This window comes from Jeotgalicoccus nanhaiensis (assembly GCF_015235105.1).
GTDB lineage: Bacteria > Bacillota > Bacilli > Staphylococcales > Salinicoccaceae > Jeotgalicoccus > Jeotgalicoccus nanhaiensis.
In genome coordinates this window covers 115,343-230,685 of the sequence record NZ_JADGLW010000003.1, presented here as the reverse complement: position 1 = coordinate 230,685, position 115,343 = coordinate 115,343, and the positions used below count along the sequence as shown (strand labels likewise).

The 115,343-nt window shown below is 40.7% G+C and carries 108 protein-coding genes, 3 tRNA genes and 3 riboswitches (2 of these 114 running past the window's edge); of the genes, 51 read left to right on the top strand and 60 right to left on the bottom strand.

All coding sequences use genetic code 11. From position 1 onward, the window contains the following. From glnA to IR135_RS05675, 3 genes are all read right to left on the bottom strand, one after another. On the bottom strand, window positions 1-78 hold the 5' end (the start) of the coding sequence (glnA, locus tag IR135_RS05685; protein WP_135097510.1) for a type I glutamate--ammonia ligase. The gene continues 1,257 nt to the left of window position 1, outside the view; the window shows 78 of its 1,335 coding nt (coding positions 1-78); it begins with the start codon at window positions 76-78; its stop codon lies off the left edge, out of view. A 72-nt stretch (window positions 79-150) separates the two neighbouring features. Further along, entirely contained in the window at window positions 151-888 is a 738-nt protein-coding gene (locus tag IR135_RS05680; protein WP_135097508.1) for a tryptophan-rich sensory protein, read from the bottom strand. Window positions 889-945: 57 nt separating this feature from the next. After that, window positions 946-1,362, bottom strand: coding sequence for a pyridoxamine 5'-phosphate oxidase family protein (locus IR135_RS05675; RefSeq protein ID WP_135097506.1), 417 nt, complete (start codon window positions 1,360-1,362; stop codon window positions 946-948). A gap of 136 nt (window positions 1,363-1,498) precedes the next feature. Between IR135_RS05675 and IR135_RS05670 the strand changes: the two genes are divergently transcribed. From IR135_RS05670 to IR135_RS05655, 4 genes are all read left to right on the top strand, one after another. Next, window positions 1,499-1,762: a 4a-hydroxytetrahydrobiopterin dehydratase gene (locus IR135_RS05670; RefSeq protein ID WP_228063436.1), complete on the top strand. Its 264-nt coding sequence runs from the start codon at window positions 1,499-1,501 to the stop codon at window positions 1,760-1,762. Window positions 1,763-1,827: 65 nt separating this feature from the next. After that, window positions 1,828-2,235, top strand: a complete 408-nt coding sequence (locus IR135_RS05665; protein ID WP_135097502.1) for a hypothetical protein — start codon at window positions 1,828-1,830, stop codon at window positions 2,233-2,235. A gap of 19 nt (window positions 2,236-2,254) precedes the next feature. Next, window positions 2,255-3,748 carry a pyruvate kinase gene (locus tag IR135_RS05660; RefSeq protein ID WP_135097500.1) on the top strand — a complete coding sequence of 498 codons (1,494 nt, stop codon included), beginning with the start codon at window positions 2,255-2,257 and terminating at the stop codon, window positions 3,746-3,748. 81 nt (window positions 3,749-3,829) lie between these two features. After that, window positions 3,830-4,216 carry a GtrA family protein gene (locus tag IR135_RS05655; RefSeq protein WP_135097498.1) on the top strand — a complete coding sequence of 129 codons (387 nt, stop codon included), beginning with the start codon at window positions 3,830-3,832 and terminating at the stop codon, window positions 4,214-4,216. A gap of 136 nt (window positions 4,217-4,352) precedes the next feature. Here IR135_RS05655 and IR135_RS05650 read toward each other — a convergent pair whose 3' ends face one another. After that, entirely contained in the window at window positions 4,353-4,601 is a 249-nt protein-coding gene (locus IR135_RS05650) for a hypothetical protein (RefSeq protein WP_135097496.1), read from the bottom strand. Window positions 4,602-4,755: 154 nt separating this feature from the next. On the opposite strand from IR135_RS05650, the gene gltS reads away from it, so the two are divergent. Further along, on the top strand, window positions 4,756-5,958 hold the full coding sequence (gene gltS, locus IR135_RS05645; protein ID WP_135097494.1) for a sodium/glutamate symporter: 1,203 nt from the start codon (window positions 4,756-4,758) through the stop codon (window positions 5,956-5,958). Window positions 5,959-5,998: 40 nt separating this feature from the next. Here gltS and ggt read toward each other — a convergent pair whose 3' ends face one another. Then, the gene (ggt, locus tag IR135_RS05640) at window positions 5,999-7,759 is read right to left on the bottom strand and encodes a gamma-glutamyltransferase (protein WP_135097492.1); all 1,761 of its coding nucleotides are present in this window, start codon (window positions 7,757-7,759) and stop codon (window positions 5,999-6,001) included. A 196-nt stretch (window positions 7,760-7,955) separates the two neighbouring features. Between ggt and IR135_RS05635 the strand changes: the two genes are divergently transcribed. From IR135_RS05635 to IR135_RS05620, 4 genes are all read left to right on the top strand, one after another. Continuing rightward, window positions 7,956-8,366 carry a 6-pyruvoyl trahydropterin synthase family protein gene (locus tag IR135_RS05635; protein ID WP_135097490.1) on the top strand — a complete coding sequence of 137 codons (411 nt, stop codon included), beginning with the start codon at window positions 7,956-7,958 and terminating at the stop codon, window positions 8,364-8,366. Window positions 8,367-8,424: 58 nt separating this feature from the next. After that, window positions 8,425-8,516: riboswitch (TPP riboswitch) on the top strand. A gap of 60 nt (window positions 8,517-8,576) precedes the next feature. After that, the gene (locus IR135_RS05630; RefSeq protein WP_135097489.1) at window positions 8,577-9,158 is read left to right on the top strand and encodes an ECF transporter S component; all 582 of its coding nucleotides are present in this window, start codon (window positions 8,577-8,579) and stop codon (window positions 9,156-9,158) included. 1 nt (window position 9,159) lies between these two features. Continuing rightward, the gene (locus tag IR135_RS05625; protein WP_135097486.1) at window positions 9,160-10,566 is read left to right on the top strand and encodes an ABC transporter ATP-binding protein; all 1,407 of its coding nucleotides are present in this window, start codon (window positions 9,160-9,162) and stop codon (window positions 10,564-10,566) included. Then, window positions 10,541-11,350, top strand: a complete 810-nt coding sequence (locus tag IR135_RS05620) for an energy-coupling factor transporter transmembrane component T family protein (protein ID WP_228063435.1) — start codon at window positions 10,541-10,543, stop codon at window positions 11,348-11,350. Before IR135_RS05625 ends, IR135_RS05620 begins: the two co-directional genes overlap by 26 nt. Before the next feature lie 43 nt (window positions 11,351-11,393). Here the strand turns inward: IR135_RS05620 and IR135_RS05615 are convergent, their stop codons facing one another. Next, entirely contained in the window at window positions 11,394-12,242 is an 849-nt protein-coding gene (locus tag IR135_RS05615; RefSeq protein WP_135097484.1) for an SDR family oxidoreductase, read from the bottom strand. Between the two features lie 141 nt (window positions 12,243-12,383). On the opposite strand from IR135_RS05615, the gene IR135_RS05610 reads away from it, so the two are divergent. Both IR135_RS05610 and isaB read left to right on the top strand, forming a co-directional pair. After that, window positions 12,384-13,463: an aldo/keto reductase gene (locus IR135_RS05610; RefSeq protein WP_135097481.1), complete on the top strand. Its 1,080-nt coding sequence runs from the start codon at window positions 12,384-12,386 to the stop codon at window positions 13,461-13,463. 200 nt (window positions 13,464-13,663) lie between these two features. Then, window positions 13,664-14,227, top strand: a complete 564-nt coding sequence (isaB, locus tag IR135_RS05605; RefSeq protein ID WP_135097479.1) for an immunodominant staphylococcal antigen IsaB family protein — start codon at window positions 13,664-13,666, stop codon at window positions 14,225-14,227. Between the two features lie 36 nt (window positions 14,228-14,263). Here isaB and IR135_RS05600 read toward each other — a convergent pair whose 3' ends face one another. The 4 genes from IR135_RS05600 to IR135_RS05585 form a co-directional block, all read right to left on the bottom strand. Next, window positions 14,264-15,151 carry a DMT family transporter gene (locus IR135_RS05600; RefSeq protein WP_135097477.1) on the bottom strand — a complete coding sequence of 296 codons (888 nt, stop codon included), beginning with the start codon at window positions 15,149-15,151 and terminating at the stop codon, window positions 14,264-14,266. An 83-nt stretch (window positions 15,152-15,234) separates the two neighbouring features. Then, window positions 15,235-15,930 (bottom strand): AraC family transcriptional regulator, encoded by a 696-nt coding sequence (locus tag IR135_RS05595; protein ID WP_135097475.1) that lies wholly within the window; start codon window positions 15,928-15,930, stop codon window positions 15,235-15,237. 162 nt (window positions 15,931-16,092) lie between these two features. Next, entirely contained in the window at window positions 16,093-16,845 is a 753-nt protein-coding gene (locus IR135_RS05590; protein WP_135097473.1) for an SDR family NAD(P)-dependent oxidoreductase, read from the bottom strand. A gap of 29 nt (window positions 16,846-16,874) precedes the next feature. Then, window positions 16,875-17,609, bottom strand: coding sequence for a glucose 1-dehydrogenase (locus IR135_RS05585; protein ID WP_135097471.1), 735 nt, complete (start codon window positions 17,607-17,609; stop codon window positions 16,875-16,877). A 116-nt stretch (window positions 17,610-17,725) separates the two neighbouring features. Between IR135_RS05585 and IR135_RS05580 the strand changes: the two genes are divergently transcribed. Both IR135_RS05580 and IR135_RS05575 read left to right on the top strand, forming a co-directional pair. Further along, window positions 17,726-18,358 carry a TetR/AcrR family transcriptional regulator gene (locus IR135_RS05580; protein ID WP_167753371.1) on the top strand — a complete coding sequence of 211 codons (633 nt, stop codon included), beginning with the start codon at window positions 17,726-17,728 and terminating at the stop codon, window positions 18,356-18,358. 54 nt (window positions 18,359-18,412) lie between these two features. Then, window positions 18,413-18,889, top strand: a complete 477-nt coding sequence (locus IR135_RS05575) for a glutathione peroxidase (RefSeq protein WP_135097467.1) — start codon at window positions 18,413-18,415, stop codon at window positions 18,887-18,889. Between the two features lie 48 nt (window positions 18,890-18,937). Here the strand turns inward: IR135_RS05575 and IR135_RS05570 are convergent, their stop codons facing one another. Next, complete coding sequence (locus IR135_RS05570) at window positions 18,938-22,174, bottom strand: efflux RND transporter permease subunit (protein WP_135097465.1); 3,237 nt, start codon at window positions 22,172-22,174, stop codon at window positions 18,938-18,940. Between the two features lie 144 nt (window positions 22,175-22,318). Here IR135_RS05570 and IR135_RS05565 point away from each other — a divergent pair, with 144 nt between their 5' ends. Beyond that, entirely contained in the window at window positions 22,319-22,900 is a 582-nt protein-coding gene (locus tag IR135_RS05565; protein WP_135097463.1) for a TetR/AcrR family transcriptional regulator, read from the top strand. A 36-nt stretch (window positions 22,901-22,936) separates the two neighbouring features. On the opposite strand, the gene IR135_RS05560 is transcribed toward IR135_RS05565, so the two are convergent. The 6 genes from IR135_RS05560 to IR135_RS05535 all read right to left on the bottom strand — a co-directional run bounded on the left by IR135_RS05560 (window position 22,937) and on the right by IR135_RS05535 (window position 28,715). Further along, window positions 22,937-23,437 (bottom strand): dihydrofolate reductase, encoded by a 501-nt coding sequence (locus tag IR135_RS05560; protein ID WP_135097461.1) that lies wholly within the window; start codon window positions 23,435-23,437, stop codon window positions 22,937-22,939. Between the two features lie 132 nt (window positions 23,438-23,569). Next, window positions 23,570-24,226 (bottom strand): ABC transporter ATP-binding protein, encoded by a 657-nt coding sequence (locus tag IR135_RS05555; RefSeq protein ID WP_135097459.1) that lies wholly within the window; start codon window positions 24,224-24,226, stop codon window positions 23,570-23,572. Next, window positions 24,213-25,337 carry an ABC transporter permease gene (locus IR135_RS05550; protein ID WP_135097457.1) on the bottom strand — a complete coding sequence of 375 codons (1,125 nt, stop codon included), beginning with the start codon at window positions 25,335-25,337 and terminating at the stop codon, window positions 24,213-24,215. Before IR135_RS05550 ends, IR135_RS05555 begins: the two co-directional genes overlap by 14 nt. Continuing rightward, entirely contained in the window at window positions 25,334-26,554 is a 1,221-nt protein-coding gene (locus tag IR135_RS05545) for an ABC transporter permease (protein WP_135097456.1), read from the bottom strand. Before IR135_RS05545 ends, IR135_RS05550 begins: the two co-directional genes overlap by 4 nt. 23 nt (window positions 26,555-26,577) lie before the next feature. Next, window positions 26,578-28,122, bottom strand: coding sequence for a DUF6583 family protein (locus tag IR135_RS05540; RefSeq protein WP_135097454.1), 1,545 nt, complete (start codon window positions 28,120-28,122; stop codon window positions 26,578-26,580). A 203-nt stretch (window positions 28,123-28,325) separates the two neighbouring features. Further along, window positions 28,326-28,715, bottom strand: a complete 390-nt coding sequence (locus tag IR135_RS05535; RefSeq protein ID WP_135097452.1) for a hypothetical protein — start codon at window positions 28,713-28,715, stop codon at window positions 28,326-28,328. A gap of 382 nt (window positions 28,716-29,097) precedes the next feature. Between IR135_RS05535 and IR135_RS05530 the strand changes: the two genes are divergently transcribed. Together IR135_RS05530 and IR135_RS05525 are read left to right on the top strand one after the other, a co-directional pair. After that, window positions 29,098-31,365, top strand: a complete 2,268-nt coding sequence (locus IR135_RS05530) for an ATP-binding cassette domain-containing protein (protein WP_135097450.1) — start codon at window positions 29,098-29,100, stop codon at window positions 31,363-31,365. A gap of 88 nt (window positions 31,366-31,453) precedes the next feature. Beyond that, window positions 31,454-32,578 (top strand): NADH-dependent flavin oxidoreductase, encoded by a 1,125-nt coding sequence (locus IR135_RS05525; protein WP_135097448.1) that lies wholly within the window; start codon window positions 31,454-31,456, stop codon window positions 32,576-32,578. 147 nt (window positions 32,579-32,725) lie between these two features. Here IR135_RS05525 and IR135_RS11740 read toward each other — a convergent pair whose 3' ends face one another. Beyond that, the gene (locus IR135_RS11740) at window positions 32,726-34,348 is read right to left on the bottom strand and encodes a MutS-related protein (protein ID WP_167753370.1); all 1,623 of its coding nucleotides are present in this window, start codon (window positions 34,346-34,348) and stop codon (window positions 32,726-32,728) included. Window positions 34,349-34,546: 198 nt separating this feature from the next. Here IR135_RS11740 and IR135_RS05515 point away from each other — a divergent pair, with 198 nt between their 5' ends. From IR135_RS05515 to IR135_RS05495, 5 genes are all read left to right on the top strand, one after another. Then, entirely contained in the window at window positions 34,547-35,281 is a 735-nt protein-coding gene (locus IR135_RS05515) for a DUF554 domain-containing protein (protein ID WP_135097443.1), read from the top strand. Window positions 35,282-35,300: 19 nt separating this feature from the next. Further along, window positions 35,301-35,768, top strand: coding sequence for an NUDIX hydrolase (locus tag IR135_RS05510; RefSeq protein ID WP_135097441.1), 468 nt, complete (start codon window positions 35,301-35,303; stop codon window positions 35,766-35,768). 209 nt (window positions 35,769-35,977) lie between these two features. After that, window positions 35,978-36,076, top strand: a riboswitch (SAM riboswitch). Between the two features lie 161 nt (window positions 36,077-36,237). Further along, complete coding sequence (locus IR135_RS05505; protein WP_135097439.1) at window positions 36,238-37,266, top strand: methionine ABC transporter ATP-binding protein; 1,029 nt, start codon at window positions 36,238-36,240, stop codon at window positions 37,264-37,266. Continuing rightward, window positions 37,256-37,906, top strand: a complete 651-nt coding sequence (locus IR135_RS05500) for a methionine ABC transporter permease (RefSeq protein ID WP_135097437.1) — start codon at window positions 37,256-37,258, stop codon at window positions 37,904-37,906. The genes IR135_RS05505 and IR135_RS05500 overlap by 11 nt, the downstream gene beginning before the upstream one ends. Window positions 37,907-37,925: 19 nt before the next feature. Continuing rightward, window positions 37,926-38,744, top strand: a complete 819-nt coding sequence (locus IR135_RS05495) for a MetQ/NlpA family ABC transporter substrate-binding protein (protein ID WP_135097435.1) — start codon at window positions 37,926-37,928, stop codon at window positions 38,742-38,744. A gap of 34 nt (window positions 38,745-38,778) precedes the next feature. Here the strand turns inward: IR135_RS05495 and IR135_RS05490 are convergent, their stop codons facing one another. Then, entirely contained in the window at window positions 38,779-39,069 is a 291-nt protein-coding gene (locus IR135_RS05490) for a hypothetical protein (protein WP_135097433.1), read from the bottom strand. Window positions 39,070-39,217: 148 nt separating this feature from the next. On the opposite strand from IR135_RS05490, the gene IR135_RS05485 reads away from it, so the two are divergent. Beyond that, window positions 39,218-40,351, top strand: coding sequence for a trans-sulfuration enzyme family protein (locus tag IR135_RS05485; RefSeq protein ID WP_135097431.1), 1,134 nt, complete (start codon window positions 39,218-39,220; stop codon window positions 40,349-40,351). A 74-nt stretch (window positions 40,352-40,425) separates the two neighbouring features. Then, window positions 40,426-41,610: an NAD(P)/FAD-dependent oxidoreductase gene (locus IR135_RS05480; RefSeq protein WP_135097429.1), complete on the top strand. Its 1,185-nt coding sequence runs from the start codon at window positions 40,426-40,428 to the stop codon at window positions 41,608-41,610. A gap of 46 nt (window positions 41,611-41,656) precedes the next feature. Here the strand turns inward: IR135_RS05480 and IR135_RS05475 are convergent, their stop codons facing one another. The 3 genes from IR135_RS05475 to IR135_RS05465 all read right to left on the bottom strand — a co-directional run bounded on the left by IR135_RS05475 (window position 41,657) and on the right by IR135_RS05465 (window position 45,518). Then, window positions 41,657-43,324 carry an ABC transporter substrate-binding protein gene (locus IR135_RS05475; protein WP_135097427.1) on the bottom strand — a complete coding sequence of 556 codons (1,668 nt, stop codon included), beginning with the start codon at window positions 43,322-43,324 and terminating at the stop codon, window positions 41,657-41,659. Window positions 43,325-43,580: 256 nt separating this feature from the next. Next, entirely contained in the window at window positions 43,581-45,062 is a 1,482-nt protein-coding gene (gene mqo, locus IR135_RS05470) for a malate dehydrogenase (quinone) (protein ID WP_135097425.1), read from the bottom strand. Between the two features lie 33 nt (window positions 45,063-45,095). After that, on the bottom strand, window positions 45,096-45,518 hold the full coding sequence (locus IR135_RS05465; RefSeq protein ID WP_135097423.1) for a universal stress protein: 423 nt from the start codon (window positions 45,516-45,518) through the stop codon (window positions 45,096-45,098). Between the two features lie 288 nt (window positions 45,519-45,806). On the opposite strand from IR135_RS05465, the gene IR135_RS05460 reads away from it, so the two are divergent. Both IR135_RS05460 and IR135_RS05455 read left to right on the top strand, forming a co-directional pair. Next, window positions 45,807-46,265: a carbohydrate ABC transporter permease gene (locus tag IR135_RS05460; protein ID WP_135097422.1), complete on the top strand. Its 459-nt coding sequence runs from the start codon at window positions 45,807-45,809 to the stop codon at window positions 46,263-46,265. A 21-nt stretch (window positions 46,266-46,286) separates the two neighbouring features. Then, window positions 46,287-47,393 (top strand): ABC transporter ATP-binding protein, encoded by a 1,107-nt coding sequence (locus tag IR135_RS05455; RefSeq protein WP_135097420.1) that lies wholly within the window; start codon window positions 46,287-46,289, stop codon window positions 47,391-47,393. Window positions 47,394-47,433: 40 nt separating this feature from the next. Here the strand turns inward: IR135_RS05455 and IR135_RS05450 are convergent, their stop codons facing one another. Together IR135_RS05450 and IR135_RS05445 are read right to left on the bottom strand one after the other, a co-directional pair. Beyond that, window positions 47,434-47,856 (bottom strand): universal stress protein, encoded by a 423-nt coding sequence (locus tag IR135_RS05450; protein ID WP_115885053.1) that lies wholly within the window; start codon window positions 47,854-47,856, stop codon window positions 47,434-47,436. 121 nt (window positions 47,857-47,977) lie between these two features. Next, window positions 47,978-48,568: a TetR/AcrR family transcriptional regulator gene (locus tag IR135_RS05445; RefSeq protein WP_135097418.1), complete on the bottom strand. Its 591-nt coding sequence runs from the start codon at window positions 48,566-48,568 to the stop codon at window positions 47,978-47,980. Window positions 48,569-48,712: 144 nt separating this feature from the next. Between IR135_RS05445 and IR135_RS05440 the strand changes: the two genes are divergently transcribed. From IR135_RS05440 to IR135_RS05380, 13 genes are all read left to right on the top strand, one after another. Further along, complete coding sequence (locus IR135_RS05440) at window positions 48,713-50,365, top strand: YhgE/Pip domain-containing protein (RefSeq protein WP_135097416.1); 1,653 nt, start codon at window positions 48,713-48,715, stop codon at window positions 50,363-50,365. 61 nt (window positions 50,366-50,426) lie between these two features. Further along, window positions 50,427-50,741 carry a hypothetical protein gene (locus IR135_RS05435; RefSeq protein WP_135097414.1) on the top strand — a complete coding sequence of 105 codons (315 nt, stop codon included), beginning with the start codon at window positions 50,427-50,429 and terminating at the stop codon, window positions 50,739-50,741. A 155-nt stretch (window positions 50,742-50,896) separates the two neighbouring features. Next, the gene (locus IR135_RS05430) at window positions 50,897-52,510 is read left to right on the top strand and encodes a BCCT family transporter (RefSeq protein ID WP_135097412.1); all 1,614 of its coding nucleotides are present in this window, start codon (window positions 50,897-50,899) and stop codon (window positions 52,508-52,510) included. A gap of 136 nt (window positions 52,511-52,646) precedes the next feature. Further along, window positions 52,647-54,263, top strand: coding sequence for a LytS/YhcK type 5TM receptor domain-containing protein (locus IR135_RS05425; protein WP_135097410.1), 1,617 nt, complete (start codon window positions 52,647-52,649; stop codon window positions 54,261-54,263). A 25-nt stretch (window positions 54,264-54,288) separates the two neighbouring features. Further along, the gene (locus IR135_RS05420) at window positions 54,289-55,008 is read left to right on the top strand and encodes a LytR/AlgR family response regulator transcription factor (RefSeq protein ID WP_135097408.1); all 720 of its coding nucleotides are present in this window, start codon (window positions 54,289-54,291) and stop codon (window positions 55,006-55,008) included. A gap of 131 nt (window positions 55,009-55,139) precedes the next feature. Continuing rightward, complete coding sequence (locus IR135_RS05415; protein WP_135097406.1) at window positions 55,140-56,606, top strand: carbon starvation protein A; 1,467 nt, start codon at window positions 55,140-55,142, stop codon at window positions 56,604-56,606. Window positions 56,607-56,724: 118 nt separating this feature from the next. Further along, window positions 56,725-57,549 (top strand): hypothetical protein, encoded by an 825-nt coding sequence (locus IR135_RS05410; protein ID WP_135097404.1) that lies wholly within the window; start codon window positions 56,725-56,727, stop codon window positions 57,547-57,549. Between the two features lie 305 nt (window positions 57,550-57,854). Next, complete coding sequence (locus tag IR135_RS05405; RefSeq protein ID WP_135097402.1) at window positions 57,855-58,571, top strand: hypothetical protein; 717 nt, start codon at window positions 57,855-57,857, stop codon at window positions 58,569-58,571. A gap of 259 nt (window positions 58,572-58,830) precedes the next feature. Beyond that, the gene (locus tag IR135_RS05400) at window positions 58,831-59,787 is read left to right on the top strand and encodes an NAD(P)-dependent oxidoreductase (protein ID WP_135097400.1); all 957 of its coding nucleotides are present in this window, start codon (window positions 58,831-58,833) and stop codon (window positions 59,785-59,787) included. 49 nt (window positions 59,788-59,836) lie between these two features. Beyond that, window positions 59,837-59,942, top strand: a riboswitch (SAM riboswitch). 70 nt (window positions 59,943-60,012) lie between these two features. Continuing rightward, window positions 60,013-60,189 (top strand): hypothetical protein, encoded by a 177-nt coding sequence (locus tag IR135_RS05395; RefSeq protein WP_167753369.1) that lies wholly within the window; start codon window positions 60,013-60,015, stop codon window positions 60,187-60,189. Window positions 60,190-60,418: 229 nt separating this feature from the next. After that, the gene (locus IR135_RS05390; RefSeq protein WP_135097398.1) at window positions 60,419-60,910 is read left to right on the top strand and encodes a hypothetical protein; all 492 of its coding nucleotides are present in this window, start codon (window positions 60,419-60,421) and stop codon (window positions 60,908-60,910) included. Between the two features lie 126 nt (window positions 60,911-61,036). Continuing rightward, entirely contained in the window at window positions 61,037-61,420 is a 384-nt protein-coding gene (locus IR135_RS05385) for an RrF2 family transcriptional regulator (RefSeq protein ID WP_135097396.1), read from the top strand. Between the two features lie 84 nt (window positions 61,421-61,504). Then, window positions 61,505-62,398: an NAD(P)/FAD-dependent oxidoreductase gene (locus IR135_RS05380; RefSeq protein WP_135097394.1), complete on the top strand. Its 894-nt coding sequence runs from the start codon at window positions 61,505-61,507 to the stop codon at window positions 62,396-62,398. Window positions 62,399-62,448: 50 nt separating this feature from the next. On the opposite strand, the gene IR135_RS05375 is transcribed toward IR135_RS05380, so the two are convergent. Continuing rightward, window positions 62,449-63,096, bottom strand: a complete 648-nt coding sequence (locus IR135_RS05375; RefSeq protein WP_135097392.1) for an HD domain-containing protein — start codon at window positions 63,094-63,096, stop codon at window positions 62,449-62,451. A gap of 135 nt (window positions 63,097-63,231) precedes the next feature. Between IR135_RS05375 and IR135_RS05370 the strand changes: the two genes are divergently transcribed. Beyond that, window positions 63,232-63,315: transfer RNA gene (locus IR135_RS05370), tRNA-Leu, on the top strand. Between the two features lie 55 nt (window positions 63,316-63,370). On the opposite strand, the gene IR135_RS05365 is transcribed toward IR135_RS05370, so the two are convergent. The 7 genes from IR135_RS05365 to IR135_RS05335 form a co-directional block, all read right to left on the bottom strand. Continuing rightward, window positions 63,371-64,000, bottom strand: coding sequence for a helix-turn-helix domain-containing protein (locus IR135_RS05365; protein ID WP_135097390.1), 630 nt, complete (start codon window positions 63,998-64,000; stop codon window positions 63,371-63,373). An 80-nt stretch (window positions 64,001-64,080) separates the two neighbouring features. Further along, a complete protein-coding gene (locus tag IR135_RS05360; protein WP_135097388.1) occupies window positions 64,081-65,256 on the bottom strand; it encodes an FtsW/RodA/SpoVE family cell cycle protein in 1,176 nt (391 codons plus the stop codon). 189 nt (window positions 65,257-65,445) lie between these two features. Further along, window positions 65,446-66,393 carry a metal ABC transporter solute-binding protein, Zn/Mn family gene (locus IR135_RS05355; RefSeq protein WP_135097386.1) on the bottom strand — a complete coding sequence of 316 codons (948 nt, stop codon included), beginning with the start codon at window positions 66,391-66,393 and terminating at the stop codon, window positions 65,446-65,448. 35 nt (window positions 66,394-66,428) lie between these two features. Beyond that, complete coding sequence (locus IR135_RS05350) at window positions 66,429-67,274, bottom strand: metal ABC transporter permease (RefSeq protein WP_135097384.1); 846 nt, start codon at window positions 67,272-67,274, stop codon at window positions 66,429-66,431. Further along, window positions 67,271-68,017, bottom strand: a complete 747-nt coding sequence (locus IR135_RS05345; RefSeq protein WP_135097382.1) for a metal ABC transporter ATP-binding protein — start codon at window positions 68,015-68,017, stop codon at window positions 67,271-67,273. Before IR135_RS05345 ends, IR135_RS05350 begins: the two co-directional genes overlap by 4 nt. Window positions 68,018-68,606: 589 nt before the next feature. Beyond that, a complete protein-coding gene (locus tag IR135_RS05340) occupies window positions 68,607-70,016 on the bottom strand; it encodes a sodium/glutamate symporter (RefSeq protein WP_135097380.1) in 1,410 nt (469 codons plus the stop codon). A 146-nt stretch (window positions 70,017-70,162) separates the two neighbouring features. Continuing rightward, the gene (locus tag IR135_RS05335) at window positions 70,163-70,723 is read right to left on the bottom strand and encodes a TetR/AcrR family transcriptional regulator (RefSeq protein ID WP_135097378.1); all 561 of its coding nucleotides are present in this window, start codon (window positions 70,721-70,723) and stop codon (window positions 70,163-70,165) included. Window positions 70,724-70,860: 137 nt separating this feature from the next. Between IR135_RS05335 and IR135_RS05330 the strand changes: the two genes are divergently transcribed. The 3 genes from IR135_RS05330 to IR135_RS05320 all read left to right on the top strand — a co-directional run bounded on the left by IR135_RS05330 (window position 70,861) and on the right by IR135_RS05320 (window position 72,473). Then, window positions 70,861-71,619, top strand: coding sequence for an SDR family oxidoreductase (locus IR135_RS05330; RefSeq protein WP_135097376.1), 759 nt, complete (start codon window positions 70,861-70,863; stop codon window positions 71,617-71,619). Window positions 71,620-71,774: 155 nt separating this feature from the next. Then, window positions 71,775-72,122: a c-type cytochrome gene (locus IR135_RS05325; RefSeq protein ID WP_135097374.1), complete on the top strand. Its 348-nt coding sequence runs from the start codon at window positions 71,775-71,777 to the stop codon at window positions 72,120-72,122. Window positions 72,123-72,287: 165 nt separating this feature from the next. Beyond that, entirely contained in the window at window positions 72,288-72,473 is a 186-nt protein-coding gene (locus IR135_RS05320; RefSeq protein ID WP_135097372.1) for a hypothetical protein, read from the top strand. A 45-nt stretch (window positions 72,474-72,518) separates the two neighbouring features. Here the strand turns inward: IR135_RS05320 and IR135_RS05315 are convergent, their stop codons facing one another. Further along, a complete protein-coding gene (locus IR135_RS05315; protein ID WP_135097370.1) occupies window positions 72,519-73,520 on the bottom strand; it encodes an LLM class flavin-dependent oxidoreductase in 1,002 nt (333 codons plus the stop codon). Between the two features lie 151 nt (window positions 73,521-73,671). Then, complete coding sequence (locus tag IR135_RS05310; RefSeq protein ID WP_135097368.1) at window positions 73,672-73,953, bottom strand: hypothetical protein; 282 nt, start codon at window positions 73,951-73,953, stop codon at window positions 73,672-73,674. 351 nt (window positions 73,954-74,304) lie between these two features. Between IR135_RS05310 and IR135_RS05305 the strand changes: the two genes are divergently transcribed. The 3 genes from IR135_RS05305 to IR135_RS05295 all read left to right on the top strand — a co-directional run bounded on the left by IR135_RS05305 (window position 74,305) and on the right by IR135_RS05295 (window position 80,107). Further along, window positions 74,305-75,876, top strand: a complete 1,572-nt coding sequence (locus IR135_RS05305; RefSeq protein ID WP_135097366.1) for a glycosyltransferase — start codon at window positions 74,305-74,307, stop codon at window positions 75,874-75,876. 22 nt (window positions 75,877-75,898) lie between these two features. Next, on the top strand, window positions 75,899-78,025 hold the full coding sequence (locus IR135_RS05300; protein ID WP_167753368.1) for a bifunctional glycosyltransferase/CDP-glycerol:glycerophosphate glycerophosphotransferase: 2,127 nt from the start codon (window positions 75,899-75,901) through the stop codon (window positions 78,023-78,025). A gap of 276 nt (window positions 78,026-78,301) precedes the next feature. Beyond that, window positions 78,302-80,107 (top strand): M3 family oligoendopeptidase, encoded by a 1,806-nt coding sequence (locus IR135_RS05295; protein WP_135097362.1) that lies wholly within the window; start codon window positions 78,302-78,304, stop codon window positions 80,105-80,107. Between the two features lie 342 nt (window positions 80,108-80,449). Here the strand turns inward: IR135_RS05295 and IR135_RS05290 are convergent. After that, a protein-coding gene (locus tag IR135_RS05290; protein WP_135097360.1) for an IS3 family transposase occupies window positions 80,450-81,594 on the bottom strand; the annotation gives its coding sequence in 2 pieces (ribosomal slippage) (window positions 80,450-81,348 and window positions 81,348-81,594; 1,146 coding nt in all). Window positions 81,595-82,433: 839 nt separating this feature from the next. Here IR135_RS05290 and IR135_RS05285 point away from each other — a divergent pair. After that, a complete protein-coding gene (locus tag IR135_RS05285) occupies window positions 82,434-83,576 on the top strand; it encodes a cation:proton antiporter (protein ID WP_198687200.1) in 1,143 nt (380 codons plus the stop codon). A gap of 139 nt (window positions 83,577-83,715) precedes the next feature. Here the strand turns inward: IR135_RS05285 and rlmH are convergent, their stop codons facing one another. The 19 genes from rlmH to hutP form a co-directional block, all read right to left on the bottom strand. Beyond that, a complete protein-coding gene (gene rlmH, locus IR135_RS05280) occupies window positions 83,716-84,195 on the bottom strand; it encodes a 23S rRNA (pseudouridine(1915)-N(3))-methyltransferase RlmH (RefSeq protein WP_135097358.1) in 480 nt (159 codons plus the stop codon). Window positions 84,196-84,509: 314 nt separating this feature from the next. Beyond that, entirely contained in the window at window positions 84,510-85,298 is a 789-nt protein-coding gene (locus tag IR135_RS05275) for an MBL fold metallo-hydrolase (protein WP_135097356.1), read from the bottom strand. A 5-nt stretch (window positions 85,299-85,303) separates the two neighbouring features. After that, window positions 85,304-86,041 carry a two-component system regulatory protein YycI gene (gene yycI / locus IR135_RS05270; RefSeq protein WP_135097354.1) on the bottom strand — a complete coding sequence of 246 codons (738 nt, stop codon included), beginning with the start codon at window positions 86,039-86,041 and terminating at the stop codon, window positions 85,304-85,306. Next, complete coding sequence (locus IR135_RS05265) at window positions 86,041-87,357, bottom strand: YycH family regulatory protein (RefSeq protein WP_135097352.1); 1,317 nt, start codon at window positions 87,355-87,357, stop codon at window positions 86,041-86,043. Before IR135_RS05265 ends, yycI begins: the two co-directional genes overlap by 1 nt. Further along, the gene (gene walK, locus IR135_RS05260; protein WP_135097350.1) at window positions 87,350-89,200 is read right to left on the bottom strand and encodes a cell wall metabolism sensor histidine kinase WalK; all 1,851 of its coding nucleotides are present in this window, start codon (window positions 89,198-89,200) and stop codon (window positions 87,350-87,352) included. The genes IR135_RS05265 and walK overlap by 8 nt, the downstream gene beginning before the upstream one ends. After that, a complete protein-coding gene (gene yycF, locus IR135_RS05255; RefSeq protein ID WP_115885549.1) occupies window positions 89,201-89,902 on the bottom strand; it encodes a response regulator YycF in 702 nt (233 codons plus the stop codon). It lies immediately after the preceding gene. A gap of 118 nt (window positions 89,903-90,020) precedes the next feature. Further along, a tRNA-Asp gene (locus IR135_RS05250) sits at window positions 90,021-90,093 on the bottom strand. A gap of 33 nt (window positions 90,094-90,126) precedes the next feature. Beyond that, window positions 90,127-90,198 (bottom strand) — tRNA-Glu (locus tag IR135_RS05245). A 269-nt stretch (window positions 90,199-90,467) separates the two neighbouring features. Continuing rightward, the gene (locus IR135_RS05240) at window positions 90,468-91,760 is read right to left on the bottom strand and encodes an adenylosuccinate synthase (RefSeq protein ID WP_135097348.1); all 1,293 of its coding nucleotides are present in this window, start codon (window positions 91,758-91,760) and stop codon (window positions 90,468-90,470) included. A 117-nt stretch (window positions 91,761-91,877) separates the two neighbouring features. After that, window positions 91,878-93,266 carry a replicative DNA helicase gene (gene dnaB, locus IR135_RS05235; protein WP_115885551.1) on the bottom strand — a complete coding sequence of 463 codons (1,389 nt, stop codon included), beginning with the start codon at window positions 93,264-93,266 and terminating at the stop codon, window positions 91,878-91,880. A 24-nt stretch (window positions 93,267-93,290) separates the two neighbouring features. Next, window positions 93,291-93,737 (bottom strand): 50S ribosomal protein L9, encoded by a 447-nt coding sequence (rplI, locus tag IR135_RS05230; RefSeq protein ID WP_115885552.1) that lies wholly within the window; start codon window positions 93,735-93,737, stop codon window positions 93,291-93,293. Further along, window positions 93,734-95,710 (bottom strand): DHH family phosphoesterase, encoded by a 1,977-nt coding sequence (locus IR135_RS05225; protein WP_135097346.1) that lies wholly within the window; start codon window positions 95,708-95,710, stop codon window positions 93,734-93,736. The genes rplI and IR135_RS05225 overlap by 4 nt, the downstream gene beginning before the upstream one ends. 2 nt (window positions 95,711-95,712) lie before the next feature. Next, on the bottom strand, window positions 95,713-96,633 hold the full coding sequence (locus IR135_RS05220) for a DUF2232 domain-containing protein (protein WP_135097344.1): 921 nt from the start codon (window positions 96,631-96,633) through the stop codon (window positions 95,713-95,715). A gap of 75 nt (window positions 96,634-96,708) precedes the next feature. Beyond that, window positions 96,709-97,986, bottom strand: a complete 1,278-nt coding sequence (serS, locus tag IR135_RS05215) for a serine--tRNA ligase (RefSeq protein WP_135097342.1) — start codon at window positions 97,984-97,986, stop codon at window positions 96,709-96,711. 302 nt (window positions 97,987-98,288) lie between these two features. Then, window positions 98,289-99,521: an imidazolonepropionase gene (hutI, locus tag IR135_RS05210; protein WP_135097340.1), complete on the bottom strand. Its 1,233-nt coding sequence runs from the start codon at window positions 99,519-99,521 to the stop codon at window positions 98,289-98,291. Next, complete coding sequence (gene hutU / locus IR135_RS05205; RefSeq protein ID WP_135097338.1) at window positions 99,521-101,179, bottom strand: urocanate hydratase; 1,659 nt, start codon at window positions 101,177-101,179, stop codon at window positions 99,521-99,523. The genes hutI and hutU overlap by 1 nt, the downstream gene beginning before the upstream one ends. 12 nt (window positions 101,180-101,191) lie before the next feature. Further along, on the bottom strand, window positions 101,192-102,508 hold the full coding sequence (locus IR135_RS05200) for a YjiH family protein (RefSeq protein ID WP_135097336.1): 1,317 nt from the start codon (window positions 102,506-102,508) through the stop codon (window positions 101,192-101,194). A 94-nt stretch (window positions 102,509-102,602) separates the two neighbouring features. Then, window positions 102,603-104,093, bottom strand: coding sequence for a histidine ammonia-lyase (gene hutH, locus IR135_RS05195; RefSeq protein ID WP_135097334.1), 1,491 nt, complete (start codon window positions 104,091-104,093; stop codon window positions 102,603-102,605). A gap of 95 nt (window positions 104,094-104,188) precedes the next feature. Further along, window positions 104,189-104,632 carry a hut operon transcriptional regulator HutP gene (hutP, locus tag IR135_RS05190; RefSeq protein WP_228063433.1) on the bottom strand — a complete coding sequence of 148 codons (444 nt, stop codon included), beginning with the start codon at window positions 104,630-104,632 and terminating at the stop codon, window positions 104,189-104,191. A 166-nt stretch (window positions 104,633-104,798) separates the two neighbouring features. Between hutP and IR135_RS05185 the strand changes: the two genes are divergently transcribed. Both IR135_RS05185 and IR135_RS05180 read left to right on the top strand, forming a co-directional pair. Further along, entirely contained in the window at window positions 104,799-105,266 is a 468-nt protein-coding gene (locus tag IR135_RS05185) for a DUF2975 domain-containing protein (protein WP_167753366.1), read from the top strand. Further along, window positions 105,263-105,469, top strand: coding sequence for a helix-turn-helix domain-containing protein (locus IR135_RS05180; protein ID WP_115885561.1), 207 nt, complete (start codon window positions 105,263-105,265; stop codon window positions 105,467-105,469). The genes IR135_RS05185 and IR135_RS05180 overlap by 4 nt, the downstream gene beginning before the upstream one ends. 89 nt (window positions 105,470-105,558) lie before the next feature. On the opposite strand, the gene gyrA is transcribed toward IR135_RS05180, so the two are convergent. From gyrA to dnaA, 6 genes are all read right to left on the bottom strand, one after another. Continuing rightward, window positions 105,559-108,126: a DNA gyrase subunit A gene (gene gyrA / locus IR135_RS05175; protein ID WP_135097330.1), complete on the bottom strand. Its 2,568-nt coding sequence runs from the start codon at window positions 108,124-108,126 to the stop codon at window positions 105,559-105,561. Window positions 108,127-108,143: 17 nt separating this feature from the next. After that, entirely contained in the window at window positions 108,144-110,063 is a 1,920-nt protein-coding gene (gene gyrB, locus IR135_RS05170) for a DNA topoisomerase (ATP-hydrolyzing) subunit B (RefSeq protein ID WP_135097328.1), read from the bottom strand. 14 nt (window positions 110,064-110,077) lie between these two features. Next, window positions 110,078-111,181: a DNA replication/repair protein RecF gene (gene recF / locus IR135_RS05165; RefSeq protein ID WP_135097326.1), complete on the bottom strand. Its 1,104-nt coding sequence runs from the start codon at window positions 111,179-111,181 to the stop codon at window positions 110,078-110,080. Then, a complete protein-coding gene (locus tag IR135_RS05160) occupies window positions 111,178-111,396 on the bottom strand; it encodes an RNA-binding S4 domain-containing protein (protein ID WP_115885565.1) in 219 nt (72 codons plus the stop codon). The genes recF and IR135_RS05160 overlap by 4 nt, the downstream gene beginning before the upstream one ends. A 190-nt stretch (window positions 111,397-111,586) precedes the next feature. Beyond that, window positions 111,587-112,720, bottom strand: coding sequence for a DNA polymerase III subunit beta (dnaN, locus tag IR135_RS05155; RefSeq protein WP_135097324.1), 1,134 nt, complete (start codon window positions 112,718-112,720; stop codon window positions 111,587-111,589). A 169-nt stretch (window positions 112,721-112,889) separates the two neighbouring features. Next, window positions 112,890-114,230 (bottom strand): chromosomal replication initiator protein DnaA, encoded by a 1,341-nt coding sequence (gene dnaA / locus IR135_RS05150; protein ID WP_135097322.1) that lies wholly within the window; start codon window positions 114,228-114,230, stop codon window positions 112,890-112,892. 436 nt (window positions 114,231-114,666) lie between these two features. Here dnaA and rpmH point away from each other — a divergent pair, with 436 nt between their 5' ends. The 3 genes from rpmH to jag form a co-directional block, all read left to right on the top strand. After that, window positions 114,667-114,804, top strand: coding sequence for a 50S ribosomal protein L34 (rpmH, locus tag IR135_RS05145; RefSeq protein ID WP_026859410.1), 138 nt, complete (start codon window positions 114,667-114,669; stop codon window positions 114,802-114,804). Between the two features lie 115 nt (window positions 114,805-114,919). Further along, window positions 114,920-115,255, top strand: coding sequence for a ribonuclease P protein component (rnpA, locus tag IR135_RS05140; RefSeq protein ID WP_167753384.1), 336 nt, complete (start codon window positions 114,920-114,922; stop codon window positions 115,253-115,255). Window positions 115,256-115,270: 15 nt separating this feature from the next. Beyond that, a protein-coding gene (gene jag, locus IR135_RS05135; protein WP_135097318.1) for an RNA-binding cell elongation regulator Jag/EloR crosses the window boundary here: on the top strand, window positions 115,271-115,343 show its 5' portion. It continues 770 nt past the right edge of the window; only the first 73 of its 843 coding nucleotides appear in the window; the start codon lies at window positions 115,271-115,273; its stop codon lies off the right edge, out of view.

The window sequence follows — 115,343 nt, the reverse complement described above, 5'->3', positions numbered from 1 at the left end:
AGTAAACTGAAGTTTTACATAACCAATATTTTCTTGTTCTGCAATCTTTAAAATATCTTCCTTAGATATTTTACTCATTAAAATGACCACTCCTAAATATATTTAACACATAAATCTTCTCTTCTTTTATAAACCCGATTAACTGTATCTTTAAACCCTCTCCTTAATTTTAATTTTCATCACCATAACAACAATGGAAGAAACTGCGAGTACGATGCTTACAATCAGCAACGTAATATTTAAACTTGTATATTCACTGTCATTCTCCGTATAGATAGCAAATAAGGGCCAGATAATGACAAGGGGATATAACCAGTCTTTAAAATACAACGCTATTATGACACCGATAGCTCCGGCTGCTGCCAGCATAATAATTGTCCATGTTAATTCATCCAAGCCGATTAGAGAATCTATATTATTATCATTCGTTAATTGAAAAACATTAACGATAGATGCAACTGTCACCCAGGCAAAATAAATAGAATAAGGTAAACGGTCAAACCAATTATAATGCCCTCCAGTGATTAGAATGTGCATAATAAATAAGGTGATCAGCAATGAAAAAATTACAATTACTGAAGCGAGTATCATTTGCTGAGTAAACACTAAAATCCAGGCACTGTTGAGTAAAAAGTTAACAATTGGCCAGTATTTTAATTTGTATGCTGGAGAATCTTCCCATGTTTTCTGAAAGAACTGCTTAATTATCCAAATAAATACCAAAGCATATATCAAACCCCATATAGAAAAAGCAAATCCTGCCGGCTGAATAATAGGCTGATTATTATCTGCAACACTTCCAACGTTTGTTCCTATAAAGTAGTTCATCACTATCATTACTAAAAAAGCAGCCAGATAACCCGCTGCCCATTTTTTCTGAGTGTTCATCAAATCCCCTTCCTGTTATCAGTCATAATAAAAGCGAGGGTTTTCCCTCGCTTTTCCTTATAGTTTGACTTCAACGGGTTCCTCGTCGTCATTCATAATTTTTATTTCTTTCGGTGTAATTTTCAGCACTTTCAAATGCGGATTTTCTTTAGAGTCAAAGAAACTCTGGTCCTGCTTTTCCCACAGCCAGTCGATTGTTTTCTGGTCATTGATTCTTTCAACTTCGCCGCTGATTTCTACGAAAGCATGGTTTTTAGTATCATTAAATCCCAGCAGCACATGAGCCTGCGGGTTCTCTCCGAGTTCATCGTATTTAGGAGACTGGTCATTGGTTTTGGCATACAGCGTTAATCCGTCATTATAAAACCACATATACCGTGCATTAGGCACATTGTCTTTTGCTGTGGATAAAACACCTATTTTCGACTCGTTTAATATCTCTTCGATACGTTCAATAGCTTTAGATTGTTCCACAATATCACCTGTCCCTTATAATTGTTTTATTTTATATAAGTACCACATTCTTACTATCTTCAATCATCTGCATGATTTCTTTTATTCATAAAGGGTATAAATTACTGTATATAAAATGAGCAGGAGGTAATTAATAATGGATGTTAAAGCAGAAGCAGAAAAACTGGATGGCTGGGAATTAAAAGACGAGAAACTGATTAAGAAGTTTAAATTCGAACGTTTTTTAGACGGCATTGAATTTGTAAATATGCTTGCACAGCATGCTGAAAAAGAGCAGCATCATCCCGGTATCAGAATTAATTACACAACCGTTACGGTAGTCTGGACAACTTTCTCAACGCATGAGCTGAAAGAACGGGATATCGAAGGTGCTAAAGCCACTGACAAAATTTACGGTTAAATTAACGGGCTGCTCGGTTTGTAAAAAAACCGGCAGCCCCGTTTATAAACTTAAGGAATGAATATATGAAATATTTGCGTTCAGGAATAATTGCCGGGGGGATTACCGGTATGTTTCTTCTTATTGTCTGTGCGATTGTGGAATACCTGACCCCTCTGGAACTTATGTCACTGCTTCTGAATGTTGACTTTTTAACTGAAAGAGATCTGCATATCAGTATAGAAATCGCACTGCATCTCGCGGTGTCCATTGCGATTGCTGTTTTACTTAAATTTATATTTAATAAATTTCCGAGAGTTTACATAGCTGCTTTGATTTTCAGCTGGGTCGTCACAAGTATGCTGTTTTATCTGCTCGAATATTTAAGTGTTATAACTATCGTGCTGCACGGCTTCACGGGTTTTATCGTCTGGACGTATATTCATCTGGTGTATTTCATCCTGATGTTTATACTTCATAAAAAAGGTATTTAAGACTATAGAGGTGGTCGTTATGAATAAAGAAGCATTGCCGTTATTAGAAGATATAAAACAGATACGCAGACAGGTTGCAAAAGACGGTGAACACATACTGGAATCCTGGCAGGGAGGAGAAGTACGGGAAGAATATATCCAAAGTTTGAGAAATCTCGCTTACTATATGGCTTTTCGCCGTTACGACCGTCGCGAACTGCAAAATTCATTAATCCCATGGGGAGTATCATCCCTCGGCCGTCTGGAACCAAACGTTGCCGGCAACCTCGATGCTGTTATTAAAACTCTCGGATATATTACCGGTGATATTCAACAGGATACTGAATACTTTAAATATCCGGCTTCGGAAGATCGAAACAGTCCGCTTGCGAACAATACAAATATGCTGCTCGGCGAGAGTAAAGAGCACCGATACACGCAAATTATGGTAACGATGCCGCCTGAAGCAGCAAAAGATTATAAACTGGTTAAATCCCTGATTGAGTCGGGGATGAATTCTGCACGGATTAATTGTGCACATGATGATGAGGATACCTGGAAACAGATGATTGAAAATATAAGAACAGCAGCTGATGAGACCGGAGACTCATGCAGAATATTAATGGACATAAGCGGTCCGAAAGTCCGAATCAAGACTCTTTTGACTTCCAAAAGAAACCCAAAACTGAAAACTGGAGAATACTTTCTTCTCTCTAATCAGGAAGCAATGATACTGCCTTCCAAAGTGAATATAGCGGTTAATACTTCGGTTCCCGAGGTGTTGAAAAATGTAGATATTGATCAGCTGATTAAAATTGATGATGGGCAGGTAGAAGCAATAGTAACAGAAGTTCAGGATGATGGTTTAATCTGCCGAGTCACTAAAACATCTAAAGCAAAAGGCGTCAGAATTAAAACAGAAAAAGGCATTAACTTTCCGGACCTTGATATCAATTTAAATGTACTGACAGAGAAAGATATGAACGATCTCGATTTTGCAGCGGAACACGCAGATATTCTCGCTTTTTCTTTTATCAAAAGTGCAGATGATATGAGATATATTGAAGATACTCTAAGAGAAAAATTGACGGCCGGTAAACAGCAAATGCCGGTTATCGCCAAAATAGAAACGACTGAGGCTATCGGGGAGATACCGAATATTATTGCTGCAGCTGCCGCAGTCAGACCTTTTGGAATCATGGTAGCGCGGGGAGATCTGGCAGTAGAAATCGGTTATGAACGGCTCAGTGAGATACAAGAAGAGCTGCTTTGGATTTGTGAAGCTGCTCATGTGCCGGTAATCTGGGCTACTCAGGTGCTGGAATCATTGATTAAAACCGGAATTCCGACACGTTCCGAAATATCAGATGTCGTTGCAGGATCCCGTGCTGAATGTATTATGCTGAATAAAGGCGACTATATTGTTGATGGTGTGAAAACTGTGGATGATATTTTAAGTAAGAGCGAAGGACATAATTATAAGAAAACTGCGATGCTGAGAGCATTGAATATCTCTAAATCAATGTTTGAATAGACAGTATGCGTCTTCCGAACGGGGAGACGCATTTTTTGTGATATAATGCAACGTAAAATGCCAGTAGAAAGTTGAATTTATATGAGCAAGTTTAAAGAATTTATTAAATACTGCATGATTGCAGCAGTCGGCGGTATCATTGATTTACTGTTGTTTATCATGCTGCACACTTATACCGGTATTCATATTCAAATCGTGAATCTGGTTAGCATGTTTACCGGTGTCACAACAAATTTCATATTGAATTATCATTTTAACTTTAAGGCGCACAGCAAATTTTTCAGACGCTACTTTTCATTTCTAACTATTGGTACAGCAGGGTTTTTAGTCGTTTCCATTGCTGTTTTCATTTTCGTTCAACAGCTTGGATGGAACGCCATTATTGTTAAAATAAGTGCGACAATGTTTGCGACCGTGATTCAGTACTTACTAAATCGATATATATCATTCCGCATGTACAGAGCTTAGTCAGTGACAAGAGCGCCATAACCCTTGACAGGACAGATTTGTACCGCATATCGATATTTTGTAACGTTCATTACATAATACGTTATAACGATATAATGAAAAACAATCACAGCCTTAAGACTGTGATTGTTTTTCATTATTTTTCTGACGCTTTATCCCTTAACTCGTAATAATAAAGTACGCTAGTCATCGCGCCTTCATCGACCATGTTTGCATCACGCAATTCATCCGGTTTTCCAAGATTAATAATGTAATCATCGTCCGTCCATTTATTAACTGCATTTTCCAGCTGTCCTAAAATCATCTGTCTGTTCTGTGACTTCGTTGCATACAGTACCCCCGCTGCCAGCCCCGCTCCAATAAGGAGTTTCGTCCGTTTGCGCATACAATATCACCCCTTTCAATATAGTTTTCAAGAACATCTAATAATTAAACATAATTAAATTTCTTTAAATATGTAAAAGTTATCATTGGTTATTTCTGGGTTTTAGATTAGAATGGATTTTCTGATGTATTTTTTAAATGATGGAGGATGGGATATGGAATTAAATTTAGTAACATCATTATTTTTAGCAGTGATGGTTTACCTCATCGGTGCTTACTTAGTTAAAAAAATATACTTTTTAGATAGATACTCTATACCGGCACCTGTTGTTGGCGGTTTGCTTTTCGCAGTGTTTACATTAATAATGCACACTTCTGACTTAGTGACGATAACTATAGATACGTCCTTACAGTCTTTATTTATGATTATATTTTTTACCACAGTCGGATTGGGTGCCAGTTTTAAGTTAATTAAACTTGGCGGTAAATTACTTATTATCTATTTACTTGCAGCAAGTTTTTTATCAGTCTTGCAAAATACTTTAGGAGTCTCTCTTGCTAGTCTGCTTGGAATCGATCCTCTGCTCGGACTTATGGCTTCGTCTCCTGCTATGATTGGCGGACACGGCGGTGCTGCAGCATTCGGTGAAACAATCGATGGATTAGGAGTGCAGGGAGCCACTACTGTCGGCATTGCTGCAGCGACTCTCGGACTTATTGCCGGCGGAGTTTTCGGCGGACCGGTTGCACGTTATATGATTAATAGACATAATCTCAAGAGCAATGAACCTGCTTTTGATGCCGGCGAATATGAAGTTCAGGACGTTAAAAAGGAAAGCAAACTGACTATCGACCAGTTCTTTATTTATTTGGCAATCATTACATTCACAATGGCGCTCGGCACATACATTGGCGGTATCTTCTCGGATTTATCCGGAGTAATTCTTCCCGACTATGTCGGTGCAATGTTCGTTGCAATTGTTGTCAGAACATTATTAGACGCTTCACAAGACAAGGTGCCGTTTGATTTTGATACAACTGTAAATGATAAAATCGGTGCAGTTTCTTTAGGCTTATTCCTGTCATTTGCACTGATGAGCATCAAACTTTGGGAGCTCGCAGACTTAGCACTGCCGATTCTGCTGATTGTTTCCGTGCACGTTATCGTCATTATTCTGTATACGATGTTTGTTGTTTACAGACTGCTTGGCAAGAATTATGACGCTGTAGTAATGATTAACGGTTTAATCGGCAGCGGCTTGGGGGCAACGCCTACAGCTATGGCTAATATGGATGCAATCACATCTAAATTTGGCGACTCTAAAACTGCTTACCTGATTGTACCGATTGTCGGGGCATTCTTAATAGATATTATTAATATTCCCGTTATAGTGTTCTTTATAAACCTTTTCAATTAAATAAAATAGAGCAGCCGGTTTCGGCTGCTCTATTTTATTTTTACTGCTGGGATTGCAGGCCGTAGGCGGCACCGTTTCTATTTTTATCAGTAGCCCCTGTAAATTCTCCCGTCACAGGATCAATCTGGATACTGCTGACATTTCCTATGGCTTCGGATTCATCTTCAAAATTATGTCCCATTTCATTAAGCTGGCTAATAACTTCTTCAGGAATACCTTCTTCAAATCTGTAAGATTCCAAGTCATTAGTAAAGATTCTTGGTTCTGTTACTGCTGAATGCACATCGAGCTCGTACTCATAAGCATTGATAATTGTCTGCAGAACTGATGTAATAATGGTCTGCCCGCCCGGCGAACCTGCAGTCATTACCGGTTTGCCATTATCAAATACAATAGTCGGTGTCATACTGCTGAGCGGACGCTTATTCGGCTGTACTTCATTTGCTCCGCCTGGTTCAGCATCAAAATCTGTCAGTTCGTTGTTCAGCATGAATCCATATTCAGGCACCATAATACCAGAACCGAATACCTGCTCAATCGTCGTAGTGTATGAAACGACATTGCCGTATTTATCCGCTACTGAAAAATGGGTCGTCTGTCCATCAACTTTATCGTTCGGCTGTGCAACATTATTCACTTCATCTGTCCCTGTCTGATACTCCCACGGATCTCCCGCTTCCGGCTCTTCATTCACACTGTCCATGCTGATTAGTGTGCTTCTCTCTGCAATATAATCAGGATGGAGGAGCCCTTCTGCAGGCACGTGCACAAATTCCGGATCTCCTGCATATTCAGCACGGTCGGCATATGCCAGATGCATTGCTTCTGCCATTAAATGATATTTCTCCGGCGAGTTTATATCATACTGGGATAAATCAAAACCATCGAGCATTCCAAGCATTTGAAGCATGAATATGCCGCCTGAGCTTGGCGGAGGCATGGTAGCAATATCATAGCCGTTAAACTCTCCCCAAATCGGTTCATCTAATGTAATTTCATAATTCGATAAATCTTCTGGTGTCATTGAGCCGCCGAATTCCTGAACTGCGTCAGCAGCCGCTTTTGAAATTTCACTGTTATAAAAGTAATCGATGCCATTATCTTTAATAAGGTTTAAAGTTTTCGCCAAATCTTCCTGAACGAGTACATCGCCTTCTGCTAAGGGTTCAGCATCGTTAAAAAATACTTCAGCTGCTGCTGTAGCCTGTAATTTTTCGGCGTTATCAGAAATTTGTGCAGACAGGAAGTCATCTATCATAAAACCTTCCTCGGCAATTGAAATTGCTGGAGCAATCAAAGCCGACATATCAACTGTTCCCCAAGTTTCGTGGGCTGCCTCCAAGCCCCTCAATGTTCCCGGAACTCCTACTGACTTACCGCTTCTGACACGTTCTTCAAATGGTAATGCTTCCCCGTCTTCATCGAGGAACATTTCCGTATCTGCACCTGCAGGCGCACGTTCCCTGCTGTTTATCACAGATGTTTCTCCTGTTTCTCCATCATATACCATCATAAAACCTCCGCCGCCAATACCCGACATCATGGGCTCTGCAACGGTCAATACATATTGCATAGCAATAGCTGCGTCCATGGCGTTACCGCCGTTGGCAAGGATATCATAACCCGTTTCAGAAGCAAGCGGGTGCGCCGATACAACCATCCCTTCATCAGCTGCTGCTACATCATTATCTTCACTGTAGTCCGGATCAAAAGCTTCGGCAGATACGATGGGAATTCCTGCTGAAAAGATTAGCAATGATAAACTGATAACTGCTGCTAAGCGTTTTAGAAAATTCTTCATGTTACTCCCCCTTGTTTTTAATTGCTGATGCGCTTTGTCTCTCCTCTCTAAATAAAGATGTAAAATTCTAAAAATTATGAATTACTTCCCTCAAGGTTACCATATCAGAACATGCAGTCAATAATTTGACACAATTAAATTCATATCTTTTGTATAGTATAATTTAGAAAATACCTATATATTGAGGTGTAAAATTATGTCTTTAGAAAATGTTAAACCGCCGGAGCAATTTCAATATTTTAATCATCAGATAGTTATTAATAAGCATTTCGAATTCACTTGTCATAACCGTATATTTTTTTCCAGTACAGCCTTTAAAGATTTAAAAAACCATCGCTACACATTTCAGTTAGAAATATTATCAATGGTAAATGAATTGGGCCTTGCCACAGATTTTCATTTAATTGATCAGATCTATAGAGAGCACATTGCTTTAAAACTCGATAATTGCGTGCTCAATGAAACTCTGCCTGCTATGAATACAACCGCTGAAAATATTGCGTACTGGATTTTTGAACAGTTTAGTAGTCATCTGCCAAAGGAAGATACACTGCTTAAAGTAACGCTCTATGAAAACGATAAACAGGGGATTTCCGTAACTAAATAATTCCAGCTTCACAAATCCGTGCAAGTGGACTATGATAGTGATAATCAAATAATAAATTCACCACCACTGGGGGTGTCCGCATCGGACTGAGACTGACCCTTATCACCTGATCTAGATTATACTAGCGTAGGGAAGTGGCATATTTTTATATGCACACCATTCCGTTAGTGGTGTGTTTTTTTGTTTGAAATTTATAACGGAGGCTTCAAAATGGCACAAAGAAATGGTTTAACACTCACTGATATTTTAATTACTGTCGTTATCGCACTGGTTTTCGCTGTTATTTATTCTCTATGGGATGGGATTTATACGATTCTCCAACCCTTTGGTCTGCATTTAAATGAACTGATATACGGAATGTGGTTTATCGCTGCGATTGTCGCTTATTTAGTTATCAGGAAGCCTGGTGTTGCTCTGATTGCAGAATTTGCAGCAGCTTCGGGCGAAACGATTGTACTCCTTCAGTTTGATATTTCACTGATTATGTACGGCTTAATACAGGGACTGGTCTGCGAACTTATTTTTATGTTCTTTAAATATAAGAGTACGAGTCTGATGGTGGCAGCCTTGGCCGGCATCGCGGCAGCTTTATCTACTTTGCCGCTCGACTGGTATTATGGTTATCTCGGGATGCTCGAGACATGGAATCTTGTCCTGATGTTCAGTTTTCGGATACTCAGCGGCGCGCTTGTTGCCGGCTGGCTCGGCCATCTGCTCTACAAAGCACTTAAAGAAACCGGCGTATTAAAGTTTGTAGGACAAAGACACGATAATTCACATGAAGGATTATAATATGCCGGCAATTAATATACAGAACTTAAATTTAAAATTTCCAGAAGCACCGGTAAAATTATTTACCGATTTAAATATTGAAGTTGAAGCCGGCGAGAAAGTACTGCTGCTCGGACCGAGCGGTTCAGGTAAAAGCACGTTATTAAACGTCATGGGCGGGTTAATCCCGCGGGCAATCCATACACCCATGAAAACCGAATCAATCGAAATTCCTGATAATAACGCCTATGTGTTTCAGGATCCTGATTCCCAGTTTACGATGCCTACAGTAGCAGAAGAGCTTGCTTTTATTTTGGAAAATAGAAATATTCCGAAGGAAAATATGGAAACGGCAATGCTGGAAGCACTCAGTCAGACGGGACTTAATATACCACTTAACTTAAATATTAATAATTTATCAGGGGGAATGAAGCAGAAGCTTGCGATCGCTTCAGCCCTGCTGCAAGATCCGGATACTTTGTTTCTCGATGAACCAACGAGCATGCTTGATGACGAGTCTGCATCTTCTCTATGGGATGTCATTGAAAACATTTGGCACAACCGCACAGTTATTATAGTCGAACATCGTGTCGATTATATATGGGACAAAGTCGACCGGGTTATTCTGATGAATAATCAGGCTCAGATTACTCATGACGGTACTCCGGACGATGTTTTAAAAAATTATAAACACCTTTTGAATGAATATGGTGTTTGGCATCCGGATTCATGGCAGGAAGCTCCAGTGTTCAATCCGTTACCGCCAGCGGAAGAGGTACTGCTCGAAATAAAAAACCTCCATCTTGAACGGCAGGGGATGGAGATTTTGCATATCGATAACTTAACTGTTGCCGGAGGAGAATGGATTACGCTCGAAGGAAAAAACGGTACTGGAAAGTCCAGTCTGCTTCTTGCGATAATGAAATTGATTCCTTCTGCTGGCAATATTTACTACCGGAATAAGAAAGTTGCAAAAACAAAACAAATTGCCGGAGAAGTATATCCGGTATTTCAAAATCCGGAACTCCAGTTTATTACGCACAAAGTTTTTGATGAAGTTTTCATCAATATGGAATCCCGCTTTGAATATTCTGAAGCAGTGAGACAGACCGAAGTCATTTTGCAGCAGATGGGGCTTAGTAATACAGCACACCTGCATCCATTGGAAATTTCTACAGGACAGAAGCGCCGGCTAAGTGTAGCCACGTCTTTCGGCGGTGTGCCGAACATCCTGCTGCTCGATGAGCCGACATTCGGTCTCGATCAGAAACACGCCTTTCGAATGCTGGAAATATTTCAAGAACTGACTGAAGCAGGGACTGCAATCATCATGATTACGCACGATGAAAATATTAAGACACGCTATCCGTCGAGACGCTTGATTATTGAAGACGGAATGCTTCATGAGAAGAGGATACACGATGCTTGACGCGGTGAAGAATTACAGCACTTTTATAGACAGGACAAATCCGCTGACAAAAATACTGCTGGCAGCAATACTTTTTGTTACTGTAATTTTCATTCATAATCCAAATGTTCTTTTCCATCTGACAATTATTATGCTCATCATGCTGCTCCTTTTAAGCGGAGTTAAAATAAAATACCTGACAATCTTGTTAATATTTATTTTAATTTCAGGATTTATATCAAGCCTCTATATGATATTCTACGGTGAAGGGACACAGACGCTGTTTCGCTACGGCATTATTCATATTACTGAAGAAAGCTTTGTCAGAGGTATTCATATTTCAATGCGCGGCGCTATATTGTCGTTATTTGGCGCCCTAGTGATATTTACAACGAAAATAACAGATGTGTTTTACGCGCTCATGATTCAGCTGAAAATAAAACCTAAGTATGCTTATTCCTTTATGGCAGCTATCCGCATGGTTCCAATTATTGTTGCAGAATATTTCCAGCTGAGGCAGGCTAGAAAGGTCAGAAAAGCATTGATTCATAAAAAATACATTTCAGGATTTAGAGGATTGAAATCAACAATTGTGACCTTGCTCAGTCAAAGCATAAGAAGAGCTTACAGACTTGGGATTGCAATGGAATCCAAAGGATTCAGTGACGGTGTCCGCACATACTATCATAGAACATCATTCTCAAAATATGATTTGTATTTAATCGCGCTTATTGGAGCTGCTGTTTTCGCTGCTCTCGAGTTCGGTACTGTCATTTCTCCTTTCACAAGCACCGACGCAAGATAAAAAAGCATTGGGAGCTCCCAATGCTTTTTTGCTCTTCCAGTTATTATTCTGCCGGCGTTCCCGGTTCAATATCATAAGATTTTTGTACCGATTCGTGACGTTTCCCAAGATCTGCAGTTGTTGTTTTATTCCAGACAGATTTTTGTGTGTCCTGCAGCTGAGAAACCATTTTTTCAGGTATCACATTGCGATACTGATCTGTTTCACCGAGGATTACTTTGATTGCTGGCTCTGTTACTTCTTCAGGGTCAAATTGTTCACTAGGAAAAGCTGTTTTTCTGTAGTCAAATACTGTGTCATCTAAATCAATCTCCCAGTTTTTCCACGTTTCAAACTCACGGTCATTGAATCCTGTTAAATAAGGACCCGGATTAATCGTCGATACCTCCACATTAAATTCCTGCAGCTCCTTGCTCAAAGCCATCGCGAACGCTTCTACAGTATGTTTTGAGCCTGAGTACGGTCCGGACAGCGGGTTCGTTGTAATACCGGATACTGAGGATACGAAAACAATGCGACCTTGTTTATTTTCCACCATTTTACGGGCAAATCCTTTAGTTAATAATATCGGTCCAAAGACATTGGCTTCGAATTGATGACGCAAGTTTGCTTCAGGTATATCAACTAATGAGCCGCCTTCTTTGACAGCTGCATTATTGACCAGCACATCAATATCCCATGCCCAAGCTTTTTCACGGTCTTTAGGGTTTGTTACATCAAGTTTTTCGATCTTCATTTTAACACCGCGTTCGCGTGCTTCCTGTTCTAAAGCAGATACCTGTGACATCACTTCCACCGTTGCGATAACTGGATGACCTTTTTCCGCCAGTGCGAATGCAATATTTTTACCGAATCCTGTTCCTGCACCTGTAATAAGTACTGTCTGAGTCATTAAAAATCCTCCTATAAATTTGCTTCTTTAGAATCTATACCCTGTCATATTTCTCTCAATCGGACAAAGAGTTGAAAAGTCTGTTTTATAAACAAGATGCAGGGAATATATTAATTGATAATGAAATTTGGAGGGATAAGAATGGATTACACATTATTAGGAGATTCAGGTCTTAATATTTCTAAATATTCTCTTGGGACCATACCATTCAGCGGCACAAAAGATTTTGAGGCAACAGGAGATATGAATCAGGAAACAGCGAACTATTTTGTCGATTATGCACTAGATAAAGGGATTAATCATTTTGACACAGCCAATCTTTACGCTAAAGGCGATGCCGAAAAAGTCCTTGGCAAAGCAATTCGCGATAAACGCCATGATATGACAATCGCCAGTAAAACAGGTACCCCGATCCAAGGTGGTCCTAACGACGGCGGTGCAACACGCGCCAATATTGAAACGACTATTGATGAGACACTGAAACGTCTCGGTACAGATTACTTGGATTTATACTATATTCATATATGGGACGGCCGTGTTCCTGTTTCAGAAACTGTCCAGGTGATGAACGATTTGATTAAGAAAGGTAAAATCCGCTACTGGGGTGTATCCAATTACAGCGGCTGGTCACTTGCCAAAACACATACTTTTGCAGTGGAAAATAATATGATTCCGCCTGCAGCTCATCAAATCTATTACACACCCGAATCACGGGAGGCGGAGTACGAACTGCTTCCGGCAGGAACAGAGCTTGGGATAGGAAACACAATATGGTCTCCTTTAGGCGAAGGCATGCTGAACGGTAAAATTACGAGAAATCAAAAAGCACAGCCGGGAACACGCCAAGGCAACGGATGGGCAGAACCTTATCTTAAAGACAAGGAATTCTTTTATAATCTCGTTGAGATGCTGCAGGATGTTGCATCGAAACATAAGGTAACAGTACCGCAAGTTGTGCTTGCCTGGCTCCGTGACAGACCAAATGTAGATTCGGTCATTATTGCAGCACGTAATAAAGAACAATTGTATGAAGACGTCGCATCCTACACGTTGCAATTGACCGACGATGACGTTTCACAAATTACGGACTTCACTGCTTTAGAACCCGTTTATCCTCATTGGCACCGCGCAATGAATACGATGAATATGGCTTCAGAATCAGAGAAAGTTTATCTGGAAGCATATAATAAAACGATGAAGCAGAAAGATCAGGAAATCTAAGGAATCTCTGAAAATGTTTAATGTGAAACATAATATTTTCTTCCCTTTTACTTCTATATGCGTTGGTATCAAGATAGTAACGCATAGCATTATAAAATAACGCTATGCGTTACTCCTAAGTTTTTGGACATCAATTGCAGTTCAAAAGAAATTATGCAACAATTGAAACTTAGCAAACAACCTTTAGGAGATGATTCCAAATGAACATGCACAAGTTAGTGAAGGTGCTGGCATCAGCGGGAATTGCAGCTACTGTCGTTACAAGCACGCAGATTGCAGACAGCAATGACGGCATGAATACAGTCGAAGCAGCAGAATCTAAAAGTTCAAATTATAAATATGAAGGCGATACAGGATATGGAGATGGAAATTTCCTTCTCAATGATGCTCTTATCAAAACATTGGAAGAAGATGGCGATTTAGCATTCAATGGTCATACTATCGAGGCTTCAGAGGCTGATTATGAAAAGCGTGCCGATACAGAGTATGAAACTACAAAAGAACACGATCAGAAATTCACCTTATATGACGGAACAGCAACTAAAGTTGTTTTCCCGATTCAGGAAGAAATGCTATCAATTGATGAAATAACGGAAGCTTACGGAGACGATTACGAAATTGAAGAAAACAAAAAAGGAAAATTCGAAACATATGTATTTAAACTCGGCGATCAGAAAAAGGATACCGATAAAAATATAATAGCATTTAAAGTAGAGGACAGCTATGTAACACAAGTTACAATTGGTTACAGCAAATCTTACTAAAGATAAAAGGAAGACAAAATTATCTGTCTTCCTTTTTTAATTTTCTGCAATTTGCGCAGTACGCGGTTTTCTTGCTGTCATAATCAGCACACCGATTCCAAGCAGGACGAGTATCAGACCGAACCATGATGTACTGCTCATATATTCTCCGAGAAAGAAAACACCGAGTAAAGTAGCTGTTAGCGGTTCTCCGAGCGACAGTGTTACAGCTGTGGAAGAGGAGACATTAAACAAGCCGATCGCAAATAGATAATAGGCAAGGCCAGTTGCTACAACTCCCAGATGGAGGCCGGCTATGATTCCTTCCCGGCTGAAGATCCAAGACATATCGAAGACGAAAAGAAAAGGAGACAGCAGCAGTCCGCTCAAAGTAAATACGACAGCTACTGATGGCAGGGGTGACATCTTCTCTACCACGTCTTTATTAACGATTGTATAGCAGGCAAAAGAAAATCCCGCTCCAAGTGCTAACAGTATTCCAAACGGGTCTGCCTGCACCGATCCCTGATTTGAAAACAGCAAAATAACTCCTGCTATTGAAAGCGTAGTCGATACCCACCATACAGCTGCAGGTTTTTTTCTCAGAAACAGCATTTCTATAATTCCTGCCAGCATCGGTGCGCTGCCGATCGCAACAACTGTCCCGATTGCCACACCGGTAATGGCTACCGCAGAAAAGAATAAAGGCTGATAAATACCAATACATACGGATGCGATGAGTGTTGGTTTTAACGGCAGGCTTTTCAAATTTAGTTTACCTGCTGCCAGCACGACTATGAGTAAAAATAAACCGCCGATAAAAAGCCTGGTAGCACCAATCGCTACCGGGTGTGCAGAAGCCGGCGCCAGTGCCTGGACTGTTCCTGTTGTTCCCCAAAGCACCGCAGCTAAAAGAATTAAAAGTGGAGCAATTTGCTGTTTCAAATAAAATCACCTCAGTATAAAGTATGTTACAAATATTTTATACAATTGTACGAGGTTTTACTTTACTGCCTGCAACATGTTATTTACCATTTCTTAAGCTCTCTGAATATATGCGGCGAGACCCCGGTATTTTTCACAAACCAGCGGGTAAATGAAGATATATTCTCAAAATCCATCTCTCCTGCTATTCTTGTAACCGACCAGTCTGTCACCGTCAGCATATATTCGGCTTCTTCCCGGCGAAGCTTATTTATATATTCTTTTACGCTTTTACCGGTTTGCTTTTTAAACCATTTTGAATAATATGACGGATGATAGTTTTCTATTTGAGCAAGGGTTTCAAGATTCAGCTGATGTCTAAAATTTTTATTAATATATTCAATTGAAGGAGGCGTTACTGTTCTAATTTTATTTGCAATATAGTTCGTTAAATTACCAAGTGCCGCAGGATTCTCGGCATTCTTTACTTCTTCCATCAGAAGATACTTTACAGCAGACCAGCTTTCATCCATATTTTCATACATATCCCTGGTATTACCCGGGAGCATACGCAAAGGAATATCCAGTACGAGAAATTCATTCTGATCAGCAGAATGGAATACATGATCTGTATATGGGGCAAGATAGAAACAATGCTCCGGAGTCAGATTAATTTTGTGATTATCTGTTTTTAAATCCATAGATCCATGCAGCGGGAACAGAAATTGTCCATGTGTGTGATGGTGAGATGTGACCACTTCATTATAGATTCTTTTTTCGCATACAATAGCAGTACTCATCATTAAAACCTCCTTCAAAAATATTATTCCTGCTTAAGAAAAATATAATTCTTTCAATCATCAAATCATATATCCAGTAAAAATACTATTTTTTCTACTTTTTTGAAAAAATTAAAAGATCCTGGAGCAGATGCTTCCAAGATCTCTTAATCTCACTTTGAATTAGCGAATTTGTATTGAACCGCCATCAGCCATTAATGTCTGACCGGTCATATAGTTAGAATCTTCCGATGCCAGGAAGACTGCAATTGGACCTATATCTTTTTCGGGGTCTCCCCATCTCTTCATCGGTACCTTTGAAACAATCGCTTCGAATGTTTCAGGGTGTTCTTTCGACCACGCCTCAACGCCTGGTGTCATTGCGATAGGGCTGATGATATTCACATTAATACCATATTCTCCCCATTCGTTTGCTGCAACTTTCGAGATTGCGCGAATAGCTTCTTTTGCAGCGGCATATGCTGTTTGTGTTTTCTGGCCTTCCAGTCCTGCACCTGAAGCAAAGTTTATTACGCTTCCTTTTGACTCTTTAAGGTACGGAAAAGCACTCTGCATCAGGTAGAAGGTCGGATAAAATCCAGTGTTAAATGAAAAGTCCATATCTTCCTGTGTCGTATCTTCAAAATTCACCTGTCTTGACGCGTGTGCATTGTTTACAAGCACCTCAAGTTTACCGTATTTTTCCACAACAGTATCGACAATTTCATGCAGCCTTTCACGTTCTGTTAAATCTGCTTTGATAAATATTGAATCCGGTGATACTTCCTGCAGTTCTGCTGCCACCGCGTTACCTTCTTCTTCATTTAAGTCGACAATGGCAACTTTGGCGCCTTCTTTTGCCATTGCTCTTGCCATGCCGCTCCCTATACCGCCGGCACCGCCTGTAATAATGACTGCTTTGTCTTTTAATTTCATACTTTTTCCTCCAAATCGTTAAAATTAAATTACATTGCTGTTAAGCCGCCGTCAATGATGAATTCCGACCCTGTAGAGTAGCTCGACTCACTTGATGCAAGGAACAGCACCATATTTGTTACTTCTTCCGACTGAGCCATGCGGCGCATCGGAATTTGTTTTGCAAATTCTTTAATCTGTTCTACTGCATCACCTTCAGTAACCATTGGTGTTTCAATCACACCGGGATGTACTGAGTTCACTCTGATACCAAGGTGTCCAACTTGCAATGCCGCAGCTTTTGTCATCCCTCTGACAGCAAATTTAGAGTCTGTATAGCCGACTGCACCACCGACAATACCGTTCATTGATGAAATATTCACGATTGAACCGCCTTCAGCTTTTTGCATTGAAGGCAGTACCGCTTTAATTCCAAGAAATACAGATACTTGATTAATATCGATAATTTTTTTATAGTCTTCAACTGACATATCAAAAATACTCTTGCTCATACTGATTCCTGCATTATTCACCAGTACGTTAACCGGTCCAAAAGCCGCTTCTGCTTTTTCAATAACTTCCTGCCATCCCGCTTCATCAGTCACATCGTGTTTTACAAATAAGGTATTATCACCAAGTTCCGAAGCCAATTTTTCTCCGACCTCTTCGTTTATATCAGTAAATACGACTTTAGCGCCTTCTTCAACGAAACGGCGTACGTGTGATTCCCCCATACCTCTGGCTCCGCCTGTAATAATTGCAACCTTGCCTGATAATCTTTCCATATTGATTACCTCCATATATTGATAGTCTGACTCTCAATATTATTATAACGCTAATTTATCTGATAGGCTAATATTTAGACATGTATTATAATTATTAAATGAAAGGGGAAAATCCTATGTCAAAACAGCTGGAAAACAAAGAACGCCGTACACAGGCAATCATCGATGCTGCCGAAAAACTGCTGATTGAAAGCACCTGGGACAGCGTACAGATGCAGGATATTGCAAATGAAGCGGGAGTCGGAGTCGCAACACTTTTCAGATACTTCCCGAAAAAACAGATGCTTATTATCGCAGTTGCCAATCAGATATTATCAGAAGAGTTCGGTTTCTATCGCAGTGTCAACCTGCTGGATGCAACAGGCATTGAGAAAGTCGAAGCAATTTTCACCAGAGTCAATAGACTGGACAATCCGGAAGCACTGAAAAAATCAAAATTTATTGATATATTCGAATCTAATATTGGCGAGCTTGAAAACTTCGTAACAGAAGCTGAAGAGTATTTTAAAATACGTAATGACATTTCCAATATTGTCAGCCGGATAGTAAGCGATGGCCAAGCTGATAAATCACTGCCTTCAGGCGCAGGTGTCACAGATGAAATTATGACGATGATTAATAACTACAGTCTTTTCGCCCGGAAGCTTGCACTGATGAAAAATATTATGGTATTGGAAAAACACCCAGGCACAGACATTCAATTAAAAATTATGCATGACATGTATATGGAACGCTTGAGAAGCTTATAAAGTTGTTATTTTTTACTTTCAGACGGGTATATAAATTAAAAGGCGGGATAATCAATGAACAGTATTTATGATATAGAAGTTGAAAATAAGGATCACAGCACTTATAAGCTTGAGAAGTACAAAGATTATGTAATAGTCATCGTTAATACGGCAACAAAATGCGGTTTAAGCGGACAGTTTGACGGACTTGAAAAGCTGTATCAGCAATATAAAGATCAGAATTTTATTATTCTCGGTTTCCCATGCAACCAGTTTGCCAATCAGGAACCAGGGAGCGGGGAAGAGGCTGCTGAAGCTTGTAAAATCAATTACGGTGTTACTTTCCCTATTCATGAAAAAATTAATGTTAATGGCGAAAATGAACATCCTCTGTACACTCATTTAAAAGAACAGCAAGGCGGCTTGCTCGGCAGTAAAATTAAATGGAACTTCACTAAATTTGTGATAGACAGGGATGGTGAAGTCGTAAAAAGATTTGGTCCTAAGGACGAACCAGAAAAGATGAACAGCCTTATACGGGAACTTCTGTAATAATATAATGCCCCTCCGGAATAATTCCGGAGGGGCATTTTTTATTTACTATTTTCTGTTGTTAAGATCTTTCATTTTATCGATTAATCTTTGCATCTCGTCGATGTAGCTGCGTTTTTGTTCTTCTTCATCGACTTCATCAACGCTCATCTGTTCCGCCTGTTCTTCCTGGCGTTTGTTTTCATCAATTTCTTTTTGCGTAATTACTTCACCTTCCGGTGTCATGTACTTCTTATGCATGTTGCGCGTTTCTTTATCGATATAGCTGTAGAATATCGGAATAACGAACAGCGTAAAGAAAGTACTGCTGACGAGGCCGCCGATAACGACTGTACCCATAGGGGCAATCATCTCTCCGCCTTCGCCGAGACCGATTGCCAGCGGCAGCATCCCAAGCGCCGTCGTGAGTGCTGTAATAACGATTGGACGGAAACGATGCTGAACGCTGAGTTCAAGTGCTTCAATTGTCGGTATTCCTTTTTCTTTCTGCTGGTTCGTATAGTCAACAAGCAGTATGGAGTTGTTAACCACTATACCGAGCAGCATGATAATGCCGACAAACGATACTACGCTTAAAGGGTTGTCGGTAATGACTAGCGCAGCCATAACACCGACGATGCTGAGCGGCATTGCCATAATAACGATAAATGGATGTCTGAACGATTCAAACTGTGCAACCATTACAAGGTAGATAAACACTATACCTAAACCGATTGCGAGTGCCAGCTGAGGAATCGCATCCTCCAGCATTTCAAGGTCTCCGCCCACAGAATAGTGAGTATCTTCACTAAAGTCTGCTCCCTCAATGATATCTTCAACATGTGTGCCTGCTTCATTAAGAGACATATTCGAAGAGTAAGTAACGGTTAATTCACTTGTTTCTTCCTGGCTGTCCCGTGTAATTAACGGCAGCATTTCAGCTTCTTCAAGTTCAGCAACTTCACTGATTGCAATATAATCTCCTTCTGCATTCGGAATCTCGATAGATTCAAAGTTTGATACACTGTCGAGATACTCATCCGGATATTTTACATTGATTGAAAGATAGTCATTGTTTGCTTCAACAGTAGATGCTTCTACTCCATTTGAAGCTTCATACAAAGCTTGGCCAATTTGGGCGGGCTGCAGGCCGTTTTCACGGGCTGAATCTCTGTCGACTCTAATCTGCATTTCTTCGACCATATCTTCACGGCTCGAAGCGACACTTTCAATTTCATCGTCTGCTTCCAGTTCATCAATAATAATTTCTTCGGATTCTTTAAGACGCTCAGCATTGTCATCTGAAATACTCAACATCATCGTGTTTGGCTCAGAACTCATGCCTGACTGTGACATAGGAATTACATTAATTTCAGCTGATTCATCCAGCGCTGTAATTTCATCTTCAATATTGCTTATAAATTCATTGGTTGAAACGCTGCGGTCATCCTGGCTCACCAGTGTTGCCGTAATACTCGCCTTATTAGTTTCCTCCGACATGGACATCATCGGCTGAAGTGAGCCGACGTTACTTAAATACATCTCTATTTCTGAGTAATCTTCAAGCTGTTGCTCAATACTTTGAACTGTTTCAAAAGTATCATCATAAATTGTACCCTGTTCTTTCTCTATTTCAATTGTAATGGCACCTTCGTCACTTTCCGGCATTAAGGTCATACCCTGATTGACGATACCGAGAATTCCTGCTGCCATAAGTAACAATGTAATAATTATCACCAGGAAGCGGTGCTGTAAAGTCCAGCGGGTAAATCTTGTGAGTGCCTTCATGTAAGGTCTTTCGCTTCGTGCTTTTTCAATATTTTCTTTCGGCGCTTCTAAAATACGGCTGGAAATCATCGGTACAACAGTTAAAGCGACAAAGAGCGAAGCAAATAGACTGAATACGACTGTAATTGCAAGCGGCGTAAACAGCTGGCCGACTAAGCCGCTGACAAAGACGACCGGTGAGAAAACTGCGGCTGTTGTCAGCGTTGATGCAATAATCGCCGAAGCTACTTCCTTAGTTCCATCACTTGCTGCTTTTTTAGAATCTTTCCCCATTGATAAATGACGGTATATATTTTCTATTACAACGACCGAGTTATCCACCAGCATCCCGATACCGAGGGCAAGGCCGCCGAGTGTCATTAAGTTAATACTGATATTCGTAAAGAATAACAAGGCAAATGTTGTAATTACCGAAAACGGTATCGACAGGCCGATAATTAATGGCGCTTTAAGATTGCGAAGGAAGGCAAACAGTATAATCATTGCCAGTATCGCACCGCTGATCAGTGAAGTGTATACACTGTTTATCGCAAGATCGATGTATTCTCCTTCATCGTACAAGGTCTCCACTGTCAGATTGCTGAATTCATCTTCACCGAGTTTCTCGTCGAGCACTTGATTGAACTCGGTATTTACAGTAGATGCATTAGCATCAGAAGCCAGCATAACATCGATAGAGAGTGCATTATCCTGGTTTAGTCTCGTAATTGAATTGCTGTCCTGTTCTTCAATTGATACATCAGAAATATCATCGAGTGTTAAGGTTTCGCCGTCAGGCAGATCTGCAATCACCAGTTCGCGAAGCGTTTCAACACCATCGATGTCGCTTACCGTCCGTGTAGAAATTGCATTGCGATTTTCTGTATCAACTATAGTTGCGTTTGGAATTGATATATTATTTGCTTCTATCAGTCCTGCAACATCACTCTGGCTCATATTGATTTCCGATAAAGCATCGACATCAAGATTAACTTGAATTTCTTCGGTTACAGAACCATTTTGTGAAATCGAAGCGACACCTTCTATATTTTCAAGTTCAGTGATTAAATCATCAACTTGACCTTGATATTCTGCGACGTTTTCACCGCTTGATGTGACAGCCATCTGAATACTCGGCATCATCGAAATATCAAATTTAAGGAAAGAAGGTTCTCCTGCCTGATCAGGCAGCTGAACACTGTCAAGCGCTCTTGTAATATCACTTTCTACTTCATCAATTGTCATATCATAACCGAATTCTAAAATAACAACTGAAGAACTTTCTTGTGACTGGGAAGATATGTTTGTCAATCCGTTAATGGATGACAATTCCGACTCTATCGGTTTGGTTACATCTTCCATAACCTCCTCAGGACCGGCGCCCTGATAAGTAGTAGCCACTGCCGCAATAGGCGGTTCGATATTCGGCATAAGCTGGAGCGGAAGTCTTGTTAAAGAGACAATTCCAAGCAGCATAAGTATAATCATAACGACGATTGTAAATTTAGGACGTCTTATGGAAAAATCCGATAATTTCAAATTAAGTACTCTCCTTGTATATATTATTTATTTGTGAAAGCCGACAACGTGTTGTATAATCCCTTATAATCATAATAAAGCAGTTGAATACTATCAATAAACAATAACCATGAATGTGTTGAAAATAGGAAAGAAGTGTCTAAAATGAGTCAGAAAGAAATTACTAAAAATAATCTCATCGAAGCATTTTGGGATATTTATAAAGAAAAGCCGCTGTCAAAAATTACAGTGAAGGAAATTACGGATAAAGCAGGTTACAACCGCGGAACATTTTATACATACTTTAAAGATATAAATGAAATACAGCAGCTGCTGAAGGAAAACCTGATACCTACTAAAGATATGATTCTCGGGCCGCTCATGATGCTCGATAAAAACAGCGGTAATATATTTGAAACGCTGGACCGGACAAACGATTATGTTAAAGAACACAGCGAAAAAATCGCTGTGTTAATCGGGCCGGAAGGAGATCCGAGTTTCGTTCATGAATTTAAAATGAGAATCCGTATGATAATTATGGACTACGTATATGAACTTAAAGTAAAAGAACCTGAGAAAATCGAGTATATTATTGAATACCAGCTGTCCGCCTTAATCGGCATGTTTCAGCTGTGGCTTGAAAAAAATGAAAGCATGGATGAAAACGTACTCGCTGATTTTGTAGAAGAAGTTTCTAATCAGGGTGTCACAACAATTATGACTTCTATGCTGAATAATAAGAACTAAAAAATTTCTAGTTTTATACTCATTATCGCCGCCGGATCAATCCTGTTTCTTTCTTCTCCACAGCTCAAAAGTGTGTTCATATAAATTCTTCTCATCTACAATGCCTTTTTCTGTTTTAACCAGTTCAAATTTTTTATAGTCAAAATCTTCATCGAAATAAGTGTCACCTTCAAAAGCACTGTGAATAACTGTACGGTATAATTCGTCAACTTCATTTTCAAACATTTTGAAGAGCACAGCCCCGCCGATAATATAAAGATCTTTGTCACCGGTCCTCTCCAGTTCGAGTATTTCTTCTTTAGAATGCACGACTATCGCTCCCGGAGCTTCGTAGTCCCGCTGAGTTGTCAGCACGATATTCTGGCGGCCGGGAAGCGGTCTATTCGGAATAGATTCATAAGTTTTACGACCGGTCACCATATCACCGCGCATCGTTATCTTTTTAAAAAAAGCAACGTCGGCCGGCAGACGCCAGGGTAATGTATCTCCTTTGCCAATCAGCCTGTTTTCATCTTCAGCCCAAACAAAAGCAAGCATATCCATCTCTCCTTCGAAACTAAAATATTTACTATCATTGGCATACCCTAATTGCTTGTGATTCACTCATTCTTTAAGAAAACCTTAAGGACAATACCTGTAACGCTATGCATTACAAAATGACGCTAGACATTATTTTATATAATCCGCTAGCAAATCTCTGTAGAATGAATCTTTACCGATAACAATAACACGGTCGCACACATCTTTAATTTCATTCATATCATGAGAAGTATATATTATTAATGTCTCTTTGTTTACCGCCAGATTTTTTAAGAACTGTCCAATTTCTATTCTGGATTTCAAATCTATACCTGCTGTCGGTTCGTCCAGCAGCAGAAATTCAGGTTCATTTATTAAGCTGATTGCGAGATTCAATTTCCGTTTCATTCCGCCGGATAATTTATTGACTTTAGTGCCATCTCTGCCGAGCTGTATATTATCAAGCAAATCTTTCAATTCAGATACAGACTTTTTAACCGGTGACAATCTGGCAAAGAATTTCATATTTTCAAGGACGGTTAAATCCTCCCATACTGCGATATCCTGGGGAACGTATCCGATAGTCCTACGGTGTTCTTTAAAATGTTTTTTGTATGTTTTACCGTTTAAACAGAGTTCTCCTTTATCAGGTTTTGATAAACTGGCCAAAATCTTCAGCAATGTTGATTTTCCTGCACCATTTTCACCGACAAGACCGACTATTTCTCCCCGTTCAGCAGTCATGCTGAAATTATCCAGTACATGACGTTTGCCGTAGCGCTTACTAATTGATTTAACTTCCAGCATTGTTACCCCTCCAGACCCAGATGAGCGTTAAAATTATAAGTAAAATGACCCATGGAATATTAAGCTGATTCTCTATCAGCATCTCCACCGGGTGCAGCTTCGTTATGACAGGCTTTCCTGTTACCGACACTATAATCGGCATAGCGAGTTGCAGAGCAAGCAGCAAAAACGTCAATGCAACTGCTGACTGATACAGTTTCATTGGTGATTTCATTAAAGAAGCAAGCAGAAATGCAGCTCCGTTTATAATAAATCTATATAAAACGAGTGACAGCAAATCAATATCCGCCGCCAGCATTTCATTTATCAACATGTAAGTAATAAGGTCTATTATCAGCATTACTGCGGTCATGATGATAAATGTCAGTATCATAAACTGCTTATAAGAATGCTTCATAAAATTAAATCTGATTCTGGCACTGCTGACAGTTTCACGTGTAACAAAGTCGAATGTAAAAATAGTTACTGCGAGAGCGATATAAGCCCATACCATCCATGGATTTAAATTCGTCGTCTGTTCATTATTCTCTGTCTCTCCAAAGAAATAAAACGACTGTTCTACGAGATTCGTTTCATTTTCAATACGCTGACGTTCAGAAGCGATATCTTCAGCGCTCACTGCAGTTTCAAACAGCATGTTATTCTGAAGTTCCAGCACATAATTAACAGCCGCATATTCTCCCATTCTTTCCTGAATAATGGCAGCAGCAAGTTCTTTGGCTGGTTCGTAATAAATCGAGCGATCTGTATAATAGGTTTCAATTAAGTTTCTGCGCTGTCCTGCTTGTATTCTTTCATCAAAATCTTCCGGCAAAATAAATACACTGTCAAAGCTGTACTGTTCAAGCTGTCTTATAGCTGCAGCACTGTTCTCTGCCTCAAATACTTCGACGTTCATAAATTTACTGCTGGCGAGTTCTTCTGTAAAGATTTCCGCTTCAGCACTCTGCTCATTCACAACGACTGCTGCAGGCACTCTAAAATCATCGCTTGTACTGTTATAGACTGCTGTAACAATGATGGTTGCCACTAAAGGGAAGATGAGCCACAATAGTATTTTCGGCAGCTGCCGTTTTAAAAGCAGCCACCTCGCATATATCATATCCATCATAATAATCGCCGCTCCTTCAGGCTGCTCACTATAAGGAACAAGATTGCCGCTGCTGCAAGCGTCGCTGTCATAATATCAATTTCCATCGTAAATCTGCCGTTTAAAATAATTTCTTCCATCCACGATAATGCCTGATGACTGTACATATACTCAAATAATGAATCAAGATAAAGCGGAAAGTATATCCTCGGAATAATACTGCCTGCGAATAAGACAATCAGCAACAGTACTGTGAGCTGAATAATCACACTGATTTTAAATGAAGGAATCAGCCAATCGATAATAATCATAATTATTGCTGTAGTAAATATATATAATGCCAGCAGAATCAGCAAACGCAGCAGATTTTCAGCCGGGAGCTCAATACCGCCGAGTTTTAATGTTCCAAAAGTTGTAAGAGCGGCAGCAGCCGTAACAATCGTTCCAATGGTCAAAATTTTGGCTATACCCTGGGAGAGAAAGGTGACCCCGAAGACTCTCATCCGGTCTTCAAGATTACTGCTGATATCGCGCATCAGTGCGATGTAGAGCATGTATATCCAGACAGACATAATAACGAACAGCCCGTTAATAATGAAATACATATTTCCCGTACTGAAATTCTGCACTGTCTGATGTTCATTCATTAAGGTATCACTTGAAAGAACTTGTATAAACTGGCTGACAAATTCTTGAAAAATCAATTCCTCACGGGCTTCCTCATCCATGCCAAATTCCCGGGCATAATGATTTATCGTTAATATATTTGCCTGTGAATTTCTGATGTGTCTGACGACTGTATCAATCACACTGCTGATCACAGAACTTTCCAGCTGCATATCCGGATTGCCGACTACTTCAAGCTCACTTGACTCTCCCTGCATCATCTTTTCGGTAAATTTCTCGGGAAATATTATATAAGCAGCCAGTGTATTTTTAAGAATTCTCTGTTCGGCATCCGCTTCGGTTACTTCTATAATTTCAAGACCTTCTGCCACTTCAGCCGAATCAGCAAGGGCAGCAACAATCATGCTTGTTGCCTCACTGTTATCCAGATTCACCAGTCCCACTGATATATTATTCTCTTCATCAAATTCCAGAAATGAACTGAGCATCCAAATTAAAAGAGCTGCAAAAATTACTGGTGAAAGTAAAATAAGAGGAAGTGTCAGCCACTTCCTCCTCAGTCTGCTGATGTCGTTAGCGATGAATACAAATATATGCCTCATTATTCTCATCGCAGACGCATCCTTTCTATTTCTTAAAATCCTGTCGGTGCACCAAAGTTTTCATTCATCCATTCTTCGAACTTCGGACCAACTTCATCGTTAAAGTATGCATTAAGTTCGTCCATATTCATCTGGCCGATATTCTTCTCGTTATCTGCAGCCGGCAGTTCAATTTCATTTACCGTCTGGCTATCACTTGTTAAGTTAAGCACAAAAGTATCTCTTGTTACATTTATTCCATCGTCAGCATAAAGAGTCATATCTCCAGTCGCCTGATCCTCATTGTACACGGAGCTGCTTTCCATAAATAATGTCAGCGGTGATCCGAACATCTCTTCGTTGAAGTTGATATCCGCATTCCAGACTTCGCTGTCTTCTTCTTCTGTTTTAACAGAATTGATAACAAATAAATCTTCAGAATCTGCTCTCAAAGTAATTGTATCTTCGTAGCCTGACTCAGTTTCATTTAAGTCAGCTGTATAGCCAAGGATCGACTCCATAGTGTCATCAGTGAAGGTCATATCATAGTTTATTACTTTGCTGTCTTCTGAAATGTCCGCAGTACCATCAACTGCAATTTGTCCTGTAGAATCATCAACTGTTACTGCTGTATCCAGGTCCCGCTGAATAATGTTGTCATCGCCATCAGTCCAGACAATAGAAGTTAAACCATCCGGGAATCCCACATCTTCAATATTCTCTGCCGCTTCTTTCAATGAATCGTTAAACTCTGAAGCTGTATCTTCTGCGGATGGAGCTTCGGGATTTCCGAAGTTTGCAGCCATCATTTGAGTTTCAATAATATTTGCGAGCTCCTCATCTTCAGCCATTTTATTAAACAAGTCTCTTAAGAATGTATGAATCTGTTCCTCTGTTAAAGTCATCGTCAGTTTATCAGCTTTAATCGTGTTCTCTCCGACAGTAATTTCTTCGCTTGCTGATTCGAAGGCTTCATCAGGCAAATTCTCCCGGACGAAAGTTGAATACTCATCTTTAAAGTATTCGCGCTGAGCCTCAGTCATAGCGCTGCTTTCAAAAAACATTGAGTAATCAATTTCTTCTGAACCGTCAAAGCTTTCAGGATCAAGAGTGTTCAGGAATGATGCTGCATCCGCTTCATTCACTACCATATACTCTTCAATGAATGGCAGAGTGAGGCCTGCTTTTTCACCTGTAATATAGGTGTTCACATCTGAAATACTAAAACCTGCGACATCAGCATTCAGTCCCATCGTGCTGACTTCATTCGCGATATCCTGGCCCACGTTCAAATCAATATTAGAGTTATTAATCATCTGATCTAAACCCATCTCCCGAAAAGAAGGGTCATTTGTTTCCGCTGTAATACTTATATTAGAGTCAATCGCATTTTTCTGAGCATACTCGTACCATTCAAGCTCGCTCTCAAAACGTTCTTCAAACAGCCCGAAAGTATTCTCTATTTCGTCCATTTCAGCCATTAAATAATTGTTCTTCGGGTCATTGATCATTGTTTGGAACAATATGTATGCCCCGATTGCTAAAACCGCAATAATGCCAACGGATACTCCTAAAATTGTTAAACCTTTTTTCCCCATAGTAACTTCTCCTTTATACTGCGTTAATTTACTCTAATATTATATTTAGTACACATTTTACCATAAAATATGTCTATAATGTGACGCCCTGTAAAGTTTATCTGAGACATGCTCATTAAAAGAGTATTGATTCAAACAGAATTAAATTTGTATAAACAAAAAGGCGGTTCAAAATCCTGTCTTAAGGACTTTGAACCGCTTCTTTATTTTTTAGGCTGATAAAGTATTGTTTGTACGAAAAATGCTGTAAAACTCAGAAGCAAGGTTACACCGCCGCCGATATAAACGATAAGTGTAACTGCTTCGGGGAGATTAAAGGAAACGACGTTTGTCAGGAACATTCCTAAAACCAGTCCCGTCGTACCGATAATTGCAGACCAGACGTGAAATTTCGAGAGTGCATTATACTTAACTTCAAATACTTTATAAAAAATAGACCACGAGAATAAACTGAGCCACCCCACAACTAAAACATGGGCATGAATTGGTCTCAATGCATATGATCCTGATCCTGCCATATGTGCGCCCATGACAGAACCGATTAGTCCAAAGAGCCCTGCGAATACAAGTAATAGTTTAACCGGATTATTCATAAAAACTTCCTTTCAATGACTATTTACTCATATTCTAAAATTTCAATATGAACACAGTATGAACGGCAGGTGTTAAAAAATTAAAACCGCGCATAATCTCAAATGAAGATGAGAATTATGCGCGGCTTTTGTTTTATATTGCTTATCTTAATCCAAGGAATGATAATACAGCTAAAATAACTACAATCAGTCCGATAATATAAATAATATTTCTCATTTTATGTGCCCCCTGTTATTGTCTTAACAATTACTTTCCCAGATTACTCCTGCCGGAAACATTTAATAAACACAAAAACCGGCTTACTGATTTCATACCTGGAGAACAGGGTATTGTTTAAACTGTACTTACTTACAGATAAATTTATAGACAGAGGTGGATTTCATGTCGTATATACGCGTACATGGTGCAAACCAGAATAATTTAAAAAATGTGAGCGTAGATATTCCAAAACATAAACTGACCGTCTTTACTGGACGTTCAGGTTCAGGAAAATCTTCACTCGTTTTCAGCGTCCTGGCCGCAGAGTCAGAGCGTCTCCTGAATGAAACATATTCGAGCTACATCCAGCATCAGCTGACCCAGTATGAAAAGCCGAATGTAGACAGAATCGAGAATCTTCCGGTGGCTATGGTCATTAATCAGAAAAAACTCGGCGGCAACTCGCGGTCTACTGTCGGAACAATTTCCGATATATATTCATCCGTCCGTTTATTATGGTCTCGTGTCGGTACACCATTTGTGGGGTATTCTAACGTTTTTTCATTCAATAATCCGAGCGGGATGTGCGAACGGTGCCAAGGGCTTGGTTATGTCGAAGACATTGATTTAAATGAGCTGCTCGATTTCGACAAGTCACTGAATGAGGATGCGATTAAATTTCCGTCATTCAGACCGGACAGCTGGAGGGGCAAGCGTTATTTATACAGCGGCCTGTTCGATAATGATAAAAAACTGAAAGATTATACAGAAGAAGAAATGAATACATTTCTTTATACAAAACCGAGAAAAATTAAAAACCCGCCGGATAACTGGCCGCGGACTGCCAAATTTGAAGGGCTGATTCACCGCTTCAGACGTTCGTTTCTTTTGAATGATAACTTTGAAAAGAAACGTTTCTTAACGGATGTGGAACGTGTCGTGACCAGTCAGAAATGTCCTGACTGCCACGGTCAGCGTCTTAATGACAAGGTGCTGAGCTGTAAAATTAACGGGGCGAGTATTGCCGACTTTACTGCATTATCAATCGATGACGCGATTCTTTTCCTGAAAAATTTAGATGATGAAAAAGCGAAGTTTATCGTTAAACCGCTGCTCGAACAAATGGAAGCTCTCTCTTATATCGGTTTAAATTATCTGACACTCAATCGGGAGACCCCGACGCTGTCAGGCGGAGAGTCCCAGCGTATCAAGCTGATCCGTCACTTAAACAGTCCGTTGACTGATCTCGTTTATATTATTGATGAACCGAGTGTCGGGCTGCATCCGGAAGATATTGAAAAAATTAATGAAATTATGCGCTCTATCCGTGATAAAGGAAATACGGTGCTGATTGTCGAACATGATCCCGATGTGATTCATATCGCTGACCATGTTATCGACATCGGACCCGGCGCCGGTCAGCATGGCGGGGAGATTATCTTTAACGGCACGTATGAAGAGCTGATGCAGACGGATACGCCGACCATTCTCGCGCTTAATAGAACTCATCAGCTGAAAGAAAATCCGCGGCAGGCAGAATCGTTTATAAAACTGAAAAATATCACTAAAAATAATTTAAAAGATGTTTCTGTCGATATTCCGGCAGATCTCTTGTCCGTTGTAACCGGTGTAGCGGGTTCAGGTAAAAGCACTCTGATTAAAACAGGCCTTGGCAAATCGGAAGACGCGATATTTATAGATCAAAAAGCAGTACAGGCAACCAGCCGTTCCAACTTACTCACTTATATGGATTTATTTGACGAAGTGCGCACCTTTTTCAGTAAACAGACCGGCTTAAGGAAAAGCATGTTCAGCTATAATTCTGAAGGTGCATGTCCTGAATGCAACGGTAAGGGTGTTATTAAAACAGAACTGGCCTTTATGGCGGACTTTTCACAAATATGTGAGGTATGTAACGGTACGCGTTATAAAAAAGAAGTTCTTGAAGCTACAGTAAACGGCTACTCCATTGCCGATGTACTGGCACTGACGGTGGAAGAAGCTGTTTCCTTGTTTAAAAATAATGAAAAAGTTGTATCGCGTCTGCAAAATTTAGAAGCAACAGGTCTTCAATACATGACGCTCGGGCAGTCGCTCGACACATTGTCCGGCGGCGAAATTCAGCGTTTGAAACTCAGCCGTTATCTAGACAGTGATGCACAAGATAAAATATTCATTTTCGATGAACCGACTACCGGTCTTCATGAAGATGATATTCCAGCCTTGCTGTCGTGTTTTGAACAATTAATAAATCAGCAGAATACCGTCATTCTGATTGAACATAATCTGACGATGATGACCCATGCCGACTGGATTATCGATGTTGGTCCCGGTCCAGGCTTAAGAGGCGGTAAAGTACTATACAGCGGGGAACCTGAAGGTTTATTAAATGTAGAGAATTCAGTTACTAGAGAACATCTTAAAAGATATATTAAAAATTCATCTTTTTGAGCAGAAACTTAGTATAAGAGTTTTAATTTAGTTAAGATTTAAAACTGTAACAGTATCTCACTAATGCTTACTGGAGGATTTTATCTATATGAACGATAAATACAAGACTTTATTTGAGAAAGTGACACTTAAAAATGGAGTCGAATTAAAGAATAAATTTGCGCTCGGACCTATGACACACATTTCTTCACATGATAACGGTACAATTTCTGATGCTGAGATTGAATATATGCGCCTGCGTTCTAAAGACGTCGGTCTGTCTATTTCCGCTGCATCAAACGTAACGGACCTTGGGAAAGCATTCCCCGGCCAGCCGTCAGTGGTCCGCGACTCGGATATAGAAGGATTAACACGTCTTGCAGATGCCATGAAAGAAAACGGCGCGAAAGCTATTCTTCAAATCCACCACGGCGGTGCTCAGGCGATTCCGCGGTTAACACCGAACTCTGATTCTGCGGGACCGAGTCCCATTACGATGCAGAGTTTTGATGAAACAGAACCGCATGAGGTACGCGAAATTACAGAAGAGGAAATCATTGAAACTATAAAAGCCTTTGGCGAAGCCACACGAAGAGCCGCTGAAGCAGGATTTGACGGCGTTGAAATACACGGTGCCAACCATTATATTATTCATCAGTTCGTTTCTCCGTATTTTAATAAACGTACTGACAAGTGGGGCGAAGACCCTTTTCTGTTCGCAATGAAGATTGTCGACGCGGTAACAAAAGCCAAAGAGAAATATGCTGAAGATGATTTCATCATCGGTTACCGTTTCTCACCTGAAGAAAAAGAAACTCCCGGCATCCGCATGGAAACTACAAAAGAGCTGATCGGCAAATTGATTGAAAAACCGATTGATTATTTACACGCTTCACTAAGCGAAGTTCATTCTAAGACACGTGAAGGAAAATATAAGGATATTGAACGTATAGAATTACTTCATCAGTGGATCGACGGCCAGATGCCACTCATTGGAATCGGTTCAGTCTTTACTGCAGACCAGGCACTCCGTGCAATAGAAGAAGGGAATATGGAAATAATTGCGCTCGGCAGAGTTTTACTGCTGGATTACAATTTTATCAGTAAAATTGAAGAAGGCAGAGAAGATGAAATCTTTGAATACTTTGACCGGGACAGAGAAGATAAATACGGCCTTCCTGAATTATTATGGGGGCAGCTCGACAAAGGGTTTTACCCGATGCCGAAGAAATAAAATAAGACACAAAAACATCCCGGACATAAAAGTCTGGGATGTTTTATATTTAAAACTCTTTTTATACTTTGCGTTAGGATTTCAGGATAAAATAAGGTTAAAACCCCATCATAGAGCTTTTATAACACATAGCGTTATTTTGTAACGCTATGTGTTATCTACTTTATTCCTCGATTCTTTATACACTTTTTCTGGAAATCCGTATAACCTTAGTAATTCAATAGCATTGGAACTTGTTGCAATCCCGTCTTTAAGTTTGTAATCAAATTCGATATCGTCATCAAAAAGTTCCTCACTGAAATGATAGAAATCAAACTCGCCATTCAGTAAATCTGTTAGTTCCATATCATGTGTTGCAGCAATCAGATAAACGTTCTCTTTCTCATGCAGATATCTTAAAAGAGCTTCACCCGCAGCTAGTCTTTCTACCGTATTAGTTCCTTTAAATATTTCATCGATAATACAGTAAACCTTTCCTTCAAAATCCTCAATCTCATCAACAATCCTCTTCAATGCTTTCACTTCACTGATAAAATAGCTGTCTCCTTCGATAACACTGTCTGTGATTTCCATCGAAGATATTACTTTGCCTGGTGTATATTTAAATAATGCACTGGTGGAAGTGTTCAGTCCGTTACTCGTTATAACATTCACGCCGAGCGCTTTCATAAATGTTGATTTGCCCGCTGCGTTTGAGCCCGTCAGCAGAATATCATTCGCAAACTTCAAATCATTATCTACAGCAGCCACTACAAGCGGGTGATATAGCCCTTCAGTCTGCAAATACGAAGCTTCTTCTCTTTCCGGAAGAGAGTAATACGGCAATGTTTCTCTCCACATTGCCAGGCTGTAATGGAGATCGAGCTCAGCTGTGTAATGCCATCCTTCTTTATAAAGCTCATGGTTTTTCTTAATCGTACGATTGACCAGATGATACAAATGATAATCTACTAAGAACATTAATTTAAAGGCAGAGAAAGCTTGAACAGCCATATTCATTTCTCCTGCGCTGTCGTCGTTAACAAAAAGAGGACTCATTAACGACAGCCGCTTCAGACCTTTACTGTTGAATTTCGAATCTAATTTACCCGCAGTAACAATAATATTAATAGCATAAAAAATATCTGTGTAATCAAACCCGGTTCCGCCTTTATGTTTATGAGATAAGTAAGCATTAATTACAAATCCTGAAAGGATAGTCAGTAAAGATATGTAAGGATTGATAAAAAATAAAAACACGCCGATAACCGGCATAAATGAAAACAGTATAAATATCGGATGATATTGTTTCACCGGCACAAATTCATACATAAACTTACTCGTGTTAGAATTTCCCGATTTCCCAAGCTTGGCTAAGCGGTATGATATCTTTTCACGAAAGCCAGCATCGTGTTTTATTTTATACAATAAGTCTTCATTTATAACATTCTTTTCTGTTGAATTGCGCAGCACTGCATAGAGAAGCTCCGTTCCTATCGTTGTAAATGTATAATTTATCTTCGTCATCAATTCGCTGATATCGAGATCATTCCAAGTTTCATCATCCACAACATTTCTGTCAGCAGTATTTTCATTTTCCATAATATTAACGAAATAGTTATGATAATGAATATAATATTCTGCAGTTGTCTTCAGTCTTTCCTGCCTGTACCACAGCGTCTTAACAGCTTTCTTCAGTTTAAAGAACTCATATGTTTTTATTACCAGGGAAATAATTATAATTAAAATCATTACAGTGATAAAAAGATAGAGCAGTTGAATAATAATCACCTTTCTCTCAGATCTCTGATTAGATATTAATAATTTTATCATTAATATAAATATATACGAAATTATTACTGCAAAGTTATAAATCAAATAAGATATTTATAAACTGTCCAACTATTCCGGATAGTTGATTTTATATATAACCGCCGTGTTCCTTGTGATATATTAGGTTAGATATTTATGGACGAGGAGGAATTGGACATGGCGCTGTTTGGAACTATCGTAGATGCTCTGGCTATTATTTTAGGCAGCTTCATCGGTTTGTTTTGGAGAAACATTAATGAAAATATGAAATCAACCATTCTCCAGGCATTGTCTATTACCGTACTCGTCATCGGAATTGATATGGCCTTAGAAGCCAACAGTATACTTATTATCGTTGTTGCGAGCTTGGCTCTTGGTTCCATGCTGGGTGAAAAATGGGAAATTGAAGATAAAATGAATCACTTCGGCATCTGGCTCGAAACAAAAACCGGAGCAACAGAAGGCGGAGCTGCTGCTGCCTTTGTTACCGCCACATTAGTGTATGTCGTCGGAGCAGTCAGCATTATCGGTGCTCTCGACAGCGGGCTCAGAAATGATCACACCGTACTGCTGACAAAAGCTTTAATCGACGGTGTGCTCGCTATTTTCCTGACATCCACGATGGGTATCGGCATTATGTTCTCAGCCATCTCTGTCTTTCTGTTTCAGGGAGCCATCGCCTTGTCAGCCTCTCAAATCAACCGCTTCATCCAGCCTGATTTGATGGATGATATTATTATCGCGATTACAGGCACCGGCGGTGTAATGATTATTGCGATTGGAATCAGACTGCTCGGTCTGATGAATATAAGAGTTGCGAATATGCTGCCTGCGATATTATTTGCAGTACTGTTCGTAGTCATTCAGTATTACTGGGAAACAATCAGTTTGTTCTTTGTACAGATGTTTTAGTCTATGGGAGTGGCGCACTATGGAAAACGAACTGCTTAAGGTATTTGATTCAGAAGGGACATTAAAAGGGACAGCTTCAAGGGCTGAAGTACACAAAAGAGGTCTTTGGCATGAAACATTTCATTGCTGGTTCCTGAGTAAAGAAGATGGCAGAATCTTCATCCACTTTCAGCTTCGAAGTCCTGACAAGAAAAACTTTGCAAATATGTTAGATATTACAGCAGCGGGTCATTTAAGTTCTGACGAAAGCGTTAAAGATGGTGTCCGGGAAATTAAAGAAGAACTAGGTATTAGTCTTACACTAAACGATTTAATTTATACAGGTTCAGTACAGGATGAAATTATTATTGATGATTTTATCGACAGAGAACTATGCCATGTATTTATATATAAAATTCCGGAAAATACCACACCTGATTATGTATTTATGGATGACGAAGTATCTGATATTTTCAAAATTGAATTGCCTGTGTTTGAAAAACTGTGAACTGAAGAAATATACTCGATTAATATTAACGGTAAAATGATTAACAGAGATAATTTTGTTCCGCATGAAAACAGCTATATAAACTTTGTTATGAATAGTATCAAACAGTATGCTCTGTAATTCATTTAAAATTAATTTCAGATTCCGTGTTGACATTAATTCTGCTGTGCCCTATAGTTAGTTTAAATTAAATAATCAAATAACTTATTTTCTTATCAAGAGAGATGGAGGGACTGGCCCTGTGAAATCTCGGCAACAGACTTAATGTACTGTGCCAAATCCTGTAGCATCATGCTAAAAGATGAGAAGAGCGAATATACATCGGCCTCTTCTTATATTTTAAGAAGAGGTTATTTTCTTTTTCAGGAATGTATATCTGGTTTTTTTAAAAAACACCGGTTATATACTGGTGTATTTTTATTACATTTTTTAATTCCTACTATTTAACTATGTTTAAGGAGCGTTTTTAATGATTGAGTTTATCGATGTAGATAAAACGTATCCAGGCAGCGAAACACCGGTTCATGCTCTGGATAATATTAATTTCAAAGTCGATGCCGGAGAAATATACGGTGTCGTCGGATACAGCGGCGCAGGCAAAAGTACTTTGATCCGTTGTGTCAACCAGCTGGAAAGTGTTTCAGAAGGGAAAGTTATTGTCGACGGTAAAGATTTAACTGCACTCACACCGTCAGAACTGAGAGTAACAAAAAAACGAATCGGTATGATTTTTCAGCATTTTAATCTTTTAAATTCAAAAACGATATATACGAATGTTGCTATGCCGCTAATTTTAAATAAGACACCGAAAAATGAAATCAAAGCGCGTGTTAGTGAACTGCTTGATTTTGTCGGCCTGTCGGATAAAGCGTCACAGTATCCTGACCAGCTGTCCGGAGGACAAAAACAGCGTGTCGGTATTGCGCGGGCACTTGCAACCAACCCGTCAATTCTGCTGTGTGATGAAGCAACGTCTGCACTGGATCCGCAGACAACAGAGTCCATCCTCGAACTCCTTAGAAAGATTAATAAGGAATACAATATTACAATCTTGCTGATTACTCACGAAATGTCCGTTATCCGGGATGTCTGCCATAAAGTTGCAGTAATGGAGAACGGTAAAATTATTGAACGCGGCTCTGTCTTCGATGTTTTTTCTAACCCTGAAACAGAAACCGGCAGACGGTTTGTTAATACAGTGATGCAGACAGAGCTGCCGAATTACGTGCAGGATCTGGTGCAGGAAAGCGACGGTCAGCATATTTACAGAATCAATTTCATTAATCAGCTCGCAGTGAAACCGTACCTATCACAAATCAGCAAGCTTTACGATTTAGATGTGAATGTGCTGTTCGGCAATATTACCGAGCTTCAGGGTATACCGTTTGGCAATTTAATCGTTCAGTTCGACGGTTCAGCCCCTGAACTCGAAAAAGCATTACTTTATTTAGAAGAAAACAATATTCATTACAGTGAGGTGAATACATATGCTGGTTAGCTGGAATACAATACTGGGGGCATTTTTAGAAACCGTGCAGATGGTCAGTATTTCGTTTATTTTCTCGATTATACTCGGGCTGCCGCTCGGCATTCTGTTATACGTCACTAGACCCGGCCAGATTTTAGAAAATAAAGCTGTCTTTACAGTGCTGAATGCAGTGATTAATGTCTTCAGATCACTGCCGTTCATCATCCTGCTTGTGGCAATAATTCCGGTTACGAAATTTATCGTAGGAACTTCTATCGGAACCGAAGCTGCGATTGTACCGATGGTTTTCTTTGCCGGACCTTATATCTCAAGGCTCGTGGAGAGTTCTCTGCTTGAAGTCGACGAAGGAGTACTGGAAGCGGCCGACGCTATGGGAGCAACACCGATGCAGACAATTATAAAATTCGTTCTTCCGGAAGCTCTCGGTTCTCTCATTGTAAATTTCACTATTTCCATTATCGGATTAGTCGGTGCATCTGCCATGGCCGGTACGGTTGGAGGCGGCGGCATCGGCGACCTGGCAATCACATACGGTTATCAGAGATTCGATACGATCACAATGCTGATTACAGTCATCATATTAATTATTATGGTGCAGGGTCTGCAGTCAGCAGGCAACAAACTCGCGAGAGTTGTAAGAAGAAGATAATAACAGGAGGATATAAATTATGAAAAAAGTCATTTTATTTACCAGTTTGCTTTTAATAGGGATTGTGCTTTCAGCCTGCGGTGACGGCGGTAAAGAAAAAGTCACTATCGGCATCAGTGGAACAGACACAGCAGTATGGGATTATGTAGCAGAGAAAGCTGCAGAAGAGGATATTGAAATCGAGATTGTCTCATTTAATGATTATGTACAGCCTAATACTGCACTTGCTGACGGCGAAATAGACTTAAACTCATTTCAGACTGTCGCGTATTTTGATGAATTTATCGAAGAAAGAAATCTGGATTTAGTTCCGATTGCCACAACGAATCTTGCCCCGATGGGCATTTACTCTGACTCACTGACAGACGTTAATGACATTCCGGACGGCGGCACAATCGCACTGCCGAATGATGTATCTAACCAGGGACGTGCTCTGATGCTGCTTGAGGATGCTGGTTTAATTACGCTCGTCGAAGATTATAACGGCCTCGATTCAATTGAAAATGCAATCGTTGACAATCCGAATGATTATCAGTTTGAAGAAGTCGCACCGGCACAAATTCCACGTGCCTTAGGAGATGTAGATCTCGGTGTTATTAATAACGGAATTGCCAAAGATGCAAATCTGCACCCGATTAACGACTCTATTTACCGCGAAGATGACACAGCAACTGATTATGTAAATATCATCGCTGCTAATAATGAAGATGCGGAAAATGAAACATATAACAGAATTGCTGAACTTTATCAGGAAGAAGATACTGCTGAATTTATTGAAGAAGAATATGACGGTGCTTTAATCCCGACAGTACTTGAATTAAATGACATCGGCTGGTAAAACAAATAAGCTCCCTTAATTGGGAGCTTTTAATTTACATTGATTCGATAAAGACTTCTTCCGTTTCACTTTGAGGATTAAACGTTATATCTTCACTGATATTCTGTTTCATAAATGAATCGTACATCTGTTTTGCCACAGGTTCATTGAAGTCTTCCGTAAAATTATAATGCACATCGATTTCATTATCGTTTGGACTGATTGTACCGGCAAGATAGGCGATGATGCCTTCTTCTGTGCACAGTGTTAAATACTTTACGTTTTCAAGCTGCAGCTGCTGTTCAAAGTCCGGTATTGCTTCCGGTTCGATATTTTTAATTTCCATCAAAAAACTCCTCCCGGTATTTTTATTCTTTTACCCTTTTTCACGGGAAACAATCCTCTGTTTTCATAGTAAATATGTCTGAATTTATAGATAATTATAAAAGTCATCTGTATACTGATTTATATAAACTTAAAAATGAGGGATATATATGCGTTTTGAAACGAAAGCAATCCATGCCGGCAGACAAGTCGACCCGGTCACGGGGGCAGTGACAACACCAATCCACTTGTCTACTACATACGAACGGTCTGCTGACGGTTCTTATACTGACGGTTTTATGTACAGCCGCGGCGATAACCCGAACCGCCGTTCTTTAGAAGAATGTCTGACCGCGCTTGAACAAGGACATGATTGCGTAACTTTTTCATCCGGGATGGCTGCAATTTCAGCAATCATGGAAGTTCTGCCTGAAGATAAACCCCGGAGAATTATTCTGCCGGATGATATGTATTTCGGTGTGCTCACTTTACTTGAAGAAACTGATCTAGGCAAAAGCTTTGATATTACTGCAGTGGATATGACAAATCTTGACCAGCTGAGGCAGGCAGTGGAAAGCAAAGCAACGGGTATAGTCTGGATTGAAACACCGTCAAATCCGCAAATTAAAGTTACTGACATTGCTGAAGTCGTAAAAATAGCTGAAAAAGCAGGAGCAGTGACTGTTGTGGACAATACAACCGCAACACCTGTGCTTCAAAACCCGCTTCTTCTGGGTGCAGATTTTTCACTTCATTCGGTCACCAAGTATATCGGCGGACACAGCGACTTATTACTCGGCGCTGTTGTCGCAAAAGAAGACAGTCCGATGCTTAACCGTCTTAGAACATGGCAGCACGCGAAAGGTGCAGTACCGTCATCATTTGACTGCTGGCTGGCACTGCGCGGGGTACAGTCTTTATCTGCAAGAATGTCTGTACACTGTTCAAATGCTAAAGTAATCGCTGAATTTTTAAGCCAGCACAAAAAAGTTGAAGCTGTACATTACCCCGGCCTCCCGAGTCATCCGGGGCACAGCATCGCAGCAGAACAAATGAGCGATTTCGGCGGCTTGATGTCATTTCAGGTCAAAGGAAATGATTCCGATGCACTTCAAATAGCCAATACAGTTAAAATCTTCACACAGGCCACCAGTCTCGGCGGCACACACAGCTATATAGAGCATAGGGCCTCAGTAGAACAGGAACTGACGAAAGCACCGGCTAATTTGCTGCGCTTATCAATCGGTCTTGAAAATGTAAAAGATTTAACGGAAGATTTAGAATGGGCATTGTCGGAAATATAAATCATAAGAATAAATTATATTATGAGTAACCTCTGTGTAAACGGGAATATTTCCAATAACACGGAGGTGTTCTCATGAGGAAGCACTATAAATTAGTTATTCTCGGCGGAGGGACCGGCGGCATTTCAACCGCAAGCCGCATACTCTCTAAAAAGAAAGATTTAAAAGATGATGTTTTAATTATAGAACCGGATGACTATCATTATTTCCAGCCTGCATGGCCGCTCGTCGGCAGCGGTGATGAAAAGCTGGATTCAACCTGGAAACCGATGAAAAAAGTTATACCGAAGGGAGCATGCTGGCTTCAGGCAGCAGTAAAAAATGTAGACCCTGTTAAACGTGAAGTAACGGCTGATGATACCCTCATCAGTTATGATTTTTTAATCGTCGCTCTCGGTATCGAACTTAACTACGATGCCATTAAAGGCGCACGGGAATCACTCGGACACAATAGTGTATGTACTAACTATTTATATAATCTCGTCGAATACACCTACGAATCACTTAAAAATACAAAATCTGGCAACATCATCGTAACCAAGCCAGAAGCAAAAATTAAAGGCGGTGTTTCTGCGGAAAACTCGCTGTTTACAATGGATGATTTTATCAAACAGCAGGATCGTAACGTCGATATAATGTTCAGAAGCGGGCGGGAAGAACTGTTTGAAGTAAAGAAATATAACGACAGTTTAATTAGTCAAATGGAAGAAAAACACATCGATTACAAACTGAACGAAGAACTGATTGAAGTTAAAGGCAAACAGAAACAGGCTGTATTCAAAAATACGCATACTGGCGAAACACATACTATACCTTTTGAAATGCTCGTTATTACACCGCCGATGCATGGTCCTTCAGTTTTAAAAAAGTCCGGTCTGCTGAATCAAGAAGGCTGGGTAGACGTTGATAAACACACGATGATGCACAAAAAATATACTACTGTATTTTCTCTTGGCGATTCATCCAGCCTGCCGACAGTAAAAATGGGCGCTGCTGTCAGAAAACAGCTGCCGGTGCTGGTCGATAATCTGATTGAGCGTATGAATGATCAGGAACCCACTCATAAATACGACGGCAGAACAGCTTGTCCTATCGCCACTGAATACGGTGAACTGATTCTTGCGGAATTCGGTTATGACCGGAAGCCGAAAGAAACGACTTTCCTGAATCAGGCTGATGATAAAATGATTTTTTATCAGTTCAAAAAGAATATGCTGCCGATTATGTACTGGTATGCCTTATTGAAAGGTAAATCATAACTTAAGAAAAACGGCACTGCCGCCAGTTAGCTGCAGTGCCGTTTTGTCATTTAAAAGTAAGATTTTCAAGTCTGATATAACCCGCTGCATCAAGCTCGACATTGTCAAGCTGAGCTGTATTATACGCCAAAGTCATATTTGGATGAACTAAAGGTGCATACGGCACATCTTCACGAAGCATATTATGGATATTTGTATACTCTGCCAGTCTGTCCGCATCTTCTGTTGCACTGCGTGCATTTTCCAGTGCAGCATCAACATCTTCGTTCGTATAGAATGCTCTGTTGCCGCCAAAACCTCTATTAGTGCTGAGTGTCAGCGCAGATAACAGATAATCCGCATCGCCGGTAGACGCTGTGAAACTGAGCAGGAACATATCATGCTGCCCCTGTCCCAAGCGTTCCATAAATGTTGCCATTTCAAATTGTTCAATTGTAATATTGATATTCAGCTCTTTAAGCTGTTCCTGGATATATACTGCTGAATCGATTAAATCCTGGCTGTCGTTGACCCAGATAGTTGCATCGAAGCCGTCAGCATGATTCGACTCGCGAAGTGCAGCCTGTGCCTCGTCTATATCCTGGCTAATTTCGGGCAACTCCTCGTCGTAACCAAAAACACTTGAAGAGACCATACTGTTCGGAATGGCAGCCTGCCCATCATATATACCTTCTTTTAATTCCTCTCTGTCGATTGCAAAATCAATAGCCTGACGCACCTTCACATCATCGAAAGGTTCCTTTTCTGTATTGAATCCAAGATAGTTTGTTCTCAAGGACTCCGCTTCAACAAACTCTGTGCTGTCACTGCTTTGAACCCTGTCCATCATGGCCATATCTACAGGTGTGGTAATATTTATCCCGCCGGATTCCAATTCTGCCATCATCGAACCTGACTCAGGAATAATAACAAATGTCAGATTATCAATATTGCTTTCTCCTGCAAAATCTTCGAATCTTTCAAATTCTATATTCTGTCCAGGCGCTCTCGTTTTAAACTTAACATAGTTGGTTCCATCCGGATTTTCTGAAATATAAGTGCCGGTATGCTCGGCAATCTGGTCGGAAAGCTCTGTAAATTCTTGACCGCCTGCGTCGCGCATTTCGTAATACTCTTCCGCCGTTATTTCTAATCCCGCCTTGTCGATAGCATTTTGATAATCGGCATCAATACTTTCTTTACTCATAATACTCGCCGCTGTATGCGCTAAATTATCAGGCAGCGGGGCAAAAGGATATGAGGTAGTAATATTCAGCTCATAATCATTCACAATCTCAATATCCTCAATCATTTCAAAAAGGAACACAGTAGGAGCACTGATGCTCGGATCCTGCACACGTTCGAGCGATGCTTTTACATCTTCTGCAGTAAACTCAGAACCGTTATGAAACGTTACACCTTCAGCTAATTTAAAATTCCATGTAGTTTCGTCTGTCTGCTCCCATTCTGCAGCAAGGCCGGGCTTCCGGGACATATCAAGTTCCCGCGCGACAAGCGTCTGATACAAATAGCGTCTGATTTGTATCGCATTAACATCGTTAGTTCCATGAGGATCTATAGTCGATAAATCCTGGTCAAATCCAACAACGATATCGCCAGTTTTAGCTTCTTCAGCAGCTTCGTCTCCGTCTATCTCAGCAGCTTCATCATTAGAACATGCCGCAGCGAGCGATAAGAACACAAGTGCAAACAGTAAAAACAGCTTTTTAAACATAGCAGTACCCCCTAATATTATTAAATTTTATATCCCTTTAAAATAGTTTGAATATTTAAAATTATATAATGAAAAAGTTATAAATGCTATTTATATTTTAAGAGGACTCAGTTAAATCTTATAAAGGCAGTTCTGAATTGAAGGAATTATGTTCTGTGACCGGCTAAACTCGTTACTGAGACAATGAACACCGCTCTTTGACTGGCAAATTCCTGCAAGCACTAAAAAACCGGGACAAAATTGTCCCGGCTCGCTTTTATTTAAGTTCAAGCTCTTCTGATGACATTTTTCTGACTTTCTCAAGCAAGTCGCTGTCTTCAATTAGTGACTGTCCGTAAGAGGGTATCATTTCTTTTAATTTTGTTTCCCATTTTTCAGTGTATTCCGGGAAACTCTGTCTAAATACTTCGAGCACAACTGAAACTGACACTGATGCGCCTGGTGATTCACCCAGAAGAGCTATCACAGAGTTATCTTCTGAACTGACCACTTCTGTGCCAAACTGAATGAAACCTTTACCATGCTCTTTTGTATCTTTAATAACCTGTACCCGTTTACCCGCGATATGAATATCCCAGTCCTCGTCTTTCGCCTCAGGAACAAATCTTCTGAGTTCTTTCATTCTATCGGCTTTACGCATCAACACCTGCTGGATTGAATATTTCACCAGCGGAATATTTTTAGCACCTGCCGCTGCCATCGTCAGAAGATTATCCGCATTGATGGATTTAAAGAGATCCAGATTCGAACCATATTTTAAAAACTTCGGTCCTATGGCCGCAAAGGGTCCGAACAGCAGACTCTCCTGTCCCTGGATATAGCGTCTGTCTAAGTGAGGTACTGTCATTGGGGGTGTTCCGTATGGTTCTTTACCATAAACTTTAGCATTATGACGGCCGACCACCTCAGGATTGTTGCAGACTAAAAAAGCACCGCTGATTGGGAATCCGCCCAGATGTCTGCTTTCAGGTATTTTTGTTTTCTGCAGCAGAGGAATTGCATGTCCGCCCGCCCCGATGAAAATATAGTCTGCAGTGTGGTATTCAATTTTATCTTCCTCAAGATTGCGGATTTTAACTTCCCATCTCTTATTTTCCAGCTGTCTAAAATCTAAAACTTCATGACGGTAATAAACAGCAGCATTATCATGTTCATTAATATTGCGTGCCATTTTACGCGTTAATTCCCCAAAATTAACATCGGTACCGTCATCGATTTTACTTGCAGCTACAGGCTCTCCTGATTCCCGGCCATTCATCATCAACGGTATCCACTGTTTCAGCTTATTATTATCTTCTGTATATTCCATATTACGGAACATATGATGCGTCATGAGGGCTTCATAGCGCCGTTTTAGAAAATCTACATTACCTTTGCCCATGACAAAACTGATATGAGGCAGCGGGCGAATGAATTCTTTCGGGTTCCTTATATAATTGTTCTTAATTAAATAAGACCAGAACTGTTTGGAAATCTCAAATTGTTCATTAATTGCTTTCGCTTTCCCGATATCAATAGAACCGTCTTTTTGCTCAACAGTATAATTTAATTCACATAATGCAGCATGTCCCGTTCCTGCGTTATTTGTTTCATGAGAACTTTCATTCCCGGGAGCATCCAGCCGTTCAAACAGTTTAATATTCCATCCGGGCTCTAAATCTCTGAGAAAGGAACCGAGTGTTGTACTCATAATTCCCGCCCCGATTAATATGATGCTTTTAGATGAGTTATTATCCATGTTTAGCCAGCTTTCTTCTTTATTAATCAAAAGTTATTTTATAATCATAACCGGTATATTTGCACGTTTTGCCACCTTATGCGTAACATGGCCGAGAACATGCTTGATGTCCTTTTTAGAACGTTTATTGCTCATTACTACAACTTCATAATCATTTGTTTCAATTTCTTTTTTTAGTTCTGCAAGAATACGTCCAGTGGCGAAATGAATTTTATAATTTAAACCGCACTCATCGAGCTTGTCTGTAAATGGTTTAAGGTCTTCGACTCTTTCTTTTGCAATATCATCGAAGTGTTTGCCCTGATACTTCACATTATCCGCCATCTCACTTTCTGTTATTACATTAAATATTGTAATGATGGACTCCTTGCTGTTATTCGTCAGTTTCTCCAGCTGTTTCGGCACATTCGCAAATGAGTTTCCAAAATCATATGGAAGTAAAATCTTTTTATACAAAAAAACACATCCTTTCTAATATTAAAAACAACTCTGTTACATTCCTCATTTAGTTTAATATTAAAGCCAAACGTTATACTTTTGCAATATTATACCCTTAATTCACTTATAATATCATGAAAACTATTTACCTGTTGATGATAAATATTATTGTCGCCAATTATATTTCTGAACAGTTATTTTTTTGAGAATATTAGAAGTTTAAACTTCTATAAAAGTGATACTATAATCAGTAAAGTAATTGAAGGAAATTTTCATTATAAGAAGATGTTTTCCAAAATATAATACATAAAAAATGAAGCAGCATTTCATTTTCATTCAACAATTTATCCGTTAATCATTCCACACTTGCTCGGAAGTGCTTTTAACATCTTCCTTTTAAGACAGTTTTTTAAAGGTGTGCCGGATACTTATATCGAAGCAGCAAAACTGGAAGGTGCCAACCATTTCCAGATCTTCTTTAAAATCGCTCTGCCGATGGTTAAACCTGCGTTGTTTACAGTCGCAATATTTTCATTCAACGGCGTCTGGAATGACTTCCTCGGTCCGCTGTTATACTTAAACGACGAGTCATTATATACTTTACAGCTCGGTCTGCAGGTGTCCCATGAACAGTCAACGACACAATGGAATTACCTCATGGTCGGATCACTGCTGATCCTGGCACCAGTCATCATATTATTCTTCTTTTTCCAGAAATACTTTATACAAGGCTCTAATATTCTCGGAGACAGAGAAGAAAAATAAATACATTTAAGGAGAAAAATTATGGCTCAATTACATTTGAAAAATATTAAAAAACAATATGACAGTTCTGGACCTGTCGTCGTCAAAGATTTTAATCTGGACATAGAAGAAGGGGAGTTTATCGTCTTTGTCGGTCCTTCAGGCTGCGGAAAATCTACTACTCTCCGAATGATGGCAGGGCTGGAAGAGATTACTGACGGTGAATTTTATATCAATGATAAAAAAATGAACGGGATAGCACCTAAGAACCGCGACATTGCAATGGTTTTTCAAAATTATGCTTTATACCCGCATATGACCGTATACGATAATATAGCCTTTGGTCTGAAGATTAAAAAATGGCCGAAACAGGAAATCAAACAAAAGGTCGAAGAAGCAGCGGATATACTCGGACTGACAGAATATCTGCACAGAAAACCGAAAGCACTATCGGGAGGACAGAGACAGCGTGTTGCTCTCGGACGGGCTATCGTCAGAGAAGCGGATGTTTTCTTAATGGATGAACCCTTGTCGAACCTGGATGCAAAATTGCGCGTGCAGATGAGAGCGGAGATTATGAAGCTGCACCAGCGCCTTAAAACGACGACTGTCTACGTGACCCACGATCAGACCGAAGCGCTGACCATGGCAACGAGAATTGTTATTCTTAATAATGGTGAAATTATGCAGGTGGGCTCGCCCCAGGAAGTTTACAATACGCCAGACAACTTATTTGTTGCTCAATTTATCGGTTCACCTTCTATGAATATATTCGATGGTATATTCGACGGAGAACGTTTAAAAATCGGCAGCATAAGTATTAAAATTTCGGAAGCTGACAAACGTATGCTGAACGAACTTAGGTATACAGATAAGAAAATTAAATTTGGCATCCGTCCTGAGAATGTTCAGGAGTATCAGCAGCTTTCTAAGCCGGAAGAAGCATCACCGTTCGATATAAAAGTCAGGGTAAATGAACTGCTTGGTTCGGAATTCATGATTTACTCCGAACTTGAAGGAGAAGCGATTGTAGCAAGGGTAGATGCGCATAACCAAAATAAACCCGGCGACACAATGACCTTTGCCTTTGATATGGATAAAGGACATTTCTTTGATTTCGATACAGGAGAAAGAATTACAGATAATTAAAAAATGCCTGCTTACTCGACCGGTAAGCAGGCATTTTATGTTATTTGATAATCATCACAGGTGTATTGACGCGTTTTGCGACCTTATGAGTTACATGACCAAGGACATGTTTAATATCCCTTTTAGAACGTTTGTTGCTCATTACTACCACTTCATAATCATGGTTGTTAATTTCAGTTAACAGTTCGTTGATAACACGGCCAACTTCAAAACGGACTTCATATTCCAGATCGCGTTTTTCCAATTCGTCTGTAAAAGGCTTCATTTCTTTAATTTTATCTTCTTTTATTTGATTGAACCGCTTGCCGTTGAATTTTACATCACTGGACATCTCATTTTCAGTTATAACGTTAAAAATCGTTATAATCGCACCTTCACTGTTCTCCGTCATTTTCGCCAGCTGGCCTGGTACATTTTCAAACGAATTCCCAAAATCATAGGGCAGTAATATCTTTTTATACATGCTTACACATCCTTTAATATTAATTATGTTTTATATCAATTTTTACGCTTCATTTATTAATATTCCCTTGGTTTCAATACTTACACATTTTACCTTCCGCAAAAGTATTCAAATTAGCATATCAGATTCCCACGGTTTTGAATACACCATTTATCGTAAATGTTTCAATAAACATGGCCATCTCCTCAATTGACTCTTCACAGCCGCCTTTGAGCCATTTTAAAAGTATGCCGATATGGGCATTGGTAATATAAGTAATCAGGTAATCTGTAAATATTTCAGAATCCAGTTCAACACCGAACTCTCTGCTTTTTACCTTATAAAAGTCAAACATATGCTGCGAAAAATATTTCGCAAGTTCTGCACTGCCAAGACTGTTGGCAATAACAAGCACGCGTCTGCGGTTATCTTTAAGATACTGGAACATCTTCAAAATAGTATTGTTAAGATTATTCTCATCCACATCTTTAAAACTGCTGCCTGTAATATTTTTGTAGAGCAGCTGTTCAATATCCGTCATCATCGAATTTTGATAACTCTCTATCAGTTCGTATTTATCTTTATAATAAGTATAAAATGTTCCGCGGTTAATCATAGCTTCTGAACTGATGTCCTGGATAGTAATGCTTTCGAACGGCTTTTTCTCAAGCAGGGTAATGATGGCACTGTCAATTGCGTTTAATGTTTTCTGTACTCTTAAATCTTTTTTCAAAAATAAACAACCTTTCTTTTAAATGTGTCGGTTATCCTACAAACATGGATATATCAACCATTGAAGAATAATTTAATCGCCTTATAATGGTTTATTGTACATCGTGTACGATAACTTTAACACAAAAAAATGAAGGATGATTAAATGTTACAGGATTTTAAATTTGTATTTAAAAAACCGTTGTTATTAGTATCTCTTGCAGTCATTTCATTATTTCCGGTTATATATGCATTGACATTTCTCGGTGCAATGTGGGACCCGTATGACCGCACAGGCGATATGCAGTTCCATATAGTAAATGAAGATGCAGGCAATGAGGATATAGAGCTCGGAAAAGAAATCGAAGCTGAGCTGAAAGATAACGACCAGCTGGACTGGCAATTTTCCACTCTGGAAAAAGCAGAAGAAGCAATTAAAAGCGGAGAATCATACGGATATCTGGAAATCCCCGCAGATGCTTCTGATAATGCCATGACCTTCTTAAGCGAATCACCGGAAAATGTAAACCTTAAACTAAAGACAAATCCGGGATTCAATTTCATCGGTTCAATTATGTCTGAACAAGTCGGTTCAGTCTTAGTCGAAACAGTTCAAAAAGAAATTACAGAAACATATACCAAAACATTGATTAGCGAACTCGACAGTTTGTCCGACCAGAGTGATGAAGCACAAGATGCCATTGCTGAGCTGAAGAACGGTGCAGTCACACTTGACGATGGACTTGGCCAGCTCGAGGACAGCTCAGCGCAGTTAAAAGAAGGCGCAGACAACCTTGAAAGCGGCGCTTCACAAGTCAGCGAGGGAGCAGGAACACTGTATAATGGTGAACAGCAATTTACAGGACAGATCACTCAGCTGGCACCAATGCTTGGAAATTACGCACAGCCGGTTCAAGGTGCACAGTCAGAACTTGAAAATGGAGCAGGCCAGTTAAATGAAGCCGGCACACAGCTTGCTGGCGGGGCTTCTGAATTGAATTCAGGTATTGGGCAAATGAACGGCGGTATCAGCGAGTTGAAAGCAGGCTCCAGCGAATTGGCAGAAGCACTTACAGAGGTTGATACCAGATTTAACGAGCTGCTTGCGGAAATAGAAGAGCAGAATATTGTTTTCAGTGATGAGGGAGCAGAAGCGATTGCAAGTCCTGTTAACCTGGATATTGAGTCCATGGTGGATACACAAAACTATGCGCAGAGTTTTGCACCGTTAATTATTGCAGTCAGCCTGTATATCGGAGCTATTACATTTAATGTTGTATACCCGATGAATAAAATATTCGAAAATAAGAAAAATGTATTCAGCCAGTGGCTCAGCCGCGGTCTGCTGTTTTTATCTCACTCGGTAATCATTACAACTCTGCTGTATGCTGCAATTGTCTGGGTAATGCAGATTGAGATTGCCAGCCACTGGAGATTTTACTTTGCGATGCTTGTATGGTCTCTCGTTTCCATTTCCATTATAGGATTGCTGGTAATGATATTCGGCAACTTCGGAAAATTCCTCGGAATCGTGCTGCTGATTGTACAGTTATCATCAAGCGGCGGAACTTTCCCGATAGAAACTGCAAACAATTTCTATCAAACGCTTTATGAATTCCTGCCGATGGCATTCGTCGTGTCCAGCTTTAAAGATGCGATTTTCGGCCAGGCATTTAACATGGAATTCAGCACAATAATGTATATCCTGCTAGCAATAGCTGCAGGTGCTTATCTGCTCGTATTGTTAGTATTATGGCTGAAAGATAAATTCCCTAAATATGAAGAAAAAGCGAATAAAATGGCCAAATTTGAAAACTAAAAGTTCAGCCCGCTGACCGAGCGGGCTTTTTTTCTTTATCGGCTTGTTTGGCATAGCATTTATGCCGACTTTTCTCATCATTCCCGCGCTTATATTTGCAGGACCCGGCGCAGGGACAACGTTCAGCCTCGCTGTAATGTTCTTCGTGGTGCGGACCCGTACGGTGGAAGATTCGTATTCCCTGTCTGGTATGGCCCAGTCAATCGGTTACCTGATTGCTGCAGCAGGACCATTATTTCTCGGAATTTTATCTGATTACACTGGATGGACGCCGCCTTTGATTATTTTAATGATTGCAGCAATAATTATCGCTATACTCGGCCTGATTGCAGGGCGTCCGGTTAAAATCGGTAATCAAAAAGAAACTAATAATTAAATTCTATAACAGCCGCATTAAAGAAAATGCGGCTGTTTTCATATTCAAATTGCACTCGATGTGTAAGTTTGGTATTATCAATAGGCTATTTATTTAAAAGAAAAGGAATCGCGGATGAATAATCCCGCATCCTAAAAATATTAAGGAGCACATTAATGAAGGATTCTTCAGATCCAGCCAGTAAAAAATTATCGAAAGTATTTATATATTCTGTGCTGATAGTCGGTACACTTGTAGTTATCGGCGCCATAAATCCAAATGGATTCGGGTCAGTCGCAGGGTTCATAGCAGATTGGGTTAGTAATTACTTCGGATGGTATTACATGATAATCACCTCCGTTACTCTATTCTTTTGTATTTTTCTTATTTTCAGTCCGATTGGCAAATTAAAGCTCGGAAAACCGCACCACAAGCCTGAATTCAGTACACGTTCATGGCTGATGATGCTGTTCAGCGCAGGCATGGGTATCGGGATGATATTCTACAGTACATCAGAACCGATCGCCCACTTTTTCGCACCGGCAACTGCCGATCCCGAAACAGAGGAGGCAACGCTGGAAGCAATCAGAGCAACCATATTTCACTGGGGTGCACATGCTTGGGGAATGTATGGTGCTGTTGCACTTGCTCTGGCTTACTTTCAGTTCAGAAAAGGTGAGTCAGGTCTCCTGTCAAAAACTTTACGTCCTATACTTGGTAATAGAGTAGACGGGCCGATTGGCATCCTTATCGATGTTCTGACTGTATTTGCAACAGTAGTCGGAGTCGCAGTGTCTTTAGGTATCGGCACGACTCAAATCAACGGCGGCCTGAATTACCTGTTTGGTGTCCCGATTAACATCGGCATCCAGGGGCTTATTATCGCTGTCGTCACTGTATTATTTCTCGGCAGTGCTTGGAGCGGTTTAAGTAAAGGAATTAAATACCTGAGCAATTTGAATACGCTCCTCGCTGCTATACTGCTGCTGGCTATTCTTATACTGGGGCCAACACTCCTTATCTTGAATATGCTGCCGACAGCTGCCGGCGAGTACATTAATACATTTATAGCAAGGACGCTCGATGCAGCACCTTTAAACAATCAGAAAAACGACTGGCTCCAGTCATGGACTATTTACTACTGGGCATGGTGGCTGAGCTGGAGTCCTTTTGTCGGTATCTTTATCGCACGGGTATCAAAAGGACGGACGGTCCGTGAATTTATTTTAGGCCTGCTTATTGTGCCGACCTCTATCGGTATCATATGGTTTACTGTATTTGGCGTTACCGGCATTGAAATTGCGAGCAAGGTACCGTCACTGGTTGAATTCGGACCGGAAACTCAGCTTTTTGCTATTTTTAATGAGATGCCGCTGAGCGTTCCTCTGTCGATTCTGGCGATTATTTTAGTATCATCATTCTTTATTACGTCAGCGGACTCCGCAACCTTTGTACTCGGCATGCAGACATCACACGGTTCGCTTCGTCCTACATCAAGTATTAAGGTCGTCTGGGGCATCAGCTTGTCAGCTATTGCTTTTATACTGCTCTTATCAGGCGGAGAAACAGGGCTCGAAGCTCTGCAATCTGCAGCAATAATTGCAGCACTGCCTTTCAGTTTTGTAATTATTATGATGATGATTTCATTCTATAAGGATGCAAATGAAGAAAGAAAATACCTCGGTCTGACCATTACTCCAAATTCCAAACGTATGGAAGAGTATATTAAAAAAGAAGAACGGGAGTATCAAGAACAAAAAGAAGCAGGTGTCGATGAAAGAGACCTGTAATTAAAAGTATCTACCCCGCAAGCTGAACTTATTTCAGCTTGCGGGGTATTTTTTATCAGTTTTATAACAAGTGCTCTTCATACTTTGCCATTTGCTATAATTATAATGATACTATTACAGAAATGTGGAGATGCAGATGTACGAACTCATGCTGATTATGCTTGAGAGACTTGGATTAATTGTAATGCTTGCCTTTATAGCAACCCGTCTGCGCTTTTTCAGGAATATGATTTCCCCAGCTGTACTGTCTCGAAAACAGCAATATACCGCTATTATATTTTTTGGAGCTTTTGGTATTATCGGCACATATTCCGGCGTGACTTTTCAGGCAGAACCCTTCCTTCTGCAGCGTTTGAAAACAGATATTTTCAATCATGAAGCAATTGCCAACTTCCGAGTTATCGGCGTTGTGCTCGGCGGGCTGTTCGGAGGATATAAAGTGGGAACTGCAGCTGGACTGATTGCCGGGGGACACCGTATGCTGCTTGGAGGTTTTACTACATTCCCCTGCGGTATTGCTACTATTGCAGCCGGTATTTCAGCAGCCTGGATTCGCGCTAAAAATCCGGAAATTACAGCTAAACCGCTGCTGGTATTTTTGATTGGCGCCGGAGCAGAAATGCTGCAGATGGCTTTAATTGTTCTTTTAGCACGTCCTTACACCGAATCGCTGGCGCTTGTTCAGCACATCGCACTGCCTATGATTCTGGCGAATGGAATTGGCTGCGCGCTTTTTCTCCTTATTATTAAAAGCGTAGCAAAAGAAGAAGAAAAGGCAGCAGCAGTGCAGTCACAAAAAGTACTCCGCATCGCTGAACAGACTCTTATACATTTAAAATCCGGTTTAACTCCGCAGTCTGCTGATAAAGTATGTACAATACTTTATAAAGAATTGAATCTTAAAGGTGCGGCAATTGACGACGGGAAAAATCAGCTTTCACATATCGGCGGACTCAGCAGTGCTGCTGTATCCGCACCTTTAAACAGCCGGGACACAATTATTGGAACTTTGAAATTCTATTTTCATTCTCAAAAAGATATAACATCCCTAAAAAAAGAAACTTTGTCCGGACTTGCGAACTTGCTGAGCAGCCAGCTTGAACTGGCAGAGGCAGATAGACTCTATAATCTTGCTAAAGATGCTGAGATTAATGTTCTGCAGGCTCAGATTAACCCGCATTTTCTTTTTAACACTTTAAATACTGTTATTTCGCTGATTCGCATCAATCCAGAAAAGGCGAGAACTGCGCTGAGATCTTTATCTAAATTCATACGGCAAAATCTGTATTCCACCACTGTATCTTTGCAAACGCTGGAAGATGAAGTTGAACATGTAAAATCATACTTATCGATCGAACAAATCCGGTTTGAAGACAGAATTGCAGTGTCCTACCAGATAGATGACAGCTGTCTGCACAATAAATTACCCCCTCTAACCCTTCAGCCTATTATCGAAAATGCTGTTAAGCATGGATTCAAAGGAAAGATTGAGAAGTGTGAACTTAAGGTTACTATTCGGGATTATCAAGATAATATAGCTTTATATATTGAAGATAATGGTTCAGGTGTAAGCGAGGATAATCTTGTGAATTTGGCGGCAGACGTCAGCAGGAACACAGAGGGCAGTGGGATTGCCTTATATAATATTAATAAAAGGCTCCAAATGACTTTCGGCAGCGACTGCGGTCTCAATTTCAAATCCCGGCCGGATTATGGTATGACAGTATATTTCAATATCCCTAAAATTTCCTAATGTTTTTGAAAGGACTCGTTCAATAATGAATCAAACAATAAAAACACTCGTGGCAGATGATGAAAAATACAGCCGCGAAGAATTAAAATATTTACTCGAAGCACATCCGGCTATACAGATTGCGGGAGAAGCCTCGACTGGCCGTGAAGCTTTGGCAAAAGTAATAGCTGACGAGCCTGACTTGCTCCTTCTCGATATCGAGATGCCGGAAATGAACGGCACAGAGCTTGCCGCCGTATTGAAAAAGATGAAGAACCCGCCGCTTATTATATTTACAACTGCTTATACAGAGTATGCTGTTGAAGCCTTCAAAGTTCAGGCTGCTGATTATTTGCTAAAACCAGTCGATGAGGCGGAGTTATCGGAAGCTATTGCACATGTTTCTGAACTGCTTGACTTCAAACGGGAGCGGACCCGCGGCAAGCTTGCGGTCGGGGGAGATGAGTCCATCACTTATCTCAACCCTGCTGAAGTTCTGTTTGTTTCTCGTGAAAACAATACGACAGCGGTTGTCTCATCTAAAGGTGTCTTCAGCAGCAGGAAGACGTTAAAAGAACTCGAATCCCGTCTTCTTCCGCATTCATTTTTCCGTGTCCATAAAAGCTATCTCGTTAATACTGAGGTGATTACAGAAATGACACCCTGGTTTAACGGAGCTTTTCAGCTCACTTTAGAGGGTACAGATGTTCAAATACCGGTCAGCCGAAATTACGTAAAGGCTCTCCGTGCCCACATAGAATTATAATAAAGACCTGTTACAGTGCTTATTTTGCATTTGAACCTCCTGTTTCGACACGATAGCTGAATCTCCCCAAAATTGTTTGTATATTTTGTAAACTATAATAATGAAAACGCATTCACAATAGGGGGAGCAGAATGATTACATTTTTAGGAGCAATCGCTCTGTTATTAATAGGGTATTTTACTTATGGAAAGTTTGTCGAAAAAGTTTTCCAGCCAAAAGAACTTCGGGCGACACCAGCTTATACAGAACATGACGGGGTCGATTATCTGCCCATGCATAAAAATAAAAATGCACTGATTCAATTAATCAGCATCGCCGGAGTCGGGCCAATATTTGGTCCTATTATGGGAGCACTTTACGGTCCGGTGGCATTTATATGGATAGTGCTCGGATGTATATTTGCCGGCGGTGTCCACGATTATTTAACCGGCATGATTTCCATCCGCAACAACGGCGCACACTTGCCGGAACTTGCCGGAAAGTTTTTAGGGAAAGCAATGAAGCATGTCGTTAATGCTTTTTCGATTCTGCTGCTGCTTCTTGTCGGTACAGTATTTGTCGCTTCACCTGCAGATTTACTTTACGACCTTGTTAATGGAGCCGTACCTGTTGTAGTATTTGTCGTCTTAATTTTCATCTATTATCTGCTGGCGACTATACTGCCAATCAATAAAATTATTGGAACAATCTACCCTTACATAGGTGCATTGCTGTTATTCAGTACTGTGGGAATCGGGATTGCTCTCGTCTGGAACCAGGCGCCGGTTCCAGAACTGTCGTTTACAAACACTCATCCGGAAGGCGCAGCAATCTTTCCGCTTCTGTTCCTAACGATTTCATGCGGGGCGCTGTCAGGCTTCCATGCTACTCAAACACCGATTATTTCCAGAACAACAAAAAACGAAAATCAGGGCCGCAGAATTTTCTACGGCATGATGATTGCAGAAGGTATCATTGCTATGATTTGGGCAGCCGCAGCTATGAGTCTTTTTGACGGTCCGGTTACCTTGAATGAACTGATAGCAACAATCGGTACCGGCGGTATTGTTAATGAAATTTCAACGATGATGCTAGGTCCGATTATTGGAACATTCGCAGTTCTAGGTGTAATAGTTCTTCCGATTACTTCCGGAGACACTGCCTTCAGAAGTGCACGGATGATTATTGCAGACTATATCCGCGTACCTCAAAAGAAAATAATGAGCAGAATCTGGATTGCGGCACCGATATTTATCGTTTCAATCATACTGACAAATATGGACTTTACGCTGTTATGGCGGTACTTTAACTGGGCGAACCAGTCAACCGCAATGATCGCCTTATGGATTGGTGCAATGTATCTGTTCATCGGCAAGCGCAACTACTGGATTGCAGTCGTTCCCGCAGTGTTTATGACGATGACCGTATCTACCTATATTGTGAACGCACCAATCGGCTTAAATCTGCCGATGAATATTTCTTTAACAATCAGTGCTGTAATTACTGTCCTGATTACTATTTTATTCTTTGTTTCAGCAAAAAAACGCCGCAGTGAAAACATTCCTCTGGAAACCGATGTTTCAGAATGGAATGAAAAACACTACGCTTATTCAGATTAATAGGATAAAACAACTTATGTCTGCACCGGTGAGTTTACCAGCTCTCCGGTTCGGGCATATTTTATAATAAGAAGCTGTTTAAATCCGACAAGATAATAATGAGGGGAGGATGCATCTGATGAAAAATTGGATGATACTGTTATTCATAATAATATCCGTCACTTTAAACGCATGCGGCAGCGGTGATAATACAGATGAAGATCCGGAAAGCAATACATTAGGAAAAGCAGTATCCGAACCTTCAGAGGAAAAGGCAGAATCAGAAGAACAAGATTTGGAAACAGAAGAAACGGCAGAGGAAGAAGAAGCGCATCAAAGGCACAGTGAAGATACTGCTGATAATGAAGAGTCTAAAGAAAATTATACTGCTGCTGAGCATTGTATTATGACCCAGCTGGCAGAATGCGAAAACGTTCCTCCTGAAGATCAGTTTAAGGCATACAGAGACCTTGTTGCTGACAGCACACTGCCGGAAGCTCCCGGGAGCGACTGTCTGCCTTGTGCCGTCAAATATTCCTTTGAAGCAAAATACGGAGAATCTGACCCGGTGAATTATTCAATCCTCCCGCGTTCAGAAAAAATGCCGGAAGATATCTCCGACCCGTCGGAATTTGTTCAGCAGTATCTGTTTTCATTGCCGGCATTTTTTAATAACCATGACGAGACAGCACTCAGCTTTTACCAGCCTGACTCAGCAGGTTATCATGCCTTGTTTGCAAATAAAGCATCCGGAAACTTCAGCAATCATATGACTTATTCCGTTTTTATCAATTCTGAAGTGGAGAACCTTGATGGCAGTATGAATATCTATGCTTACCGGACATACTCACATATAAATACCAATGGTATTTTCGAAGTCTACGCCCGCTATAATTTGATTGAGCAGGATGGCCGATACTATCTGACAGACTATGAAGAACTGGAAAATACGCGTATAGAATAAACTTAAAAATAAAAGCCTGGTCAGTAAAATTTAGCTGACCAGGCTTTTTAGTGTGACAATTACATGTTTATATTACGTAAATGTGTCGATTCAATGGTAATAGTCAGAAATAATACAGCCAGATGTCATTATTACATTCCCGATATTAAATGTAACTTTATTATTATTGAGCTGTAACACATGTAAAATATATGTGTGTTACATTGGTAACTGTCTTGGAAAACAAAGACTTTATAAAAGTTTGGTTTGCTTTAGAGAGAAAAAAATTACTTTTTATAATATATATTTTGGAGGAAGAAAATTTTATGAAGAAAACAATTTTAGCTACGACATTAGCATTAGGTTTAGGCGTAACAGGAGTTGCTGCAGGTCAGGACGCAGAAGCTTCTTCAATAGATAAAGCAGAACTTGCTCACACAGCTCAAAACAATCCGGAAGTACTGAATGCATCTGCAATACACGATGGTGCTTACGACTATAACTTCAACCACGGAAACTTTAACTACGACTTCGAATCAGATGGTACTAACTACTCATGGGCTTACAGCGGAACTGGTGAAGCACAAGCACAGACTCCAGCAGTAGAAAAAGCAGCACCTGCAGTACAGGAAGAAACACAAAATGTTCAATACAACAACTACACTGAAGAAGTACAAGAGCTTGCACAAAATACACAAGCAGCAGCTCCAGCAGTACAGGAAGCAGAAGAAGTTGAACAGCCTGCAGCAGCAGCACCTGCACCAGCTGAAAAAACACAGCAGTCAACTGGCGGATCAACTAAGTCACAATTCTTAGCTGCCGGCGGAACTGAAGCTATGTGGAACTCAATCGTATTGCCAGAATCAAGCGGTAATCCAAATGCAGTTAGCCCGAACGGTTACCAAGGATTAGGCCAAACGAAGGAATCATGGGGTACTGGTTCTGTTGCAGAACAGACTTCTGGTATGCTTAACTACGCTGAAGAGCGTTATGGTTCAGTCGATGCAGCAATCCAATTCCGTAATGCTAACAACTGGTGGTAAGATTTAAACATTAAATTGTTATAAGTAAGACCCGTATTCATTCATGAATGCGGGTCTTTATTTTTATATAAAGCCATATTATTATTCGTTTTAAATTCGTTAAGGGAGATTAAGATGTCTGAAATAGAAAAGCAAAAGATAAAATATTCTGAGCTTAATATTTATTGAAATCTTCAGGTATCATTGGTAATTAGAAAGGTTTAAATTATTCAATTTAGGCTATAGTATTCTATTAAGAGTAATAGAAAGCAGGTTTATTATGGCCAAAATATACAGTGCAGTTAAACTTCCTGATACTGCTGTAAAAATTATTGAAAATCAAAATATTGAATTAGATATGCACGATGAACTGACAACACCGGAACAGGATCAGATTATTGAAAAAATTAAAGATGCAGACGGCTTAATTACCGGCGTCAATGTCCAGGTGCCGGCCGAAGTAATTAAGGCGAGCGACTCGCTGAAAGTTATTGCTAATGTCGGTTCAGGCTTTAACAATATCGATGCTGAAGAAGCAAATAAACAGGGTATTGCTATAACAAATACGCCTGTTCATGATTCTGTCGCCTCGACCGCAGAGCTTGCAGTCACGTTAATGCTGGCTTTATCTCGGCGTGTACTGCCGGGTCACGACATGGCAGTTAAAAATGAATTTAACGGCTGGCAGGTAATGGGTTACTTAGGCGGTCACCAGGTTGTGGACAAAACACTCGCGATTGTCGGCTTTGGACAAATCGGACAGTATATTGGAAAACTGGCTCAGGCATTTAATATGAAACTTCTGTATGTTGATCCAGAAGAAAAAGATACAGATATTACTGCTGAAAAAGTAAGTCTTGAAGAAGCTTTAAAAGAAGCAGATTATATAATTACACAAGTAAACTACAACGAAACCTCCCATCATCTATTCGGTAAAAAAGAATTTGAACAGATGAAAGAGACTGCTTATTTCATCAATACCGCACGTGGTGGTGTTGTAGATGAAAGTGCGCTTGTGGATGCTCTGAAAAATAAGCAAATCCAAGCCGCAGCCCTGGATGTTCACGAAGAAGAACCGCATATTAACGAAGAACTTGCGAAACTTGATAATGTAATTCTGACACCGCACATCGGTAATGATACCTATGAAGCGAGAAATGCAATGGCAGAAACTGCAGCCGATCAGGCAGTTAAAGCCTTGCAGGATGCTCAGCTGGATTATCAGGTAAACAAATAAGATGAAATAAGCAAAGCCTCACAGTATAATACAATTAAATAAAATAGTTCTCTTATTAAGAGTGAGTGAAGGGACTTGGCCCTGTGAAACTCCGGCAACAGCTTGTAAAAGCGATGTGCCAAATCCAACAGTTGCAATCAACTGGATGATAAGAAGCCGCGTTAAAGCTCTTCTTAATTTCAGAAGAGCTATTTTATTTGAAAAAAATAAAAAGGTGGTAATCAAATGAAAACCGTCCGCGAACTATTTTCAGAATTGGATGAGTGGAAAGCTTACAAACCGTCCAGCACGATGAGCAGCATAGCAAAGTCGAATCATATTATGAGACTGAAGCAGGAAATTAAAAATCGAATTGATGTTGAAGAATATAAAGATTATATACTGTTGAAAGAAGAAAGATGAAGAGTATCCCATGATTTACTTTGGTATCATTAACTAAAAGCAGAAAAGGAAGATTAATGATATGCTCTCCTTTGGTACAATCGTAAAAATCATATTACTCATAGTTTCATTTATAATGATGCTTATTACAGAAATGAAGCATAAATTAGCTAAACCGGAATATAAAACAAATATACAAAGACCTGGTTCTTTTATCACCTTTTTTCACAGGTTACTGCTGGTGCAAAGTGTGATTTTGGCTGTTCTTACAATTGTGATGACGTTAGCAGGAGAAACAGAAGCCTCATTAGTATTTGCAGTTGTGACATTCTTCAGCACAATCCTCACAGCAGGTATTAAGCGGAAATATGATATGACCTATCAGGAAAAAGAAGATTACTTCATTCTTACAATTAAAAAGCAGCAGGTTAAAGTTTGTTATGAAGATATCAGCCATTTTCAGCTGGGTCTTCAAAATATCTGGCTGCAGGATAAAACAAAGCCAAATCAGGAATTTATCGGTGTGAATTTGGCTTTGTTTAAACCGGAAATTTTGATTAGAACATTGACTGAAATGACTATTAACGGTCAGTTTCCACGTGTGGAAGGTGTGTATCCGGACAATAGTGTCTATCCTGATGATCCGCTTAGAAAAAAAGAACTGACAGGTTTTTTAATTAGACACCGCTACGATTATTTGATAGAAGACTATATAAAACAAATGAAAAGTCAGCAAGTTTAATACAGCTTGTTTAAAAATAACTGCCCGTGTAAAAAGCAGATAATTTACTCGTAAGCATTTGTACTTGCTTTTCCATCCCTTCCCCCTTATTATAGACTCATAATATCCATAATTAGAGGTGAAGCAATGAAATTCTCAAGAGGTACAGATTACGCGCTGCACGCTCTCGCTTATCTAGTCAGCAGAAAAGACAGTGATGAAAAGATTCCGGTAGCGGATCTCGCAAAAAAACTCGATGTTTCAAGCACTTACCTTTCAAAAATACTTGCACGTCTCGTTAAATATAAATATATTATTGCAAACAGCGGCGCCAAAGGCGGTTACTCACTGCCTGCCGACTGGGCAGATATTTCTGTTTACGATGTCATCGTCGCGATTGACGGTGAACCGACTCTGTTTGAAGACAGCTTTAATCATGGAAATGAATGCAAAATTCAAAGATTGATGATGGAAGTTGAAACGGATATGGTGCAGTCTCTTAAAAAAAGAAGTATTAAAGATCTGATCTAAAAAGACGATTTGAATACAAGTCGTTTTTTATCACGCTAATTATGGATATTATAACTCTATAATATATATTAAGGTGGAATAATTATGTATGATGCTATTATAATAGGCGGTGGACCAGCAGGTCTGAGTGCCGCTTTGAACTTTGGACGCGGACTAAAAACAGCATTGGTTATCGATGCGGGTGAACCGAGAAACAGAGTGACAGAAGAATCTCACGGCTATCTGACTCAGGATGGCGTTAGTCCTGCAGAATTTAGGAAAGCGGCAGAAAAAGATGCTTTGAGTTACGATGGCGTGTCGCTGGAACGAGATTGGGCTACAAACATCGAAAAAACAAATGAATATTTTACAGTTACCACAAAGAAAAAACAATATACCAGCCGTCAGGTGCTCCTCGCTGCAGGTATCAGAGAACATTCCCCTAAAATTAAAAATTTCGAGCAGTTCTACGGCACTTCGGTTTTTTACTGTCCATGGTGCGACGGCTATGAATTAAGAAACCGCCGTCTGGCAGTGATGGTTGACGAAAACTTCATTAATCATATGCCGATGCTGATTTCTAACTGGAGCAGCGAATTACTCATATGCATGAATGGAACCGGTGAAATTTCAAATGAGAACAAAGAGCTTTTTGAAAAAAAAGGTTTTAAATACGAGGAATCAGTTATTACAGAACTAAACGGCGCTGATGGTGAAGTGAAATCAATCACATTTGAAGACGGCACGACTGAAAATATCGAAGGTATGATTGCAATGATGGAATGGGATACACACTTCGATTTCCTTGAAGGTTTGGATATTAAACGAGGCGAAAAAGGGGAAATCGAAACCGATCAATTCGGTGCAACTTCAGTTCCCGGATTATTTACTGCAGGCGAAACAAAAACTAATTTTACCGGACAGCTGATTAATGCGGCGGCAAACGGTGCGGATGTTGCGAAATTTATGATTATGCAGCTGGTGCAGAAAGACTATTAAGAAGCATACAAAAAGCACGATACAAACTGGTATCGTGCTTTTTTCTATCTTTAAAGTTCTCCCTTCCATTCTTTAAAGAAAGTTTCGAGAAATTGCTTCATAAATGCTTCCCGCTCTTCAGCTATTTTAACTGCTGCCGGGGTATTCATCTTATCTTTTAACAGCAGTAATTTTTCATAGAAATGGTTAATAGATGTCGATTCACCATGACGATATTCTTCAAAGCTCATACTGTCTCTGACAGGAATTTCCGGATCGTACATCGCCTGCCCCTTGGTACCGCCGTACTGGAAAGTTCTCGCAATTCCTATGGCACCTAAAGCATCCAGACGGTCAGCATCCTGAACGATTTGAGCCTCGATATAAGAAAGTTTTTTTCCAGTACCGCCTTTAAATGCCATGGTCGTGATGATGTTTATAATCGTATTGATGGCCTTATTATCAACTTCATTGCTCTCAAGCAGCTTTCTGATACGTTCCAGTGCTGTATTAACATTAGAAGTCACCTTATCATCCGGGATATCATGCAGCAGCGCAGCTGCGATGACGATAAAAGAATCCGCTTCTTCATATTTTAATATTTCCCCGGCAATATCTCTGACTCTCTTGATATGGTACCAGTCATGCCCGCTCTTTTCGTTCAGCAGTTCAGCCTTGACCCACTCTTCAATATTTACTAATACTGTCTTTTCATCCATGAAAGAATGCCCTCCGTCAGTTATCATAGTTTTACCTTTATTATACGTTGTTTCATTAATATTTAACAAAATGATATAAAAATATTGACACAAAGAGGGTTTTTATATTATTGTTAAAGAATATTATTATATTAAGCGGATATGGCGGAACTGGCAGACGCGCTAGAATCAGGCTCTAGTGTCTTAATCGACGTGGGGGTTCGACTCCCTTTATCCGCATTCTCTAAAAGACCATTCAATGAATGGTCTTTTTTTATTGCAGCTGTCGAATAATTTAACTGGAAAGCATTTTTACCGCTATTTTAACTGCCAAGGCATCATCAATATATCCCATCGGGAATACATAATCCGGAATTACATCAACGGGAATAATAAAATATAACAAAGCACTCCCCATAATACCCAATTTATAATTCGCAGCTTTCCCTTCCGTAAATTGAGTATAAAATTCTTTTAAGTGTTCAATAAATGGACCTGCACCGCTCACTTTCTCTACCTTTTTCTCAAATTGCCCAAGTATTGTTTCTCTTCCTTCTTCTGTCTTTGCACAGTGTTCATATTGTTTTAACTGCTGCCGTACCTCATCAACACTAAAGTCATTATTATAGAAATTAGTCTCTGCAAGAGTCTGATAAATTTCATCTGCGGATAAGGAAACATCTGATGTGTCAGCCTGATCCTCAGCATTCATAGAATAACCAGCAGCATCCAGCAGCTCATTTATCGAAATACCTAAATGTCCAGCGAAGGTATTGATATGTCCGATATTTACTTTGCGCTTCCCGTTGATAATGCGAGAGACAGTCGCTTTATCAATACCGGTTTCACTGCTGAACTGTCTCAATGATATCCCGCGTTCATCCAGCAGCTCTTTTAATCGGCGGCCAAAGTTCTCTGCACTCATATTTTCCTGGTCCTTTCTTATTTTAAAATTTATGTATTCATTTTAATAACTGGTATTTTTCTATCAACGTTTGCTAACTGTTAAGCCTCTGTTTCTCTTTTAATTTCTTTGGCTGCGAGCACCAGTAAGCCGACTGCTATTGAAATGCTCAGAAATGACGATCCGCCCTGACTTAAAAAGGGGAGCGGTATGCCCGTCAGCGGAATCAGACCCGATATACCGCCGAGATTAAGAAATACCTGAACACTGATATAAATCGCAATCCCGATACAAAGCAGACTGTAAAATCGCTGTGATGCTTTAAAAGAATAGTAAATCGCTTTACCAACGATTACTATAAACAGCAGCAGTATTACGATAACTCCAATCAAACCAAGCTCTTCTGCAATCACTGCAAAGATAAAATCTGTATGAGGCTCCGGCAGGTATCCGAGCTTCATGATACCGTTGCCTAGACCGCCACCGGTCAAACCGCCATGCGAGATGGATATCAATGAGTTAGTTAATTGATAACTGGTACCGTCAGCATCCGAGAAAGGATGCATGTATGTTTCTATTCTCGCACGCTGATAGCCGGATAGAATATTACCGGTAATCACATAACGTACTCCGATCAGCAGCGACAGAATCACGGCTAAAATACCCGATACTTTAAAGATAATTTTCACAGGAAATCCTGAATATAAAAACATACCGGCAATAATAGAAATTGTAAGCAGCCAGGTGCCAAAATCATTAAGCAGCACAAGACATGAAATACCACCCACCAGCAGAAGGGGCAATAAGTTTTCGGCTCTCTGTGCCGACAGCTTTTGATATTTTTGATTATAGATATAAGCAAGATACAAAATTACCACTATTTTAAAAAATTCAGAGGGTTGAAAACGCCCGAGAAACGGCACTTCTAGCCAGCGGCTTTTACCATTTACTTCTACACCAAAAATATGAGTCAAAAGAAGTGCCAGAAATATCCCGATAATCATGAAAAGCTGCAGCCGTTTATCTTTCAGCAGCTTTGCAGGCATTAAATATGCCATAACAAATACAAGTAAAAAACCAATAACAGTATATTTAAGCTGAGAAAAATAATAAAATTTCGGGTCGCTGTAATCACCCTGCATTGCCATTACCATGCTTGCGGAATAAATCATAACAAGTCCTGTTAAACTTAAAATAATATATGTAATTATTATAGTGAAATCTATGTTTTTAGAACTCTCTCTGAGGATGTTGAACAATCTTTTAATAGATTTCATATATAAATGCCTCCACAGTTAACACTTTTAAAAATAAAGATGATCTAAATTAATCTACTAGGTAATATAGGATACCGTTGACAAAATGTCAACGGTATCCTATTTTTATCTGAGATAACCATGAAGATGGTACTAATAAAAATAAACGATAAGACTCGGAGTATTTTCCAGAGCTTATCGCTTAGTTAGTTAATTACCGCTCAATTCATCATGAATCAGATTAATATTGTAATTTAAATATTTAATATAAGTATCCACTTCTTCTCCTGATTTTCCAATTTCATCGGAATATATCGGTTTACTGGAAAGCGGTACTCCTGTCTGGCTGGATACTGTTTCCATCGGCCGCGTATCGACGTTTGACTCGATGAATAGCACAGGTACATCATTCTCCTCTATAAAGGAAACAAGTGAATTAATTTGTTTCGAAGAGCCCGTTTCTTCAGTGTCGATTGCCCAAATATATCCTTCTTCAAGGCCGTAATCATCGGCTAAATATTGAAATGCACGTTCGCTTGTCACCAAAATACGGTCATCTTCAGGAATATCATCTATTTTTTGCTGATACTCTTCTTCAATCTCTGTCAGGCGTGTAAGATATTCTTCTGCTCTCTCTTCGTAGTTTTCCTTATTCTCAGGGTCTTTTTCTATAAAACAGTCCCGCATATCTTCCGCCATTTTTATACCAGCTTTAGGACTGATAAAAGCGTGAGGGTTAATTTCTTCATCTTGTCCCTCGTCATCTGTAATATACATCGGGTCAATACGATCTGTCAGATTGCAGACATTCTCCGTATCCTGATTTACAGATTCAATCATTTTATGGAACCAGCCGCTGTCTCCGCCTTCAAGGTTTAAACCATTATAAAAAAGGAGGTCTGCATCAGTAGCTTTGTTCATATCCTGCGGCAGCGGCTCGTATTCATGCGGGTCTGTTCCTGTAGGAACCAGGTTATGGATATTTACATCATCTCCGCCTATTTCGCTCGCAAGGTCTTCCAGGATAGTAAATGAAGTCACAACCTCTAATTTATCATTTTCTGTTTCATCATTAGCTGTACTGTCTCCGCCTGTACAAGCAGCCAGAGTGAGTACAGCCAGCAGCAGACTCATTACATGCGTTATTCTTTTATTCATTTCAATTGTCTCCTTAAACTTTATGTCTTATTTAATTACACTCTTTTTATTTTTCTGAGCAGCGGCCAGATAAGACCCTGCTTAGGTGAAAAAATCAACACTAATAAAAAGAGAATCGCTGAGGCAATCGCAATAACGGGTCCTGACGGCAAATCGTGATTATAACTGTAATAAATACCAACCACTGCAGCAGCTGCCCCAAAAGATGCAGACATAACAATCATTACAGGCAGCCTGTTTGTTAATAAATAAGCAGTGGATGCAGGTGTTATTAAGAGAGACACTACCAGTATCACTCCGACAGTCTGCAGAGAAGCGACCGACACAAGTGTTAACATCACCATCAAACCGTAGTGAATAAATCGTGTATTTAACCCGTAAACTTTGGCCATTGTCTCATCAAAAGTAGCTATTAAAAGTTCCTTATAAAACGCAACAACGACAGCAAGGACGAACACGCTGACACCTGCTGTAATCCACATATCAGAAGTTCTGACGTGCAGCACATTCCCGAATAAAATCTGCGTCAGATCTGTCGCACTTTGAGCTTTTGTTATTAAGATAATACCGAGCGCCAGTGCAGTCGAGAAGACAATTCCGATGGAAGCATCTGTTTTAATTCTGCTGTTCTGATTAATCGCTCCAATACCTAGGGCTGCAATAACTCCAGCTACAACAGCACCGTAGAAATAAGAAATTCCAAGCATATAAGAAATCGCAATACCCGGCAGAACAGCATGGGAGATAGCATCTCCCATTAAAGACATGCCCCGTAGTACGATAAAGCTTCCTATAACACCGGAAATAACACCGACCATAATCGAAGTGATTAGAGCTTTTTGCAAGTATTCATAAACCATTAAATCATTTAAAAAAGTCATGATAATTTACCACCCATATTTTCTAAAACAGTTAGAGGCGCATTGAAGGTCCGTTCCATTAATTCAGGCGTAAATACATCGGACACAGCACCCGCTGCCACCAGTTCCTTATTCACTAAAATCAGCTCATCAAAATAATCTTCGACTTTAGTTAAATCATGGTGAATAACAAAGAGAGTTTTTCCCTGATCTCTTAACTCTTTTAAAATATTTATAATAATTTCCTCACTGTGGATATCTATGCCGACAAAAGGCTCATCCATGAAGAAAATATCTGCATTTTGTGCCAGACTTCGGGCCAGAAAAACCCTTTGCTGCTGTCCGCCTGAAAGTTCACCAATTTGTTTATCAGCAAAATCTTCCATTCCAACTTTTTTTAACGCTTCTTCTGCAATTTTTTTCTCTTTTGTTTTAGGCCGGTTAAATAAACCAAGCTTCGGATAAGTTCCGAGTAAAACAGTATCTCTCACTAAAATCGGAAAATCCCAGTCTATATTTGATCTTTGAGGAATATAAGCAATATTCCCCCGGACTTCTTCAAGAGTTTTTTCATTTATTTGGACTTCGCCTGAATCCTTGGCTGTTAAATTAAGCACAGCTTTCATGAGAGTGGATTTACCAGAACCGTTTGGTCCGATAATTCCTATTAACTTTCCGCTTTCCATAGAAAAATTAACATCTGTTAAAGCTATTTTATTTGAGTATGAAACAGTTAAATTTTTAACTTCAAGTGACGTTTTCAAACCTTTACCTCCTTAGTGTAACTAAAAATAAGAATGGCCAAATTTAATGTTTAGGTTACCCTAAATTAAATATAGCATAACAAATGTATCACTAATTTACAAATCAATAAAAATAAATGATTGAGAAGGAGAGTGAAAAATTTGAAGATGGTGATGGGATACACATGAGATTCTGTCATGCCAACCCCAAGAAGCGGGGATATATATGAAAACCTTTCATACCAATCCCAAGAAGCGGGGGTACATATGAAAAACTCTCATGCCAATCCCAGGAAGCGGGGATACATATGAAAACCTTTCATACCAATCCCAAGAAGCGAGGATACATATGAAAACCTTTCATACCAATCCCAGGAAGCGGGGATACATATGAAAACTTTTCATACCAACCCCAAGAAGCGGGGATACACATGAAAACCTTTCATGCCAATCCCAAGAAGCGGGGGTACATATGAAAAACTCTCATGCCAATCCCAGGAAGCGGGGTATTACTTTAATGAATATAATAAAATACACCCTGATTGTTAGTATAAATCCAACAACCAAGGTGCATTTAAAATTCGCAAAATATTTTATTATTCATTCAAAGTTACTGTTCAAGTTTTCTTTTACCGAAATAAAACAGCCCGACAGCCATACCTATAATCAACATCAGTATTGAGAAAATAAGAAATGGCCACGGTCCCCATATAAAGATGAGCGGAGCAGATAGCGCTGTGACCAGACCGCCGCCGAGGAATGGTTCAAAGACCAGCTGCTTATAACCGAAACCTTCAGCTGCCGGAGATTTCATTTCCGGATCAGCGACACGCATGAGCATCAGTCCTGTAGCAGTCACCCCTGTAGACTGTCCGAAGTCACCAATAGCTCTTTCAAACCAGTAATCCGACATCATTCTTGGGCCAAAAACGAAGAATCCGAACAGGTTCCACGCAATTCCAAATAAAGCTAAGATTAAGAATGGAACTAGGTATTCTCCGATGACTGAAATGGAAACAGTCGCTATAGCACTTGCAATAAGTATATCCAGTGAAAATCCTTGTATACTGGTTATCGTATTTCTGTCTACCAGCTTCGATGTATCGAATTTGCTGATAAAAATCTGTACAATTAAACCGCCGATCATTGCCAGTGGGAATAATGGTATATAGGTCATAAAGTCGGAGCCGAATAGCGCAGCTTCCAGCCAAGTGATTCCCTGCAAGATGATATACCCGACAAAAATCGCCAGTCCAACTATAGTAAAATGAAAAGTAAATGTATCGATTGATTCAGGTCTGACAGTCTGTTTACTGCCTTCTCCGCGTTCTTCCACTTCAACGATACCTGCTTTTTGAGTTGGTGACAGACCTTTAACATCAGTAATCATCTGGGTCTTGTTTTTACGTACTCCCCAGTTAATCAGCACAATACCAACAACAACTCCGGATAATATACCGACCGTGGCCAATCCGACAGCAATATCGTAGGCTTCCGGAAATCCGAGTTCTTCAAAAGTAGACTGCAGACCGGCAGCTGTACCGTGTCCGCCTTCAAATCCAACTTCAATAAGCGCACCAATAAATGGAGGCATGTCATAGAAGGGCACCAATATTAGCATCGCCAGCAGTAAACCGAATACATATTGTCCCCAGCCCAATGTCCAGCCGAATGCAAGCTGCGGTCCTCCAATGTTCCATACCCTTTTCAAATTTGGAAGGACGGTTCCTATAAATAAAGTAGCAAACACTATGTTTATCATTAGGCCGGGCAGTGCTGACCACACTTCAATAATTTCTGAAGTCAAAATACCAGTTGTCCAAAATGATTCTTCTTCTGTAAAATTCTGAAGTATCTTACCCAGCACTTCAGGACCTAAAAGCAGGGCAAGAAAACCTCCGATAACCGATGCCGGCAAAAAAAGATTCTGCATCCATGTCGAGTGAATCCTGACCCACTTACCAATCAGCAGAAATAATCCCAGATAAAGCAGGGCAAATCCTATTTGTTCCGGACTCATAATTTCCCATCTCCTCTCTTTTTATCTTTTTCAGACTATAGAAATTAATCAATAATATTCATAGAGCCATTCTATCAGAGGGGGGAAAATTTTTCTTAACACGAACCCGAAAATTTAATATAAATCCCTGGAGAAAATAATATTAATTACTTTCTCGTTATGTTCAATATTTTTACCAACTGGTCGTTCAAATAGTCTGCACTATAAGAAAAATCATTTTTATACCAGTTGATAATCATACCGATAATAGCATTGGACTGGTAGGATGCAAACATTTCATGATTAAAATCTCCCTGCTGTTGACCCATATCTTCTAAGAACAACTTATCGATTTCATCAAACAGCATATAGTAATATCTTAATGGAACTTTTCTTGAGAAAATAATTTCGTAGAAAGATTTATATTTTTCAATATGATGAAAGATACGGATTGTTGAAGAATCCAATTCATCCACATTCAAAGTCGCCACCCGACGGTAGGGTTCTTTATAGGAATTCGCCAAATCTAATGTTATCTCTTTAAAATATTCCTCAAATACATCTTCAATTTGCCCGTAATGTAAATAAAAAGTTCCGCGGTTAATTTTAGCTTGTTTACAAATTTCCGTTATAGAAATTTCGCCGAGATCTTTATCATTTAATAATTGCAGCAAAGCCCGATGCAGGGCTTCTTTCGTTTTAACAATGCGCAAATCATGCTTGGACATCTTTTCACCTCTTATTGAACAACATTCTATACTTCCGTCCATTAGTGAACAGTTATCAGATTTTTGATTATTGAAAGCGTTTACCTTCATTATTATAATAAATAATAGACAGTTGTACAATAGAAGGAGGATACAAAATGAGATTACAAGACAAAGTTGCCATCGTTACAGGTGCAGCATCAGGTATGGGTAAAGCAATCGCAGAAGCTTATGCAAGAGAAGGTGCTAAAGTTGTCGTATCTGATTTAAACATAGAAGGTGCAGAGGAAGTTGCAGCAAATCTTAAAGCTAATGGTGCGGAAGCTTTCGCAATTAAAACGAATGTTTCTGCAGAAGAAGAAGTTGAACAGTTATTCGAAGAAACGAAAAAGAACTTCGGGAAGCTGGATATCTTAGTTAATAATGCAGGTATTATGGACGGCATGGAGCCGGTAGGTGAAATTTCAAACGACAGATGGGAGAAATTATTTGCCGTAAATACGACCGCAGTTATGAAATCGATGCGTTTAGCAGTCAACCTGTTCTTAGAACAAGGACACGGAACAATCGTCAATAATATTTCAGCAGGCGGGCTGTACGGTGGACGTGCAGGGGCGGCTTATACCGCATCAAAACACGCAGTGGTCGGTTTAACGAAAAATACTGCATTTATGTATGCAGATAAAAACATCCGCTGTAACGGAATTGCTCCCGGTGCGGTAAAAACAAATATTGGCTCATCAATGAGTAATATGAGTGAGTTTGGAGCTCACCGTCAAAGTCAGGGCATGTCACTTAATCCAAGAGCAGGGGAGCCGGAAGAAGTTGCGGAAGCAGCGGTCTTCTTAGGTTCAGACGAAGCAAGCTTCGTTAATGGACAGGTTCTTGCAGTAGACGGCGGATGGACTGCGTACTAAGCTGTTTAAATAAATAGATCATGTGAAGAAATTGAATTTTATATTTATAAAGAGTATGTAATACCAAGCAGCTGATTACTGGTGATTCTACAACCTCATTAAAGTTATGATATATTGGGTATGTAATAGTATTACAAATTTTAGGGGGTCAGTTTATGAATTTGAAGAAATTTCTAATGGCCAGCGGTCTTTCTATGGTACTCGTTCTCGGTGCTTGCGGAGGCGACGAAGATGCAGGTACTGATGAACCTGCAACAGAAGAAGACAGCGGTGCTTCAAGTGGAGATGTCGATGCTGAAGGTATCGCACAGAGCACATGTGCATCATGTCATGGTGAAGACTTCTCAGGTGCTGTTGGGCCAGCACTTGCAGGCACTAGCCTCAGCGAAGACGAATTCGAAGAAACCGTGAGAAACGGTAGTGGACAGATGCCAGCTTACAGCGAAGATCAAATCAATAACGAAGAACTTTCTGCACTCTACACTTTCTTCAGCGAACAATAAGAAAGAAGATCGTCCTTCTGGACGGTCTTTTTTTATGTCCTTTATATTATTCATAATTTTTTACCTCTTACGGACGACAAATAACCGCTCACGAAAAAATCACCTTTAGATACTGTTTTTCGTTATATACTGTGTTTAAGAATTTTAACGACAAGGGGGATGGTTATGAAGGCGGAATTGATTATAAATGAGCATTTAAATGAGGATGAAGTCAAAATCCATACTAAAACAGTAACCTCAGGAGCCAGGATTTTGTCCTATATCGATCACTTTACAACAGACCGGGAAAATTTAATTATCCGTTCCGATGATGAATTTTTAATGATTCAAAAATTGAATGTTAAAAATTAAAAAGCTTCTACCCCTATCAACAGGTTAGAAGCTTTTTCATGTTATCTAGAACCACAGGTCTGCCAGCAGTTCCATCGATTGTTTCCTTTTTTCCGGATCATACGTATACGTCACAATAATCAGTTCATCTGCTCCGGTTTCTTCCGTAAATTCTTCCAGTTTTTTTCTGACTGTTTCAGGTGAACCAACGGCTTTCAGGCTGAACATCGCATCCATCATTTTTCTTTGGTCTTCTGTTCCTAATTGTTCAGGATCCACAGGAGGCTGAAGTTTACGCTGCTGGCCGGTCTGCATATCCACCATCATCTGTGTCGTTGTTGTCCAGATTTTTTCTGCTTCCTCATCTGTCGGTGCCACAACGACATTAATCCCTGCCATGACATAAGGTTCATCAATCTGAGAAGTCGGCGAATCTGTCGTAAATGCCGAGCGGTACATATCAATTTTCTGTTTATAATCATCGGGTGTAAAGTGCGTTGCAATAGAATAAGGCAGTCCGAGCTGTCCGGCAATTGATGCACCGTTCATACTTGATCCTAATACCCATATCGGAATATTCGTACCTGTACCTACTGTAGAAGTCACTGGAACACTATGACCGAGTCCTTCTTCACTGAACCAGCCGATAAGGTCATAAATAGAGTTTGCAAAGTTTTGTGCATCACTGCTGGTACGTGTAATCAGCTGAGATGTTCTTTGATCGGTACCCGGTGCACGACCGAGCCCGAGATCAATTCTATCCGGATAGAGCTGTGCAATCGTACCGAAATTTTCAGCAACCTGAAGTGGTGAATGGTTCGGCAGCATAATCCCGCCTGATCCGACACGAATGTTTTTAGTCCGCGCTGCAGCCATCGCAATCAGCTGGGACGTCGCAGCGGATGCGAGATTTTTTGTATTATGGTGCTCTGCGAACCAGAGCCTTTTGAATCCAAGCTTATCAATAAGTTCGGCATTGTCCAAGGATGCTTCAATCGCTTCCCTGACCGTCTGGTTTTCCGAAATGCCCACAAGTTCAAGGACATTTAATGGTATATGTTTTGTCATTACAATTAGTTCTCCTTTATAAATTTTATTATCTGTTAATTTAATGTACTTCATTATAATGAGATACTCTCAGCATAAAGCACCGTTTGATAGAAAGATAATTTATTGTTTCAGATTTGTTACTGTTCATACTTGTTAAAAATACTAACAATTAGCAGTTTGTAAATTGAGTATTAAAATAAAAAAGTTCATCTAACCTTCTTTGATCAGATGACTTTTGTTCACTAATATTTACACGTTTCGTTGAAGTAGGGAGAATATCATCAGAACTTATTTGTGCTTCAATTAAGGATTGTACTTCAGAAGTTTCTCCCTGATTCTCTTCAAGATTATTTGCGGCCATCATAATAAATACAATGAGTAAAGCTATACTGATCAGCATCAGAATGAAAAGTATAATTACAGTCATTTTAGATTTGTTTCTTTCCTTCATAAAAAATCTCCTAGTTTACTTTGACTTGATTATATCATTCAGTATATTACCAAAAGGATATCCATTGTCATTTGTCAAAATTCATTCATAAATTTTCCAGATGTAAGTATCTAGCCTGAATATTATTAATACTAGTAAAGAGATCTCATATCCATAATTAATATTATCTTTTAATGTAAATGGGAGAGTTAAGGGTATGCAGTCTATACATGTTAAAATAATAATTTAAAGCTGCACAATTCGTTAAGCTTGTATTTAAGTAAATGTATGTACGCAAGGTTTTTCTTTTATTATAGATTCAAAATAATATAATAGTACTCTAATGAATGAGAATCAGATAAGGATGATTTTATGAAACCCAGGATTATTATTCTGCTTAATTCCATAGATGTAAATAAGGGCGGGCTTACGCACGCATCTCTGAGGCAAGCCAGCACTTTTGCTGATGCCGGCTATGATACCCAGATACTGACATTCCACTATGAACCGCGTTTCCCGATAATCTGTAAAAAGCTCAAAGAAATGGGTAAGGTCAGCGAAAAAGTTGTTATACGTAATATGTTTGAGGAACTGGCATTATACACTGATAAAGATAAGGTTAATATCCGTAAATTGAAAGTAAATCTTTCCGATTATGAAAAAAGCTATGCCATAACCCAAAGAAAAAACTACAATGCTTATAGACTTTATAACAATGGGATATATGAAAAATATATCGCTCTTCGGGATGATGATACTCTTGATTTCATAGACTACTTCAATGAAAACCGCTACAGGGTGAGACGAGAGAATTATAACTATTACGGTCAAGTGAGCAGAGTGCAGTATTTCAGCTATGAAGACAACAAGTTCAAGCAGCAAGTGTTCTTCGACAAAAGAGGAAAGGCCATCTTCAGTTTCTGGCGTGAGCCTTCCACTGGGAAGATTAGCAGGGTCATCCACTTCGGTTCAAATAATGAAGTCATCAGTGAAACAACTGGCAACACTGTGCCCCATAAACTCTACTGGCTGAAAACTGTATTAAACGAATCGAAGTCAAAAATAATGGCCATTTCTGATACACGCAGCACTGACGAACTGCTTGTTAAACTGAAACATTCATACACAACAAAAGCACTGCGTATGCACAGCAACCACCTTAAAAATCCTGATAATCCTGATTCCGAACTAAATAAACGAAACGGCTTTGCAATAGAAAATATACAAAGTGTCGATGCACTTATCGTTCTAACAGAAAAACAGAAACATGATATAGTCAGCCGTTATGGGCATGAGGACAAAGTTTATGTGATTCCAAACTATTATGATCCGAATGTCTCTAAAATCAAAGGATTAAAATCTATTTTAACCACTATGAAACCAGACAGCAGTCAAAGTGAAAGAGACATGTCTAAAGTTGTCATCGTATCAAGATTTTCAGGAATCAAAAACATAGATCATACCATCAAGGCATTCAAAAAAGTCATCGCGGAAGTACCGGAAGCTAAGTTAGAAATCTGGGGGTCCGGGGATAAAGAAAAAGAATATGCAGGTATGATAGAATCATTGGGGCTCGATGATAACGTGCTGATTAAAGGATATACTCAGAATCCAGGAAAAATATACCAAAGCGGCGCTTTATCCGTCCTGACTTCCCACGCTGAAGGTTTCTCCCTTGCGGTCATGGAAAGCATGGCAAATAAAACACCAGTCGTCAGTTATAATATAAGGTATGGCCCATCTGACATGATTGAAGATGGTGTAAATGGTTTCCTCATAGAAAAAAATGACATAGAAGCACTATCAGAAAGAATCATACAAATGCTGAAAAACCCTGAAAAAACAAGAGATATGGGCAATAAAGCAGATAAAACAATACAAACGAAATTTAGCAAAGAAATCTATCAGAAACTATGGTTTTCTCTCACAGATAAACTGCTTTAAGAATTAGAAAGGAACAATAATCATGAATAACCTAATTTCTGTAATCACTCCAGCAGAAAAAAATGAAAAATATATAAATACTGCTTTAGAATCATTAAAAAACCAGAAATACACAAATTTTGAAGTACTGGTACTCCACTCCGATATAGATGCATTGAAAAGAGTGGTTAATGACGAATACCTGGATGATGACAGATACAGATTTATTAATACACCTGCAGATATTTATGTAGGTGCTGCACGCAATATCGGCATTGAAGAAGCAAAAGGCGATTATATATACTTCCTCGACAGCGACGATTATGTATCCGAAAACATACTGCAGCTGCTGCATGATAATATCGGAGAATTTCCGATAATCCGAGGAAGAATGAAATCGACGGATTTCAGCACCAGCTTTGCCATCATACTGCCCGGTACAAATGAAATAAAGATGTATTCAGACAACAGGCATGACTTACTCAGAACAGAGTCAGCAATCAACTACCTGATTTCAAAAAGAATCATAGACAGCATGAATCTAAGGTTTTCCGAACAATTCAAAACTTATTCGGATCTTACATTCATGATTCCATTAATGGAAGAAGTTGAGGTAATACCTTATTCTTACGAAGCAATCTATTTCAGAAGAAGAGGAAACGATCCAATTAATAACCCGTCCCTTAGACAGTCTTCCCTAAAACAGCTCGCACCTGATCTCTTTGGTGTTTATAACCAGCTGAAAACAGATGATTTGAGTGAGGAAGGACAAAAATATCTGGATGACAAACTCCTTAACTTCTATAGAAAACGTTTGGTGACCGAATTTAAAGATGATACTACTATCGATTATTATTTTGCCGGCCTTGTGGAAAGTATAAATAAAATTGACCCGAATCGACTGAGTAACAAAGATTTTATCCTAAAAAATGATGTCAAAGCAATACAATCAAACAAGATAAACAACTTCCGGAAACTAAGCAATTTCAACCATTTTCTGAGAGACATTAAAAATGGTATTACTTCCAGGAAAGGCCGAAAAGAATTACTTTATAAACGTGTATTTAATAACTTAGATATCAAAGATAATCTTGTTCTTTTTGAGAGTTTTCAGGGTAAAGCTTATTCTGACAGTCCTAAATATATCTATGAATACATGCTTAAGAACAAAAGTAACTATAAATTCGTATGGGTTATGAACGAGTCGTCCAAGATACCAGGAAACCCTGAAACTGTTAAACGATTCTCACTCAAATATTATTATCTTGCAAGAGCAAAATATATCGTCAGCAATGTAAGAATGCCAAACAAATACATCAAAAGGGAAGAACAGTCATATCTCCAGACTTGGCATGGTACACCGCTTAAAAGACTTGCAGGCGACATGGACAATGTCCATATGCCAGGTACAAATGCTGAAAGGTATAAGAAAAACTTTAACCATGAAACTAATAAATGGGACTATCTGATTGCACCTAACCAGTATTCTGCTGAAATCTTCAGAAGAGCATTTTGGTTCAATAACACAATGCTTCCAACCGGATATCCAAGAAATGATATCTTAACAAATCATAATGATGAAGAAACCATCAGCAGACTGAAAAGAATAAACCAGATACCAACTAATAAGAAAGTCATTCTATACGCACCTACATGGCGCGATGATGAATATTTCAAAGTTGGGAAGTATAAATTCAATCTGAAACTCGATCTTCACAGGCTGAAAGAACAATTTGGAGATGAGTATATCATCTTGCTCAGAATGCATTACCTTGTTGCCTCCAACATCGACTTAACAGGCTTAGAAGATTTTGCATACGATGTTTCAAAATACAGTGATGTCAGTGAACTGTACTTGATGTCTGATATTCTCATCACTGACTATTCATCAGTATTCTTTGATTATGCCAACCTGAAACGTCCGATATTGTTCTTTACTTACGACATTAAAAAGTATCAGGGACAGCTGCGCGGTTTTTACATCGACATGGAGACGGAACTGCCAGGTCCATTGCTCATGAACAATGATGACGTAATGAATGCGATTGAAAATATCGATGAAGTTACTGAGAAATACAAAGAGCGGTATAACGAATTTTATGAAAGATTCTGCAGCTGGGATGACGGAAGATCATCAGAAAAAGTTGTTGATGCAGTATTCGAAAAATAAACACTTAGAAAAGACGGGGCTAATTTAGATTAGCCCCGTCTTTTTGCTACAGTATTCAACAAGAGTCATCTCATCTACAATCCTAACTCTTGCTGTGTTAATTAAAATCGCATTTTCTTATTAGTTTAAATTCTACAAATATTGTTCCTGCTTTATCGTTTAGCATAGGTGCATGCTCGGACTAATAATGTATATCAGCGTGATTAATGTTTCTCTACATTCATTTCCTGTATGATAAAAATAAATACAGTTTTAATTTAGAGAGGAAGGTAATTGATGAACTACAAAGAAAAATGGGATATGGAGAGTATATTTCCTGGTGGAAGTGGATCTGAAGCTTTCCAAAAACGATTATCAGAAGTAAGAGATAGTATTACAGCTTTTTCTCACGAACTCGATAATTGGGAGCTGGACGAACATTCAAATGATTTTACGTCACTGAAAGGAATCTTACAAAACTATGAAAAAATTTCAAACGCGCTTGGTGAGATGGGGAGTTTTGCGAATGGTTTAGTATCTGCAGATGTTACCGATCAAAAAGCAATGCAGAATTTAAATGCGGTTGCGAACTTACGTAAAGACCTCTCATCACAGAATATTATTTTAAATAAAAAGATCAGTGCACTGACTGAAGATCAATTTAGCAAGCTGTTAGAGGAAGATTTCTTTAAACCGATGCATTTCCCGTTAGAAGAAATACGACAAAAAGAAAAAGATTTACTATCAACTCAAGAAGAAACAATCATCAATCATTTGTCACTAGACGGCTTACAGGGCTGGAATAATATGTACAATCAACTCGTCGCTTCTATTCAAATTCCGGTAACTGAAGATAATGAAACCGTTTATTATTCAGCCGGTCAATTTGAAAACAAGATGAAGTCAGAAGAAAATCCAAAACATCGTGAAAAACTTTTAAAAACTTGGGAAGAAACATGGAAGAAAAAAGCTGATTTATTCTCTACAACGCTAAATCATTTATCAGGATTCCGTTTAAACGACTATGAACTTCACGACTATAAAGATTATATGAAAGTACCACTAGACTACAACCGTATGGAAGAAGAAACACTCGATACGATGTGGGATACTATTACAAAAAATAAAGCACCTTTCAAAAAGTACTTTGAACGAAAGGCGCAACTAATTGGTGTTGATCAATTAGGATGGCTTGATGTTACAGCAAGTGTTGACGTAGGTGATTATACGAACAAGCGGTATACTTACAATGAAGCAGCAACGTTTATTATCGATAACTTTAAATCATTCAGTCCAAAAATGGCAGAGATGGCACATCGAGCTTTTGAAGAGCAGTGGATTGAAGCGGAAGATCGTCCAGGAAAACGTCCAGGTGGATACTGTTCAAATCTTCCTGAATCTAAACAGTCACGTATTTTTATGACGTTTGCCGGTAGCACAAGCAACGTGTCAACACTCGCACATGAACTCGGACACGCATTCCATAGTTATGTCCTGCGTGATTTACCACTATTTAACCAACGTTACGCAATGAACGTTGCAGAAACAGCTTCTACATTTGCAGAACTTGTCGTTTCAAACGCAACGATTGAAAATGCAAGATCCAATGCAGAAAAAATCAACTTACTAGATGTAAAAATTGCTAGAAGTGCGACTTTTATGATGAATATCCATGCACGCTATATCTTTGAACGCAATTTATATAATGAACGCCAACAAGGAACTGTAGACAGCAACAGACTGCAAGAACTGATGGAAGAAGCACAGAAAGAAGCCTATCAAGATGCACTTCGTTCATACCATCCAATGTTCTGGGCAACAAAGTTACATTTTCATATTACAGGTGTACCATTCTATAACTTCCCCTATACATTTGGATACTTTTTCAGCTTAGGTATATACAACCGTTTCTTAGAAGACGAAACGTTACTTGAAGATGACTATATTGCACTTCTTCGCGATACTGCGAGCATGACTACTGAAGACCTTGCTGAAAAGCACTTAAATGTTGACCTGAGAAAACCAGACTTCTGGCAGGAAGCACTAGATTCAGTGCATAAAGATATTGAAGAATTTTTAGAGCTAACAGAATCATATGTTTAATTTATAAATGATAAGCCCATCTATAAGCTGACACCATGAATTTTAAAAAAAGTTTTAGATAACTTCTAAGGTTTGAGTTCGGTAGAATACCGAGCTCAAATCTTATATATATCATGATAATATTATTAAATAGTTATATTTTATCTATTTATGATAATTTTCTCCTTATCATATCCATGTGCATGTTATTCTAATATTCATTTTTTCACAAAGAGCTGGAGATAGTAGTACTTACTAAGCTGAATACAATTATGATCATCTGAGTATGTCTTTTACACTTTCATCTAGACGCGGGAGATGTAATACACTCTTCACATCTCGCTGAACATCAAAATTGGTGTGTCAACAGAATATTAGACAGTTTTTATAGAAGTTTTCTTTATACTCCTTTGGCGTGAGATAATTCAATGCACCATGGGGTCTAATATTGTTATACCAGTTTACGTAGTCGAATAGTTCGATGTTTACTTGTTTTAATGATATAAAAGTATATTGGTTAATAAATTCAGTTTTCATCGCTTTGAACGTGGTTTCAGCCACAGCGTTGTCATAAGGACAGCCTTTCATACTAAGTGATCTTTCAATATCAAAGCCATCTAAAACTTCATCAATCAGCTGGTTATCGAACTCCTTTCCTCTGTCTGTGTGAAACATCTGCACATCTCTTAAATCATGCTTAATGGTGCTGATTGATGACAAGACCAGCTCAGCACTCTTTCTTGAACCTGCACTGTACCCAACAATTTCTCTATTAAAGAGATCAATAAATACACATATGTAATGCCATTTTCCTGCCACTTTTACATAGGTTAAATCGCTGACAATGACTTCCATTGGTTGTGCTCTGTTAAAATCTCGGTCTAGACCATTCGTGATCAGACGCTCGTTCGACTTCGACGGATAGGGCCTATAGCTTGCGATAGTATAGGTTGACACCAGATTATTCTGTTTCATGACCCGACCGATGCGTCTTCTCGAGACTGTCAAACCTAGTTTATGTAACGCATTTTTTATTCTTCGGGTACCAAAACATTTTCGGTTTGAATTAAATACCTGAATAATCGTTTCATTGATATCGTTATCACGCTCACACTGCTTGTTGGTCCTTTGTTTATTAATTACAAAATAATAGGTACTTCTAGAGATTTGCAGGACTTTGCACATTGCTGACACTGAATATTTGTGTGCATTCTTACGAATGACTTCTATTTTCGTCCCATGATCAGCGCTGCTTGCTTTAGAATCTCGTTTTCCATTTTTAACTGTTGAATGTCTTTGCGAAGTCTTCTGAGTTCGCGCTCTTCTTCAGATAAATTGTCAATATGATTAAATGAACCTGTGTTCTGATGATTTTTAACCCATTTATCTAAAGCTGAAGCCGTGAGATCATACTCCCGTATAATTTCAGATTTTGATTTACCATTTTCAAACAATCGGACCATCTGTAGTTTAAATTCAGGGGTAAATGTTCTTCTCGTTCTTGACATAAAAAAACGCCTACTTTCATTGATTTAACAATAACCTCCCTCATAGGAGTTGTCCAATCAAGTGTAGACGATTCAGATGGTATGTTGAAAGTTTCTGAGTTTAATTAAATTTGAATCTACAATCGATATATTATCTTAGACGGCACACTAGCATGTGTCGTCTTTTTTTAAAAAAAAATAATGATACAAGACAATTTATATAGTCCTTGGTATTCCCAGAAATAATAATAACCACCTTCTATTATAGATATTGTTACCCTCGAAATTTAGAAAATATAAAAATATTTTTATTTCTAAATCATAGTCTCAATATAGATATAAAACGTTTTTTCTTTTGACTGTTAGATTTTTTTCAATTCCAAATTAGAAAAGAAGTATGTTATGTCATTTAATAATTTAATAAATAAGATATAATTCCTATATATAATACTATTGAAAGAGAGTGGGAATTACAAGATGATTTTTGTAAGCCATAAACTCATTTCCATTACTGTTTCCTTCATGCCATTTTCTAGCCAGTAACTAACGAAAATAAAATTCAAATTATAACTCAGAATTTGTTATAATTTGAATTAATCTAAGAGATTGATATTATAACATCAAAAGGAATAAAATATTTACCTCCGGGGATTTCTTTGGGAAACCCTTTAAGTTTATAAAAATCAAATGTTTATGATGCGCGTGCAATTCCATTGACTCCTGATAAATTGAACCGATTACAGCAACTACATAGCAACTCTTCCCTGGTACGGGGAAAATACTATATGAAATGAGTTTTAAATATGCCCGATCATCATCTATTAATCGATAACCTTACCTCAGTATGGTGGATAGTGCTGATGGCAGCACTCGCACCGATATTTGCACTCATCTCGCGTAAATATGTGCCTGATGTGGTGTGGCTGCTTGCATTCGGAGTCATCATCGGTCCCAACATGCTCGGGCTAGCTGAGCAGACTGAGGCCGTGGCGTTTCTTCGTGAACTCGGTATGGGTTTTCTGTTTTTGCTGGCAGGTTTTGAAGTCAGCACCTCCGATATGCGTGCGCGCCAAGGTAAGCATGCCGCCCTCACATGGATAATTTGCGCCGTATTGGGCGTTGGTGCCGGTCTTTTACTTACCGATTTTGATATCCGTGTAGCTATAGTGCTCGCTATCGCTTCCACTTCAACGGCTTTGGGAACATTATTGCCTATTCTGAAGGACTCAGGCGGGATGGATACCCCACTGGGCAGGGCGGCGATGACGCACGGCGCATACGGAGAGCTGCTGCCAATCGTGGCCATGTCATTGTTGCTTTCCGCATTTGCACCGTGGCAGGCCTCCTTGGTCCTGATTTTCTTCGCCATGATTGCTGTTTTCGTAGTCGGCATTCCAATACGATTCATTCGAAAGGTCCCACTGCTTGGAAAAGCTGTTGTATCGGCATCCAATACAACAATGCAAACGACGCTGAGGATGACTGTCTTTGCATTGGTTACTCTAATGTTAGTCACAGCAATATTTGAACTTGATATCGCCTTGGGCGCATTCTCTGCAGGGCTCCTGCTCAACGTTGTATTCCAGACTTTTGATCCGGAACACGGGGAGGAAATTGCACACAAAGTTGAGATTGTAGGATTTAGCTTCCTGATTCCGATTTTCTTTGTCACCAGCGGAATGGCAATTAACCTCGGTCAGGTACTCGGGGAATGGCAACTTCTGCTGGGATTCGTCGCATTGATTGCGATTGTTCGCGGTTTGGTGGTATTCCTTAGAGAACGTTGGAGCAACACATATTCGGGTATCGAATCATCGAGAGAACAGATTGCTTTAGGCTTATATTCCGCTACCGGACTGCCGATTATCGTAGCGGTAACACAAGTTGCTGCGTCTTCGGAGATCATTGATCAGGTAACAGCTGCTACTATGGTGACCGGCGGGGCAGTGACGGTGCTCATCTTCCCCCTTATCGCAAAACTCATTCTGACGAAGAGTAGCTGAATATGCATAATAAGTGGTGAGGGACGTAGTATTTGAGCACGTAGTTCTAGGGATTTTAGGCACTGAAAAGCGGAGATTGGTATCAATCTCCGCTTTTCTATTTCATTACAATTGTGATTTAATTTATCCCTTACACCCACTACTTGTGATAAGCTTCATTCCTCAATATTTTATTCACCCTGAACAGCTGCTCCAGCAGCATCACTTTCATCATCTGATGAGGATAGGTGAGTGAACCGAAACTGATCTCCTGATTACTGCGTTTTTTCACCGCATCTCCAATTCCATTGCTCCCGCCGATCACAAACACAACATCGCTTTTTCCGATATTCATCCAACGCTGATATTCCTGTGCAAGTTTTTCACTCGTATATTCTTTACCGTTAATCTCCAACGTCACCACATGCTGCGTTTCTTTTATTTTCGATAAAATTCTCTCTGCTTCTTTATCTTTAATCTGCTCCAGATCTTTCTCGCCCGCATTATTCGGTTCTTTCTCATCCGCCACTTCAATCAGCTCAATTTTTGCATATTTACTTATTCTTTTTTGATATTCTTTTACTGCATCCAGCCAATATTTTTCTTTCAGTTTTCCCACGGTTATCATCATCAGTTTCATCTGTTTCACCTTCGCTTTTCTTGTCTTTTTTCAATTATACATAACTGTGGACAAATTCGTATATTTACTGCAATTTTATTTGTTATACACGGGTTATCCACAACCTGTTGATAACTTTTTAGCACTAAAACGCATGATTCCGCTCTTTTTTCGCACTAATTCCTGCATATTTTATGTATTTTCCCATCTCCCACACACTTATCCACGTTTTCATCCCACTTATACACAAGTTATCACCAAACCTGTGGATAACTTGTTAACAGCCACAAAAATAGACCAAATTGCGCTGTTTTTCTCACAATTTGGTCTTCTTTTTATACCTGATAAATTTCGGTCGGTACCGCCTTATCTGTATCGCATATCATTATACCGTTGTGCGTATCGATGTCGTACTGATTCAGTATCTGTTCAACACTCATACGCGCCAGTTCTTTAATGTTATTATCCAGACTTAAATGTCCTAAATAAATACGTTTTGTATTGCTCGTTATAACGTCCTTCATTGCATGCGCTGCATCTTCATTTGATACGTGACCGACGTCTGATAAGATACGCTGCTTCGTATTCCACGGATATCTTCCCATCCGGAGCATATCCACATCATGGTTGGATTCAAAAAGGAAGACGTCACTTTCTTTAATGATGCCTTTCATCGTGTCCGATACGTATCCTGTGTCCGTAATCAGCGAAATTTTCTTGCTGCCTTTAGAAAATGTATAAAATTGCGGGTCAATCGCATCGTGTGACACGTTAAATGATTGAACATTTAAGCCGAGGATTTCTTTTTCTTCAAGCGCGTTGAAGTGAAATTTCTGATCTGAATTAATAATGATATCTTTACGCTCAATAGCATCCCATGTCTTTTCATTGGCATAAATAGGTATATCGTATTTTTTCGCAATCACTTTCAAGCCTTTAATATGGTCTACATGTTCATGTGTAATGAAAATCGCATTTATATCATGGAGTGATTTACCTATTTGATTGAGCGTTTCATCAGTTTTTTTACATGACAGCCCGACGTCTACAAGTACACTTCCTTCTTCTGTTTCAATGAATGTACTGTTGCCTGTTGAGCCGCTTGCTAAGACGCTCATCTTCATTCCGTTCACTCTCTTTCAATAATATCTTCTGTCTGACTCAGCGCATCGATGTACAGCATACGTTCAATGCCTTCATCAGTAATTTCAAACTGCCATTTCGGGCGCATCATAATCTGGTCATCTTCTTCCAGTATGATGTAGTAGCCGAGGACCGCACTTTCTATGACTGCATTATCAGTAATATTTTCCTGTATATACAGTTCCTCAACAATCACTTTCGGATGACGCACATTCTGTTCCACAGCATAATCGCTTTCTTCGATGTTCTCTACATAGCCCTGAGTCATACTTCCTGATTCTTCGCTGAAGTACAGTCTTGCTGCTTCGTGGCTGAAGATTGGATAGCCATCGTAATGCTGGTTAAATGTTATCGTATCGGGTGTGCTCATTATTTTATCATAATGGTATTCTTCGCCTCTGTAAATCGAATTGTCTTTGTAGGTCTTCAAACCTTCCGGAGCGAAGGTTACCGTGTCGTCGAGCGGCAGGGTCAGCACCGTATCGTTTTCCGACATATCTTCTTCGTGGTCAAGTTCTGCCGGATCACCGATAATAATCTGCATCTGGACGTTTTCAAATCCATCCAGTGCACTGGTGTCGATATTCGTTTCCGACAGGACATTCGTCGTATCTGCCAGTTCTCTGACTTCTTCATTCGATTCGTTGTACAAAATATAAATAAGGACTAAATTCATCAGCAGGAAGGCAGCTATAAAAAGGGATTTTGTTAATTTCCAATCCATCAGGACAGCCCTCCCTCATTTAATTTCATCCACGCACCGTCATATTTAACATACCATTGCGGCGTATAATCGATAAACTCCAGATCCGTTTCTTCATCGGCATAAGTCATATCATAACCGAGAACGATTTTAGATACTTTCTGCAGATCAAAATTGTCATGCAGCGCAATCTGGTAGCGGACGTTTTCAATATCTAAGAGTTCCACTTCTTCTTCATCCGATACTTTTGCATTGGTCTGTATCAGCGGCCGCGTATATTCATAGACTGAATTCGCGCCGTATTTTACAGTAATCGCAGTGCTCAGTCCTTCGCTGAAGACGACACGCCCGTTTAAGGTCGAACGGAAGGTCGCTGCATTTTCGCTCGCTGTATAATCAAAAAGCACATTGTTCTGGGACAGCCCGTTATGCGAGTTTAAGAAGTAGTATATATCCTGAATTGTCCGGTGGTTATTGCCGCTCGAAGCAGTCGATTCATTAAGATTTGTATAAGTGTACTCATACGTTTCTGTATTATATGTAGCAATATGATTTTCATCTTCATAAATTGCTACATCTCCTTGTGACGGGCTTTCCATCGGAGAATCTAAAAATAATATACGGTTCATAACGTCAGTATTAACCTGGCTTATCATAAATCGTTCAGTATTAATTTCACCGGGTGAAGACGGCCCGTAAATTGCTGTCTTGTTATTCGATGTCTGCTGGTTGGTAATAATCGGTGTATAAGCTTCGAAAGTATCGCTGTATGATTCAACATGTCCTTTTAAGAAGTCAGCAGCAATATCGGTTTCAACGACTGCAACTCTCGAACGGTTTTCATCAATCAGGTTAAAGACAACGTTACCTTCTTTCATATCAACCACGATGCGGTCAAAAGAAAAATCGGGCAGGGTGGAGTCGTGCGACAGGCCGAGTGTCTGAAACAGGGATTTTGAGGGCACATCCGAGAAATAATCGATGATTAGAAACTCTTCCTCATTACTTTCTTCTCCTCTGACATTCAGACGGTTGAGACTGTTATACACATTCATGCTCGTAATATTGGAACCTTCCAAGTTCTCCCGGATGCCGATTAAAGCCCGCGGACCCGTCGTGCCGCGCGTATTGTTTTCACCTTGTATCCAGACCAGCTGATATGTGCTCATAACCTGTTCAAAAGGTACGCTCTCACCCTGGCCGATATTCGTCGTTCCTTCAATTGTTGTGTCAATTTGAGAAAACTCCGGTTCGTAACTCCAGACGAGATAGGTCAGTACTGCACTCGAAGCAACGATGACGATTAACAGGATGGATTTCAGCCATTCTTTATACATCCCACTCATCCTCCTCTATCACTTCACAAGGTAAGTTGATAAAGATTGTTGTCCCTTCATTTTCTACACTGTTTGCCCATATTTTACCGTTATGCGCTTCGATAATTTCTTTCGAAATTGCAAGCCCGAGACCTGTGCCGCCCATTTTACGCGCACGGCCTTTATCCACTCGGTAAAAACGGTCAAAAATCCGCTCTACTTTATTATTCGGTATGCCAAGTCCGTAGTCTTTTATACGTATCGTCATCCGGTTATATAAAGTATTCTGCTTCAGGTGAATATCGACGCGTTTCGGTTCGCCATGCTGATATTTAATCGCATTGGACAGCACATTATCCAGCACCTGTCCCATTTTATCCACTGAGATATCAGTGAAGAGAGGAGCATCCGGAATATGGCGGGTGAACACAACATCTTCTTTGTGAGTCATCTCAAAACGGTCGATTACACGGTTAATAAAGAGTTTAAAATCAACCACTTCTTTTTGAATTTCTTCTGCATCGTTATCCATACGCGATAATTGCAGCAGGTCTTCGACAAGACGTCCCATCCGGTCAGTCTCAGCACGTGTTACGCTCAGGAATTTAGGTGCGATTTCTTCATCCTGCCATGCACCTTCCTGGAGTGCTTCGATATAACTCCTCATGGAAGTCAAAGGTGTGCGCAGTTCGTGCGACACGTTGGCAACGAATTCCCGGCGTTCTGCATCGATGCGTTCCTGTTCTGTAACGTCATGCAGTACAGCGATATAACCGTTGATAAATCCGGTATCTGTAACGATTGTAGAGAAGTTGACGCGTAACGTCGTTGCTTCATCTGCAGTATCGATAAAGATTAAATGACTGTCGTTTGCTTCCTGGATAATGTCTTCCAGATTCAATTCTTCACCGAGACGCAGCAGCTCCAGCATATTTTTGCCGTGCAGCTCGTCCGAATCCATACTTAAATTAAGCATGCCGACTGCCATTTCATTAACGATACGGATGCGTCCTTTTCTGTCCGTGGCGATAATACCATCCGACATATGAGTAATTACCGAATCGAGACGTTTTTTTTCACTTTCGGTGTTCGACTGGGCTTCCTGCACTCTTTTTGACAGAATGTTAAAACTGCCGGCCAGCTGGCCGATTTCATCATCACTGTAAATCTGAACACGTGATGTATAGTCACCTTCAGACATCAGGAGCGCCTGGTTTCTCATATCTGTAATCGGCTTCGTAATCGTCCGCGCGACAAAGATACCGAGTATACTCGTAATCACTAAGGAGAACAAGGTGGCGATAATAAATGTATTGTTAATCGCTTCGAGCTGCATATATATACTTTCAACATTTGACTCAACGTAAATAACACCGGCCACTTCATCATTGACGGCGACCGGCTGATTTAAAATCCATACGCGCTGATTGTCTTTATCGACGTTGACGAAAATTTCATCATTTGCGATGCCGGACTCGAGAGCATCCTGCGACATCGGTTCATTGACGCGGGAGCCGACAAGCGACTCGTTTGATATTCTGCTCGTCCCGACGAGAATATTATCCGTATTTACATAGCGGATTTCTTCAATTTCAGGACGGTTGCCGTAATCAGCCAGCAGGCTTTGAATTTCTGACCGCATCTGTTCACGGTCATCTCCCGTTTCCTCGAAAATTTCTTTAATTCGTGTATCAATCAGAGTGACCTGAGAATCGATATTATTTTTAAAGTTCCCCGTTAAATCACGCTCCAGGCTGTTGGTAAAATACAAACCGATAATCTGCATTCCGATAATAATCAGAAGCATGTATATCATTACCAGTTTAAACTGGAGCGACTGCAGGTTTTTTAAAAACTGCTTCATCTAGTCATCACCTTTAATATAATACCCGACGCCGCGGCGTGTCATGATGTATTCCGGATGACTTGGATCGTCTTCGATTTTTTCTCTTAAACGGCGCACCGTAACATCCACCGTCCGCACATCGCCAAAGTAATCATAGCCCCATACTGTTTCAAGCAGGTGTTCGCGTGTCATGACCTGGGATTTAAATTTTGCCAGATATAAAAACAGCTCAAATTCGCGATGCGTCAAATCGATATCTTTACCGAATTTCTTAATCGCGTAAGAGTCGGGGATAACAGTAATATCCCGAATATATATATTTTTATCTTCCGGTTCGTCTTCTTTCGTACTTACCGTATTATTGCGTCGTAAATTCACTTTCACACGGGCGATTAATTCACGCGTGGAGAAAGGTTTTGTCACATAATCATCCGCACCGAGCTCAAGTCCCAGCACTTTATCTATTTCGGAATCTTTGGCGGTAAGCATAATAATCGGCATATCGTGTTTTTTACGAACTTCGCGGCACACTTCCATGCCGTCTATACCCGGCAGCATAATATCTAGAAGAACAAGATCCGGCACTATATCCAAGATCAGTTCCAAGGCATCATTGCCGTCGTAGGCGCAGTGAACTTCGTATCCTTCTTTTTGCAGATTAAATTCGAGTATATCTGCAATTGGTTTTTCATCATCAACAACAACTATTTTCTTGGCCATTTAGATGTCCCTCATTTCACGTGTACATATTTTGTACGTAAACTTATCCATCTTTAAATGTATCACTTTTCAGACAAATAAAAAAGTCTGCCAGCATAAATGCTGGAGACTTTATTGACGGTCCCGACGGGAATCGAACCCGCGATCTCCTGCGTGACAGGCAGGCATGTTAACCGCTACACCACGGGACCAGTTTATATACCGTTTTATAATCAGAAGAAAAGTGACCCGTACGGGACTCGAACCCGTGTTACCGCCGTGAAAGGGCGGTGTCTTAACCGCTTGACCAACGGGCCATGGTAAATATTATGCGATTTGCACAAGATTTATTATAACATGATTGTGAATTTGAATACAACACTTATTTTGGAACATTTGACCTGGATGCAGAAAAATAGGGCGATTGGCGTGGAAATATGTTTTTATCGGGAATGACGGGGTTTCATTGCGGAGCAAACGGATTTATTCGGGAATGACAGAGTTTCATTGCGGAGCAAACGGCAAAACTTGCACAATCTGCACAAAAAAAACCGGACATCATGATGTCCGGTGCTGCAATAAAATATTACTTCTCATCCCAGAAGTTTTTTAACAGGTTTGTCTGGTTTCTGTCTGGTCCAACAGAGAAGATAGATGCTTTCACACCGCACAGCTTCTCAATTTCACGCAGGTAGTTATATGCGTTTTCCGGCAGTTCTTCCAGTGTTTTAACACCGGTAATGTCCTCTGACCAGCCCGGCATTTCTTTGTAAATTGGTTTCGCGCGTTTTAAATCTTCCAGTGTTGCTGGGTATTCTGTAATTTCAACGCCGTCGATTTCATAAGCAGTACAGATTTTAACTGTTTCAAGTCCGCTCATTACGTCGATTGAGTTCAGCGACAGATCTGTAATACCGCTGACGCGTCTTGAGTGGCGAACAACAACTGAGTCGAACCAGCCTACACGGCGCGGACGTCCTGTTGTTGTACCGTATTCACGGCCGACTTCACGGATGTGGTGGCCGTCTTCGTCAAACAGCTCAGTAGGGAAGGGACCGTCTCCAACGCGTGATGTATATGCTTTACATACACCGACAACATTTTTAACATGTGCAGGGCCGACACCGCAGCCGACAGTAACATTTCCTGCTACCGGGTTGCTTGATGTAACGAACGGGTATGTCCCGTGGTCAACGTCGAGCATGACACCTTGTGCACCTTCAAAAAGAACATTTTCACCTTCAGTGAAAGCATCGTCGAGCAGTTTGGCAGTATCGCATACGTAAGGTGCCAAACGTTCTGCAGCAGCTTTATACGGTCCGTAGATTTCATCAAATGTGAATCCTTCGTGATCATATAATGCTTTCAGCATATGATTTTTCAGTTCCAGATTTTCTTTCAGACGGCGTTTAAATACTTCATCGTCGATCAGGTCAGCCATGCGGATACCAATGCGCTGAACTTTATCTACGTACGATGGACCGATACCACGTTTAGTCGTACCGATTTTATTATCGCCCCGTGCTTCTTCTTCCAGTTCATCCTGTGTAAGGTGATATGGAAGTATAACCTGAGCACGGTTTGAAATACGCAGATTGTCCACGCTGATGCCCCGTTCAAGCAATCCGTCCAGTTCTTTTATAAGAGATAACGGGTCAATCACGACACCGTTGCCGATTAGAGATAGTTTATCTTCGTAGAAAATTCCTGATGGTACGAGGTGAAGTTTATAAGTTTCCCCGCCAAATTGAATCGTATGACCTGCGTTGTTCCCACCTGAAAATCGTGCAATAACGTGTGCATCTTCCGACAGGAAGTCCGTAATCTTACCTTTACCTTCGTCTCCCCACTGTGTTCCAACAACTACTGTTCCAGACATATGATTGCCCCCAAATGATTGATTAATTTTACCGTTACCAATGTTACCAATAATCTTTACAAAAATCAACGAAAGTCCGAACGTTTTTCGTTGGACTATCGAAAAACATTCGGACTTCTATGCCGGCGGTATATAATTATCGTCAAAATCACGTGTATCCTGGTCAAAAAAGCTGCTGTAGGATTTATTGAAAATTAATTTAACAGTTCCTGTCGGACCGTTACGGTGTTTCGCTAAAATAATCTCTATTTCATCCTGCACGCTTTGTGCGCCTTCTTCTTCATCCTCGCCGTCACCGCGGTTGTAATAGTCATCGCGGTACAGGAAGGCAACGATATCCGCATCCTGCTCGATGGAACCTGATTCACGCAGGTCACTCATCATCGGACGCTTATCCTGGCGCGATTCAACACTACGCGAGAGCTGACTCAATGCGATTACCGGACACTGCATTTCACGGGCGAGACCTTTCAGCATCCGGGAAATTTCCGAAACTTCCTGCTGGCGGTTTTCTCCCTGGCGGCTGCCGGATCCCTGAATCAGCTGCAGGTAATCGATAATCACCATATCGAGTCCGTGCTCCTGTTTTAAGCGCAGGCATTTCGCACGGATTTCATTCACGCGGATACCCGCTGAGTCATCGATAAAAATCTTCGAATTAGCAAGTGTCCCGATAGCTGTCGTGAAGTTATCCCAATCCTGGTGGTCGAGCGAGCCCTGACGCAGTTTCGTCGCGTCAATCATACCCTGGCTTGAAATCATTCTGCTGACGAGCTGGTCAGCTCCCATTTCAAGGGAGAAGACCGCTACGGTGTAGCCGTCCGGCGACGTGCCGACATGGCCTGCAATATTTAAAGCAAAGGCTGTCTTACCCATCGAAGGGCGGGCGGCTAGAATAATTAAGTCGTTGCGGCCGAAGCCCGACGTCATAAAATCGAGATCGCGGTAGCCTGTCGGAATACCGGTAATACCCGAATTATTTCCTGCGAGCGCTTCGATTTGTTCGTAAACTTCGTGCACGACTTCTTTCATCGATTTGAAACCGTCGCTGCGGCGTCCTTCTGATACACCCATAATACGGGATTCAGCTTCCGCCAGCAGCTCGTTAATATCTACTTCATTCTGGAAGCCGTCGCTCGCAATTTCATCAGCCACGCTGATGAGTTTGCGGCGCAGCGACTGCCGTGCAATAATATCCGCATAGAACTGCCAGTTGCGGCTCGTCGGTGTGACGTTTGATAATTCACCGAGATAACGCGGATTTACCGTATTATTCAGCTCATCCATACTGCGCAGTTTATCGGTAATCGTCACGACATCGAGCTCGGCATTTTCTTCCGACAGAAGCATCATCGCACGGAAAATCTGCTGGTGCTCCGGACGGTAAAAGTCTTCCGGTGCTATAATTTCAGTGACATTTAAAAAAATGGAGGAATCGATGAAGATTGCCCCAAGCACCGATTGTTCTGCATCATTATCATGCGGCATTTGGCGATTCATTTCCATTATCGATTCCTCCTGTTATTCATCTTACTGTTCAACAACGTGTACTTTTAACTCTGCTTCCACTTCGTTGTGCAATTTAATAGATACTTTGTGATAACCTAAGCTTCTAAACGGTTCAGGCATATCCAGCTTGCGTTTATCAAGTTTGATATCGTGCTGCTTCTGATACGCTTCGATGACCTGCTTAGAACTTACAGAACCGAACAGACGGCCATCTTCGCCGGCTTTCGTTTTGATTTCTACTTCCTTGCCTTCAAGTTCAGCTTTTAAATCTTTCGCAGCCTGAAGCTCATCAGCTTCCTGCTGGCGGGCTTCTTCTTTCTCGGCATCCAGTTTTTTAAGGTTTACAGCATTCGCTTCTTCAGCGAGTCCTTTTTTGAACAGGAAGTTATGCGCATAACCTGTTGCTACTTCTTTCACTTCGCCTTTTTTGCCTTTATTTTTAACATCTTTTAAAAAGATTACTTTCATTCCTCTTCACTCCTATTACTTATAAAAGTATCAATTACTTCTGTTAATTCATCGTATGCTTCATCGATGGTTTTGCCTTCCATGCGCGTCGCTGCATTCGTTAAATGACCGCCGCCGTTCAGCTGTTCCATAATAATCTGCACATTGACCTTGCCTAATGAACGGGCTGAAATTCCTATTGTCTCATCTTCTCTTAAAGCCATCACGAATGATGCCTGGACACCTTCGATCTGCAGAAGCTGGTCTGCCGCCTGGGCGACTGTGACAGGGTGATAGGTCATCGTTTCGTCCGCCTTGACGATGGCGATGCCTTCATCGCTTATTTCTGCGGATTTAATTAAATCACTCCGCGCGATAAACGTATCGATATCATCTTTTAAGAACGTCTGGGCGAGTACAGGGTCCGCACCGTTGCTTCTGAGATAGCTCGCAGCATCAAAGGTGCGGGAGCCCGTACGGAGAGTGTAGTTCCGCGTATCCACGATAATACCTGTCAGCATAATTGTCGCTTCGATGCGCGACAATTTATTCTGCTTGTTCTGGTATTCCAGAAGTTCCGCCACAAGTTCACTCGCGCTGGACGCGTACGGTTCCATATAAACGAGCAGGGGATTCGATATCATCTCGTCAGCGCGTCTGTGGTGGTCGATGACCACTTTGCGCGTTGACTTGTTCAGTATATCCTCATCCAGCACCATCGACGGGCGGTGAGTATCGACGATTACAATCGTCGTTTTCGGTGTCATCTTATCCCAGGCCTCTTCGCTGCTGATAAAGGTCCCGTACAGCTCTTCCCGCGATTCAACTTCTTTCATCAGACGGGACAGCGTATCATCGATATCTTCATCATTTAAAATGATATGCGCTTCGATGCCGTTGGAACTGGCGATCTTAGCTACACCGATCGATGAACCGATAGAGTCAACATCGGGGTTTTTATGCCCCATGATAATGACGTTGTCGCCTTCTAAAAGAATATCGCGGAGGGCATGCGCCATAACGCGGGCTTTGACACGCGTGCGTTTTTCCATCGGATCGGTTTTACCGCCGTAAAATCTCGCACTGCCCTTAATAGTTTTAATCGCAACCTGGTCGCCTCCGCGGCCGAGGGCAAGATCGAGACTCGACTGCGCCAGTTCGCCCACTTCGATAAAGTCCGCGGATCCTTCACCGATTCCCATACTTAGAGTAATCTGGGCACCGTGATCCGCTGAGTTTTCACGAACCTGGTCGAGCAGCACAAATTTAGTTTTTTCAATTTCAGCGAGGCTCTTCGCGGACATGACCATCATAAAGCGGTCATTTGAAAAGCGGCGCAAATATATATTATGCTCCTGCGCCCAGTCATTAATCGTGTTCGTCAGACTGTTATTTAAATCGCTTTTCAGCGCTTCGGTCATATTCTGCGTCATATCATCATAGTTATCAAGGAACAGAATTCCGATAACCGGGTCTTTATCTTCAAGCTGCTTCTGCATCGTTTTCTCTTCGGTAATATCGATGAGCAGAAGAGCGTTATGCTCCTGATGATAGTGAACCTGATAGTTCTTGTCGCTGTATGACGTATCGATTGTCTGAATATTATTCGCCTTCAGCGTCGTCATTATATTCGGGAAGACACGGTTAATCGGTTCATGGTGAAAGTCTTCCGGAATTTCCTCCGACATAAACTGGTTCAGCCATGAGATCTCCTCGTCATCATTCAGTAAAATAACACCGAGAGGCAGATCATCAATGACGTACTGTCTCGCGCCAGCGATGTCTTTTGACAGCTCGACAACTCTGTTTTCAGTGAGCACTAGCCAGCGGTAGAGGTAAACATATACCAGCGCTAGCAGCAAGATGCTGACGATAATGGCGACTATGCCAAAAACAGTATGGTTAATGACAATAGCAATGCTAAGTATAGAAATATGAAATGCCAGCACAATAAACGGTATAAGCATCAATTTTTTATCTAAAACTTTGAACATTGCTATTTCCTCCTCAATTCCATGATTAATCGAATTCTAAAGATCATTTCGAACAGTCCGATAAGTACAGTGACAGGTCTGAAAAGTACGAGCGGTATTAATATAATAGCAGCCAGCACTTTGTTCAGTTTTTTCTGAAGCATGAAATAATAAGCGAATGCAAGCCCGTGGATGAACAGTCCCCACTCCAGGAGGAGAGAAATATTACTGTACAGGGTAATAGTGCTTTCTTCCCAGCTGCCGCTGAACAGCATGATGATGAAAATCAGCAGATATAAATAAAGCAGCATTCTCGGCATCATCCATCTGTCAAAACTGCGGTAGTGCCACATTTCCCTGCTGTCCTGAGGTAATATTCTGACGATCAGGATAATGTATAAGGCAAGGAAAAAACTGCCGATTATTAAAAATGCAGGCAGGTTCTGGAAGTATAAATCCATCGACTGAAGAATCGTCTCTCCGTCTACACCTGCAGGCGTCAGTTCGCTGACAGCATTGAGCTGTTCAGCATACCAGTTTCTGAAGGTCGAATATATTTCCGATAAAGGTCTTAAGAAACCGAGCATCTGCATGACCACAACTGCCGCCATCGTACTTAAACCGATAGCGAATGTCGTATAAAACAGCGTCAGTTCCTGCGACATGTTCTTATCGAGCGTATGGGCAAGAAGACTTGTAATGATGTATAAAATTATAAAGCTGCCCGCAGCAAGCGGCGACAGAAACAGTACTGCCGGTATAAGAAAACTGAAAAATAAAATCCAGTAGTTGACGTTCGACTGCTGCCTGATTTTCAACAGTAAGTATATTGCAAATGGCATCACGACAGGACCGAATATTAAGGTGATCTCCGTGAGCATAATATAAGCTACAACAGCGAGCAGTGTAAGGGTTAAGGTACCCGTTGGTATTTTGTTGTTCAATGTTACACTCCTCTTTTAGTACTTTTAAAAATGAATGCTCCTATTGGTCTTGAATAGGAGCATTCGGTATTTATATTATAACCTTTCGAGCTTCTCCTGACCACCCATATATGGCTGAAGGACTTCAGGTACAGTCACTGAGCCGTCTTCGTTTTGGTAGTTCTCAAGGAGCGCTGCCATCGTTCTGCCGACAGCAAGTCCGCTGCCGTTCAGCGTGTGCAGCAATTCAGGTCTAGAGTCTTTGTCTCGTTTGAATTTAATGTTTCCGCGGCGTGCCTGGAAGTCCGTCATATTTGAAATAGAGCTGATTTCCTTGTAGTCATTATAGCTCGGCAGCCATACTTCAACATCATATGTTTTCGATGATCCGAAACCGATATCGCCTGTACAGAGCAGCACTGTGCGGTGCGGAATATCGAGTAAGTTTAAGATGTTCTCGGCATGTTCTGTCATTTCTTCAAGTGCTGCCCATGAATCTTCAGGGCGTTCAAGACGCACCATTTCAACTTTGTTGAACTGATGCAGGCGGATTAAACCGCGTGTATCTCTCCCGGCAGAACCGGCTTCACTTCTGAAACATGCAGTCTGTGCAGTGAATTTCACCGGCACCTGGTCAGCTGCCAGCGTTTCGTCCTTGTGAAAGTTCGTCAATGTCACTTCTGAAGTCGGAATCGTATACATTTCCTCATCTTCGATTTTGAAGAGGTCCTCGCCGAATTTCGGCAGCTGTCCTGTTGCGTACATTGCTTCTGCACGAACAATCTGCGGCGTCATCATTTCACGGTAGCCATTTTTGTTGTGCACATCAAGCATGAAGTTCATCAGTGCGCGCTCTAGGCGGGCACCGTCTCCAGTATGGTAGACAAAGCGCGCACCTGATACTTTGGCAGCACGGTCGAAGTCGGCAAGTTCAAGGTCTTCTAAAATGTCCCAGTGCGCTTTCGGCTCGAAATCAAAGGAGCGGGGCTCTCCGGTACGGCGGATTTCCACGTTTTCAGAGTCATCTTTGCCTTCAGGCACGTCATCGTGAATTAAGTTCGGGATACGGCTCATTTTATCGTGATAATCACTTTGAATCGTATTCAGTCTTTCATCGATTTCCTTAATGCGTTCACCGACGTCCCGCATTTCCTTAATTACGTCCTCAGCATCTTCCTTGTTTTTCTTCTTCACAGCGATTTCCTGTGATACTTTGTTGCGGCGGCTCTTCAGCTCTTCCGTTTCAGCGATCAGTGCACGTCTTTCTTTATCCAGCTGTAAAATATCATCGATTAACACAGGTTCCAGCCCGCGCTGTGCTACTTTCTTTTTAACCGTCTCAGTGTCGTTGCGCAGTACTTTAATGTCTAACATGTGCATACCTCCAAAATTTTTATATTTAATGCTTAGATCAGGGAAAAATAAAAACCACGTCCCCTGAAAGGGACGTGGTCTACGCGTTGCCACCCTAATTAGCACCATTTACTGATACTATCTCTAACATTTTAACGGCTTTCACCGGCTACTTTATTTATCGAAAGACAGAAATTCGCATATCACGCAATCATTTCCACCAGCCATGATTTCTCTATAGACGCAGATATACTACTGCTTCTTTCAAAGTAGTAAATATTAACTTGGTGCTATTTTATAACGTGGCCTTTAAAAACGCAAGTTTATAAATTTAAGCCCGGACGTTCAAAAATCAGTTTGCCGTCTGCAATGACTTTGTAAGCATGGTTTACACCGTAGTGATATGGAATGTACTCATGATTAGGTGCATCCCAGACGACGATGTTCGCAGCATCTCCCGGCTCGAGCGTGCCGCGGTCGGCATCGATAGCGTGAGCTGCATTCACCGTTACCGCATTCCAGATTTCATTCGGCGTCATTTTGAGTTTCAACGCCGCAATAGCCATAATCATCTGCAGATTGTCAGTCACACAGCTGCCCGGGTTATAGTCAGTCGCGAGAGACACGGCGCCACCCTGATCAATCATGCCGCGCGCATCAGCGAATTCGTTTTTACCAAGATAGAATGTTGTCCCAGGCAGCAGTACCGCCACCGTATTTGAATCAGCCAGCTGCTTTTTGCCTTCTTCGCTCGCTGCCACTAAATGGTCTGCACTGATTGCATCCTGCTCAATCGCAAGTTCTAAGCCGCCGAGAGGATCGATTTCATCTGCATGGATTTTCACGCGGAATCCTTTTTCGCGTGCCGCTTCCATGTATTTTCTCGACTGGTCGACAGAGAATACACCTGTTTCCGTAAAGATATCAGCGAAATCTGCATAGTCTTTTACTTCATCGAGTAAATCCGTCATCTCCTGTAAAAATTCTTCAGCTTCTCTGCCTTTAGGAATGGCGTGGGGGCCTAAGAAGGTGTGACGCATCAGCACAGGGAATTTATCTTCCAGCGCTTTTGATACTTTAAGCTGTTTTAATTCGTTCTCACGGTCGAGTCCATAGCCGCTTTTGCTTTCAACAGTTAACACGCCGTGCTGAATCATGCGTGTCATGTTAACTGATGCTTTGTTTAACAGTTCATCGAACGACGCTTTCTGCGTCTGTTCAACTGTATTTAAAATACCGCCGCCCTGTTCAAGTATCGTTAAGTAGTCAACTCCCTGGCGTTTCAGTGACATTTCATGCTCGCGTGAACCGCCGTGCACGATATGCGTATGAGGTTCAACGAGGGCAGGGGAAACGATTTTGCCTTCTGCATCGATAGTTTCTTTTGTTTCGTACTCATCTGTTTTTGCTCCCGCATAGACAATCTTGCCGTCTTTAATAACAACAATAGCGTCATCGACAATGTTCAATTCGTCCATTTCTTTGCCTTTTAACGGTCCATCGGTTTTTTTCGGTAAAATTAATGACTTTATATTTGTGATCATTACATCATTCATTATTTATTCTCCTTTAACATTGGTATATTCACACCGCGTTCTTTCGCTGTATTGATTGCGATATCGTAGCCTGCATCTGCGTGTCTTGCCACTCCCATACCCGGATCTGTTGTTAATACGCGGCCCAGTCTTTTTGCTGCACGGTCAGTGCCGTCCGCGACGACTACCATACCGGCGTGAAGCGAGTAGCCCATACCGACACCGCCGCCGTGGTGTACACTGATCCATGAACCGCCCGCAGCCGTGTTCACAAGAGCGTTTAGAATTGCCCAGTCGCCGACTGCATCGCTGCCGTCTTTCATGCTTTCTGTTTCGCGGTTCGGACTGGCGACAGACCCTGAGTCCAAATGATCCCGGCCGATAACGATCGGCGCCGAAATTTCTCCGGACTTAACTAGTTCATTGAGGGCGAGGCCCATCTTCGCGCGTTCGCCGTAACCGAGCCAGGCGATGCGTGCAGGCAGCCCCTGGAAGGCAATTTTTTCTTCCGCCATATCGAGCCAACGCATCAATTTCTCATTTTCAGGGAAGAGTTCACGCATCTTCTTATCAGCAACCGCAATGTCGTTCGGGTCTCCGCTTAAGGCTGCAAAGCGGAAGGGTCCTTTACCTTCACAGAATAGCGGTCTGATATAAGCCGGTACGAAGCCCGGGAAATCGAATGCATTTTCAACACCTGTATCAAATGCCACCTGGCGGATATTATTTCCGTAATCGAAGACAACTGCACCGTTTTTCTGGAACTGCAGCATCGCTTCGACGTGTTTTGCCATCGAAGCACTCGATAGTTTCACGTATTCTTCTGAGTTTTCTTCACGCAGTTTTTTAGCCTCTTCAAGTGAGTAGCCTTCCGGCACATAGCCGTTTAACGGGTCATGCGCAGAGGTCTGATCAGTCACGACGTCAATTTCAAAGCCGCGGTTTAAGATTTCATGGTGGACTTCAGCAGCATTGCCGATTAAACCTATCGATAATGGTTTCCCTGCATCGCGTGCTTCTGCTGCAAGTTTTAAGGCTTCGTCCAGTGAATCAGTTTTAATATCCAGGTAACGCGTTTCAATCCGTTTATCGATTCTCGTTTCATCGACATCAACACAAAGTGCGACCCCTTCGTTCATTGTGACTGATAAAGGCTGCGCGCCGCCCATGCCGCCAAGGCCGGCAGTCAGTGTGATTGTGCCGCGCAGTGTGCCGTCGTAGTTCTGGTTCGCAAGCTCCGCAAATGTTTCATACGTTCCCTGAACGATTCCTTGTGAACCGATGTATATCCATGAACCGGCGGTCATCTGTCCGTACATCATCAAACCTTTTTTATCGAGTTCATTGAAGTGCTCCCAGTTAGCCCATTTCGGTATAAGTACCGAGTTCGACAGCAGCACTCTCGGCGCTTCCTCATGCGTTTTGAATACCGCAACAGGTTTCCCTGACTGAATCAGCATCGTTTCATCCGCTTCAAGATTTCTTAATGTATTTTCAATTGCTTCAAACGACTCCCAGTTCCGCGCCGCTTTACCAATTCCCCCGTAAACAACTAAATCTTCCGGACGTTCTGCAACTTCAGGATCCAGGTTGTTATACAGCATGCGGAGCGCCGCTTCCTGTTCCCATCCTTTACATTCGATTTCCAAACCTGTTTTAGCAGTAATTTTTCTAGTCATATTGTCATCCCCTTAAAATATTAATAATGCGATTGGTATTACAATTAACAAGCTGAGCACTGTGCGGATAAACCACACAGCAATTAGTTTCCATACTTGTAAATTCAAACTCGTACTTAATACCGCAGGAACTAAGCCGGATAAAAAGACGACAGCTGAAATAGAAGTCACCCCGGCGATAAACCGTGTCACAATGTCTGCTTCTGCAGCGAGCAGGGAAGGCAGGAACATTTCGACAATGGATATCGTTACCGCTTCAGCAATCAGCGGCACATTCTCAAGCGGAAACATATAGAGAAGCGGGTAGTAGACGTAGGAAATCCAAGTAATCACATCGGTATACTCCGCAATGATTAAACCGAGCAGGCCGATAGAAAGAACAGACGGCACGACTGAAGCGGTCATCTTCATCGCTTCAAGAAAGTTCGTCCATATATCTTCTCTCAGCGGACGCGCACTATGCGACTGCTGCTTCGCCTTGTACCATGCATACTCCAGTATGTTACCTTCGTAATCTTCTTCGGTGATGCTGTTTTTATCGTTGAAATATATTTCCTTTTCATTGCGTATCGGCGGCAGGTAAGCCGTCAAAGCAGTGACCAGGAAAGTCACAAGTATAACGATGATAAAAAACAGCACCCAGTGGTCCATCAAATCGAGTGTGCGTGCGACAACCACCATAATTGTCACTGAAACTGTGGAAAAGCCGGTCGCTATAATGAGCCCTTCCTTTTTGTTATACAAACCTTCTTTATACGTTCTGTTCGTTATCAGCAGCCCGACTGAGTAGCTGCCGACGAGAGAAGCCATCGCATCCATTGCCGAACGGCCGGGTGTTTTAAACAGTTTCCTCATGACCGGCTCCAGCAGCACTCCGATAAAAACGAGGAAGCCGTAGCCGAGAATGAGTCCAAGTGCTGCACCGCCAAGCGGAATTAAGAGACTCAAGTTGATAGCGAGCGAGTAGTATAGAAACGGCCCCATATTCTCATCAAGCACGAAAGCAGGACCGATATTAAACACAGCCATGACGCCGATAACGAGCCCGAGTATTTTAAAAATCGTAAACAGAATATTAAATGCACTCTTCTTCCATGTTTTAGTCAAAATCGGAATCAATGTGCCGGCAAAAACAACTGCCAGGGTGTAATACTGAATATTCTCCCCAAAAATGCTATGAATGACAGTGACGATATGATCGAGCATAATCGACCTTGTTCCGGACATGGTGACCGGTACGAAAAATAGAAACAGCCCGAGTGCACTGAACACAAAGAAACGCCAAATTTTAAAACCTTTTTCACGACGCATCTCGTTCCGCGAGACCATAACATAACCCCTTTACTGAATTACTTGATATATAAGACAAGCTTATATAAATTCTGAATTTTTAACAAATTCTTAAGGAGAAGTGCAAATTATTTTAATTAACTTCCGTTAATGCCTTAGACAAGTTATTAATTTCAATACTGAAGTTGCGGTCCTGGTCGATAAAGTCCGCAATCAGACGGTATTCGTCAAATTTTTTGCGCGTTGCCGGAGACAATTTGTCTTTACCTTTAATCTCTGCTCCCGTCATCGCGATAAACAGCTCTGTGGCCACCACGTAGCGTGCGTTGTTAATAATATCTCTCGCATGACGTGCACCGATTGTCCCCATTGATACATGGTCTTCCTGGTTGGCAGAAGAGGGGATAGAGTCGACACTTGCCGGGTGGGCGAGTGTTTTATTTTCAGAAACGAGACTCGCTGCGGCATATTGTAAAATCATTGCTCCAGACTGCAAGCCTTCTTCCGGGCTTAAGAAGGCCGGAAGATCACCGTTTAATGCCGGATTAACTAAACGTTCGATGCGGCGCTCGGTAATATTCGCAATTTCAGCGACACCAATTTTTAAGAGATCCATTGCAATCGCAATCGGCTGGCCGTGGAAATTACCGCCTGAATAGACTTCATCTTCACTGAAAATCAGCGGGTTATCGTTCGCTGCATTCATTTCTATTTCCAGTTTTTCTTTAACGTAGTTCAGCGTCTGCAGTGATGCACCGTGCACCTGCGGAATACATCTGATAGAGTAGCCGTCCTGCACGCGCACTTCGCCCTGACGCGTCGTCAGCTGTGAACCTTCCAGATACTCGAGCATTTTTTCTGCGACGTAGATTTGTTCGGGATAACCCCTTGATTCGTGAATCTGATGGTTGTATGCATCTGTAATGCCGTTCAGAGCCTGGTGCGTCAGCGATGCAATCCATAAGCTGTCGTGCATCAGTTTATCCGCTTCGATATAGTTAATTACACCCTGGGCCGTCATCGGCTGCGTGCCGTTAATCAGTGCCAGGCCTTCTTTTGCCTGCAGTGTGATCGGTTCGATGCCGAGCGACTCCAGCACATCGCGTGTATTTCTTCTCTCATCCATAAAGAATACTTCGCCTTCGCCGATCAGCGTCAGCGCCATATGCGACAAGGGAGCAAGGTCACCTGAAGCACCAAGTGAACCTTGTTCCGGCACCACCGGAATAATGCGTTTATTAATATATAGCCTCAGCTGCTCAACCAGTTCTCTTGTTACACCTGAGTGGCCTTTCAGCATCGTGTTTAAACGGAAAACCATCATTAACAATGCTACCGGCTGTTCAAAAGATTTACCGACACCGCAGGCGTGGGAACGGATTAAGTTTGTCTGCAGATCTTCCACTTTCTCTTTTGAAATTAAAACATCGCAGAACAGTCCGAAACCGGTCGTAATTCCATAAATTGTTTTACCTTCTGCGATGATGTTTTCCACTACTTTTCTGGAAGCATCCACACGCTTATAAGCATCTTCAGTAATTTCCACAGTGCTTTCGGAATTTCCCAGGAAATCTTTTACTTGATCAATCGTTAAATGCTCGCCGTCCAAATGTAAAACCGACATGATATCCCTCCTAAATTTACGTACAAAAAAAGACACAAAAATCCCATTGATTTTTATGTCCCTAATAACTAATGTCTATGACAATTCTATTTAATTTAAATATGATTAATACCGAGTCCCAAAGCTTCGTGCTCTTTGCCTCTGATCGGCGCACCGATTGTTCCGTAGAAACAGACAGCCAGCCATTCGCCTTCGTCATCGCTGCCGTATGGATTCCCTCTGACAATCGCAAACCTTAAACCGACAGTACGCATAATTTCCCCTACGCTTAAATCTCCGCGGGTCACGCCTTGGAGCGCTTCTAAAATTGCGTGATATAAAGAATGAGTTTCACGATAAATATCTCCATTAATGAGTCCGCCGCGCTTTGCAGCAGTTTCAACCGACGAGATGACTTTGCTTAAATCCATAGATCCGACTTTGCCCGTCATCACTTTAAATGACTTAAAGTGGGGCAGTATACGGAGTGCTGTTTCTTCATCAGTCAATGCAACGAGTGTAGTGAATTTACCAAATTCACGATGTGTACTTTGAGTCATAATATACCTGCCTAATCACTAATAACTATTTTTATTATAGCGCTTTCATAAAATAAAAACAAGAAAGTATGGTTTCTTTAATTTATCGATAAACGATATATTTTTATTGTTTTTAGATACGTTAGGTGGTAAATTTAATTTATAAAATATGAAAGCAGGAAAAACTGTGATTAAAAAAACGCTGGTGCTGCGCATTACGCTGCTGATTACCGCAGCGATTCTTATATTATTTGGATTTTTGATGGGAATACAGCTTTTCACTTCAGAAGGTGAGGTTTATGCCGTCGTATACATTGCGGTTGCCGTTGTCTGGATTGATATGATTTTAGGGCTGTTTATCGTGTATGCTTTAAATAAGCTGCTGACACTGATCGACAGAGATGAAATTTTCTCAAGTCACACACTGACCATCATGAACCGGGTTCAGAAACTGACACTTAGCATTGCTATCGCAACTATCGGTTTAATGCCGTTTTTCTTTACGCTTGCCGAGCTCGATGATGCACCTGGACTCGTCTTATTCGGAGCTGGGATAGTATTTATTCCATTCGCGATACATGTACTGGTCGTAGTGTTAAAAGAGACACTTTCGAAAGCAGTATCAATCAAACAGGAAAATGAGCTGACAATATGACGAAAATAATCGTAAATCTTGATGTAATGCTCGCCAAAAGAAAAATGAGCATGACGGAACTCGCCAATGAGGTCGGCGTGACTATGGCGAACTTATCGGTATTGAAAAACAATAAAGCAAAAGCCGTCCGCTTCTCGACACTGGAGAAAATCTGCGAAGTGCTGGACTGTCAGCCCGGCGATATACTGGAATACCGGAAATAGGGCGGGTTTTAGAATTCAACGCCAAATCGCTCAAAACAGCAAATAAGCACCGGGATTTCTGTTTAGAAATCCCGGTGCTTATTTTTTATCTATTCTTCTTCTGATTCTGATTCCGGATCGAGATTATCTTCGACTTCATCGGTTTCAACTTCAAGATTGTCTTCCGCTTCCAGTGTTTCCTCAGCCATCTCAGAACCTTCGTCTTCCAGTTCTTCTTCTGCAATTTCATTTTTCACTACCGCAACCGTCGCAACGTCCTGCTCTTCGTCTAAGCGAATGAGTCTCACACCTTGCGTATTACGGCTTGTAATTGATATCGCATCGATTGTCAGGCGGATAATAACGCCTTTGTCCGTCACGATCATCATATCTTCATCCCGGTCTACTGACGCGATAAACACCAGTTTACCGTTTTTGTCTGTCAGGTTCGCAGTTTTCACACCGAAACCGCCGCGTTTAATGGAGCGGTATTCTTCTTCATGTGTAAGCTTGCCGTAGCCTTTATCCGTAACGATAAGGACATGCTGACCCGGCTCAAGGACATCGACACCGACGACTTCGTCGTCACCGCGAAGGTTAATCCCTTTAACACCGGCTGCTGTACGGCCCATGCTTCTGACCTGTTCTTCTTCAAAGCGTATTAGTGAACCTTCGCGTGTTCCGAGCATGACTTCTGTTGAACCGTCCGTCAGACGCACACCGAGGAGTTCGTCTTCGCCCCTGAAGCTGATGGCAATTTTACCGTTTTTATTAATCTGCTTAAAGTCATCCAGCGGTGTACGCTTCACAAGACCATTTTTCGTCGCAAATAATAATTGGTAGCCTTCAGTTTCGTCTTTGTCTTTCACGCTGATCATCGTACTGATTTTTTCATCTTTTTCGATTTCAATCAGGTTAACAATTGGCAGTCCTTTCGACTGGCGTGACAGTTCAGGAATTTCGTAGCCTTTCAGGCGGTAAACTCGTCCTGTGTTCGTAAAGAACAGAATATAATCGTGTGTACTCATCGTCACAATCTGACTGACGAAGTCATCATCGATCGTATTCATGCCCTGAATGCCGCGTCCGCCGCGGTGCTGTGCGCGGTATGTCGAAGCCGGCAGACGTTTGATGTAGTTGTTATGGCTCAGTGTCACAACAATCTGTTCTCTCGGAATTAAATCCTCGTCTTCAATATCGTAAATGCTGCCGAGTGTAATCTCCGTCCGGCGTTCATCTCCGAAGCGTTCGCGGATATCCGTTAGTTCTTCTTTGATGACTTCAAGCAGTTTTTCGTCATCGTTCAGAATACTTTTCAGATATTCGATATTTTTAAGAATCTCATCATATTCATTTTGGATTTTGCCGCGTTCAAGTCCAGTCAGACGGCGTAATCTCATATCGAGAATAGCCTGGGACTGGCGTTCTGACAAGTCAAACTGGCTCATCAGGCTGTTTTTCGCTTCTTCATCCGTATCGGATGCACGGATTGTTTTAATGATTTCATCGATGTGATCGAGTGCAATCAGCAAGCCTTCCAGAATATGCGCGCGGTCTTCAGCACGTTTTAATTCGTATTTCGTCCGGCGCGTCACGACAACTTTCTGATGCTCTAAATAATGATAAAGTACTTCTTTTAAAGCGAGTACTTTCGGTTCGCCGTTCACAAGCGCCAGCATGTTGACACCGAATGATGTCTGCAGTGGCGTTTGTTTATAGAGATTATTTAAAATCACATTCGCATTTTTATCCTTGCGGATCTCAATAATAATTCTGACGCCTTCTTTAAGAGACGTTTCATCACGCAAATCCGTAATGCCTTCGATTTTTTTATCGCGTACTAACTCCGCGATTTTCTCAACGAGACGTGCCTTGTTTACCTGATACGGGATTTCTGAAATAACGATACGTTCTTTACCGTTCTTCATGAGTTCCACTTCACAGCGTGCCCGCATAATAACAGAACCGTGTCCTGTTTCATACGCGCGCTTAATGCCGCTTTTACCGATAATCAAACCTGCAGTCGGGAAGTCTGGCCCCTTAACGTGTTCCATCAGTTCCATGGTCGTAATATTCGGATTGTCGGCAAGCTCGAGTACCGCATTGATGACTTCCGTCAGATTATGCGGCGGAATGTTCGTCGCCATACCGACAGCAATTCCGCTCGTACCATTGACGAGAAGGTTAGGGAAGCGTGCCGGCAGGACAGATGGTTCCCGTTCGTTTTCATCATAGTTCGGCTGGAAATCCACTGTATCTTTATTAATATCACGCATTAATTCCATCGAGATTTTACTCATTTTTGCTTCGGTATAACGCATTGCTGCTGCACCGTCGCCATCCATGGAACCGAAGTTCCCCTGGCCGTGAACGAGCGGGTAGCGGTAACTGAAGTCCTGAGCCATACGCACCATCGCATCGTAAATTGAGGAGTCACCGTGCGGGTGGTATTTACCCATAACATCTCCGACGATACGGGCTGATTTTTTAAACGGCTTGTCAGAAGTCATACCGTTATCGTGCATACCGTATAAAATTCTGCGGTGCACCGGTTTCATGCCGTCTCTGACATCGGGCAGCGCACGAGATACGATAACACTCATGGCATAGCTTAAAAACGAGCTGCGCATCGTTTTCGTAATATTTATTTGCTGAAATTGTTCATCATGGTCCGCCATAAATTAAATCTCCTTTATTAAACGTCGAGGTTCTCAACGTATCTCGCATTTTCTTCGATAAAGTTGCGCCGGTATTCAACGACATCTCCCATCAGCATTTCAAATGTCTGATCCGCTTCAATCGCATCATCCAGTTCCACCTGAAGAAGGTTTCTCTGTTCCGGATCCATCGTCGTTTCCCACAGCTGATCGGCGTTCATCTCACCGAGTCCTTTATACCTCGACATAGAAATTTTAGGTGTTTCAGGTAAGGTGCTGCGCAGAACATCAAGCGCTTCATCATCGTAAACGTAATATTTTTTCTTGCCCTGCTCCAGTTTATAAAGAGGCGGCTGTGCAATATACACGTAACCGTGCTCGATTAAGGGTCTCATAAAGCGGTAGAAGAACGTTAACAGCAGTGTTCTGATGTGCGCACCGTCGACATCCGCATCGGTCATAATAACAATTTTGTGGTAGCGGGCTTTCGCAATATCGAATTCTTCACCGATACCGCTGCCGAGTGCCGTTACCATTGAACGGATTTCATTGTTTCCTAAAATTCTGTCCAGACGTGCTTTTTCAACGTTTAAAATTTTACCCCGGAGCGGTAAAATTGCCTGAATTTTTGAGTTGCGTCCTGATTTTGCCGAACCGCCGGCAGAATCACCCTCTACGATAAACAGTTCACTTTTCGCAGGGTCTTTGCTCGAACAGTCTGCAAGTTTACCCGGCAGGCTCGATACTTCAAGCGCCGACTTGCGTCTTGTCATTTCACGCGCTTTTTTCGCTGCGACACGGGCGTGCTGTGCAGTAATTCCTTTATCGACAATTACCTGTGCCGTCTGAGGATTTTCCATCAGGAATCTTTCGAATCCTGCCGAGAACAGCTGATCTGTAATCGTGCGCGCTTCGGAGTTTCCGAGTTTGGTCTTCGTCTGACCTTCGAATTGCGGATCCGTGTGTTTAATTGACACGATTGCTGTTAAACCTTCTCTGACATCTTCACCGGATAAACGTTCTTCCGTCGATTTAATCAGGTTCTGTTTCGTTGCATAGCTGTTAATCACTCTTGTCAGCGCACGTTTAAAGCCATCTTCGTGCGTTCCCCCTTCATGTGTATAAATATTATTGGCATAAGTTAAAAGGGTGGATGTGTAGCCGAGGTTGTACTGCATTGCGATTTCAACTTCGATTTCATCTTTTGAATCATCCATATAAATAATTTCTTCATGCAGTGCTTCTTTCGTCTTATTCAATTCCTCGACGTAGGATTTAATACCGCCTTCATAGTGGTATTTAAATTCAAGATTTTCTTCGCCGCGCTCGTCGATTAATTTAATTTCGAGTCCCTTGTTCAGGAAAGCGAGTTCTTTAATACGCTTCTGCAGAATTTCGATTTCGTATTCTGTCGTTTCAGTAAATATTTCTTCATCCGCTTTAAAACGGATGACCGTTCCTGTTTTATCCGTTTCGCCAATGACTTTTAAGTCTGCATCCGGTACACCGCGGGTGTAGCTCTGGTAATGAATTTCGCCGTTCTTATGCACGTATACTTCAAGTTTTGAACTCAGTGCGTTAACTACGGATGACCCGACACCGTGCAGACCGCCGGAAACTTTATAGCTGCCGCCGTCAAACTTACCGCCGGCGTGCAGCACTGTTAAAATAACCTCGACTGCCGGACGTCCCATTTTCTCCTGGATATCTACAGGAATACCGCGTCCATTGTCCGTAACCTTAATCCAGTTATCTTTTTCAACAGTGACATTAATTTCAGACGCATATCCTGCAAGCGCCTCGTCGATACTGTTGTCAATAATTTCCCATACGAGGTGGTGCAAGCCGCGTGATGACGTAGAACCAATGTACATCCCCGGTCTTTTTCTTACCGCTTCAAGACCTTCCAGCACCTGTATCTGACTTGCACCGTATTGATCCATATTTTGTTCAGCCATGTTTTCACCTTCCGTTATTCATCGATTTTGATTTTGCCGTTTTCTATTTCAAATAGCTGCATATCATCCATAATCTGATGGTTGATATCGCTGATTGAAGTCGTCGTAACGAACGTCTGCACCCGGTTTCTGATTGAAGTTAATAAATGCGCCTGTCTCACTTCATCAAGTTCACTGAGCACGTCGTCCAAGAGCAGGACCGGATATTCTCCAACTTCCTCCTTGATTAATTCGAGCTCCGCAAGTTTTACAGACAGCGCAGTTGAACGCTGCTGCCCTTGGGAGCCGTAAGTCTGAACGTCAAAATCATTAATCGTAAAACCGATATCGTCCCGATGCGGACCGACAAGTGAAGTCCCTCGTTCGATTTCTTTATTTAAATTCTCAGCTAAAAGAGCAGATATTTCCGCTTTCAATGCTCCCGGATTATCGCTCTCATATTTAATATTGGGGTTATAGACTACATTTAAAATTTCTCTGCCGTTTGAAATATCAGCATGAATTCTTGAAGCGTGACGTTCAATCGTGGCGATAAACTGCTCACGTTTTAAAATAATCAGGCTTGCATGATGAGCAAGCTGGTCATTCAGCACTTCAATCATAATCTGATCGACGCTGCGCGATTTTAAGTACTGATTTTTCTGAGCGAGAACCTTGTTATAGTCGGATAAATGATTCAAATATATTTTCGATATCTGACCGCATTCCATATTAATAAATTTTCTTCTGACCTGCGGTGATCCTTTAACGATATTGAGATCTTCCGGAGCAAACAGCACCGTATTCAAATGACCGATGTACTGCGACAGTTTTGCGACTTCAAGATGATTCACCTTGGCCCGCTTCCCGCCTTTTGCAATACCGATTGAGAGCGGCAGCGTGCTGTGCTCTGTCGTAATGACCCCGTTAATATACGCATCTTCCGCGCCGAACCGGATCAGTTCCCTGTCTTTTGACGTCCGGTGGCTCTTCGCCAGGGACAAAAAGTAAATTGCCTCAAGCAGGTTTGTTTTTCCCTGGGCATTATGGCCGATAAAAATATTCAGCTTAGGATGAAAGGCCAGGGACAAGGAATCATAATTCCTGAAATCTGTGAGCTTAATTTCGTTTAGTATCATTGCACCGGATACTTAAATTTATATTCGCCGACACCTGCAATGACCAATTCGTCACCATCGTGCAGTTTTTTGCCGCGTCGGTTCTCAGGCTCTCCGTTTAAAAATACTTCATGTTCACTTAAGAACCATTTAGCTTCGCCGCCTGTACCGATAATATTTTTATATTTTAAAAATTTACCGAGTGTTATCATGCTATCCAAATGAATCGTTTCCATAGACATAACCTCCTATTACATACTCATTCATTATACTACATTTTACATATATTTTCATTATTTAAGCCCAAATAAAGCGTTTAGAGCCTTTTATAGGCAAAAAGGCTTTTACCTACCTGTAAACATAAAAAAGAGACCAGAGGCCTGTTTTTCATCAAAAAAGGCATGGTCTTAAATATTTGCGTCCTGATTAGTATGTTCTAATCGGTAAAATCAGTTGTACGACTTCGGAAGATTCGCTCGGTGTAATAGTGAACGGTCTCATCGTGCCGAAGAATTCAATGGTTACTTCTTCGTCCTGAATCGCACGAAGTGCTTCCATCATATATTTTGAGTTAAAGGAAATTTTAATGCCTTCACCTTCGATAGCAGAAGCGTTGACCGCTTCGTTTACCGTACCGACTTCAGGTGAGTTCGAAGTTAATTCCACATTATTGTTTTCCACAGTCATGCGGATAACGTTGTTGCCGCCTTCACGTGCCAGGAGTGAAACACGGTCAATTGCATGGTAAAACTCGGAGTTGTTAACGCTGACCTTAGTTTCATAATTTTCAGGGAACAGACGGGAGGTATCCGGATAGTTTCCTTCAAGTAAACGCGAGATAAAACGCATATTGCCGTAAGTGAACAGCACCTGGTTCTGCGACAGGTTAATTTCTACATCTTCATCCGAGTCTGTGAGTATCTTGCTGAGTTCAGACAATGATTTACCTGGAATAATCGCATTTGAAATCTCCGTGTTAAATGTTTTATCCAGCAGTCTTCTTAAAGCAAGACGGTGGGAGTCCGTTGCAGTAAATGAAATATTATCTTTGTTAAAGTTCCAGTTTACACCTGTTAAGACAGGACGTGTTTCAGATAAAGAAACTGCAAAGTTTGTCTGGTTAATAATTGTTTTTAATACTGCAGAAGAAAGTACTAAACTGTCTGCATCGTTAACTTCAGGAAGCAGAGGATACTGATTTGAATCATTTCCGCTTAAGTTAAATTCTGATTTTCCTGCGGTAATTTTAGTCTGGAAATTTTCAGTTGTTTCCAGATCTACAAAATCACCGGAAAGTTTTTTAATGATGTCTACAAAGAAACGGCCTGTTAAAACGACTGAACCGGGTTCTTCGATTTCAAGGATTTCTTCATTATCAATTTCTGCAGGTATTGTAATTTCAATAGATATTTCCGAATCACTGCCGGTAAGTATCATTTGATCATCAGAGACATCGATTTTTATCCCGTTTAAAATAGGCAAAGTAGTTCTTGGTGAAATAGCTTTTAAACAATGATTTAATTGTTCGATAAAATATTGTCTTTTAATACTGATTTTCATAAGCGAGTACTCCTTATTTAATAGATATATAGTATATAAAATAATAGTAATAATAGTAGGTCCTGTGGATATGTGGAAAACCGGCTTGAAGCTATACAGAGAAAGTTATCCACATGTGTACAAAGTGTTGACTACAGTGTAACATTTATCCACAGTATTCACATTAGATTTAATTAAGCTTTTTCTCGATTTCTTTTAATTCATCTCTGAATAACTCATCTTCTGAAACAAGCTTCGAAATTTTCTCATGCGCGTGAATAACAGTTGTATGATCCCGGCCGCCGAACACTTCACCGATTTTAGGCAATGAATTGTCAGTGAGTTCGCGTGACAGATACATTGCGACGTGTCTCGGGAAAGCGATGGACTTGGTCCGCTTTTTAGAGGCGAGCTCATCGATGTGAATGCCGTAATATTCGCTGACGGCTACTTGAATATCGTGTATTGTCATACGTTTTGACTTGGTTGTAACAACGAGGTCTTTCAGCGCTTCAGACACTACTTCCGGAGTCATCGGCTGATTTGAAATTTTTGAGTATGCTGCAACGCGCGTCAGTGCGCCTTCCAGTTCACGGATATTTGTATGAATATGGTTGGCGATGTAAATCATTGCTTCATTTGGAATCTCTACATTTTCTTCTTCGCATTTCTTCCGCAGAATCGCAATTCTGGTCTCGAGGTCAGGCGGTGTGACGTCTGTCATCAGCCCCCATTCAAAGCGCGAGCGCAAACGGTCTTCAAGCGTCGGAATTTCCTTCGGTGTCCGGTCGCTGGAGATAACGATCTGCTTGTCATTCTCATGCAGCGAGTTAAAGGTATGGAAAAACTCTTCCTGCGTTGATTCCTTGCCTGCCAGAAATTGAATATCATCGATTAACAAGACGTCGACATTGCGGTACTTGTTGCGGAACTCTTCAGTTTTGTTATCGCGGATCGAGTTGATGAATTCATTCGTAAATTTTTCACTCGATAAATAAACGACTTTCGCATTTGGACGGTGCTCCAGCACATAATTCCCGATAGCATGCATAAGATGCGTCTTGCCGAGACCGACTCCCCCGTATATAAACAGCGGGTTATATGCTTTCGCAGGCGCTTCCGCTACTGCGAGTGAAGCGGCATGCGAGAAGCGGTTGCCGTTGCCGATGACGAACGTATCAAATGTATGCTGGGCATTTAAAGCATGTTTAACAGGAACATCCATTATCTGGCTGCTTTTTTCAGGTGCTGTATTTTTCGCGGGTGCTGGATTATCCAGCTGTTCATCTTGAAAAACGATTTTAACTGAAACTTTTTCACCGATCGCTCTGTAGATGCTTTCTTCAATCAGTGTTAAATATTTTTCGGACAGCCAGCCCTGCTGGAATTCGTTATCCGCTTTGACAATTGCGCTGCTGCTGTTTAAATCGATCAGTTTTGTATCTTTAAACCATGTCTGAAAGCTGACGGTCGGGATATTTTCACTGATATTTTCAAGGACATTATCCCAAATACTATTTAAGCTGCTCATAAAATAATCCTTTCTTATTCACAAATAACAGGCTGTGGATAACTCATATACACAGGTGTAGAAAAGTTATGCACAGCTTATGCACATTCTGTGGATAACTATCCAGAAGAACTTACTTATCCACAGCGATATGGGTAAAATTATAACTGATTTGCTTATGTATATCAATAGTTTTAAGAGTTATGCACATAATCAACAGTTTTCCACAAAATATTACATACAGCCTGTGGATTTGTGGGAGAAACCCTTTTTAAACTGTTGATAACTTTATCCTGCAAAAAAGTTATCCACATTTTATTATGGTTTTCCCGTAATCTCATAGAAGGAATATCAAATAAAAAGTTGAAAAGACAGCACATTTTTGGTATTCTTTAATAGTTGCAATTCTAAGAGAAGATAAAAGACAGAGATATATATTTAAACGGAGGTGTCATTAATGGTAAAACGTACCTATCAACCAAATAAACGTAAACGTGCAAAAGTACACGGTTTCCGTGAGAGAATGAGTACTAAAAACGGCCGCAAAGTTCTTGCACGCCGTAGAAGAAAAGGAAGAAAAGTTCTTTCTGCATAACCATTAGATCATCTGACGAGGATGATCTTTTTTTTTGCGCCAATACCGGATGTTTTATAAAATGAGTGCTTTTTAGTATAATAATTAATCATAGATATGAAAGAGCGTAATAATGATGAAAAAGCGATATAGAATTAAGAAAGAAAAAGATTTTAAACTGATTTTTAAAAGAGGAAAATCATATGCTAACAGGCAGTTTGTCGTTTACTTAAAGGACAACGATGAAATTCCGCATTTGAGACTCGGCATCAGTGTGTCCAAACGTCTCGGCAACGCGGTAAAAAGAAACCAGATAAAAAGGCGCATCCGAGCATTTTATCAGCTTCACAAAACAGAGCTGAAACCGCGTGAATATGTAGTTATCGCCCGAAATCCCGTCAAAGATATGAACTATCACGAGATGGAAAAATCATTATTGCATGTCTTAAAAATCGCGAAATGTATTAAATAATACGGGGGTAGTATTATGTACAGAATTTATACTGAAAAAACAGTAGATGATGCAGTCGCAAAAGGATTAGACGAGCTTGGCGTAACTG

Bases quoted from the DNA above. Each gene is read 5' to 3' on its own strand.
- IR135_RS05680 (WP_135097508.1), bottom strand. From the start codon at position 888: ATGAACACTCAGAAAAAATGGGCAGCGGGTTATCTGGCTGCTTTTTTA.
- IR135_RS05670 (WP_228063436.1), top strand. From the start codon at position 1,499: ATGGATGTTAAAGCAGAAGCAGAAAAACTGGATGGCTGGGAATTAAAA.
- IR135_RS05665 (WP_135097502.1), top strand. From the start codon at position 1,828: ATGAAATATTTGCGTTCAGGAATAATTGCCGGGGGGATTACCGGTATG.
- IR135_RS05660 (WP_135097500.1), top strand. From the start codon at position 2,255: ATGAATAAAGAAGCATTGCCGTTATTAGAAGATATAAAACAGATACGC.
- IR135_RS05655 (WP_135097498.1), top strand. From the start codon at position 3,830: ATGAGCAAGTTTAAAGAATTTATTAAATACTGCATGATTGCAGCAGTC.
- IR135_RS05650 (WP_135097496.1), bottom strand. From the start codon at position 4,601: ATGCGCAAACGGACGAAACTCCTTATTGGAGCGGGGCTGGCAGCGGGG.
- gltS (WP_135097494.1), top strand. From the start codon at position 4,756: ATGGAATTAAATTTAGTAACATCATTATTTTTAGCAGTGATGGTTTAC.
- ggt (WP_135097492.1), bottom strand. From the start codon at position 7,759: ATGAAGAATTTTCTAAAACGCTTAGCAGCAGTTATCAGTTTATCATTG.
- IR135_RS05635 (WP_135097490.1), top strand. From the start codon at position 7,956: ATGTCTTTAGAAAATGTTAAACCGCCGGAGCAATTTCAATATTTTAAT.
- IR135_RS05630 (WP_135097489.1), top strand. From the start codon at position 8,577: ATGGCACAAAGAAATGGTTTAACACTCACTGATATTTTAATTACTGTC.
- IR135_RS05625 (WP_135097486.1), top strand. From the start codon at position 9,160: ATGCCGGCAATTAATATACAGAACTTAAATTTAAAATTTCCAGAAGCA.
- IR135_RS05620 (WP_228063435.1), top strand. From the start codon at position 10,541: ATGAGAAGAGGATACACGATGCTTGACGCGGTGAAGAATTACAGCACT.
- IR135_RS05615 (WP_135097484.1), bottom strand. From the start codon at position 12,242: ATGACTCAGACAGTACTTATTACAGGTGCAGGAACAGGATTCGGTAAA.
- IR135_RS05610 (WP_135097481.1), top strand. From the start codon at position 12,384: ATGGATTACACATTATTAGGAGATTCAGGTCTTAATATTTCTAAATAT.
- isaB (WP_135097479.1), top strand. From the start codon at position 13,664: ATGAACATGCACAAGTTAGTGAAGGTGCTGGCATCAGCGGGAATTGCA.
- IR135_RS05595 (WP_135097475.1), bottom strand. From the start codon at position 15,930: ATGAGTACTGCTATTGTATGCGAAAAAAGAATCTATAATGAAGTGGTC.
- IR135_RS05590 (WP_135097473.1), bottom strand. From the start codon at position 16,845: ATGAAATTAAAAGACAAAGCAGTCATTATTACAGGCGGTGCCGGCGGT.
- IR135_RS05585 (WP_135097471.1), bottom strand. From the start codon at position 17,609: ATGGAAAGATTATCAGGCAAGGTTGCAATTATTACAGGCGGAGCCAGA.
- IR135_RS05580 (WP_167753371.1), top strand. From the start codon at position 17,726: ATGTCAAAACAGCTGGAAAACAAAGAACGCCGTACACAGGCAATCATC.
- IR135_RS05575 (WP_135097467.1), top strand. From the start codon at position 18,413: ATGAACAGTATTTATGATATAGAAGTTGAAAATAAGGATCACAGCACT.
- IR135_RS05565 (WP_135097463.1), top strand. From the start codon at position 22,319: ATGAGTCAGAAAGAAATTACTAAAAATAATCTCATCGAAGCATTTTGG.
- IR135_RS05560 (WP_135097461.1), bottom strand. From the start codon at position 23,437: ATGCTTGCTTTTGTTTGGGCTGAAGATGAAAACAGGCTGATTGGCAAA.
- IR135_RS05555 (WP_135097459.1), bottom strand. From the start codon at position 24,226: ATGCTGGAAGTTAAATCAATTAGTAAGCGCTACGGCAAACGTCATGTA.
- IR135_RS05550 (WP_135097457.1), bottom strand. From the start codon at position 25,337: ATGATGGATATGATATATGCGAGGTGGCTGCTTTTAAAACGGCAGCTG.
- IR135_RS05545 (WP_135097456.1), bottom strand. From the start codon at position 26,554: ATGAGAATAATGAGGCATATATTTGTATTCATCGCTAACGACATCAGC.
- IR135_RS05540 (WP_135097454.1), bottom strand. From the start codon at position 28,122: ATGGGGAAAAAAGGTTTAACAATTTTAGGAGTATCCGTTGGCATTATT.
- IR135_RS05535 (WP_135097452.1), bottom strand. From the start codon at position 28,715: ATGAATAATCCGGTTAAACTATTACTTGTATTCGCAGGGCTCTTTGGA.
- IR135_RS05530 (WP_135097450.1), top strand. From the start codon at position 29,098: ATGTCGTATATACGCGTACATGGTGCAAACCAGAATAATTTAAAAAAT.
- IR135_RS05525 (WP_135097448.1), top strand. From the start codon at position 31,454: ATGAACGATAAATACAAGACTTTATTTGAGAAAGTGACACTTAAAAAT.
- IR135_RS05515 (WP_135097443.1), top strand. From the start codon at position 34,547: ATGGCGCTGTTTGGAACTATCGTAGATGCTCTGGCTATTATTTTAGGC.
- IR135_RS05510 (WP_135097441.1), top strand. From the start codon at position 35,301: ATGGAAAACGAACTGCTTAAGGTATTTGATTCAGAAGGGACATTAAAA.
- IR135_RS05505 (WP_135097439.1), top strand. From the start codon at position 36,238: ATGATTGAGTTTATCGATGTAGATAAAACGTATCCAGGCAGCGAAACA.
- IR135_RS05500 (WP_135097437.1), top strand. From the start codon at position 37,256: ATGCTGGTTAGCTGGAATACAATACTGGGGGCATTTTTAGAAACCGTG.
- IR135_RS05495 (WP_135097435.1), top strand. From the start codon at position 37,926: ATGAAAAAAGTCATTTTATTTACCAGTTTGCTTTTAATAGGGATTGTG.
- IR135_RS05490 (WP_135097433.1), bottom strand. From the start codon at position 39,069: ATGGAAATTAAAAATATCGAACCGGAAGCAATACCGGACTTTGAACAG.
- IR135_RS05485 (WP_135097431.1), top strand. From the start codon at position 39,218: ATGCGTTTTGAAACGAAAGCAATCCATGCCGGCAGACAAGTCGACCCG.
- IR135_RS05480 (WP_135097429.1), top strand. From the start codon at position 40,426: ATGAGGAAGCACTATAAATTAGTTATTCTCGGCGGAGGGACCGGCGGC.
- IR135_RS05475 (WP_135097427.1), bottom strand. From the start codon at position 43,324: ATGTTTAAAAAGCTGTTTTTACTGTTTGCACTTGTGTTCTTATCGCTC.
- mqo (WP_135097425.1), bottom strand. From the start codon at position 45,062: ATGGATAATAACTCATCTAAAAGCATCATATTAATCGGGGCGGGAATT.
- IR135_RS05455 (WP_135097420.1), top strand. From the start codon at position 46,287: ATGGCTCAATTACATTTGAAAAATATTAAAAAACAATATGACAGTTCT.
- IR135_RS05450 (WP_115885053.1), bottom strand. From the start codon at position 47,856: ATGTATAAAAAGATATTACTGCCCTATGATTTTGGGAATTCGTTTGAA.
- IR135_RS05440 (WP_135097416.1), top strand. From the start codon at position 48,713: ATGTTACAGGATTTTAAATTTGTATTTAAAAAACCGTTGTTATTAGTA.
- IR135_RS05435 (WP_135097414.1), top strand. From the start codon at position 50,427: ATGCCGACTTTTCTCATCATTCCCGCGCTTATATTTGCAGGACCCGGC.
- IR135_RS05430 (WP_135097412.1), top strand. From the start codon at position 50,897: ATGAAGGATTCTTCAGATCCAGCCAGTAAAAAATTATCGAAAGTATTT.
- IR135_RS05425 (WP_135097410.1), top strand. From the start codon at position 52,647: ATGTACGAACTCATGCTGATTATGCTTGAGAGACTTGGATTAATTGTA.
- IR135_RS05420 (WP_135097408.1), top strand. From the start codon at position 54,289: ATGAATCAAACAATAAAAACACTCGTGGCAGATGATGAAAAATACAGC.
- IR135_RS05415 (WP_135097406.1), top strand. From the start codon at position 55,140: ATGATTACATTTTTAGGAGCAATCGCTCTGTTATTAATAGGGTATTTT.
- IR135_RS05410 (WP_135097404.1), top strand. From the start codon at position 56,725: ATGAAAAATTGGATGATACTGTTATTCATAATAATATCCGTCACTTTA.
- IR135_RS05405 (WP_135097402.1), top strand. From the start codon at position 57,855: ATGAAGAAAACAATTTTAGCTACGACATTAGCATTAGGTTTAGGCGTA.
- IR135_RS05400 (WP_135097400.1), top strand. From the start codon at position 58,831: ATGGCCAAAATATACAGTGCAGTTAAACTTCCTGATACTGCTGTAAAA.
- IR135_RS05395 (WP_167753369.1), top strand. From the start codon at position 60,013: ATGAAAACCGTCCGCGAACTATTTTCAGAATTGGATGAGTGGAAAGCT.
- IR135_RS05385 (WP_135097396.1), top strand. From the start codon at position 61,037: ATGAAATTCTCAAGAGGTACAGATTACGCGCTGCACGCTCTCGCTTAT.
- IR135_RS05380 (WP_135097394.1), top strand. From the start codon at position 61,505: ATGTATGATGCTATTATAATAGGCGGTGGACCAGCAGGTCTGAGTGCC.
- IR135_RS05375 (WP_135097392.1), bottom strand. From the start codon at position 63,096: ATGGATGAAAAGACAGTATTAGTAAATATTGAAGAGTGGGTCAAGGCT.
- IR135_RS05365 (WP_135097390.1), bottom strand. From the start codon at position 64,000: ATGAGTGCAGAGAACTTTGGCCGCCGATTAAAAGAGCTGCTGGATGAA.
- IR135_RS05360 (WP_135097388.1), bottom strand. From the start codon at position 65,256: ATGAAATCTATTAAAAGATTGTTCAACATCCTCAGAGAGAGTTCTAAA.
- IR135_RS05355 (WP_135097386.1), bottom strand. From the start codon at position 66,393: ATGAATAAAAGAATAACGCATGTAATGAGTCTGCTGCTGGCTGTACTC.
- IR135_RS05350 (WP_135097384.1), bottom strand. From the start codon at position 67,274: ATGACTTTTTTAAATGATTTAATGGTTTATGAATACTTGCAAAAAGCT.
- IR135_RS05340 (WP_135097380.1), bottom strand. From the start codon at position 70,016: ATGAGTCCGGAACAAATAGGATTTGCCCTGCTTTATCTGGGATTATTT.
- IR135_RS05335 (WP_135097378.1), bottom strand. From the start codon at position 70,723: ATGTCCAAGCATGATTTGCGCATTGTTAAAACGAAAGAAGCCCTGCAT.
- IR135_RS05330 (WP_135097376.1), top strand. From the start codon at position 70,861: ATGAGATTACAAGACAAAGTTGCCATCGTTACAGGTGCAGCATCAGGT.
- IR135_RS05325 (WP_135097374.1), top strand. From the start codon at position 71,775: ATGAATTTGAAGAAATTTCTAATGGCCAGCGGTCTTTCTATGGTACTC.
- IR135_RS05320 (WP_135097372.1), top strand. From the start codon at position 72,288: ATGAAGGCGGAATTGATTATAAATGAGCATTTAAATGAGGATGAAGTC.
- IR135_RS05315 (WP_135097370.1), bottom strand. From the start codon at position 73,520: ATGACAAAACATATACCATTAAATGTCCTTGAACTTGTGGGCATTTCG.
- IR135_RS05310 (WP_135097368.1), bottom strand. From the start codon at position 73,953: ATGAAGGAAAGAAACAAATCTAAAATGACTGTAATTATACTTTTCATT.
- IR135_RS05305 (WP_135097366.1), top strand. From the start codon at position 74,305: ATGAAACCCAGGATTATTATTCTGCTTAATTCCATAGATGTAAATAAG.
- IR135_RS05300 (WP_167753368.1), top strand. From the start codon at position 75,899: ATGAATAACCTAATTTCTGTAATCACTCCAGCAGAAAAAAATGAAAAA.
- IR135_RS05295 (WP_135097362.1), top strand. From the start codon at position 78,302: ATGAACTACAAAGAAAAATGGGATATGGAGAGTATATTTCCTGGTGGA.
- IR135_RS05285 (WP_198687200.1), top strand. From the start codon at position 82,434: ATGGCAGCACTCGCACCGATATTTGCACTCATCTCGCGTAAATATGTG.
- rlmH (WP_135097358.1), bottom strand. From the start codon at position 84,195: ATGAAACTGATGATGATAACCGTGGGAAAACTGAAAGAAAAATATTGG.
- IR135_RS05275 (WP_135097356.1), bottom strand. From the start codon at position 85,298: ATGAAGATGAGCGTCTTAGCAAGCGGCTCAACAGGCAACAGTACATTC.
- yycI (WP_135097354.1), bottom strand. From the start codon at position 86,041: ATGGATTGGAAATTAACAAAATCCCTTTTTATAGCTGCCTTCCTGCTG.
- IR135_RS05265 (WP_135097352.1), bottom strand. From the start codon at position 87,357: ATGTATAAAGAATGGCTGAAATCCATCCTGTTAATCGTCATCGTTGCT.
- walK (WP_135097350.1), bottom strand. From the start codon at position 89,200: ATGAAGCAGTTTTTAAAAAACCTGCAGTCGCTCCAGTTTAAACTGGTA.
- yycF (WP_115885549.1), bottom strand. From the start codon at position 89,902: ATGGCCAAGAAAATAGTTGTTGTTGATGATGAAAAACCAATTGCAGAT.
- IR135_RS05240 (WP_135097348.1), bottom strand. From the start codon at position 91,760: ATGTCTGGAACAGTAGTTGTTGGAACACAGTGGGGAGACGAAGGTAAA.
- dnaB (WP_115885551.1), bottom strand. From the start codon at position 93,266: ATGGAAATGAATCGCCAAATGCCGCATGATAATGATGCAGAACAATCG.
- rplI (WP_115885552.1), bottom strand. From the start codon at position 93,737: ATGAAAGTAATCTTTTTAAAAGATGTTAAAAATAAAGGCAAAAAAGGC.
- IR135_RS05225 (WP_135097346.1), bottom strand. From the start codon at position 95,710: ATGTTCAAAGTTTTAGATAAAAAATTGATGCTTATACCGTTTATTGTG.
- serS (WP_135097342.1), bottom strand. From the start codon at position 97,986: ATGTTAGACATTAAAGTACTGCGCAACGACACTGAGACGGTTAAAAAG.
- hutI (WP_135097340.1), bottom strand. From the start codon at position 99,521: ATGAATGATGTAATGATCACAAATATAAAGTCATTAATTTTACCGAAA.
- hutU (WP_135097338.1), bottom strand. From the start codon at position 101,179: ATGACTAGAAAAATTACTGCTAAAACAGGTTTGGAAATCGAATGTAAA.
- IR135_RS05200 (WP_135097336.1), bottom strand. From the start codon at position 102,508: ATGGTCTCGCGGAACGAGATGCGTCGTGAAAAAGGTTTTAAAATTTGG.
- hutH (WP_135097334.1), bottom strand. From the start codon at position 104,093: ATGTCGGTTTTACATTTGGACGGCGAGCATTTAACGATTGATCAAGTA.
- hutP (WP_228063433.1), bottom strand. From the start codon at position 104,632: ATGACTCAAAGTACACATCGTGAATTTGGTAAATTCACTACACTCGTT.
- IR135_RS05180 (WP_115885561.1), top strand. From the start codon at position 105,263: ATGACGAAAATAATCGTAAATCTTGATGTAATGCTCGCCAAAAGAAAA.
- gyrA (WP_135097330.1), bottom strand. From the start codon at position 108,126: ATGGCGGACCATGATGAACAATTTCAGCAAATAAATATTACGAAAACG.
- gyrB (WP_135097328.1), bottom strand. From the start codon at position 110,063: ATGGCTGAACAAAATATGGATCAATACGGTGCAAGTCAGATACAGGTG.
- recF (WP_135097326.1), bottom strand. From the start codon at position 111,181: ATGATACTAAACGAAATTAAGCTCACAGATTTCAGGAATTATGATTCC.
- IR135_RS05160 (WP_115885565.1), bottom strand. From the start codon at position 111,396: ATGGAAACGATTCATTTGGATAGCATGATAACACTCGGTAAATTTTTA.
- dnaN (WP_135097324.1), bottom strand. From the start codon at position 112,720: ATGAAAATCAGTATTAAAAGACAATATTTTATCGAACAATTAAATCAT.
- dnaA (WP_135097322.1), bottom strand. From the start codon at position 114,230: ATGAGCAGCTTAAATAGTATTTGGGATAATGTCCTTGAAAATATCAGT.
- rpmH (WP_026859410.1), top strand. From the start codon at position 114,667: ATGGTAAAACGTACCTATCAACCAAATAAACGTAAACGTGCAAAAGTA.
- rnpA (WP_167753384.1), top strand. From the start codon at position 114,920: ATGAAAAAGCGATATAGAATTAAGAAAGAAAAAGATTTTAAACTGATT.